The organism is Flavihumibacter sp. UBA7668, from assembly GCF_002483205.1.
Lineage (GTDB): Bacteria > Bacteroidota > Bacteroidia > Chitinophagales > Chitinophagaceae > Flavihumibacter.
Map to the genome: position 1 here is coordinate 346,030 of NZ_DLHM01000002.1, position 90,299 is coordinate 436,328.

The following is a 90,299-nucleotide window of genomic DNA, read 5'->3' on the forward strand; positions in this document are numbered from 1 at the left end:
TGTCATTCCCGATTTTTATGAAATATATAGTGCATTTTTTACTCGTTGTTTTGGTTTTGTCCGGGTGTTCGGATGAGGTGAAGAAAAACACTCTTTTTGATGAATTGCCGGCTGATCAAACTGGTATTGATTTTATCAATGAATTGAAGGAAGATGAGCGCCTTAATATTCTGACTTTTGAATATTTCTATAATGGTGCCGGTGTGGGTGTGGGTGATTTTAACAATGATTCCCTGCCTGATTTATTTTTTGCTTCCAATATGGGAGATTCACGGATTTACCTGAATAAAGGAAATTTTAAGTTCACCGATATAACAGATGCTTCGGGTATTGATACCCGTGGCAAATGGGCCACTGGGGTTTCCATTGTGGATATCAACCAGGATGGAAATGCTGATATCTACCTGAGTTTTGCCGGTCCGCATACTGCAGGTAAAAGGGCGAATGAGTTGTATATCAATAATGGGAATAATCGATTTACTGAACGAGCCCGGGACTACGGATTGGCTGATACCGGTCATACCGTGCAGGCTGTTTTTTTCGATTATGACCGGGATGATGATCTGGATTGTTATCTGTTGACAAATATCACTGATGAAATGGGCCCGAATATTATCCGTCCCAAGCGCATTAATGGAGAAATGGCGAATACAGACCGATTGTACCGGAATAACGGCGATGGAAGTTTTACCAATGTTTCCAGAGAAGCAGGCATACTTAAGGAAGGGTATGGATTAGGTGTTGCCGTGTTGGATATCAATATGGATGGATGGCCGGATATCTTTGTATCCAATGATTATTTATCCAATGATCTCCTATATATCAATAATAAAAACGGAACATTTTCCGATCAGGCTGCTGCTGCGTTTAAGCATACCAGTTATTCAGCCATGGGCAATGATGTGGGAGATATCAATAATGACGGGTTACCGGATCTGGTGGAAGTGGATATGTTGCCACCGGATAATTACCGACAGAAACTGATGCTGGGTGGAACGAATCACGATCGGTATCGGTCTGAACTGCAGGTTGGCTATGATCCGCAATTCATGCGTAATTCCTTGCACCTGCATCAGGGTTTGAATGAACGGAAATTGCCCTATTTTAGCGAGATCGGTCAATATGCGGGAGTTTCTGCAACAGACTGGAGCTGGAGTCCCTTATTGGCTGATTTTGATAATGACGGACGGCGCGATTTATTCATCACCAATGGTTATCCGCGAGATATCACCAATCGGGATTTTATTACCTATCAATCGCAGGGATTATCCCGGGTTGACCCCACCCAACCATTGAATGCCGCACAATTTGCTACCCTTCAGCAACTGGAGGGAGCTTATCTGAATAATTTTATGTTTCGTAATGTTGGGGAGATGCGTTTTGCTGATCAATCAGAAAAATGGGGTTTTTCGCGGGATGCCTATTCTACAGGTGCTGCCTATGCTGATTTTGATAATGATGGCGATCTTGATCTGGTGGTGGTGAATACAGGAAAACCGGCATTTGTTTATCGAAACAAGATTAATGAGCAAACGAAGAATAGTTTTATCCGCCTTCGGTTCAAAGGAAAAGATGGGAACAAAGGTGGGCTGGGGACGAAAATTTGGCTGCATTACAGCGGACAGGTAATCTACCAGGAGCACCAGGTGGTAAGAGGGTATCAGTCGAGTGTGGATGATCGGATTACAATAGGATTGGGATCAGCTGAAAAGATTGATTCTGTTTTGGTGGAATGGCCGGATGGAGTACGCCAACGATTTTTGGCTCCTGTTGTGAATGCGGAATTGGTCCTGGAATATACATCGGAAGAAAGCCTGCCGCAAAAAGAGGTTTTGGCAACTGAGCCGCTTTTCCGTTTGGTGAATACTGCCAGCGGAATACATTTCAAACATAGAGAAACACCCTATACAGATTTTAATATCCAGCCTTTATTGCCGCATAAATTTTCAATGGGCGGACCAGGAATGGCTGTTGCTGATCTAAATGGTGATGGACTGGATGATTTTTTTATTGGCGGTGCCTATAATCAATCTGGTGAATTGTTTATTCAGCAGGCAGGTGGTCAGTTTGTGAAACGGATCCTGGATGCCGGAAAGAAGAACCAGGAAGATATGGGGGCTGTATTTTTTGATGCAGATGGTGATGGTGATCAGGATTTGTATGTGGTGAGCGGAGGCAATGAATTTCAGGAAGGATCGGTTTATTACCGGGACCGGCTTTACCTGAATGATGGTAATGGCGGATTTAAACCGGCGCCTGATGCACTGCCTTCAACAACTGCGAGTGGTTCCGCTGTGGTAGCGGCAGATTATGATAAGGATGGGGATCTGGATTTGTTTGTGGGGGGGCGGATTCGTCCACAACATTATCCGGAATCCGGACAGTCTCAGTTGTTGGAAAATGTAGGAGGGCGATTTATTGATGTGACAGAAAAACGTGCATCCGGACTGGAAGCGGCTGGTATGGTGAATGATGCTGTATGGGCTGATATTAATCAGGATGGCTGGATGGATCTGGTAGTAGTGGGAGAGTGGATGCCTGTTTCGGTTTGGGTAAATAAAGCTGGCCATTTTGAGAATCAGACATCAGCTTTGGGATTGGATAAAACTGTGGGCTGGTGGAATAGTATAAAGACAGGTGACTTCAATAAGGATGGAAAGGTTGATTTTGTATTGGGAAATCATGGGTTGAATAGCAGATATGCCGGTTCGTGGGATACAGAAGGCGCAGCACTTGGCATTTATTGGTATGATTTCGCCAATGTGGGCAATCGGAATGCAATTATTACTTATGCCAATAAAGGTGCAATTTATCCTATTCATCCCAGGGATGATTTAATGATGCAGTTGCCGGGCTTGCGAAAAAAATTCCCGCTTTATTCAGATTATGCAAAAGCGAGAATTACGGATTTATTTTCTGCTGAATTGTTAAACAAGGCGGAATATAGGGAGGTAAAAGAATGGCGATCTACTGTATTGTTGAATCGGGATGATTCCGCCTGGAGCATGGTTCCATTGCCGGTTGAAGCCCAATTGTTTCCGGTTTTCGGAATACTGGTGAAGGATCTTAATAAAGATGGAATGGATGACCTGCTGCTTACCGGAAATGATAATAGTTATGAAGTAATAAATGGATCAATGGATGCCGGATATGGTCTTGTGCTGAAAGGAATAGGGGATGGTGGGTTTAGGCTTCTTCAAGGAACCGGATTTTTTGTTCCCGGTAATGGGAAGTCAATTGGGGAATTGAAAGAGGGACTGGTGTTGGTGGCGGAAAATGATGGAAATATGTTGGTATGGGAGGAGGGAGATAGGAAAGGGGAAAAAGGAGGAATAGGTTATGGGCGGAGGCGGGAGAAGTAGCGAAGTTCGTAGCGTTGTTGGTTTTTTCCTTCGAACTGGGGCTTTTTATTTTTGCGTAATACCAATTGAGTGGAATCGAGCCGAATGATTTCCTGTTCATTGCGGATAGTGGAATTGGGCAGGTCGCGAATGAATAACTGCGCACCTTCAAGCTCATAATAATATACTTTTTCTTCACCCATGCCCTGTCGAAGCATGGTTTTGTCTGGCTGGTAAACATGTACCTCGCGGGGTGTTGGATTGGTATCCATAAAAGTAAAACCGTTATAAAAATCAAATACGGAATCAATTTGCCAGGCTCCAATCAGTTTTGGGGCTTTTTCGTTTTGGCAGGAAATGAAAATGCAGCTTCCGGAAAATAGTGCCATAATACAGAGGCAGCTATTTTTTAATGCAATGTTCAGTTGTTTCATTTGGGGTATAATTCCTATTAAAAATACAAACTGCAAGATAAAAAAAACCGGCCCTTTACTAACTGCTAAAAAGTAAAGGAACCGGTTTGGGATTGCTCAAATAAGCAGATCTGCGCCAGGCGCAATTATTGGAAATCCGGATTCTGGATCAGCACCCCATTGCTGAGGTCGATCTGACGTTGTGGAATCGGGAATTTATAATTTTTCGGACGGGTGAATGTGCGGCCTGGCTTCCACTGGCCACGATCAATTGCATAATGCGCAGGCAGATTAACGATGTTCGCGCGGTCCCAACGCATCAGATCCTGATGACGCTCATTTTCACCAGCCAGTTCCACTCTTCTTTCATGAATCAGTTCTGTCATGGTTGCATTGTTTACATCCGGCAAACCATTCCGGCTGCGAACGGCGTTGATTTCAGCATCTCCATCCTGGCCTGAACGAATTTTCGCTTCTGCAACCAACAGGTAAATATCAGCCGCCCGAAGCAGTACGATATTCATATTATTGTCCAGGCCTCCATCGGGTCTCCAGCTTACATATTTCCGGAAGAAATAACCAGTGTTGGTGAGTCCGGCAGGAACCGGCTGTAAGCCACCGTTTGAAGCACCTGCATCAATCATATCGCCCACTTTTCCCATCGTATAAGTAAGGCGTTCATCACCATCTTCAAATTCGTTGGCCAAATCTTCGATTGGTTCCTGAAAGCCCCAACCACCCCAGGGTCTTGGGCCATAATAGATGGATGCTACGTTTTCTGTCCAGCCTTCTGTACACTGAATAGAGAACAATACTTCCGGATTGTTTTTGGTAGCAGGTGTAAAGTTGTCTGCAAAATTGGGAGCCAGCGCATACGGACCAGTGATTACTTTATTACCAAATTCAATTGCTTTGGGAAAATTCTCTTTGTACATGTAGAATTTGGTCAGGTAACCCCAGGCAGAACCCTTTGTAGAGCGACCGAGATTGGCATTGTCATTGGTAAGGAGCAGCAGGTCAGCAGCAGCCAGAAAATCTGCTTCAATTTGTGCTTCCATCTCTGCCAGACTGGCTTTGGGAACATTGTAATTGTTCTCCCGAACATTTGCTTCAAGAATCAATGGCACTTCACCATATATTTTATAAAACTGCCAGTATATCAATCCGCGCATGAAATGGGCTTCTCCAAGAATCCTATTCTTCAGGGTATTATCCATATTGATACCGGGAACATTAATCAGAATAGCATTAGCCCGGGAAACAACTTCGTACTTACGTGCCCAACTATCGTTCAGTTGAACATTGGAAGGTTCGTAGGTGAATTCTTCAATTGCCTGATCTTCGGGGTGATCACCGGCTCTCCACTGGTCATCGGAACAGATATCCCAGGTTTGTTCGGTATGAGCAAACACATATTCATCACCAATGAAGGAATAAAGTGCATTAGATGCGGCAACGGCATCATCGCCATTGCGCCAGAAATCTGCTGAAGTGGACTGTCCATATGGAGGAGAATCCAGCAGGTCTTTATTGCAACTCACCGTGCCCGCGGCAAGCAGCAGAAATAATCCTTTATATAAAATCGTATGTTTCATATTCTTTCTCTTTAATCAGTTAAAAGGTAACATTTAGGCCAAAAGTCCAGCTGCGAGACTGTGGGTATTGTGCATAATCCACATTGATCTGTCTGTTACCATCGGTGTAACCAAGCTCAGGATCAAGACCGGAATATCCTGTAAAAGTTAATACGTTCTGTCCGGTTATATAAAACCTGGTTTTGCCTATACCCATTTTGTTCGTCAGGCTTTCTGCCAGGGTATAACCAATGCTGATATTTTTCAGTCGAAGGAAATCCCCTTTTTCAATGAACATATCAGAAGTGCGGTAGTTGCGGTTATTCCTGCGTGTTGTCATACGTGGGATGCTGTTGCTGGTACCCGGACCAGTCCAGCGATCTTTCACTTCTTCATACATGTTGAAGGAGTAGGTGGGATCAATACCCTGCATGCGATCGGCATTGAAAATTTTCACACCTGCATTGCCCAGGAAGAATAATCCAAGATCAAAACCTTTGTAATTGAAATCGGCATTGAAACCATATACCACTTTCGGATGTGGACTTCCGAGGTTTACGCGATCCCGATCATCAATAAGACCGTCACCATTTGCATCAACGAAGCGAACATCTCCCGGCTCAATGAGTCCGGATGTACGGCGCGGGTCGTTGGAAATATTCGGGTCTTTATTGATGTCATCGGTCGTCTGGTACAAACCGTCTGTTTTCCAGCCATAGAAAATACCAATTGGTGATCCTTCATAGGTGCGGGAAATTTCTTCGTTCGGACGACCATAGGTACGTGACCCGATAAAGTTTCCATCAAATAATTCAATCACCTTGTTTTTAATAAAGGCTGCATTTGCACCCAGACGGTAAGAGAATTCGCCTACTTTGTTATTATAGGAAAGATCCATTTCAAAACCGGAGTTCTTCAATACACCTACGTTCTGATCCGGAATGCTGAGGGTTCCCACTGTTCCAATGGTTGGAGGAGATAGCAGCATGTCGCGGGTCTTTTTATCGAAGTAATTCAGATTAACTGCAAGGCGGCGATTGAATAATTCGGCACTTAAACCAATATTGGACATTTCTGCTGTTTCCCAGGCTATATTGGGATTGGGCAATCTGGTTTGTGTGTTACCTACAACCGTATTGTTGTTGAAGGAATAGCGACCACCACCACCAATCAGGGCCAGGTATTGCAGTCTGTTTACGTTTTGGTTACCTAATTGTCCCCATCCTGCTGTCAGTTTTAACTCATCAATAAAGGATGATTTGAAGAATTTTTCATTTGAAATTCTCCATCCTGCAGAGAATGCAGGGAAATAACCCCATTTGTTTCCTTCTGCAAATTTGGAGGATCCGTCTGCGCGGAAGGTTGCAGTAAAGAGATAGCGCTGGTCGTAATCGTAGTTGACTCTTCCGAATACAGATTGGAGTGCATCATAGTAGCGATTTCCACCGATACCCTGTAAAGTCTGACCGACATCCAGGAATCGCTGGTTGGGGTCTTCGTTCAGGAAGTCGCGTTTTGCAGCGGAGAATACATCTCCGTCAAAAGTTTGCGCAGTATAACCAGCCACCGCATCCACTTTATGTTTACCACCAAACACATTGCTGTAGGAAAGAAAATATTCACCCAGTAAGGAATAGGATTCGCTGAAGCTGCGATCGAGTGAGTTATTATTTCTTGCACGGGTCTGGTCACTGATAATGATGTTAAAATTGCGACCGGTATAATGATTTCCGTCCACGCCCAGATTTACTTTAAATTTCAATCCTTTGAGGATCTCGTATTCAGCATTGATATTAGCCAGTAAACGGGTATTTACATTATCAGCATCAATGGTATTTGCGGTAAAAAGGGGGTTATTGATATCACCGAATTCATTGGATGCTTTGGAGCTTCCCCAGGATCCGTCATCGTTTTTAACCGGAATAAATGGCATAAAACGGATAGCGCTCCAAATAAGTCCGTCCTGTGCAGATAGGGTATTCAGGCTGTTATCATTAGAGCGGGTAAGCTGAATGCTTTGCCCTATTTTCAGACGTTTTCCGATACGGTGATCAGAATTGAGGCGCATGCTGTATCGTTTGAAGAAAGAATTCGTTATGATACCTTTTTCATCATACATGCCAGCTGACAACATATAAGATGATTTTGAAGATCCGCCACTCAGTGCAACATCAATGTTGTTCACGGTTCCTGTCTTGAATAATTCGTCCTGCCAGTTGGTTCTTTGGGTGGCATTGGACGGATCGTTCCAAACCGGGTTGATGGTGAGGCCGTCGTTGGTAAAACGCTCTCTTTTCAATTCTGCCAGCGTTGGGGCATCCAGCATGTCGAGGGTTTTGATGGCATTGGACATACCAGTATAGGCATTTACGTTAAGGCGCATGGGTTGCTCAAAACTGCCGCGTTTGGTAGTAACAATAACCACGCCATTAGCTGCTCTGGTACCGTAGATGGCTGAAGCAGAGGCGTCTTTCAATATTTCGATGGAAGCAATATCATTCGGATTAACAGAATTAAGATCGCCTGCTGGTATTCCATCAATAACCACCAGTGGATCCGCATTGTTGATGGTGCCGGTACCACGTATGCGAATATTGCCCGCGTTGCCCGGACTACCTCCATTACGTACCACATTTACACCAGCTGCACGTCCCTGTAATGCCTGAGAGGCGCTTGATACCGGGAGGTTCTGGATGGCATCGCCTTTTACCGATGCAACCGCACCTGTAAGATCGCGCCGGGATTGGGTACCATAACCCACCACTACCACTTCATTTAATTTGGTGCTTGAAACGGACAATGCCACATCATAACTGCTGCGGCCATCGATCGCGATTTCTGTACTGGTAAAACCGGTACTGGAAATAACCAGTGTGGCATCGCCAGGCTGAAGGGCGATAGTAAAAATTCCATTGTCGTTGGTGATGGTGCCCCGTGTTGTTCCCTTGATGGTAACGTTTACATTCGGCAGGGGCGAGCCGTTGCTTTGATCCGTTACCTTACCGGTAACAGACGATTGTGCTATTGCCACCTGAACCAGGGCAATACCCACAACGAAAGCAAGAAGACGCTTTAGCAGGAAGTTTAGTTTCATAATTTGAGTTGGTTATACAGTTAAGAAGCAAAGAGAAAAATTGATATATACGGTAATCCGCACAGGGCTCCGTTTCAGGTGTGTATCCATGGCAAACAATTTTCAGTCAGTAATAGAAGTTCTCAGCAGTAGATAGCAGTTCATGCAAAGGAAAATACTATTTCCTCTCCTAAAATTAGAGTATGTATGCTTCATCAGAATGCGATAATGCGACTATTAATCATCAAAATGCGCAATCATCAAGACTGGTTGACAGATGTCAATAGTCTACGCAATTTGATGCAAAAGCTGCGCATATTTAGGCAGGAGTCTGGCCGCTGCACTATAGTTTTGTTAGGGTAGAAAAGGTCATGTTACTTCTGCATTATTTTTTAATTAACTCAATATGATCATAGGTGTTGATTTGGGTGGCACCAATGCCAGGGCTGGCTTAATTCAGCTGGGAGAGGTGGTGCAATCGATCAGTCATAAGCTTACCAATAAACATTCACTGGATGCCACACTGGATCAGTTAATCAATGTAATTGAACCCCTTATCAGTGAGGAAGTCGAAGGGATTGGAATTGGTGTTCCATCTATTGTGGATGTTGATAACGGAATCGTATTTGATGTTGTGAATATACCTTCCTGGAAAAAAGTAGAGCTTAAAAAAATATTGGAAAACCGCTTTGGAAAACCGGTATTTGTAAACAATGATGTCAATTGTTTTGCATTGGGTGAACAACAATTTGGAAGTGCACAGCAGTTCTCCTCCTTTGTTGCTATTTCAGTTGGAACCGGACTTGGTACAGCCATCGTTATAAACCGGGAACTTTACCTGGGTGTGAATTGTGGCGCAGGAGAAATCGGATATTTTCCCTATCTGGATAAAAATCTGGAATACTATTCAAGCAGCAGTTTTTTTGATATTCACTCAACTACAGCCGAAGAAGTATTTCATGCTGCACAGGAAGGGAAGGCCCGGGCATTACAAATCTGGCAGGAATATGGGCATCATTTGGGAAATGTGTTGAAAGTAGTACTCTACGCCTATGCACCGGAAGCAGTACTTTTAGGTGGTTCTATCACCAATGCATACCGGTATTTTGAAGAGTCCATGTTGTTGAGTATGGATGATTTCATGTATCCATCCCTGTTAAAGCAGGTAAAAGTGATTAAGTCTAAAACAGAGAACATAGCTTTGTTGGGTGCGGCAGCCCTGGTTCCCTACAAAGCACTGGTATGATTTTGCAGAGTGTGGAACAAACTTTAATTTGAGCGGCGCAATCGTCCTTCATGAACAAAATCATTTTACTTTTTGATATTTCGGAGAAATACGGGCAAAGCCTTATGATGGGCATTGTACGATATTTTAAAGAGAACAGCAATGCGCTGTTTTGTAATATGCCCATTTATTATCGTGAAACACTGGGTGTTCGGGGTATCCTGAAATTTGCAAAGGAGTGGGGTGCGCAGGGGATTATTGCGCAATTGAACAATACCCGTGATGTGCGAAAAATTGCAGATTCAGGTATCCATCTGATTGTAGAAGATTACCGCGAACGATTTGAAGAATTTCCCAATATTACCGGTGGATATTATGAAGCGGGTCAAATGGGTGCTGAATACTTTGTAAAAAAGGGGTTTAAGAATTTTGCATTTTACGGGTTCAAAAATATAGTCTGGTCAAGAGAGCGCTCTATGGGATATGAAGAATACCTGAATGAGCGTGGTTTTGATGTATATTATTTCAATCAGGATGAAAGTGCACAATCTTCCGATCTCTGGTATTATAAGCCTTCTGATTTAAGTAAATGGTTGCAGGATTTACCCAAACCCATTGCCATCATGGCCTGTGATGACGCACGCGGGCAACATATTACGGAAGCCTGCAAGCATGCGAATATTCGCATACCCGAAGATGTTATAGTGCTGGGAGTGGATAACGATGAACTGACCTGCAATCTTTCCGATCCGCCTTTATCCAGTATAAATCTGGATACGGAAAGGGGCGGTTATGAAGCCGGCCGGCTGATGGATCTTATGATTCAGGGGAAAGTGAAGAAGCCCCGCAATGTAATGGTTATGCCCACGTATATTGTTACGCGTCAGTCAACGGATATTGCAGCTGTGGATGATGCGTATATTGCCAAAGCATTAAAGTACATACATAAGAATCTGGATCATGATATCAATGTAACGGATGTATTGGGGCAGCTCACCATTTCACGCCGGTCGCTGGAGAAAAAATTTCAGGAAGTAACGGGTACCAGCGTGTACAAATACATCAGTAAGATCAGGATGCAGAAATTCTCCGAACGACTGCTGGAAACAGACAAGCGAATTTCAGAAATTGCACATGAAGCCGGACTGAATCTTACCAATAATGTAGCCCGTCAGTTCAAACAGATTCATGGTTGTTCACCCAGTGAATACCGCAAAAAACATTTGCCCAGAAAATAAACAGCATTTATTCGCTTAAGCGGATTTTCTTTATTTTCTGGTTCCCTGCATCTGTTACATAAATGAGTGTTTTCCCATTTTCATCTTTGGTAATTGCAATTCCTTCAGGAAACAGGAATTTGGATTGTTTAGCCGGACCGTTTTCATCACCACTAAGTCGAAGACCGGCAAATACAGAGGCGATTCCTTCTGTATTCAGTTTTACAATCTGGTTGAGTGATTTATAGGTGATATACATGTTCTGGTTTTCATCAAGTACAATAAAAGAAGGCAGGTCAGTAAGGCTGGCTGTTCCTCCGATAATGGAAACAATTCCTGCAGGGGTGATTTTTTTTATCCAACCCGTACCTTTTTCCGTCAGAAATAAATCTCCCTGCTTGTTGATTGTCAATCCACCTGGGAATTTGACCACCGCAAGGGAGCTTACTTCCTTTGTATTTATATTGATTTTACGAATTGCATTATTGTTATAGTCCGCAACGAATAATTCCTGCGTGGCTTCATTGATTGCTATTCCATAAGGACTGTCAAATTGCGCATCAGGACCTGTGCCATTTTTGTTTCCCGGCAGTCCGTTTCCTGCAAGGGTGGATACGATTCCGTTTGCATCTATTTTTCGGATGGCATGATTCTGTTGGTCTGCTACATAAAGATTCTGATTATTGTCCATAACTAATCCGCCCGGTAAATTAAATCTGGCAGCTGCAGCAACACCATCTGTTAATCCCGTAATTCCGGAGCCTGCATAATGGGAGGTAATTCCGTCTTTGGAAATTTTTCTTATTCTGTTTCCATCGCTCACATAGATTGTTCCCTCTTTATTAATAGTGATTCCAATTGGATTGATAAAGGAAGCTTCATTCGCTGATCCATTGGCTGACCCCATTTCACCTGAGCCGGCCAGGTGTTCAACAACCCATGGGGTGAACCGGTAAGCACCCGTTAAACTGGCTGATTGGGAATTGTTTCTGACTTCAATGGTATGCAGGCCAACTTGGATGTTTGCAGGTAAATCGATAACCAGATTTGTATCGTTTCCGGATAGTATTGTTGCGGGAAGTCCGCCTATGAAAACCTGATTCACCGTCGGTATTGGATTAAATCCTTTTCCGGTGATTGTTAAAGGACCAGCATCTCCTTTATCAGGATTGATGGCGGTAATTGATAAGGTTACGGATGGTGTTGGATCAGGATCTTCATTATTGTTTTCATTCGGGGATTTGGAACATCCGGAAGAAAATACCATGCAAAAAAATAACAATAGGCCTGCTAATTGCTTCAAATTCATAAAGGATAAGTCTGATCGGTGAAAGTACATTCAGCTGTTGGTGCAGGATCGACTTAATGATAGTTGGCAAAAGCAGGATAAGTTCTTTAATCGAGCAGAATTTTTCTTCCTTCTTTAGCAGATCGGGTTGCTGCATCGAGAATTTTTACTACCAGCAGATTATTGGATAAAGAGGAGAGATCATTCTTTTCGGTAATTTTTCCGGCAAGATAGGCTTCGAGGTAACTGATAAAATCAGGATGTTCTATGGCAGGTGCAGTGCCGTTGATTGGTTTTGCCTGTTCTTTTTTTTGTATTACGGTTTGTCCGTTTACTGCATGCAGGTATGCGGAGGAACCAAAAATTTCCATGTCTTTGATGGAGTAGGGCCAGTTCCAGGAAGCTTCAATAACACCGGTTGCATCATCGTATTCAAGTAAAATAGTGGCCACATCATCCACTTTTGGATATACAGCTGGTTTGTATTGCTGGATGATTGCCGTAACTGATTTTGGTGCTTTCCCCTTCATCAGCCAGGTCATCAGATTGGCGCCATAACAGCCAAAATCACGGGAGGCTCCACCTCCATTCTTAATAGGATCGGTTAACCAGTCAAGAAATTCTGTACTACAGCCAATTTCTTTGGGGCCCTCATGTCCGGAGTGCACCACCATTTTCCGGATAGTACCCAGCGCGCCTTCATCCACCTGTTTTTTTGCGTAATGGTTACTGTTGTACCAGGTGGTTTCGTAGTTGGTCAGTATGGGGGTGTTAAATTGTTTGGAAAGCGCTTCCATGCGCTGGGCGTCTTTCAGCGTGGTTGCCAGCGGTTTCTCCACCATTACAGGAATGCGCAATGGCAGACAGGTTTCTGCTACCTCTATATGTTCGTTGATGGCATTAAAGGCAAGAACGGCATCCGGTTTACGGGCTTTGATTGCTGCATCCAGACTGGAATAAAAAAGCGAAGCAGGTAATTGATAAGATTTTGAATGCCGGTTGATTAAAGCCTGGTTGCTTTCCACTATGGCGGTGATGATAACTCTTCCCTGTTTGTAAAATTGAAGGATCCCATGCACATGATCATGGGTCATACCAACAACAATAACATTCAGTTTGGATGGTGCGGATCCTGTTTGAGCCTGAATGTCAGATTGAAAGGTAATAAGTCCGAAGAGCACGAGAAGTATATTGCGCATACTGGTCAGCGTTTATGATTAGTTGTATTGATATTCTACCTTGCCCATCAGTTGCTGTTCCTTATTATATACCAGTTCCATTCTTCTTAAGCCATTGGGAAAGTATTGGTAAAACCATTGTTCATAGGCATTGCTGCCTTCCGGAACCAGGGTCATTTTTTTTAGCTGGTCGTTTTCGTTGTACTCAAAAATATAATCGGGCAGGAGGCGCTGGGCTTTTGCGTTGTAGCGAACGATATCCGTGAGGCGGTTTTTTGTATCGTAATAATAATAGTAAATGATGGCTGGTAAATTAGGGCGGATGGATTTTTCTTCCACAAGGTTACCTTTCTCATCAAAACTGAAGCTTACCCGGGTGGTATCGGAATTATTTCTGATCCGGAGCATGGATTGGGGTTGTCCGGATTCGTTGTATTCCCATAGGTGAACCTCAGTTGTGGTTATATTGTCTGACCGGCTGCTTGTTTCGAGCCGGATCAGTTGTCCGTTTGCGTTGTATTCGTAGGCAGATTGATTGGATGCATTCTGGGCGGTATCCCGGGTTTTGATCAGCCATCCCTTTTCGTTGTAATAGGCCTCCAGTTGCGAATCGCCCTGCTGGCTGGTCAGGGTTTTGGTGCGAAGGATGCGTTTGCCTGCATCCACGGTTTGTTCAGCCGTAAATCCGGCTGATTCAGGAGAATTTCCATCATAACTGGTTATGGTAACTTTTTTAATGCCCTGCTGTACGAATAAACTATATTGGCGATTTGTTTGCCGGTTCGCCAGCAGATCATTGTAATAATACTGCGAAAGAGCAAATTGCCCAAAAAAGCAGCTAAACAGGAGAAAGAAGATGTTTTTCATGTAGAGCATGGTTTTAGCTATGCCGATTGCCTGCAATATACAGGTGTGATTAGTTTTCAGTGCTTAATTAATTGTATTTATTTTTATTCAAATTTTAACAAGTGTCACATTACCAGGAAAGAGCGGAAAAAGACTGTCTGAACTGTGGAACTCAGGTTGAGGGTCGATTTTGTCAAAATTGTGGACAGGAGAACATCATCGCAAGGGAATCCTTTTGGAGCCTGGTAACCCATTTTGTGTACGATATCACCCATTTTGACAGTAAGTTCTTCGGTACCATGAAGGTTTTACTGACCAAACCGGGACGATTATCAATTGACTATATTCAGGGTAAAAGGAATAGCCAGCTGCACCCAATTCGGATGTATGTATTCACTTCGGCATTTTTCTTTATTATCTTTTTTTCTCTGTATAAGGCGGATAAAATAGGGAGATCTGAAGATGAGGAACGGAAGGAGAAACTGGAGAACCTTCAGCTGGCCAGGGATGTGGTTAAAGAAAAGCCACTTCTTTCCTCGGATTTACTTGAACGTCAGACAGCCCAAAAAGTACTTTCTGATCTGGAGAAGGAGATTTTGTTGATTGAAAAGGAAATATCAGATGATAAAATAGCGGATTCTATACGGGATCAGGAAAAAATAGATGTTACCGATTCACTCAAAAAAGCAGGCATACCAATTCCCGCAACTGTAAAGATTAACAATCGGGACTCGAGCTTCTGGAAAATGGAAATGGATTCGGATAGTACAAATGATGCCTTTACCTCTTCTAATTATGAGTCGCTGGAGGCCTATAAACGTATGCAGGCTACCCTTCCTAAAGAAAAAAAAGACAGTTGGCTAAAAAAGGTATTTGTAACTAAAATTATTGCAGCTGCTGAAACAGGAAAATTGCAGGGTGAACGAACCTATCTCAAGAATTTCCTCTACAATCTCTTTCATAGCTTCCCTAAAATGCTTTTTGTTTCCCTACCTATGTTTGCCTGGTTTTTAAGCTGGCTGTATAGTCGCAGTAAGAATTTGCGATATTCGGATCATGCCATATTTACCATTCATCTTTACTGTGCCACTTTTATCTTTTTACTGGGAACATTTGCTTTGAGTGCATTACAGGAGAAAACAGGCTGGGGGATTCTTAATTTGGTACAGGTTATAGTTACCGTTGCTATTTATCTCTACATGTACAAAGGGATGCGAAAGTTTTATGGCGACAGTCGGGGGAAAACCATTGTCAAATTTATTCTGTTAAATATGCTTTCCTTCTTTATGATGATGGTTTTATTGGTAATATTTACAGCGATCAGTGCGGCTCAGGCAATAAATTCAGGACATTAATTGACTAGTTATGAAAGAAGCAGCACAGGAAGCATTTGGAGAATTGATTGGGATTATGAATGATTTGCGGGAAAAATGTCCCTGGGATAAAAAACAAACCATTCACAGTCTGCGGCAGCAGTCCATCGAGGAATTGTATGAATTGGCGGATGCTATTTCGGCTGAAGACTGGAAGGGAATCAAAGAGGAACTGGGTGATCTTTTTCTGCACCTCGTGTTCTATGCGAAAATAGGGCAGGAGCAAGGGCAATTCAGTTTGGAAGAAGTGCTGAAAGGCATCAATGAGAAACTAATCCGCCGGCACCCCCATGTGTATGGAGAAGTTCAACTGAATAATGCAGAAGAGGTTAAACGGAACTGGGAACAAATCAAGCTGCAGGAGGGTAAAAAATCGGTATTAAGCGGTGTGCCAAAAGCATTGCCTGCAACAGTGAAGGCTATGCGCCTGCAGGAAAAAGCAAAACAGGTTGGATTTGAATGGGATCATTCAGCCCAGGTTTGGGATAAGGTGCAGGAGGAAATGCAGGAATTGCAGGAGGCCATCGCCACCGGCAATCAGGATCATGTGGAAGAAGAGTTTGGAGATCTGGTATTTTCACTGATCAATTACGCACGGTTTTTGCGGGTAGATGCCGAGCATGCATTGTCGCGTACCAATCAGAAATTTATCAGCCGGTTTACGCAAATGGAAGAGCTGTCCCAACAAAAAGGACTTCAGTTGAAGGATATGAGTCTGGCAGAAATGGATGCTTTATGGAATGAAATAAAAGCGAAAAAAACAAGCAGTTGATTCAATTTGTAATCGGAATATTAAAAAAGAATGCCTATTTCCTGCTGGCGGCTGCCTGGTTATTTACCATTGCCTTCATTATCAATAATTATTTTGTAGGAGCTTCCTCTGCGCCCTATCTGCGGCAGGCAATGGAAGAGCGGATTCAGATGCAGGAAAAACAGGTAGAAGCACTGGCCCAGGATACAGCATTGTTAAAAGTGCTGGCTGAAGGAACCTATGATATCGAGAATCTGCGCAGGCTTAACCGGAATAACCTGGGACTCTTTGTTTACAAGGCGGATGCTTTTAATAATTGGAAACTGCAGTTCTGGAGTTATCAGCAAACAGAACCCACGGATGATATCATATACAGTTCGGAAACGAATCAGCTGGTTCGCCTGCAGAATGGGGAATATGAATATGTGCGGAAACTCATTCCACTGGCAAGGGAGAAATTATTGATGGTGGCCCTGATTGAAGTAAGAAAAGAATACTTTGTTCAGAACAGTAATCTCTCCTCACTTTTCGTTGATTTCCCAGGTGCGGAAACATCTGTATCGATATCGGAACTTGAAACGAATTATCCGGTCAGAAGTGCATCCGGTCATGTTTTGTTTCATCTGCAACCCAGAAAGGTATCGGCAGATTCATCGCCCAATGAATGGGCGATTGTGATGGATATAATCGGCATTATATTATTGTTGATTGCCATTCATAGTGCGGCCAACAGTATTGCAGAAACCTATGGATTTGCAAGGGGATTGATTTTTCTTGCGGGAACGGTAATAGGGTTACGATTATTAACCTATATGTTTGCCGGAACTCTTTCCTGGACGGAGTTTGAGCTCTTTGATCCGGCTATATACAGTTCCAGTTTATTACTGCCTTCATTGGGTGACCTGTTGATCAATTCTTTTTTATTCTGCTGGATATTGCTCTTTATTTATCGCAAAAGCACAGGACTGAATCTGCATGCATTTCAACAGCACTGGCTGAAATGGCCAATGGTTGCGCTGGGTGCATTTTTACTGGTGAGTCTGACTTTTTCATTCGCTGTTATTATCCGCAGTATGATTGCAGATGCGGCCCGGATATCCTTTAATGTGACCAATTTTTTCAGTCTGGATATTTATAGTTTCTGCGGATTTGTGGTATTGGCGACACTGGCATTGAGTTATTTTCTTGCTTCTTCGGTAATTCTAAGGGTATTGGCCCCCTTACTTCGAAAGTCCCCCCTTTATCTTTATGCCTTCCTGGCCGGTTTCGGCTTATTGCTCATTACGTTTATCCAGAGCGGGAATATTGTGGAGCTGAATATTTTTGTACTGCTCTGGTTGCTCGGTTATACCTGGTTGTTACGTCAGCCGCTGTTGATCACCAAAGATGACCGATGGTCGGTTTCCGTTTTGTTATTGTGGATTTTTCTTTATTCCGGTTCTATCTCGATGATCATTATTGCTGAGAACAGCCGGATTGAAATCGAACAGCGACGGCGCACAGCAGAGAAGCTGGCTACGCAGGCGGATCCAAGTTCAGAGCGCTTACTTAGTATTGCGCTGACTTATTTTGATAATGATTTTCTCTATTCCAATTTTAATCGTTTCCGGCTGGCTTCTTCCAATCAATACCTGAAGGACAGTCTGATTAATAAAAATTTCAGTGCTTATCTGAATAAATACGATACCCGGATTTACACCTATGATGCGGAGGAGCGCCCGCTTTATAATGATGCACCGGTATCTTTTGATACCCTCGATATTATTTATCGGATTGAAGGAAAGGCCACGAATGTGTCGGATATGCGCTATTTCGAAAAAGCTTTTGATAAATATGCCTATATCAGCCGGAAAATGGTGACCGACAGTATTGGGGTGGCAATTGGGTATGTATTCATTTTATCGGAACCGAAGAAATATAAGAACGATGCATTGGTGCCTGAACTATTCCGAACCAGAAAGGATTTTCTTCCGGATGAATATTCCCCTATTTATAGTTATGCCATTTATAACAATAAGGAACTGATCGATTATTTCAATAATTATGCGTTTCCGACCCGGTTGGGAGATAAACAGTTGCCACCGAATAATTTTACCTATCGAAGAAATGAAGGTTATGATGAATTATGGTACCGGGATAATAGCAAGGTAGTTATCATAGCGCGATTGAATAATTTATGGCTGGAATCGATAACGCTGGTGGCTTATCTGTTTACTACATTTTTGCTGCTACTGGGATTGTTTCAGTTGATTTCAGTGTTGATCAGATCCAGGTTACGTCTGTCCTATTTGCGTAAGGAAATGCAACTTAACCTGCGCACCCAGGTACATGGAACCATCATTTTTATCAGTTTGTTTTCTTTTCTGGTGATTGGGGCAGCAACAATTTTCTTTTTTATCAATCGGTATAACCGGAATAAACAGGAGCAGTTGAGCCGGGCGATCCAGATCATGACAAATGAGGTGCAGAATAAAATGGACAGCCAGACCTTCTTTGATTATATGTTGCGGTTGTACGACAGTGGTTACAATGAGTACCTTGAAGTGCTGGTAAAAGAGGTGTCGGAAATTCATGGAACAGATATCAATATTTATGATACGCAGGGGGAATTGAGGTTGTCATCCAATCCGTTTATTTATGATAAGGGGATTCTGAGTTCGCGGATGAATCCGGAAGCCTATTACAGAATTCACCGGCAGAAGCTGGTGCAGTTTACTACGGATGAACAAATTGGTGAAATCAGTTACCAGAGTATCTATTCGCCGGTTCGGGATGATGAGGGTAACCCTTATGCTTACCTGAATATGCCCTCTTTTGATTCTCAGGCAGAATTGAAGAAAGAAATCTCCAATTTTTTGGTAACGATTATCAACCTGAATGCTTTTATTTTTCTGATTGCGGGAGTGATTGCACTCTTTATTACAAATCGGATTACCGCGTCCTTCTCTTTGATAAGCGAGAAGATGCGGGCGGTTAATCTGGGGCAGCACAATGATGAAATACACTGGCATCGGGATGATGAAATTGGGGAGCTGGTGAAGGAATACAATAAGATGGTTTTGAAGCTGGAAGAAAGTGCAGCGGCACTGGCCAAGAGTGAGCGCGAGGGTGCCTGGAGAGAGATGGCCAGACAGGTAGCACATGAAATCAAGAATCCGCTGACGCCGATGAAACTGAGTATTCAGTATTTGCAGAAAGCAATCAATGCCAATAACGGGGATGTAAAACAGCTTACCTCCAATGTGGCGAATACGCTGGTGGAGCAGATTGATCACTTATCGAAGATCGCTTCTGAATTTTCCCAGTTTGCCAATATCAGCAACACGCACAATGAATTATTTGATTTGCATGATATCCTGCATTCGCTTTCATCCCTCTATGATTCCAATGATCTGGTGCTGTTTGAATGGGTGCCGGTATCCGGACCGGTTTGGGTATTTGCTGATAAAACGCAGATGAACCGTCTATTTACAAATCTGCTGCAGAATGCGGTGGAGGCAACTGAAAATAAGGAGGAGCGAAGAGTTGAAGTGAAGGAAGAATGGCAGGATGATGCGATCATTATTTGCGTGAGCGATAATGGACAGGGTATTCCGACTGAAACACAGTCTAAAATTTTCACGCCGAATTTTACAACCAAAACCTCCGGCACCGGTTTGGGGCTGGCAATGAGTAAAGGTATTGTGGAACAGGCCAGGGGGCGGATCTGGTTTGAAACCAGTGAGGCCGCCGGAACTAGATTTTATGTTTCCTTTCCTTCAGCCAGTTCTTAAATGCTTCGAGATTAAAACTACTTAAATTATGCTGCGGTGTTAGTCCGCCTTTTTGTGCAGCAAGAACTCCATACCGGATATCCTCAAATCCTTCGGTGCTGTGGGCATCTGGATTGATGGAAAGCAGGCAGCCTTTTTCTATGGCATAGGGAATCCAGCTCCAGTCAATATCGAGCCGGCGCGGATGCGCATTGATTTCGATGGCTACTCCATTTGCTACACAGGCATCGATGATGATTTTATGATCGACAGGGTAACCGGGGCGGCTGAGCAGGAGACGCCCGGTCATGTGACCGAGTATACAGGTTGCAGGATGTTCAATTGCCCTGAGTAATCGCTGCATGGCTTTTTCCTGCGTCATTTTGAGGTTACTATGAACGGATGCGATAAGGAGGTCGAAAGATTGCAGGGTGGCATCATCATAGTCGAGAGAGCCATCGCCGAGGATATCGGATTCGATGCTTTTGAAAATTTGAAAGGGCGCGAGTTTGGCATTGAGTTCATCAATGGCCAGGTGTTGTTCACGCACACGTTCGACCTGCAGGCCGTTTGCATAACCAGCAGATTTACTGTGATCACTCAATACCAGGTATTCATAGCCTTTGGCGATGCAGGCATTGGCCATGGTTTCGATGGATTCCAATCCATCACTCCAATTACTATGTGAGTGAATAATGGCTTTGATGTCTGCAATTGTGATGGTAGTTAAGGGAGCTGGCTGGTTGAGTGTGCGCAGGGCCTCCGGAAATTCTCGCTGATTGGGTGGAAGGTAATGGAATCCTGCTGCTTCAAATAATGCCTTCTCAACTTTACTTATGCTTGAATTGTCTTCCTTAGTGTTTGAGTTTTGCTGGAATGCTTCAAGAAAAATTGCACTGCAGGTGCTGGCGAATAAACGTTGGGTAAATTCTTCCGGCAAACATTGATGGACAACCAGTTTTGCGCCTTCCGGTGCTTGTGCATGAATCTGATTTCCTTCTATAGTTAAAGGAAGGAATTGTAATTTCTCCAGGTAGTTTTGGATATCAGGCAGACTTGCTGTGCTTAGCAGATCAAGTTGAGTGATGATGATGGATTGCCGTTTGATATCACCATACAAACTGGTTTGATAGGTAGGGAATTGTTGCTGAAATAGTTGTTCAAGTTGAAAGGCATAAGCTTCTATATCGGCGTATAAATACTGTCCCTTATGCGCATTATAAAACTGAATGGATTGTTTTACGCTTTCCTGCGTTTTTTCGCCAAAACCTTTGTAAAGAAGTAATCGGTTTTCGTTGCATGCATACAGCAATTCACCCAGTGATTCGATGCCCATTTCTTTCCAGATAGTGGCAATTTTTTTTGGTCCGAGTCCTTTTATCTGCATCATTTCAAGAATGCCTGCTGGAGTAAGTGCGGTTATTTCTTCCAATGCTGTGAGCTTACCTGTATCGAGCAGTTCTCCGATTTTTTTTGCCGTACTATCCCCGATGCCTTTTAGTGAAGCGATTTTTTCACGTGGTGTATCACTTAGTTGAACTGGTAATTTTTCAATGGTGAATGCTGCTGAGCTATAGGATTTTGCTTTGAAGGAATTTTCTCCATGAATATCCATAAGTTTTCCCAACAGGCTGAAGTGATCAGCGATGGTGTAGTTGTCGAGCATGGAGCAAAGATAAGGAAAGGGGGAAAAGGAGAAGGGAGAAGGGAGGAGGGGAGAGGGGAGAGGTGAACACCCGTCGGGTATTCGACGGGTGAAATGGTTTCAATGCTGGTTGTTCAAGTTTGGGTTGATTGCTTGAAGATGTGAATGTTGTATTTAGAATCTTGCTCCTGGAAAATTAGCGCGCGCATTTCCTTTCTGAATTTCCAACACGGTGATTTTTCACCTCTCACGTTTCAACTCTTGTTTCACCTTTAACTTCTCACCTTTCACCAATGAAAAAGCCCCGGAAATCCGGGGCTTGTATTTTTTTGCTATAAGTCGAAACTTATTTCGAAGCTTTAGCAGCTTTCTTAGCGGCTTTTTTAGGAGCAGCTTTTTTCGCAGCTTTTTTAGGAGCAGCTTTCTTAGCTACTTTCTTTGCAGCGGCTTTTTTAGGAGCAGCTTTTTTAGCGGCTTTCTTTGGAGCAGCTTTCTTAGCTACTTTTTTAGCAGCTTTTTTAGGAGCAGCTTTCTTTGCAGCTTTTTTAGGAGCGGCTTTTTTTGCAGCGGCTTTTTTTGGAGCAGCTTTTTTTGCAGTTGCCATTTTTTTAGAATTTAATGATTAGTAAATGGGTTTTACGCAGTAAAAATATAAACTAATCTGAAACTGCAAAATTTTTTTTGTTGTTTAATCAGAAATGATTAAGCACCAACAGCTATTTCTCCAACAGAAACGATGGTTTTATTCGCCTTCGTTTTACGGAATTCAACCACGCCATCTGCAGTTGCAAACAGTGTGAAATCTTTTCCAACACTAACATTTTTTCCAGGATGGTATTGTGTACCACGCTGACGAACGATGATGTTACCGGCAATTGCAGGTTGACCACCATAAATCTTTACACCCAGGCGTTTGCTCTGTGAGTCGCGACCGTTCTTAACACTACCTTCACCTTTTTTGTGTGCCATGACGTATGAATTTTAAATGATAACAGTTGTGCTGTTATCAGATTAAGCGATTTCGTTGATTTTAATTTTGGTATAGTGGGTTCTGTGACCAAGTTTCTTGCGGAAACCTTTCCTTCTTTTCATTTTAAAGGCGATCACTTTATCTCCTTGAAGATGATCAATGATTTCTGCTTTTACAACAGCTTTAACCGCATCACCAACAGTGAGGGTGCCATTGTTATCAAACATCAATACATCTGCAAATTCAACTTTGTCTCCGGCGTTTCCAGATATCTGGGGAACGTACAATGTTTGGTCCTTAGAAACCTTAAATTGCTGACCGGCTATTTTAACAACTGCTAACATAACTTACCAAAATTAGGAGTGCAAAGGTAAGGGGAATTTCCGTACCTCCAAACAGATTTTCTAAAATAATTAGTGCAAATTTAAGGAGTTTACTCGGGTTGAGGGCCTAAATTTGTCGCCATTCATCCATCATAGTGCTATGAAATTCAAGTCTTTTCTTGCTAAACCCTTCGCCTCCTACGTTTATAAGCAGGTAAAAAGGTCGATGCAACAGGCGGTACCCGACCAGGAAGCCATTTTCCGGGAACTGCTGAAAACAGGCTCCGGAACCCAGTTCGGAAAAGATCACCACCTGGGTGAGGTGAAGACGATGGAGGAATTCCGGCAGGCGGTACCCATCCGCGATTATGAGCAGATCAAACCCTGGATCGAACTGGTAAAAGAAGGCAAACACAATATATTATGGAAAGGTAAGCCCATCTATTTTGCTAAAACTTCGGGTACAACAAGTGGCGTGAAATACATCCCCATAACCAAAGATTCCATCCCCAATCATATTAATACGGCCCGAAATGCATTGCTCTGCTATATGGCTGAATCGGGAAATGCAAAGTTTGCGGATGGTAATATGATCTTTTTATCGGGTTCCCCGGAACTGGAACGGATGGCAGGAATTCCAACCGGCCGGTTAAGCGGAATTGTAAATCACCATATTCCCAGTTACCTGCGAAAAAATCAGTTGCCTTCTTACGAAACCAATTGTATGGAGGAGTGGGAGACCAAGCTCGATAAAATTGTGGAGGAAACCATCCGGCAGAATATGACTCTGATCAGTGGAATTCCACCCTGGATGCAGATGTATTTCGACCGGCTCATGGAAAAAAGCGGAAAACGGGTAGGGGAACTGTTTCCGGAATTTTCGGTTCTCGTGCACGGCGGGGTGAATTTCGAACCATATAAAGCGAAACTGCTCGACAGTATTGGCAGATCGGTGGCAGCCATTGAAACCTTTCCTGCTTCGGAAGGATTTTTTGCTTTTCAGGACAGTCAGCATGCAGAGGGACTTTTACTAAATACCAACAGCGGAATCTGGTTTGAATTTGTACCTGTGAATGAAATATTTACGGAGAATCCAACCAGGCTTTCTTTACAGGACGTAAAAATAGGAGAGAACTATGCCCTCGTCATCAACAGCAATGCCGGTTTGTGGAGTTATAATATTGGCGATACCATCAAATTTGTTTCCACTGATCCGTATAGAATAATTGTATCCGGAAGAATCAAGCATTTTATTTCTGCATTTGGAGAACATGTGATTGGAGAAGAAGTGGAATACAGTCTGATGAAAGCAGCAACGGAAACCGGTGTACATATTACGGAGTTTACCGTGGCACCTATGATATCACAGGATAAAGGGAAATCCTTTCATGAATGGTTTATTGAGTTTGATACGGTGCCGGATAATATGGCTGCTTTTGCACAACAGGTAAATGAAAACCTGCGCAAAAAAAATATCTATTACGATGATCTCATTACCGGAAATATTTTACTTCCATTAAAAATTACGCCGGTACGCAAGAATGGATTTATTGATTACATGAAGAGTATTGGCAAACTGGGCGGACAAAATAAAGTGCCGCGATTAAGCAATGATCGCAAACTGGCAGAGGCCTTAGAACCCTGGTTTGAGCGGGAATAAAACTAACAAGCGTTTGATAATATTCAATATTTTGCCTGCCTAACAATATTTTAATGAATAATTTGGGAGAAGTTCATTAAAAACGTATAATTTTGGCTCGCATTTTAAACATAGGCAATTAAACGAATAATGAATAGTTTCCAACCATATAGCGCTCCCTTTCAGCTGGACAGCCAGGTTGATGTACTTTTACATGCCTTTTGTTTTCTTCCCCGACCGCGACGTGGATGCTGATAGGACGAGCCCTTTGCACCGGCCCCTATCAGTGAAAAAAGCCCCAATGATTTAAGTTCTTACACCCAACGTGTACGCAGCCAGTTTACTGATCCTTTAATTTATTGCAAGTGGAAAATTCCGCCATTATCGTGAGGGTAGCCACTCCCGATGATATACATTATTCCGTTACCATTACTGATGAGATGGAATCCTCGGCCAAGGCCAGGGGTACCGGTATCGCCAAACGTTCTCCTGAATACATCGAACAAAAGATGAAAGAAGGAAAATCGGTGATTGCTGTTACAGAAGAAGGGGCATGGGTGGGCTTTTGTTATATCGAAACCTGGAGTCATGGTGAGTATGTTGCCAATTCGGGTCTGATCGTTTCTCCTGAATACAGAAAAAGCGGTGTGGCAAAACGCATCAAGGAAAATATTTTTGCCCTCTCCAGAAAGCTCTATCCAAATGCCAAGATTTTCGGTCTCACAACCGGACTTGCAGTAATGAAAATTAATTCCGATTTAGGATATGAACCGGTAACTTACTCCGAATTAACCCAGGATGAAGCATTCTGGGCGGGTTGTAAGAGTTGTGTGAATTACGATATTCTCATGAGCAAGGAACGCAAAAATTGTTTTTGCACAGCCATGCTCTATGATCCCAAAGACCATTACCAACCGGAAGAAACAGCCGAAGATTTCAAGCAGCATTCCAAAGGCTATGAACGCCTGCTGCGTTTAAAGAAATCACGTTTTCTAAAAGCATTCAGGAAAATAACCGGCTCCGATTCTAAATCCGGTGGCGGTGGCGGACAGGTAAAAAAAAGGTTCTTTTCATTCTTTCATTTCTAAACTTATAAGCGAAGATGACATCGAAAAAAGTTGTACTCGGATTTAGCGGCGGACTGGACACTACCTATTGTGCTAAATATTTGTTTGAAGAGCTGGGATATGAAGTTTATTCCATTATTGTAAATACGGGTGGATTCAGTGAAGAAGAATTGACAAGAATTGAAGCGCATGCCAAAAAACTCGGCGTAAAATCGCATACTACCGTGGATGCCGTGAAGGGATATTATGATCGCATTATACAATACCTGATTTTCGGAAATGTATTGAAGAATAATACGTATCCATTGAGTGTTTCGGCAGAACGCCTGAGCCAGGCCATTCATATTGCAGAACATGCACGTGCCATTGGTGCCGATGCAGTAGCACATGGAAGTACCGGAGCCGGAAATGATCAGGTTCGGTTTGATATGGTATTTCATATCATGATTCCCAATCTGCCGATTCTGACACCCATCCGAGATCTGCAACTGAGTCGCGAAGCCGAGATCGATTACCTCAAAGCGCGCGATGTGGAAATGAATTTTGACAAAGCACAATATTCCATTAATAAAGGGTTGTGGGGAACCAGTGTGGGCGGAAAGGAAACCCTGAACAGTAAAGGCCTGTTGCCGGAAGAAGCCTGGCCTACACAGGTAACTAAAACCACACCGGAAGAACTGGTACTTCATTTTGAAAAAGGACATCTGACCGGAGTTAATGGCCGGAGTTTTGATCATCCGGTTGAAGCTATTCAGGAAGTACAAAAAATAGCCGGACCATTTGGTATTGGCAGGGATATCCATGTGGGTGATACCATTATTGGAATTAAAGGACGTGTGGGATTTGAAGCAGCGGCACCAATGGTGATTTTGAAGAGTCATCATGCACTGGAGAAACATGTATTAACCAAATGGCAGCTGAGCTGGAAAGATCAGTTAGCGCAGTTTTATGGCAACTGGTTGCATGAGGGACAAATTCTGGATCCGGTAATGCGTGATATTGAAGCCTTCCTGACGCATTCGCAGGAAACGGTAACCGGTGATGTGTTTGTACAATTGCACCCCTATCGTTTTCAGATCATTGGGATTGAATCGAAACACGATCTGATGTCGAGCAAGTTTGGAAAATATGGTGAAATGAATAGTGGCTGGACGGGTCAGGATGTGCGTGGGTTCAGTAAGATCTTTGGGAATCAGACGGCGATCTGGAATAGCGTCAATGAGGAAGTGAAAGGTGAAAAGTGAAAAGTGAGAAGGGGTGAAAAGTTAAAAGTGAAAGTATGAGTAAAATAAAAGCGGGCATAATTGGCGGGGCGGGATATACGGGTGGAGAGTTGATTCGTCTGCTCATCAATCATCCGTTTGCTGAACTGGTTTTTGTGCACAGCAAAAGCAGTGCGGGAAAGCCCTTGCATTCTGTACATGCAGATTTACTGGGTGATACGGATTTGTTATTTACGGATTCACTGGATTGGAAAGTGGACTGTTTGTTTCTTTGTACGGGGCATGGGGAGGCAAGGAAATTTCTGGAAGCAAATCCGCCTGCTGCAGGAACAAAAATTATTGATCTGTCGAATGATTTTCGATTGAAACAATCAGCTGCTTTAGGTGAACTGGATTTTGTGTACGGGTTGCCCGAATTAAATCGGGAAGCCATCCGCACTGCTTCGGCCATTGCAAATCCGGGTTGTTTTGCAACAGCTATTCAATTGGGTTTGTTGCCACTGGCAAAAGCCGGCTTGCTGGATGAAATTTACACAACCGGTATTACCGGATCTACCGGTGCCGGACAGGGATTGAGTGCTACTTCGCATTTCAGCTGGAGAGCCAATAATATTCAGGCATATAAAACCCTTACGCATCAGCACCTTGGAGAAATCGGGGAATCACTTTTGCAGTTGCAGCCGGATAGCGATATCGATCTGAGTTTTGTACCCTGGCGGGGTGATTTCGCCCGTGGTATATTTATCAGTTCCACCCTTCATATGGAGTTGCCTTTTGAAGAATTACAGGCCTTGTATGAAGTGTTTTATGCAGATCATCCATTTACTGTGGTGAGCAGGGACGCGATTTTTTTGAAACAGATCGTGAATACCAATAAAGCGGTGGTTCAATTGGAAAAAGTGGGCAGCAAACTGGTGGTGCATAGTGCCATTGATAATTTATTAAAAGGTGCAAGCGGTCAGGCTGTACAGAATATGAACCTCCTGTTTGATCGTGATGAACGAAGTGGCCTGCAATTAAAAGCTGCCGGCTTCTAATTGCAGGACCCCCTTCACATTTATTCACTCTTTCACTTTATTCACTAATTATGAAACTCTTCGACGTATACCCTCTTAACAACATCACCATCACCTCAGCAAAAGGCGCACGGGTATGGGATGATAAGGGACAAATGTATCTGGATATGTACGGCGGTCACGCTGTTATTTCTATTGGTCACACGCATCCGCATTGGGTGGAGCGCATTGAGGAGCAACTGGAAAAAATTGCCTTTTATTCCAATTCGGTGGTGATCCCTCAACAGAAAGAACTGGCCGATTTATTGGGACGTGTTTCCGGAAAAGAAAACTATCAGTTATTCCTTTGTAATTCGGGAGCGGAGGCCAATGAAAATGCGCTGAAGCTGGCTTCTTTTCATACCGGAAGAAGAAAGATTATTGCCTTTAAAAAAGCCTTTCATGGCAGAACATCACTGGCGGTGGCGGCCACTGATAATCCGGCTATTGTTGCACCGGTAAACCAGACCGATGCCGTAATTTTTCTTCCTTTCAATGATGTGGATGCGCTTAGAGCAGTTTTCAATGCACAGGGAAAAGATATCGCGGCTGTAATTGTGGAAGGGATTCAGGGCGTGGGCGGAATCAATGTGGCATCGGATGAATTTTTGCAAACGATCCGCGAGCTCTGTGATGCAAACGGATCTGTTTATATAGCGGATTCTATACAATGCGGATATGGCCGTTCGGGTAAATTTTATTCGCATGATTTTGCGGGAGTAAACGCAGATATCTATTCCATGGCGAAGGGGATGGGAAATGGATTTCCAATTGGAGCCATTTCGATTGCTCCCCATCTTCATCCAAAGCATGGTATGCTCGGTACCACATTTGGAGGTAATCAACTGGCCTGCGTTGCAGCACTTGCTGTATTGGAAGTAATTGAAAAAGAGGGATTGATTGCGAATGCAGAAAAAGTTGGTACGCATCTGATTAATGCGCTGAAGGAGATGCCTGAATTGAAAAATGTACGGGGACGTGGATTGATGATTGGGTTTGATTTACCGGATTCGCATAAAGAGCTCCGTAAGGTATTGCTGAATGATCATTTTATTTTTACCGGCGAGGCTAAACCGAATGTAATCCGTTTACTGCCTTCGCTCGGCTTAACAGAAACGGAAGCTGATGAATTCCTTTCGGCTGTTCGCAAAGAAATTTTAGTACCCGTCGGGTGATCGAAAAAACGAAACGATGAAAAATTTTACTTCTGTTCAGGATGTTGCTGATTTGCAACAGTTGGTGGAATCGGCATTGGCGTATAAGGCGTATCCGTTTAAGGATGAGGCATTGGGGCATCGCAAACGAATCGGGATGTTGTTTCTGAATCCGAGTATGCGGACCCGATTGAGTACCCAGGTAGCGGCACAGCAACTGGGTATGGAGGCTGTGGTGTTTAATGTGGGCAGTGAAGGTTGGGCGCTGGAATTTGAGGAAGAAGCCATCATGAGTGGCAATACCGTAGAGCATGTGAAAGATGCAGCCCCGATAATGGGAAAGTATTTTGATATTTTATGTATCCGGACTTTTCCATCACTGAAGAACAAGGAGGACGATTATTCTGAATTATATATAAGACAGTTTATAAAATATGCGGGGATTCCAATTGTGAGTCTGGAGAGTGCGACCCTGCATCCGCTGCAGAGTCTGACAGATATCATTACGATGCAGGAATATATGCGGCAACCTTCGCAGGTGGCTCGCTTTGCCGGACGCAAACCCAAAGTTGTGCTGACCTGGGCACCACACGTGAAACCCTTACCGCAATGTGTGGCAAATAGTTTTGCGCAATGGGTAAATGCCTGGGGAGAAGCGGATTTTGTGATCACGCATCCCGAAGATTATGAGTTGTCCGAACAGTTCACAAAAGGAGCGCGCATCGAATACAATCAGGATGAAGCCCTGAAGGAGGCCGATTTTGTGTATGTCAAAAACTGGAGTACGTTTCAGGATTATGGAAAGATATATACCAATGATCCCGAATGGATGATGACCAATGAAAAACTGGCACACACCAATAACGCGCGGGTGATGCATTGTTTGCCTGTGCGCAGGAATGTGGAATTGAGCGATGAAATTCTGGATGGTGCAAACAGTCTGGTTACTACGCAGGCCGGTAATCGGGTTTGGGCGGCGCAGGCGGTGTTGTCGGAAATTCTTCGCGGAAAATAAATTCTTCGCGCTAAACAAATACCATGGTTTTTGTAATCAAGATAGGTGGGAATGTATTGGATGATGCGATTGCATTGCAGGATTTTCTGCGTGATTTTGCCTTGATACCCGGACCGAAAATCCTTGTCCATGGTGGCGGGAAAATTGCCACCAGGTTAGGTGATCAGTTGGGGATCCAATCGAATTATGTAGATGGCCGACGTATCACGGATGATGCAACCATTGATCTGGTAACGATGGTGTATGGCGGACTGGTGAATAAACAACTGGTGGCGCAATTACAGTCGATCAATTGTAATGCGATTGGCATTACCGGTGCAGATGGAAATTTATTACCGGCAATAAAACGGCCGGTTAAAACAATCGATTATGGTTGGGTGGGCGATGTGCAGGCAGACAGCTTGCCATTGGATCGCTGGAAAGTTTTGCTAGATAATGGATTTGTTCCGGTACTTGCGCCGTTGACGCATGATGGAGCCGGCCATATGCTCAATACCAATGCGGATACGATGGCGGCAACAATTGCCATCGCACTATCGGCGAGTTATCGGGTTCGGCTGATTTACTGTTTTGAGAAAAAGGGGATATTGGAAAATGTGGAGGATGAGGGATCGGTGATCCGGTTTATCAATCCGGAATTATATGTACAGTTAAAAGCAGAACAAAAATTATTTGCGGGCATTCTTCCGAAACTGGACAATGCTTTTGATGCTATAAACAAAGGGGTGCAGGAAGTGTTGATTGGCCATGCTGCCGACCTGGTGCGCAACACCGGATCCGATACTTCCGGCACCCTGATTTCGGGTTGATCATGTTCACCCGACCGGTGCCACCCGACCGGTGGCACCGGTCGGGTGAAGAGAAATAATGCAAGTGGAACAATTATATGAGGAAGCGCTGGGGCTCTTGAAGGGCCTGATCAGTACGCCGAGCCTGAGCCGGGAGGAGCAGGGCACGGCGGCGCTGATTCGTCGTTTCCTGGGAGAGCGGGGAGTAGAAGTGAACCAGCAGCTCAACAATGTGTGGGCAGTCAATAAATTTTACAGTCCGGGTAAACCAACTGTGGTGCTGAATTCGCACCACGATACGGTGAAGCCCAATCCGCAGTACACGAAGAATCCCTTTGAACCAATAATTGAAGACGGCAAATTATACGGACTCGGGAGCAATGATGCCGGCGGTCCGCTGGTAGCGCTGATTGCCTGCTTCCTGCATTTTTACAAACAGGAAAAGCTGCCCATCAACCTGGTGCTGGCAGCCACGGCCGAAGAAGAAATATCGGGGGTTAACGGAGTGGAGGCTTTGCTGAAGGATCCGGATTTTTTACAAAAAACAGGGCAGCTTGTTTTAACTGACCAAACTATGCCAACGCAAACAACTCACCAGGCTCTTGCATTTGATGGTTGGTCGGCCATTGTTGGAGAACCCACTGAAATGGAACTTGCTGTAGCAGAGAAAGGACTGCTGGTGCTGGACTGCACCGTAACCGGAAAAACCGGCCATGCGGCCCGGCAGGAAGGAATCAATGCCCTGTACAAAGCCATGGACGCAATCAACTGGTTCCGGAACTACCAGTTTCCCAAAATATCACCCACACTTGGTCCTGTGCATATGAATGTGACCGTTATTCAAACGGAAAACAAGGCGCATAATGTAGTGCCGGGAACCTGTCAGTTTACGGTGGATATTCGGGTAACCGATGCCTATACGCATGAAGAAATAGTGGACATCGTAAAGGCAAATGTGGACGCGGAAATTAAACCAAGAAGTTTACGGATGCGGGCCACGGCAATTGGCGATACCCACCCGCTGGTGCAGGCGGGCATAGGACTCGGTAAACAAACCTATGGCTCGCCTACCTGTTCGGATAAAGCCCTATTGCCTTTCCCGGCATTGAAATGCGGTCCGGGTTTCAGTGGAAGAAGTCATTCTGCCGATGAATTTATTTATCTGCATGAAATAAATGAAGGAATCACCACTTATATACAATTGTTGCAGCAAGCTATGGCGCTCTATCAATCAACTAAATCGAATCAGGCATGAAACTCTGGCAAAAAAATATACAATCGCTGAAGGAAGTAGAGCAGTTTACAGTGGGGCGTGATCGCGAGTTTGATCAGCTGATGGCCAAACAGGATGTATTGGGGAATATGGCGCATGCCATCATGCTGGAGGAAATCGGCCTGCTGACCAAAACGGAAAGAGACGATTTGCTAAGAGAGCTAAAATCGATTTATGCCATCGCGGCAAAAGGCGAATTAAAAATTGCAGACGGCGTAGAAGATATTCATTCGCAGGTGGAGTTTTTATTAACGGCTGCCTTGGGTGATACCGGTAAAAAAATCCACAGTGCCCGCAGCCGGAATGATCAGGTACTGGTGGATCTTAAATTATTTCTGCGCGATGAACTGCAGGCACTGGTAGAAGAAATTCAGCCATTTTTCGAATTGCTGCAAACGCAGAGTGAAAAATACAAAGCGCATTTGCTACCCGGGTATACACATTTGCAACTGGCTATGCCTTCTTCTTTCGGATTATGGTTTGGCGCCTATGCAGAAAGTCTGGTGGATGATCTGGTGACTATTCAGTCTGCCTATGAAGTGGTGAATAAAAATCCGTTGGGATCGGCTGCAGGATATGGTTCCTCTTTCCCCATCAAACGCCAGCGCACAACCGAATTGTTAGGATTTGCACAACTGAATCACAATGTGGTATATGCGCAAATGGGAAGAGGTAAGGCAGAACGAATTGTTGCCATGGCCTTGGCCAATCTCGCAGATACGCTTGCCAAATTATCGATGGATGCCTGTTTGTTCCTGAATCAGAATTTCGGGTTTATCAGTTTTCCACCGGAGTTGACCACCGGCAGCAGCATCATGCCGCATAAAAAAAATCCGGATGTGTTTGAACTGATCCGTTCACATGGAAACCGGATCAAGGCATTGCCGAATGAAATTATGCTGATGACCACCAACCTGCCATCGGGCTATCATCGCGATCTGCAATTATTGAAGGAACATTTATTCCCCGCTTTCAGCACGCTGAAAGATTGTTTGAAAATGGCGGGATTAATGTTATCGAATATCGAGATCCAGCCCGATATTCTGAAAGACGAAAAATACCGGTATTTGTTTAGTGTGGAGGAAGTAAACAAGCTGGTATTGGCAGGACTTCCCTTTCGGGATGCCTATAAGCAGGTGGGAATGTCAATTGAGAATGGGGAATACCGGTATTCAACCCAAGTGCAGCATAGCCACGAAGGCAGTATCGGCCAGCTCTGCACTGAACAAATCAGCGGGGCCATGCAGGCAGTATTAAACCGCTTCAATTTTAGCGCTACAAATTCGGCAGTGGAGGAATTATTGCGTTAATTTGCCCTCCATGCAAAAACGTATCGCACTATTCGGATCTACGGGATCTATAGGAACGCAGGCATTGGCTGTAATTGAAGCCAATCCGCAGTTGTTTACAGCGGAGGTACTAACTGCGCAACAGAATGATGAACTGCTGATTCAGCAGGCATTGAAATTTCAGCCCAATATTGTGGTGATTGGAGATGAGAGCAAATACCAGAAAGTGAAACAGGCTTTGTCCTCTACCGATGTAAAGGTATTTGCCGGTGAAAAAGCACTGGAGGAAGTGGCCGCGATGGACTGTTATGACCTCATGCTGGCCGGAATTGTGGGCTTTGCGGGATTAAAACCCACTCTGCAGGCCGTGGAACAGGGCAAACCGGTGGCGCTTGCCAATAAGGAAACCCTGGTAGTGGCGGGGGATATCGTGATGCAGAAAGCGATTGAAAAGCGGGTCCCCATCATACCGGTGGACAGTGAACATTCTGCTATTTTTCAGTGCCTGGTGGGGGAGAACCTGAATCCTATTGACAAGATTATATTAACTGCTTCAGGTGGCCCTTTTCTGGGGAAAAAACCCAATTTTCTGGTGAATGTAAAGCGGGATCATGCGCTGCAGCATCCGAACTGGAGCATGGGGGCCAAGATCACCATTGATTCAGCCACCTTAATGAATAAGGGGCTGGAAATGATTGAGGCGAAATGGTTGTTTAATCTGAAGCCCGATCAGGTGCAGGTATTGGTGCATCCGCAGAGCATTATTCACAGTATGGTGCAGTTTGAGGATGGATCCATCAAGGCACAGATGGGGCTGCCAGATATGAAACTGCCGATTCAATACGCGATGGCTTTTCCGCAACGGATTGTGAACCAGTTTGCCCGCTATGATTTCCGCAAACCGAATACCCTCACCTTTGAGGAACCGGATGTAAAAACCTTCCGGAATCTGGCATTGGCCACGGAAGCTCTGCAAAGAGGGGGAAATCTGCCCTGTATTCTGAATGCCGCCAATGAGATAGCGGTGTATGCATTTTTAAGAAACAGAGTGGGTTTTCTGGATATGACCGATGTGATCGAGCGTACCATGAATAAAATGGACTTCATTGCCCAACCCACTCTGGAACAATATTTTGAAACGGATGCGGCGGCACGTGAATTTGCCGCCACACTCATTCATCTTTAATTTTTAATGATCAGGGTATCTGCCTGAACCAGGGTGGTACCGTTGAAATAGCGAAGGGTATATTTTCCTTGCACCTGCAAACGGAATTTGAAGGTGGTGTCTTTGGAATAAGGGAAAGGTTCACAGGTAACGGCTGGTAAAGCAGGGTTTGGTTTGGATCCAATAGCCTGAATATCAAACTGATTGGTACCGGATTCACGGGTATCGATGCCTTCAAAACGGTAACACTGATCGGGGGCGGTAACACGGATCGTAGCAGTAACCGTATCCGTTGTTTTGGCAGAATCGGGGGTGTTTATATTGGCAAAGGAGATGGTAACCAGTACCCGCTCATCCGGTGGTAAATCTTTGGTTTTCAAACAGGCGGTTAAACTCAGGACCACAGCAGCGGATAAAACTAATTTCTTCATGTATCGATCGTTTATTAAACCTGACAAATTAGTGTTTTAATCCGTTGTACCGCCTAAAAAAATTATAGTTCTGATAGGGTTTTTTCACTGATATTTGTCAACATTCATACATAGTACCTGACTGAATCATATGATATTTTTAGCAATTAATTGGGCGGAAGTAGGAGTAAAAGCCGGGCAGTTTATCCTTTCTTTTTCGATTATCGTTATTCTCCATGAATTAGGCCATTTTTTACCAGCGCGCTGGTTCAAGTGCCGGGTGGAGAAGTTTTACCTGTTTTTCAATCCCTGGTTTTCTTTGTTTAAGAAAAAAATCGGCGAAACCGAATATGGTTTGGGCTGGGTGCCATTTGGTGGATATGTGAAGATCAGTGGTATGGTGGATGAGAGCATGGATAAGGAGCAGCTAAAACTGCCACCGAAGCCTTATGAATTCCGAAGTAAACCGGCCTGGCAGCGTTTAATAATAATGGTAGGCGGGGTAATTGTGAACCTGGTACTCGGGTTCCTGATTTATGCCATGATGTTATGGTACTGGGGTGAGTCCTATGTACCTACCAATAAATTCACCTATGGTATTGCCACCGATTCCATTGCACAAAGCATTGGACTGCGTGATGGCGATAAAATTCTTTCGGTAGACGGAGAATATATTGATCGGTTTAATAAAATTCCCTTGCGGGTTATTCTGAATGGTGCCAAAACATTTGAAGTGGAGCGCGATGGCAAACCGGTAACCATTGACATTCCTGAAAGTTTTGCGGCGGATCTGATCCATTATAAAGCCATCAGTTTTATTGATATGCGGGTTCCGTTTTTGGGATTAAATACCATTGCGGATACCAGTGCGGCGATGAAAGCAGGCTTGCGCAAGGGAGATAAAATTCTGGCGGTGAACAACCAGCCTGTTCCTTATTTTCATACGTTTCAGTTATTAATTCGCAAGAATAAAGAGAAGACGGTTCAGTTGAAGGTAGCACGGGGGGCAGACACCCTTCAGGTTAGTGCAGCGATTCCTAAAACCGGCGTATTGGGCATTACCCCTTTATCATTTGCCGACAAGTTTGAACTAAAAGAAGTTAAATACGGATTTCTTGAAGCGGTTCCTGCCGGATTCAAGAAAAGTATTGAAACACTTACTTCTTATTGGCTGCAATTAAAATTGATTTTCAGCGGCAAGGTAAATACCAATGAATCATTGGGCAGTGTGATCAGTATTGGAAAGATGTTTGCGCCTGTTTGGGACTGGCAGCAGTTCTGGGGACTGACGGCATTTTTCAGTCTGGTGCTGGCGCTGATGAATATATTACCCATACCCGGACTGGATGGCGGTCACGCGTTGTTCACGCTCTATGAAATGATATCGGGCCGCAAGCCGAGCGATAAGTTCATGGAGTATGCACAGATGGTGGGCATGATTTTGCTGCTTGGGTTGATGGCCTATGCGCTGGGACTGGATATCTTCCGGTTGTTTAAATAGCATGCATATTATGATGTGGTATAAAAACAGGATTTCAGTTCCGGTTTTATTGGTCTCATTAAATACGCTGGTAGTTCTGCCAGGCTTTTCTCAGTCGTTTGAAAAGATGGCGCACAGGGGAGGTAGTGCGCTAATGCCGGAGAACACCATTATTGCGATGCAGAACGCGATGGATTTTGGGGTCGGTTTGGAAATGGATCTTTATCTCAGCAAAGACAAAAAAGTGTTTGTTTATCATGATGATAAGATATCTCCCAAATTTGGCAGTAATCCCGATGGTACGCCAGTGACGCAGGAGCAAGCTGCGAAAAAGAAAATCATTGATTTTACTTATGCTGAATTAAAGCCCTACGACCTGGGCATGCGGGCACATCCGGATTTTCCCAGAAGAAAGCGGGTGAAAGCGGGTATACCGCTGCTGACCGAACTGATTGATTCGGTCGAATCTTATGCCCGGCGCGGAGATTTAAAGCTGCCGAATTATTCCATGGAGATAAAGGTGCCGAATGCTAGTCTGGCTCCCCGATATAAAGTTGATTTGGTGGATAGTGTAATCCAAATTATCAGCGCAAAAAGCATTCCTGATCGGGTAATTATTCAATCGTTCGATATTGAGACGCTCGAATATCTACATCAGCAATATCCGGATGTGAAAACTGCCTACCTGGTAGGGCAGGGGCATTACCTCGACAACCTGAAGAAACTCAGCTTTACACCAACAGCTTATAGTCCGCCTTATCAGTTGGTTACGCCTGAACTCATCGCTTACTGCCATACTAAAAACATGCTGGTAGTAACCTGGACGGTGAACAACAAAAAAGACATTGAACGCCTGAAGCAAATGGGCGTAGATGTGGTTATGTCTGATTATCCCGATTATTTTCTTCCGTGAAAATTCACCCGACCGGTGGCACCCGACCGGTGGTTACAAATCGATGCCGATTTTTTTCATGAGGATGCTGGCGTTCATGCTGGTGCAGATGCCGGTTTTCAGTTTGTAATCGAAAAAGAGTTCTTCGTTTTCGACCGATACATCAAAATGATAGTTGGTGATAGCGGCGGGTGCTTCTGTTTGAAGTTCTGTCAGGGCCAGGTCGTGGGTGGCAAGGAGTCCGGTTGCGTTTTGTTTGATGAGCTGGCGGATCAGCGCGCGGGAGCCGGTTTGGCGATCCTGCGAATTGGTGCCGCGCAGGATTTCATCGAGCAGCAGGAAAACGGGTTCTCCGGCATTTACCGCTTCAATAATATTTTTCAGTTTGGTGAGTTCTGCATAAAAAGTGGAGGTGTTTTCTTCCAGGTTATCGGCGATGCGCATACTGCTCATGATGCGCATATTGCTGACGGTTAGTTGTTGCGCCACTACGGGGGCACCGGCCATGGCCAGCACCTGGTTGATGCCGATGCTGCGGAGGAAGGTACTTTTTCCGGCCATATTGGAGCCGGTGATGAGGGCGATAGCGGGCCGGCCGCTGGTATTGAAATCGTTGGTGATGCATTTCTCCACTGGAATCAGTGGGTGCCCGAGACCGATGGCAGAGAAACTACCGGGGTCATTACTCAGTTCCGGAAAGCTGTAGTATGGATGGTTAAAAGAGAAGCGGCCCAGCGAGTTGAGGGCTTCCAGTTCGGCGATGGTGGTGAACCATTGGCGGATAGCGGCCTGGTGACCGGTTTTCCAGTTTTCGAGGCTCCAGACCTGTTGGAGATCCCAGAGCAGGAAGGTATTGAGGGGAATATAGACCAGGGGATTGAGGCGGTAATCAAAGCGGTCGAGAATTTTTCTTAGTTCGCGGATGGCGGCGGAGGCTTTTTGTGAGTTATTGGTAGCGATGGCGGCCTGGTGATTTTTCAGGAGATCGGCATTGAAACTGGCGGATTCAATCCATTCGAGGGAATTGGAGAGGGTAGCGAGGGAGGGGAGGATGGAATCGAGTTGGCGATAAATGGGCTGGATGCCTTTGGAAATATAAAAAGCGGTGGCGAGCAGAATAAGGACCAGCAGGTAAAAGGGGCCGGCTGGCAGGATGTCTATGATATGCAGCAGCAGGGCGCCGAGAGCAAGAATGGGCCAGGCGAAACGCAGCAGGTTCCAAGTTTTTTTAGGAGCGTATTGGGAGTTGGTGGCTGCCCAGTTCAGGATTTGATTGCGTGCATTATTGGTAAGCGGTTGTTGGTGGCCATAGGCTTCGAATTGGAGGCTCCAGGCTGGTTGGGAGGCCAGGTCCCGGGAGGCGGCTTGCCGGGTGAGGATAGCTTCATTGGAAGCGGGGTTCAGCAGCCAGTTGGCGAGGGTTTCGTGGGCTTCTTCGCCGGTGGTACGGTGAAGAAACTGGAAGAGGGAGGCTTTTCCGAATAGGTCGAGGTCGCCGGCGTAGGGGTGTTTGGGAGGGGGCAGCAGATCGCCCCCGGGCCGATGGGTAAACTGGTGTTGGGCGATGGTTTGTTCTTCGTTTATAAGGCGAACGATTTCTTTCAGGAGCAGGAGTCTTTCTGTATACTGGAGACTGAATTTCACCAGGAGCAGGAAAATGGCGAGGGCGATGGCGAAAAGCAGGAAGAGCAGGGAGAAGGATTGGGATCTGTAAAAATAGAGCAGGCCGGCACCGATTAGCAGGGTGCTGACCCGGAGCAGAGAGATGCGGCTTCTTTTTTGCGAAACTGCCTGAATTTCAGTGTTGATTGCTGTGAGGTGATTCGTATAGAACTGTAAAGGATCCTTTTTCATAGGGCGTGAAACTAGGATATTTTCATATCTTTGCAAGTTGGAATTAGGAGGTTGGAAGTTTGAAGTTTAGGTCTGTTGTTAGTTACTTCTAACTTTGTACTTCAAACTTCTAACTTCCGACGGGGGCTGTACTGGTTTCGACAGCGTAGTTCTTTGAGAGTGTAAGCATGCCGTGCGTTGGATAATTAGCACGTAAATCTGAATACCCGAACTTCAAATGGCAATACACAGTATGCCATGGCTGCCTAATCAGTGATTAAGTAGTCATTAGGGCCGCGTTGAGCAGGTTGATCTGTTACCAAGCTCCGCCGCCGACTCAAAACAAAATACAGGTTGCTGTTCAACCAGGCTGTGAGTTGAACTTAAGACTATCCAGCTAAGGAGGGAATTGGTTTGTTGTTTTCCTGTTCTTTCCCGACAAGTAATAATCAACTAAGCATGTAGAAAGCTTTCGGCGGATATGTTTGGACGGGGGTTCGACTCCCCCCAGCTCCACTTTTTAGTATTAAACACGGTTAACTACCGTGTGGAAAGCTCGCAAAACCCAGTATTTGCGGGCTTTTTTCATTTTTAGCTGACCCTAGTTTACCCCGCTTTACCAAAAAGTTCATTGAACGATTCATTGAACTCATACCGGGCCTTACCCGAGTTCAATGAATCTTACACAACTCGCTCTCTATTAACACTTTGTACCGATACATGTAGGTTTTTACTCATGTATCAAATCTAATTTTACAACCTATAAAAGAGGTGTTATGGAAAAGAGTTTTGGATTATTATTTTTTCTTCGAAAATCGAAGTCTACCGCTGATGGAGAGCTGCACGTTTACCTGAAAATAACCGTGGATAGGACCGCGGTAGAAATCAGTACAAAGCGAAAATGCCACACTGATAAGTGGAACAATGCGTCGGGGCGTATGAAGGGTAAAACGGATGCGGTAAGAGAGTTTAATGCCTATCTGGATACGTTAACACAAAAGGTATTTGAAGCGAAGCGGCAGTTGATCGAAAGCGACAAACCCGTAACGGCCCAGAGTATCAAAGACCTGTTATTGGGCACTGAAACGCAGCGACGGAAAATAATGCTTATGGAGATGTTTCAGCAGCATAATGAGAAGATGAAGGCGTTGGTGGGGCATCAGTATGCTCCGATGACCTTAAAGCGATATGAAACTGCGCTGCGACACACCCAGGCATTTATACAATGGAAATTTAACGTTCCGGATATTCCTATCCAAACAATGGACTATGAAATGATTTGTGATTTTGAATTCTGGTTCAAAAGCGTACGCAAGTGTGACCACAATACCACCATGAAATACCTGAGTAACTTCCGTAAGATCGTTAATCATTGCCTTAAAAGCGGTTGGTTACCCAAAGATCCATTTTACGGGTTTAATATGGGAAAGCGGGAAGTTCGGCGGTTTGCTTTAACAGAAAATGAACTGCAGAAAATTGAAACTAAAGAGATAGCAATAGAACGGTTAAGAATTGTAAGAGATATATTTCTGTTCAGTTGTTATACAGGGTTGGCGTATGTCGATGTAAAGCAGTTAAAGCCATCTGAGATCATCGTTGGGATAGATGGCGAAGAATGGATTGTATCGCAACGACAAAAAACAGCAGTTCCTACACGGATACCGTTGCTCCCAAACGCCAGAGCAATAATTGACCGATATCAAAATCATCCTCAATGCAAATTGAATAACACAGTGCTTCCTATACTTACGAATCAAAAGATGAATGCATATTTAAAAGAAATCGCAGACATCTGTGCCATACAAACCAACCTCACTTTTCATATTGCCCGTCATACGTTTGCGACTACAGTTACACTAAATAATGGGGTACCTATAGAAACGGTATCAAAGATGTTAGGGCACCGTGATATTAAGACTACGCAGCAATATGCAAAAATCCTGGATCGAAAGGTGAGTGACGATATGAAATCAGTTCGGAAGAAATATTTACCGACATAGTCATTGTTACCGAAGTAGGGAGCTGTTTATAAATTCCAGTGCTGTTGCTTAACAGAGAAACTCTTAATACCTCTTGACAACTGTCAATCTAGGATCCGGATTAATTGTAAAATGCAATAAGGCAAGCATGTGTTGCTAAAACCGATATTTTTCTACTGTCCACCAAAAATTTAAAAGAATTTTCGCAAGTTAGATTAGGATTTGCCTGGTTTGCAAACATATATTTAGGTTTATTCTACTAAAATCTTTTGTTATGGGAGTGAATGGTATGAGGGGAAATTCATCAATATTTTTTAATTGTGATCCTGATGATTTTCTGGAGGATTTGCGCAAAATATTTCGAGAAGAGATTAGATTAGCGTTAACAGTTTTCCATTCTAATAAAGATAATTCTGTTAGTCCATCGCCAGGAAATGAATTGATTAAAGTTCGGGAATTGTGTCATTTTCTAAAAGTGTCAAAGCCGACCATTTATGATTGGATTAAGTGCGGAAAATTAAGACCTATTAAGATTCACAGTAGAACATATTTTTTAAGGAAGGAGATTGATGAGTTATTGAATTCGTAATTCATTAAACGACATCACATGCTATACAGGCAGGAAAACTAATATTTATAGCTAGTTGCCACGATCAGACGGATTATAGGTGAAGATATACCCAAATGGTCCACGCCAGGACTACCTTAAATATTGGGAATCAATGCTGTTAAAGAAAACCGTAAACCGGTGTTTTTCCTATTCTTACGAATCAAAAGATGATTGCATATTTCAAAGAAATTGCAGACATCTGTGCCATAAAAACCAACCTTACTTTTCATATTGATATCATACGATTGCGACTACAGTTTCACTAAATAATAGGGTGCCTATAGGAACGGTTTCAAAAATGTTGGGACATCGTGACATTAACACGACACGGAAATATATAAAAATCCTGGATAAAAAGGTAAGTGAGGGTATGAAAATGGTAAATAAATATTTGCCGACTCCAGATGAAATTGCTTTTGTTTAGTGGAATTATTCGCTTTTTAAGCAGCCCTTGCTTTACATACCGATTAAGGTCTGTACGATTAATTTTAAAGTAGCTTTCCAGGTCATACCTAGAGTACCAGCTATTTTTTATCACAGACACTGGAAATATTTTTTTGTACAGTGCTTTTTGGCAGGGGATTCATTTGATACCATTCTTAACCATGAGTCTTCTTTTAAGGCAGGCTGGTCACAAATCCCGCAGGTCCCGCTTTCCTATAAATGAAACCCTTTGCGATTGTTTTTAATTTGGCTTAGCAGTCAACTTCAATAGAGTCATTTTTGCCTGTGGCCTTCGCTAGAAGTTAAACGAATTGGTATGCCTGCAGCACCTCTTCATCAGTGATAAGCCTGTTTTGTTCCTTTCCAAGAATGGCCTTTAGTTCTTCAAGATGTTTTTGCTTGGACTTCATAATAGGGGATTGAAAACTTAAAATAGGGCCCAGATCGCCTCCAAAGTGGTGCGTACAAAAATATGTTGTATATTTTTGCTCGACAGACATGCATACAATAAAATGCAATAAAAGTAATTATGGCACGACCAACGTATGAATATGCAGGAGAAAATGGTAGTATTGAGGTTAAAAAAACTCGACATGGTTATAATGTGATATTCACTCCTCCTGAAGAAGCAGTGCCAAGAGGATATGATGATGATAACGAATTTAAACTTCTCATTGCCCAGATGAACCTTGATAAAAATGCTTTTACTTTTTTCCCTTTTAAAGGCAGAGGTTTATATGCCATGCAGCCTAAGTATTTTACGTTGCAAGCAATTACCGTGGAAATCGAAAGTTACAACCCTAATGGGTTCGATGTCGCAGATGCAGAAGAGGTTTTTGCAAGCCTCCCGGTTGTATTTATTGAGAATTATAATTACGGATTAGGCTTTTTAAAGAAATACAGTCAGATAGCTACCTTCATAGAAACACTGGGCGCCAAACAACTTTATATAAGTAAGCATAAGCCAACATATTTTGATAAAGAATCGGAAGTAATGACCACTAACTTCAACGATTTGCGCATGCTTCAAAATGCTATCGATAAAATCGCAGCAAGGGCAAGCAAGATTGCGTTAACCACAAAGCATGACGTAACTGCAGGGATATTGTTGGACTTATTAGGTAAGTCATCAGGCTATTCCGTCAATGTGGAGAAGAGGGATATTAAAGAACGAATTTCAAAGAATGCGTTGTGGCCAATGACGGAGATAAGTCGTCAAAGACAGAACGAGGCAGTAGAAATCGTGACTGCCAATAGTAGGAAGATGTTTCGAGAACAGCCAGGCAAACTTGTGCAACTGCGCAAAGATATTGAGCTGGTCACGCTCGATGAGCTGATAAAGAAATTCGGGGACATGCTTGAGAAGAATTTAGAGGAGTATCATTGGCAACGACTGTTCGAGGAAAACCCTTTTATATTAAACATGGCATTTGGTGTACCGATAATTAAAGTTCGTGGTCACGCATATGTTGGAGGACGGAAAATTGTCGGTGGTGGAGATAAAATCACGGATTTTTTGGTCAAGAACAGCATCAGCAATAATGCAGCCATTGTAGAAATAAAAAAGCCAACTACTAAGCTTTTGGGTGCGGCAACATATCGACATGATGTATATGCTCCATCTTCTGAGCTGTCCGGTGCAAGCAACCAGCTACTTGACCAGATATACAAATTTCAAAAGAATATTGCTTCCTTGAAAGAGGAAAGTGGTATATACGATATCGAAACTTATTCTGTGGTAGGAGTTTTGGTGGTTGGCAGATCGATGAGCACTGCGGGTGAGAGGAAATCTTTTGAGCTATTCAGAGGCAATTCTAAAAATATCATGATACTTACTTTCGATGAGCTCTTGGAGAGGCTTAAACAGTTAAAGACATTCCTTGGAGAGGACGATAGCTATTTTCAAACAGAAGGGGATCTGCCATTTTAATTGTGTATTGACTTCACTGCATTTTCAATCTTCCCTTTGCTTTCCGGATCTCCTTTCCGACAGAAGTGAAGCGCAAAACCGACTTTCACCTGCCTGCCCTGGCTGTTACGAAGATTGTATTCACCAAAATCTGCCTGTGCCTGTGCACCATAGGCACTCTCAGCAACCATAGCATAATCACGCTGCACAACCACCTTTTGCAGATGATATTTTTGACGAACCCAGCAAACAAAATTGAACACCGTTTTGCTGTCAACCGCTGGAAAATCAGGATAATGCTCTTTCAGCCAATCGTGCATTTGAGCAGCAGAAGTCTCCGGGTACTTCGTCAAACGGGCCTTTACAAACCCTTCATAGGGCTCCAGGTCTTTTTTGCGTTCCGACTGGTTCTGCAGGAACTGTTCGTAGTCAGATTCCGTCATCGAAAGGTACTTTTTGACTGTACGCCAATCCAGCACCAGTTCCTTACTGATCCGGGAGATTGATAATCCATCCCGATGCAATTGATGTACCGTATGATAAGTCATGAGTTTTTTCGCATATGCATTCATAAATCCGGAGCTATTTTCCGGCAAATCTCTTTTTTTCTTTCCCCGGCCGCGGCCGGGGAAAGAAAAAGTTCTGCATTCCTTGTTGCCAATTTCTCTGGATTCCCTGTTGCCAAAAGTTCTGCAGGCTTGTTGCCAAAAACTCTGTATTCTTATTTATCGATTACATGGCTCCCAATCTTCCTTCGGATTTTCAGTTGGATCAACACTCTAATTTGACTAGAAGTGTTGGATTAGCTGAAATCATTCTTGTTGAGGATAATGCAAATCCGTTGATGGGTTTTGCTACAATATTTCAAAACAACAATAAACGAATAACCAACCATATAGAAGCTATCATTGAATTCGCACTTGGTCATTCCAATCTTTGCCGAAATAAACCCTTTGAAGCAATTTAGATTTAATCAAACATGTCTGTACAATTATCCATATAAACACAATTCGGCCTAACGAAAAACCAATTGTAAGTTGCCGTGATTAATAGAGTTCTTTTTTAATTTTGATATTAACTTTTTGGGATGTTAGGAGTGTTTATGCTTGACCAAATGGTCAGTCAAGAAACATTGGCTGTTGGTTGACTTGACTTTGAGGGAATTTAGAGTGGCCTTGAACCGTCGATGATCTGCTTATATCCTTTATGAAATATAACTGCATTGAAATCGCTACTTACTACGCCGCATGCAAGGACATCCTTAAGATAAGAGCCATATAGTGCTGTTCGATGACGGCTTCCGTATGCAAAATCAATTGTTGCACTGTCGACTATTGGAGTAGAGAAGTATTGCGAAAAGTGTGTAAGATGAAAATCGGAAGAAATAAGATGGAAGCCGTCATGCCAAATATTGTCAGCCGATGATATTTCAACCAAATATTGAAAAATCAAATCAAAATTTTTTATAGGCATATCTGTAAAGTATTCTCCTTCACGTAAGGGCGATACTGGTAGGTGCTCCAAGTTTTCATAGAGCACTACACCCAACCCACTAAATTTTTTTGGTCTATGTGTCTTGATTTGTAAAAGTAGATGTGCTAATCTGTCAATCATCTTTTAATCTCATTTTTGAAAGCGGCCGAGCAGTTTTTCTTGTTTAAAAACTACATTCAAAGTCCCTGTATTACCGCGCTGATTATAGTAGTCGCCTTCCAAGCGTTTTACATCTGGATAGTAATAGAGTTTTGATGTGCCTTCATGATTATTTAGTTGAATTTGCAAGGTATCCGACTCGTTCGAAAAGATGTAGAATAATTTGTATAGCCCATTTTTTTCTTGAACGATTTCTTCAGAAACACTTACCGATTTGGAAGTTTTATCATTCGAGCCCAAATTACCGAAGTAAGCAAAGATGTGAATGTAGGAAGCTGTTTGTTTGATTTCTAACACGCAATCCTTTTGTTCCGAATTGTAGCTGGAAATTAAAATTCCTTCATACCGGCCATTCAGATTGGGAACATCAACTAGCCACTTAAACATGCCCCACTTCCATCCAATTTTGTTTACGAAGACTAATGTGAGCGAAATTAAACCTAATGTTGACAAAGGATTAATGTAATTATAGATTTGTGCAGCTGCAGGGTAGGGCTGCAAAACATTTTCCAACCATGCAGAAAATTGTCCGAAAGGTATTGAGAGGATAATGACAAATGCAATAAGTGCTCCTATATTGAAATATTTAAAATTCATCGTTTAAACCTTGATTTCATTGTAATAACGCCAGAAACACCTAAACGGTAACGAACCATAGGTAGGCTTGCGTTGAAGAGTTCTGCGATCTGCTCAGCTGTGTAAGAACCATAGATATAATATTTTTTCAGCGCAGGTGTTGGCAACTGTAGACATCCTCCTAACCATTCTGCTTCCATTTCCTGAACAGGATCGAATGTTCTCAGCGGTATTCCAAGCGATGTGTCAATGATTCCCATTTTATGCTTCAAAAGTACATGAGCGCATTCGTGCATGATGTTACTTTCGGTGCGACAAGACGAATGCGAACTATTGTAAATTATCATTTGCGGTTCATCCTTTCCAATAGTAATTGCAGACCAGTGATTGTTACGTTCGCTATATAGCAATTCCTTCAGTGCTTCATTGCTTAAATCGTGAAAATCAGATGGAGTTAATACAGCTAACTTGAGGTATTTAGCTAAGTCAAAAGCAGGCAAAGGCTGATAGTCTTTTAGAGCTAAATTCGAACGACATTGTACAGAAATACGTTCGGCCTCCGTTTTGAAGCCACGCCTGAAACTAATCTTTTCTGTAGCCGTCTCACTTTGCGATTTTAGCATACGCCAAATTAATCATTTCAATCAAAGCCTGAGCTGTCGAAGGTGGTAAAGTTTTGTCAGCTCTTAAATGAGCAATAACTTCTTGTTTTGTGTCGGAAGATTTCTTTTCAAAATTTTTGTTTGTTTTAATGGCAAAGTAGTCTGTTGGCACGTCTAACCACTTGCAGATTCTAAAATAAGTGTCAATGTCAGGGAGGTTTCCGTTTTCAATCCTCGACAACGTCGGGGCGCTAATGCCACCAATTTCTGCCGCTGTCTCGCGAAGCCCACTCTTCCCCCTTTTTGACTTAATCATCTCGGCCAATAAGGCTGAATTAAGTGAGTGCATATGATTTGTTTTTTTTGTTGCAAGCAATCGTTATACAAATAAAGAACAGAATTTTCAAATAATTGTTGCATTAATGAAATTATTTTTTTGCGAATGAAACAAAAACACTAAGTTTGTAAAGTTAAAGTGTTTCATAAATGAAACACTTTGTAAAAAAACTTTACAAGGCCTAAATAGTCAGGGCCAAAGTTGACTGCAATTCTTAAACCGAAAAAATGAGAAACGTGAATCATGTTACCCTCTGCAAAAAGGATGCCTGCATAACTGTGAAAGGCGAGATGGCTAGCTTAGTTGCCGTCGCACTCGTTGTAGCACTTATTGGTTATGGTATTTCGGCTTCGATGAAAGCCTTGAGTTAATCGTTCGAACTCCCGGCCCAGCCGGGAGCTCTATTTTTTCATTTGAACCAAAAAACGTGAGTGAGACAGCTTTCAAAATACTTTCGATAGATGGAGGCGGCATAAAAGGCCTTTATTCTTCCACCATACTTGAACACTTGGAAAAAAGGTTTGGCCCGGTATCGGATTACTTTGATATGATTTGCGGCACGTCCACCGGAGGTCTAATCGCTTTGGCATTAGGATTAAAAATTCCAACGCCAGAAATCAGTAAAATATACATAGATCAGGGGGGGACAATCTTTCCCAGGCGAACTAAAATTGGTGGCATTATCAGGCAAACTTTCTGGCGCGGCAAGTATTCTGATGCGCCGCTCCGAGAAGTGCTGCAAAATGTTTTTAAAGAGGCAAGGGTGAAAGACTTGAAAAACCTGGTTTGCATTCCTTCCTATTCACTGACTGATGCACGCCCGTGGATTTTCAAACGAGATCACGGCGAACTTAACAGAGACAATGAAACCTTGCTGGTAGATGTGGCCTTAGCTACTTCAGCGGCGCCCACCTATTTCCCTCTTTGTGAAATAGAACGTTACGACCAGAAGCAATTTATTGATGGCGGTGTGTGGGCAAACAATCCAACGCTGGTGGGAGTTATTGAAGCACTGACGTATTTTGTCGGTCAGGGCCTTGATTATCAGAATATTGAGGTGTTGTCGGTGAGCAGTTTAAACAACACGGCTGGTAAGCCAGTTGGCTTAGAGCGGCAGCGTTCATTCGTCAATTGGCGAAACGATCTTTTTGAGACTTCTCTGATCGGACAAAGTGCCTTTACGGACTACACAATGAAACGGCTTTCCGAGTTAAATCACATTCATATAAACTACGTTCGCATTCCCTCCGAGCAGATCTCGGCGGAACAGCAACATCTGGTTCAATTGGATTGTGCCCGGCCGAAAGCAGTCAACTTCATCCGGGGCAAAGGCAATGACCGAGGATATTTGGTTGGTAAGGACCCTGAAATCGCACAATTTTTCAAAACACGTAAACAGTTAAAAACACAATAACTATGGCAAACCTTCACACAACTTTTTTAGAGTACAACAGAATCATGCGGTTAAGTGATGACAAACGCAATGAACTAATAATAGCCAGGGACGGATTGCGATACCGCATCGAAGCGAATTTTGATGCCGCAAAATCTGGCATGAATAACGAGCCTGAAAGAAAGTCGTTCATAGATGAACTGCTGGAGTTTCAAAGTCAAGGCTCTTATGTTATGGACACGATCATCAATCCCATCCATGGTGATTATGACCTTGACGACGGCATTTACCTGATAGGAAAACGTCCCCGCGGTCAAAGACCTGAACCGGAAGAGCTTCATCGTTTGGTTATACAGGCTATTGGTGCAGACCCGAAAACGATTGAGAAAGTAATTGACAAAAACACATGTGTTCGTGTAATTTTCAAAGCAGGCTTTCACATTGACCTTCCCATTTACTACGCCGGTGATAAAAAGTGCCCTGATTTGGCTGACAAAAAGCGTGGCTATACGCTTAGCAATCCCGTTGAGTTCATTGCTTGGTTTGAGCAAAAAATAAATTCAGGTTTCCGGACTGAGTTTCTATACGAAACGAAACTCTACCGAAACGAGTACCGACAATGGCTCACCGATATTCGCAAGCAGGACCATCAACTTCGCCGAATTGTACGTTACCTGAAAAGTTGGGGTGACTTGCGCCGTGAAGAAATGCCTTGTGGTTTGGTCATGACAATTTTGGCTGCCAACCATTATGCGCCACGTGACCGCGATGACGTGTCGCTGATGGAAACCTTGGTAAATATCCACGCAGCCCTTTCCAAAAATTTCCGCTGTGATCGTCCAACAACTCCGAAAGGTGAAAACCTTTTGGATGAGTACAAAAACAAAGATGCCTTTATGAAGTACCTGAAATATTTTATGGACAGCGCTAAGGCGGCTCTACAAGAAAACGATGCTAAAAAAGCATGTGGATACTGGCAGGAGCGGTTAGGAAATCGTTTCCCATGTCACCTGGTTCAATCAACTAACACTAACACCAGTGCGAATATTTTATCTGGTCTTGTGTCTGGCGCCTCTTCTAACAGGCCTTGGGGGAAAGCAATGTAATATGAGCAACGAATTTTTTGTTGAACAGTTGGCCGAGGCAGAGGAGTCCTACCCTAAGCTCAAACCGACACTAACAGAAGCAGGGTATGTGTTGGCTGGTGATTTAGATGTGATTGACAAAACAGGAAAACTATGGGAAACCTACCAAATAGAAATTCATTATACTGATGGTTTCCCATATCGGTTTCCTTTGCTATATGAAACAGGTGGAAAAATTCCGAAGATAGCTGACTGGCACGTTTATGAAGATACGCTTACCTGTTGCGTAAAGGTGCTACCAGCGGAGATAATAAGGTGCTTGAACGGAATTACTATTACGGAGTATATTAGAAAAGAAGCATTGCCTTATTTTTTCAACCAGACGCACCGCAGGTTGGAGGGATTTTACGTTAACGGTGAATACAGCCACGGACTGATGGGAATATACCAATTTTATGAGGAAGCATTGAGGACGGGCAAAGACGTAAAGAAATTATTACGTTTGATGCACTTTATTGCGACAAATGAAAGGCCGGGGAGAACATCTATATGTTTTTGTGGCAGCGGTAAAAAATTCCGAAATTGTCATCGGGATACATTTGATGAATTAAGGCAACTAGGAAGTAGCGTTTTACTATCCGACGGTTTAGAAATTGGAAAAGCATTCGGGATTTTTTAAATAGTAATGTATTTAGATGGAAATGGATTATATGAATCTATCAAATATTAATTGCTGTATGTCTTTTTTTATTTTATTGAAACTTACGTCGAGAAAACTTCTTTGAAACATATTGGTAGACATTTTGTCGAGAACGGATTCGGTTGAAATTCGATTGTCAATAAATGAGTTAATCGATTTCAATCTTGAATTTTGATGTGGATCATCAGATAAAACTCCAACAAATTCGCCGGCACTTAAACAAGAAATTTTAGATGGTGGAAGTGCCAATTCCAATTGATGTGAACGACTGATTGAAATATCCTGCCGGTTGACGGAAATGCTATTTCGTTGTTGCATAATTTTACCAAACCTGTCCGATAGTTGCTTTGCTGTATCACCCGTCACCTGACCGGCAATTATATTACCTACAATATTCATGATTACATCTGCCTGGTCTTTACCATAGTCTTTCTTCAATTGACTAAAATCCTGAACACCAATTGTCGTCGCTACTTTGTTGCTTCGTGCTGTGGCCATCAGGTTGTCAATGTTGTTCAGATAAATCGTAGGAAATTCATCGAAGATTAGGCTGGATTTCATCTGCCCTTTTCGATTCACAATTTTAATCATTCTTGAAACATAAAGAGATAGCACAGCACCGTATACCTGAATTTTCTGTGGACTGTTCCCCATACAGACTATTTTAGGTTCATCCGGGTTGTTGATGTCCAACGTAAAATCGTTACCAGAGAGCACATAGTAAAGGGAAGGTGAAACAAGCCGGGCCATGGATATTTTGGCAGAGGCAATCTGCCCCTCTAGTTGCTCCATCACTTCGTTTTTGTAGGCTGAAACAAACGGGTTGATAAGTGCTTCGATTTCCTTTTCAGTGCTCAAGACAGCAAATAGCTTGTCGTATTCTACATTCATGAGTTCGATTACATGCGGTAGGGTACAGAATTCACCATTGTTATATTTCCGGAGGAACCAGATAATAGCCGTCAGGAAGTTGATGGGGGATTCCACAAAAAAATCTCCCTGGCGTTTGATCCACTCCCGGTTGAGTCCCAGAAGAATGGTACGGGCGGCTTCCGCAGCATCAGTAATGTCCAGCATGGCTGCCGGGTCAAGGGGGTTACAACGGTGGGTACGTGAAAGGTCATCAAAGTTAATGACATAAAATTTAGGAGGAACCGGGTATCGGTCTTTGTGTTTCAGGAAGTGATTGTAGGCGATAAGGGTTAGGTCATCAAACTTAAAGTCGTAGACAAACATTGCAAACCCCTTTTCAATATGCTGCCGGATCACATTGTTAATGACAAAATACGATTTACCAGATCCCGGTGTTCCCAACACCAGCAGTCCCCGAAAGGGATTGATGATATTTATCCAGCTTTTTCGCCATTTGCCTTTGTGGTAGTATTTGGCAGGCAGGTTAATGGAGTACTCATTTTCCAGCAAGCGCTCCTCCTGGGGGAAGGTTTCGTTTTCACGATTAAAAATGTCGTCGTTGTTAAGGCGTTGGTGTATGATTCTGGATAGCAGGGTACCGCCTGTTAGGATCAATAGGAAGCCAAAGGATAAACCAACAGCATAAATGACTGCCAACGATGTAACGGGCATTGGTGCCCATAAGACCAAGCTACTTCCTATATAAACTAGAAATCCGGTCAATAAGTAAACGAGGGCAATCTTGTAATTCATTTTCTCGTCTTTTCTGCCGCGGGCACCTAATAGTGAAATTGTCAGAAAAACCAGTGCGATGCCTTTGGATAAGTGAAAATCCCGGAACAGTCCGGTTTTGTAAATATTCTCAAGTAGCCGATCTGAAAAGGGACTGATCAAGCCCCATGCTTGAAAGGCTGCGTATTGGTAATAATAGAGGTGTAAGAACAGCAATACCATACTGATCATTCTGGACATATCCAGGATTTTCCGGAGGGCTTGTTCGTTTTCGCCTGTACTCATACAATTTGATTTAGTGATTATAATTTTCGGGAAACTCGTTTTTTTCGACGTCGGGAGGAATATCTTAGGCTGTTGGGTACGTAATCGTTCGATTGCGCCGGTTGAACAATGATATTTAGCACAGCAGAGAGGCCAGTGTCAAATTTTGTATGATTGTTTTCTGATGGTAGCGTTACCGTCCAATGTTCTGAAGGGTGTCGATTATTTGAAAGTTTGCTGTTTTCGAGGCGTTTGGCTTTTCGAAGGAAGTTGGTGGTGAGCTGGTTGATGAGTCCCCGATACGCATATTTTTTGCCCAAGTCGCTACCATTAAATACGCAACGAGTTCGGTGGTCAACAAAGGTGATTCCATACGTCTGTCGGGCTTTGTTTTGCCGAAGTACTACGTCCACCTGTTTTCGTTCCAATGCTTCGGTCAGACTCGTGAAAGAGTCTATGGATTTGGATAAGGCATCGTCAATAGTGGCTTTGAGACTCGCGGAATGTGATTTTCGAAGGGTTTCATTTTTTTGGAACTGGTTCTCCAGAAAAGAAAGGGTGGGCTTGTTATAAAAAAGGCTGGCTTTAATAGGTACGCCTATGGGTTGCTTTTTCTCATCTAGCACCTGATAGAATAGTCCCTTTGTCTGAAAGGTTCGGGATTTGGGTGTACCCCTGGATGCTGAAACATTGAAGAGGTTCAGGACGGCGTTTAATTCCGGGAGGCTGGTATATCGGTATTGATTTAGAACAGTATCCAGCACAGTTTGAATAGCCGCTTTGGTGGCAGCCTTACCATACGAGACTTTAGTGGCTGGAATCGGGCGAAGTTGGTAAACCGGTTTCTCCTCTGACTGTTTCGCGGAAACCAGCTTGAAGGATTTCTCAATTTCCTGCCGGATTTTTTCTGATTGATTACGGCCGATATTGTTCATGTCTATCCGGCTGCCGTCTGGTCGAACTTTGATACTAACAATATGAATATGTGGATGACCGGCATCCTGGTGCTGGTAAACCAGGTAGGGTTGCTTGCCAAAGCCGATCCCCTCCATATATGTAGTAGCGATTGCTTGAAGTTTTTCAGTGGATAGGTTGGATTCCGAAGGATGAAAGTTCAGTGAAATGTGGACGCTGTTACGGTTAACATTTTTATTAAGTTGGAGTTGATGCAGGAAACGATTTAATTTCTGGTTCAGGGTCAACTGTTCCGGTTCCAGTGGAAAGTTCCGGGCAGCAATGCAGGTGGCTACTTTTTCCTTCACCTTGTTTTCATTGTAGTTTAGGATCCGGTGGATAGAAGATCCGGTTTTAATTACTGCAACCATTGTTTACCCATTTGTTGAACAGAGGAATCAATCATTTGAATTTGTTGGTGAAGGCCAGCAATGACGGGTTCGTTTGCGACCAACCAGGATTTGAATTCCGGGATCTGTTGCAATAGGTGTAGCTTTTTCACTGCCTGATTGAAGTTGTGCCCAATGTTTTTGATTTCTGTACGGAGTTGCATCAGTTCTGCCATCGCGTCATCCATGGACTGGTTTCTGTATTGGGTAATTATTGGTCGATTGAAGAGCCGATCACGGATATATTCGCTCAATTTCCGGCAGGTGGATTGTTGCCATTGTGTCGCAATCCGGTCGTATTCAACATCGGTTAATCGCAACCCCACCAGGCGGGTTCGATTCAATTTGGTCTTTCTACTGCACATATCACTCGCACGTTTCGTTTAATAATTTCTCTAACAATGTTATCGCCCCCGAGTTCCGAGGGAGGGCAAAAGATCGGTTGTTTAACAACCGGACATCTTGCCGATTTCGGTATGCCGGAAATCTCAAGGCCTGGAAGTGTATTGGAAAAGAGAAATGGGGTAGTGGTAGGAGAAGAAAGCTGTTAAACAAACATACAATGGAAAGTATCTTTTTGCATCAACCCCCAATATAATCCTTCCTTAAAATCGCACGAACAGAATTTTGAAATCTAACAAGAGAAGTGTTTTCAAAGGGGTGGACAAGCTGAAAGGAAGGGCTACAAGAGCCCTTCGTCAGCGAAGGAGTAATATCCTTCTGAAGTCAAAATGACATGATCCAGCAGCCGGATATCGAGGAGTACTCCTCCTTGTTTAATTTTTCGAGTCAGCTCCTCATCAGCTTTGCTAGGCAGTAAATTACCGCTGGGATGGTTGTGGCAAAGGATGAGCGCACAGGCATTTGCTTTTAAGGCGGTTACAAAAATTAGTCTAGGATCGGCAACGGTTCCAACGATTCCGCCGATCGATAATTCCATACCAGCAATAACATGGTTGGAACGATTGAGGAAAAGTACTTTGAACCGTTCCTGCAGGTCCAGGGTGTTTTCGTTCCAGCCATTACGCAGCAATTCTGCAGCGGTTCTACTGCTATCAATGCGCGGACGATCTGCTACTTTCACTTTGTTTTTGTAGCACAATTCTACTTCACTCACCTGGTTCCAATTCGGGATTTTAGCTGTTGATTCCATAACCTAACTTTTAAGAATTAAAAAATTAATGATGGAACCCAGCCAATGGATTGTCAACCAAGAAAAGGAAGCAACGGAATAAAAGCGGGGTTTGTGAGTAGGTAAGTGTTTATGCCGGAATTTCCTTTTCGCCCGGCAGACAATCTATTAACTTTGAGACAGGATTAATTGAAAAAATTCATACAAATTTCCACTTGAAGTCTGCATTTTTTATAGATCCATCATTGAAAATTGGCTTACTTATTTTCTTTGATGGATGCTGAATAGTTAACTTTTTTTTGATTTATTGCTTGCATATTTAAATAGTTATATCTATATTTAGTCATAACCTTATTTAGAAATTACCTTATCCTGGGATATGCACACACCTTCATTGCAAAAGGCATTAGTCCTTATTGCTGCCGTTATATCGTTATTTTCCTGTAAGAAAGAATTTAATGCATCAGAACAATTCATCTCAAGTTCAAACGAAGTACTAGGTTCAATCAATAGTACGAGTTCTTCAGGCTCCACAGGCGACTACTGTTGGGAGGATGCTGAAAATGGACTTCAATCAGATAGTGTGTTGAAGCCAACAATTCTTGGTTCAAAATTACTAGGGGCCCCTTATTCCTTGGTTAAAATGAAACAGGCGTACGTTAATTTAACAGGTAGCAGTATCGGCGTAGTAGAAAATCAAAAATATATCCGCTTCAAGCCCACCAATAATAACCAATTGGCTCAGTTAGAGGATATGGATATTGATTTGTTCGACTATCCTCTTGATTATGAATTAATACAAGAAGGTGATTACTATGATGATGGGGTTACCCCAATCGAACAAATACCCTGGCTTTATGCGGTAGTAGACATGAATTTTGTGGCTCCGTCCGGAATAACTACTGAAGTTTTACAAACGTTGCATGTTCCCAATGATTATCGTATCGAAAATGAGGCATTTAGAATTACCGGCAATTATGTTGATACTGCAGGTTGTTCAAGTGGAAGCAGTTCTGCAATAATGGAATCTATGTCTTCTTCTAGCTGTGATTGTAGTTCAAGACCTAGTGCATTGGAATGCGATTGTAGAGTAGTTTGTGGTTTTAGCCCCTGTTTAACTCCTTTGCCACCAGTTCCAGTCATAAGAATTCCAGCGGGAAAAATTACTGTAAATGATGATGTACTTCAAGCTGATGTGGGCATTAAAAAAGTGCGCCTGGTTGCGCGAAGATTTCTCAAAATTGAACGGACCTATACAGATAATATTGGCAACTATTATTTTACTAAGAGCTTTCGTAATAAGTTTACTATGATAATGAAGTTCAAGAATGCAAATGCGAGTGTTTACGGACTCAGGGGGGCACGTTTATGGAGAATGTTGTTTCCGAATAGAATTAATATGGGTAGATTTAGGGGAAAAGTAAATAATGTGACCTACAATATTGCTGATAACAATGACGTAAGATCAAGAGGAGCAATGAATTGGGCATCTGCTACCATCCATAACACAGTTCAGGAATACAATTATACACATGCTACAGCTTTGGGAATTGGGACTGTTCCTGATAAATTAAAAATTTTGACCTTGCCAGGAAGTGGAAACGGTTCAGCACCTATGTTTGAAAAAAGATACATAACAAGTGTTTCTAATTATTTCTTCCGGCAATTTGTTACTCCATCTATTGGAATGGAGTATACCAGTGCTTACTTAGGTGCGATAGCAGGTGCGCTTGCAGGAAGAATAGACCTATTTATTACGTATAGTGCAAGTGAAACTGTCACAAAAACTAATGATAAATTAACTGAACTATGTTATCATGAATTAACACATGCGGCACATTATAAAAAAGCGGGAACTGCCTGGTATAACAATTTTGTGCAAGCTGAAATAAATCAAATTATTGCAAATTTTAATCAGAGTGATGCGCCATATGGGCCGAAGAATACTCCTGATGCTCCGATTATAGCTCTGGGTGAAAGCTGGGCATATCATACTGGTCATTACCTTACAAACCTAAAGTACGGGGCATTGAGTGGTTCATTTTTTGAGCAAGGTGAACCTTATTCAAATGATTCGCCTATTTCTGGATTAAGTAGTAATTTGAATTTGCTGGAAAATTTTAATCCCACAATATTAAGAGATCCATTTAATTGGATCCCACAAGGGTTGTACTATGATTTAATGGATAATAGAAATGATGATCAGGGGGATTATGTTCCATTATTTGATAATGTTGCTGGTTATACCTTTCAACAACTATTCAATTCATTGGACTCCGACGTTAGTAGCATTCAGAACTATAAAATTCGTTTGTTAAATGAGAATGGAAATAATCAGGCTACTGGGGTTAATACAATATTTACATTTTATGGGTACTAAATTCAGAATCTCATATATATTGGTCGTATTATTTGCTGGCTTCATTACCATCAATGCAACTTGTAATAAATCAGGTTTTGATTGTTCAATAGTCACCAATTATTTTGATTTACCGGCTAAAATCTATCCTGATCATGAAATGCTACCAATTTCTGATTCCTTGACCATATTAATTGATGAGTCAATTATATTCAGAGATGTGGTTACCGGACAATCCGTTAAGTTTGATAATGCAGGTAATTTGGGTAGTACTATATCATTTCAACGATATGATTCAACTAATAGCATGTGGGAACAGGCAGCTAATAATTTTCACTTTTCTTTGATCAAAGGGAAGAGTTCCGACCCTATAATTGTAGAATTAAATAGAGATTACTTATTTTATGAGAACAATAAACGTTACCAGTTTCATCTAATTATTAAGCCCCAAAGGACAGGTCTTTATAAATTGATTATGAGTAATTCAATTAATACATTTAGAAAAAGTGATCCTTGTGAAAAGGCAAATTTTAACATATATCTGAAAGAAACAAATCACAATAAACATTTAATTTCATCTACTGGCGAGGATCAACCCGGTGGATATTTCTATTTTGTGGTTAAGTAGTTGATCCAATTTCAGATACTTCGTTAGATTCGGAAGTTATTTTTGACTTTATGATTCCGGTTCACCATAAGCCTTTACTTATCGCATCCCGGTGAGTTATACCAATGATATTGTTTCCGGGTATACTTTTTAGCAACTTTTCAATGAATTGGATTCTGATTTTAGTGGTATGCAAAGTTTCAAACTCCGACTTCTAAAGGAAAATGGTAAAAATCAATCTACCGGTGTGAATACTATCTTTACCTTTTATGGCTACTAATTATCGATTCATTTATTGTACTATCGTAATTTTTATAGGAATTGCAACTATAAATGCTACATGTAATAAATCCGGATTAGATTGTACTCAGGTAAAGTATCGATTTGATTTGCCCGCAAAAGTTACCCCAGATAATGATTATCTTTCAACTGGCGACTCATTAGTGTTAGAGATAAATGAATCTATCAACTTCGTAGATTTAAACACAAGCCAAAACATAAATTTTAATAATGCTGGAAATTTAGGAAGTGCGATAGGTTTTCAGCGGTTTGATTCATTAGCTCAGTTTTGGTTTGATGCTGTTCAATCATTTAATTTTAAATTGATTGAAGGGAAAGCGACATCAAGTGTTAATGAATTGTTGTTTAAAGAATTTCTTTTTCCTGAGAAAAATAGCCGGTATTTGTTTAAGCTTATTCTAATTCCAAAAGAAAAAGGTTTATATAGGTTCGTATTTAGTAATTCTAGTAATACTTATAGAAAAAACGAACCTTGCATAAAAGCAAATTTTAATATCATCCTTAAAGAAACTTCTCACAATCGATACCTTGTTGGGCATGCTGATGAAGATATTCCAGGTGGTGATTTTTATTTCGTTGTAAAATAGGATTGTTTTTTATAGGCAATCCATTTAATCTTTACGAAGGGTATTAGGTGATTTGCAAGACCATAAAACAATTATCCCTTTACAGAGCCAATGCAATGAATATTCACAAAAAAAACAGGAATTGGAATTATATGGTAATTGATTAAGGACTTACGGATGTAAATGATCCTATTTCTGCTTTTTAGCTAGTAGTTTTTTGAATTTAACTAAATCGTCTTCGGTGATTCCATCCAGAAGTTCCCCAAATTCTTTATGTGTCTTACCCAAAGCGGAAATTATTTTGGATATCGTAATGGCTGAGGGATTTGATTTGCCCCAAAAAATATCAATTAAAGTTGCTTTTCTGAGTTCAGCTTCGAGATACAGTTTGTTATAACTGTTTATGACGGATGTACTCTGATCTCCTTCTATCCACTTCTTTCTATGCTCATTCATTAGTTTTCTGAATGCTATAGCATATTTCATTTGGATTTCAAGATCTTCCTTTGATTTTACCATCTCGAAAGGAACACCTTAAAAGAAATTTTATAGGTACGGAGTACCGTACCTATCTGAAAAATTATTATATTTACAAGTGCCTTTTTGTTGAATTAAGGCATTCAACTTAATTTGCGAATCTAGCTCATAAGTGGATTCGCTTGCGAGTCTCTCGTCCGCAGAAACGTAGGAAATTTCAAGGAGCGAGATGATAAGTATGGCGCCCAAACTCTATAGGCAATATAGGGTTGGGCCTACTTATTGTTTTTGCGTCCTTGGCTATCGAAAGATAGTAGGTCTCCTACGACCTCTGCGGGCAAAGCATGGTAGGTTCCAACCCTTTTTGCTTCTTAGGGAATCTCGCATTTCATTAATTCTAATGCGAAATGAGCTACCATACCACTCTCCCGAAGCCCTCGTCTCGGATTTCCGGAACGGAAAGGAGGCGGCATTGGAAGTCGTGTATGAACTTCATTCCCGCGCCATTCTTCTTTTTGCTTTTAAAATAGTACAGGACGAAGCCATCGCCGATGAAATCGTAGCAGAATCTTTTTTGCGTCTATGGAACAAACGCACCCAACTGGAAACCATGCAAGGGTTGATTGGCTACCTGTATACTATAGCTCGTAACCTATGTTTTCAATACCTCAATGAAGAAAAAAAGCGAAAAGAAGTACTTGTTGAATTCGGCTATTTAGAAAATCAGGCAGTGGATCCGATTTGTGAAGAAATGCGTTCGCGGTTACTGCAGGCGATCTATTTGGAAACCCAGCAAATGCCTGAACAAATGAAAAAGGTATTTACGCTGGCGTACCTGGAAGGGATGCTGGCACCCGCCATTGCTCAGGAATTAGCCGTTTCTGTGAATACGGTACAGACCCATAAAAAAGCAGCTTTAAAACGCATGCGAGCAGCACTGGCTAAAAAGGGCTTCACGAAATGGTCGTATCTAATTTGTTTGTTGGTCGGCTGGATAATACCCTACTAAATAGCATGCATGCAGTAAAATTTTTACTCTTCTCCATCATTTTTATTACTCCCTCGTTCCATAGTAGTGCAACCGAATAAACGGATTGCGACGCAAGGATGTTGCCACTAAAATTTATGGCTCGTATCACCTTTGCAGAATTGCTTTTTTTTGTTATATTTCTAAAGATGAATCAACTGAACGTCGAATAAATTTTTTCCTCCCAATTCACCAAGCAGGTACTTAATTCAATTAAAAGAGTATAAAACCGATCCAACTATCGCCCATGACTATGGATGCTACGATATTGCCTTTATTGTATAAATATTACCAACGTGCGGAACTGACGGCGGGTGAACTGGATCGCTTGCAAGCATGGCTAGCCAAATCTCCCGGGAACCAGCAGTTGTTTGATGACTTAAGTAATTCCGCGGCATGGGAAAAAGAAATGGAAAAGTATGCTGATATCAATACAGATCCAGCCCTTTTATTGCTTCGAGAGCGACTGCGAAAGCAGGAGCAACCGGTAGTACGACTGCGTTCCTGGCTACGTGTGGCAGCATTGGTAGGTGGCTTATTGGTGGTACTGAGCGGTTGGTATTGGTGGACCAATCGTACCACGGATGAACCACCACGTATGGCAGAAGCAAATCCAGTACTACCAATCACTCCGGGCCACCCGGACTCCTTGGTAACGGTGGAATCAAGTAATGGGGTACGGGTCGTACTGGTTGCTGGAAGGCAATCTACCCTTACAGAAGAGGGCCAGGTAGTAGCGCGCCAGCAGGCAGATCAGTTGACTTATATAACTACGGCCAAAAGCGAAAGTAATCAGTACAATATCCTGCGCATACCGATTGGAAAACAGTACAAGGTAGTATTGAGTGATGGTAGTCAGGTATGGTTAAATGCGGTATCACAATTGCGTTACCCAGTGTTTTTTTCCGGGGACAAACGCGAAGTGGAATTAAGTGGAGAGGGGTATTTCGAGGTGAAGGCGGATGCACAACATCCGTTTATTGTTCGTACGGAGCGAGGTGCTGTTACCGTAACGGGAACCCGTTTTGTGGTCAGTGCTTATGCTGCTGATCCTGTAATGCTAACTGGTCTGGAGGAAGGCAAGATTATGCTTCAGGCTAAGGAAGAAAATCATGTCATGCAACCTGGTCAGGTGCTTGCGATAGGGGAGAACCAGCGAATTCAGCCCAGTAAGGAAAAGCTGCAACAGGTACTGGCCTGGAAGGAACAAAAGATTTGGTTCCGGGAAGCAAGTTTTGAAACCATCTTTAAAACACTGGTACGCTGGTATGCGATTTCCGTACAATTTGAAGGCAATGTATCGACCCGTTTTACCGGTGTACTGCCTACCAACCTTCCACTCGAAGAGTTATTAAGCATTTTGGAAAAAGGTGGCGGGGTGCATTTTCGGTTGAAGGGAAGGGTGCTAACGATAACAGAATGAAAAACCAACATAGGCTCATCAACATACAGTAATCACTTGTAAAACAAATGTTCTATTCAAGTGTCCGAAATGGCGGACTCTTGAAAAAAGCCGGCTCCTGGTTGCAACAGGATCCGGCTACCGGATTAACATCCACTCACTTTGACGGAAAGCTATTGTTAACCCTTAATCAAATGTATGCAATTAACTGCTATTGGGAAATCTATGTCCGTTGGTAGGCGGACAGCCGAACTGCATCAAACCTTTCTTATGATCAAACTAACCATCCTACTATTGGTGGCAGCTTGTCTGCATGTGTCTGCACATAGCTTCGGACAGACAGTTACCTATTCCAAAAAACAGGCTTCCCTAGAAGAAATCTTTGAAGCCATTCACCAACAAACGGGTCTGTTTTTCTATTACAAAAGCGAGGATATAAAGCAAGCAAAATCGGTAAATCTCGCTGTTCGCCAGCAACCCGTTCGGGAGGTATTAGACTATTGTTTTGCGAACCAACCACTTACCTACTTATTACAAGGTGAAGTGATTTATGTTCGAAAACGAGAAGGGGTGCTTCCTGTTGTCGATACGCTTCCTTCCCTTATTAGGGGGCGCATTGTGGATGCTACCGGTCGTCCAATTGCCGGTGCCACCATTGGTATAAAAGGGGGACCACGCCTGATGGCCAGTAGTACTTCCGGAGAATTTAGTTTAGAAGACATATCCATACCTGTGAGGCTAGAAATTTCCTCTATCGGCTATACTTCAACAGAAGTATTGGTCCGATCCTATGACCCAATAGTTATTACCTTGTCCATTGAACAAAGTGACTTAGATGAATCCATTGTTATTGGATATGGAAAAACTACACGTCGATTTTCCACCGGATCGATCAGTAAGGTGAATGCTCAGGTTATTGAAAAACAACCTGTTTCTAATCCGCTAGCAGCTTTGCAGGGCAGAGCTCCTGGTCTTTTTATTACCCAGCGAAATGGTCTTCCGGGATCCGCGTTTAATATACTCATAAGAGGACGCAATTCTATCCAACAGGGGAATGAACCTTTAGTTGTCATTGATGGCGTTCCCTTTCCTATTAATCAATTGAATCAACGCAATTTTATCAACGCCAACCATCCCTTGAATACCCTTAATCCGTTGGATATTGAAAGCATTGAGATTCTAAAAGATGCAGATGCCACGGCAATTTATGGTTCCCGAGGAGCCAATGGCGTTATTTTAATAACTACCAAAAAGGGGACTTCAGGAACTACACAAGTGGACGTTCAAATAAATACCAATTGGGGACGTGTAACACGGGTACCTACTTTTTTATCAACGCAGCAATACCTTTCTATGCGAAAGGAAGCATTCGCAAATGACAATGTGGTTCCCACGCTGGCTAATGCGCCTGATTTACTGCTTTGGGATTCTACCGCGTATACCGACTGGAGCAAAGTTTTAGTTGGCAATACAGCATCTACCTGGCAAGGCCAGTTGGGGTTGTCAGGTGGCAGTCAATGGACACGATTTTCCTTTAGTACGAATTACTATAAAGAAACGACCGTTTTTCCAACGGAGTTAGGTACTTCCCGCTATTCGGGTCGGTTTCAGGTAGATCATCAAAGTAAAGACAACCGTCTGCATTTTTCACTTACCTCTTCCTACAGTGCGGAGGATAGCCGATTGGTCAACACCGATCTGACGAATTCCTTGAGTTTGCCTCCTAATTTACCTGATTTATTCGATGAGAACGGTAACCTTGTATGGGAAAAAGGGGGCATTGGATTTCCAAATCCGTTCCGTTTTTTAAAGGAGCAGTTCAGGGGACGGATGGATAGATTCACTACCAACAGTGTATTGTCTTATAGAGTATTCAAAGGCTTTGAGTTGAAACTCTCTTCCGGATTTAATACGCTTCAATTATCGGAAAATAGTCGTTATCCGAAAGCAGCGCAGAACCCGCAATTTGCAAACGCCCGCTCTAACTTTGCCAATAACCGAACGCAAACCTGGATTATTGAACCTCAGGCGGAATATCGAACAACTTGGGGTAATCATCGCATTGGAATCCTAGTCGGCGGCAGTTATCAAGACAGTAGAAATCAATTACAGACCATTGATGCTTCTGGTTATCCGAATGATAATGTATTAGAAGGTACTGCCGGAGCCACCAATATTGTAACACAGGTTGGAGGTAGCACTTACCGGTATGGTGGACATTTTGCCCGGATCAATTATGATTATCGGAAGTCTCTTTTATTGACGCTGTCAGGTAGGAGGGATGGTTCATCCCGATTCGGTCCTGCGAATCGAATGGCTAATTTTGGTGCCATAGGAGGGGGCTGGTTGTTTCACCAGCTTAAAGGCATGGAAAAGGTAGTGCCGTTCTTATCCTTCGGAAAGATTCGATCCAGCTGGGGAACTACCGGTAATGACCAAATTGGTAATTACCAATACCTGGACACCTGGGTGCCAACTACCTTTCCTTATGGTGGGGTAGCTGGTTTTCGTCCCACTCGATTGTTTAACCCTGATTATCGGTGGGAGCAGATCCGCAAATTGGATGTTGGGCTTGAACTACGCTTTTGGCAGGATCGGCTGCAGTTTAACACTACTTGGTTTCATAGCAAAAGCAGCAACCAGATCGTCTTTTATAATTTGCCTTCGCAAACTGGATTTACTAATGTGTTGATGAATTTCCCAGGTGTAGTGGTGAATAAGGGATGGGAGTTTGATTTTACGTACAATAATAAATCTACAAATAAGTGGAAATGGACATCCCAGTTCAACCTTACAATCCCTCTAAATGAACTTGTTGAATTTCCCGGATTGGAGACTAGTAGTTATGCACAAACCTATCAGATTGGCCAACCGCTGAATTTATTTTGGGGCTACCCTTTTGAAGGATTGAATCCACAAACCGGCTTGTATTCCTTCACTTCAGCAAGTGGGGCATCCACCAGTTCGCCCAATCGGGTGACAGATTTTCGAGTGCTTGGGACTACTAATCCAACATTATATGGAGGCTGGTCGAATAGTGTAGTCAAAGGTGGCTGGCAATTTGATCTTTTTTTACAGTTTGTTCAACAGCAAGGGCGCGATGTATTTTTTAGTACCGGATCTCCTGCTGGTACACGTTCTAATGTACCAAAAGAAATGTTGAATCGCTGGCAGAAGGCGGGTGATAATGCTTCCTATCAAGGATTCTCGCAACAGTCATTTGGTCCAGCCTACACTGCTGCATTTGCGGCCTCAACCTCGTCAGCAGCCTTTGTAGATGCTTCATTTATTCGATTAAAAAATGTTCAGCTTTCCTATCAATTGCCAAAAGGAATTGTACAGCAGCTTCGAATGAGTATGTTTAAACTATTTATTCAGGCCCAAAACGTACTAACGATAACTTCCTATGCGGGTGGTGATCCAGAAACACAATCCAGGAATACTTTGCCTCCATTACGTGTAATCAGCATAGGTATTCAATCATCGTTTTAAATCCGTAAATCAATGCAAGTTAAAACCTATACAAATAGCTTCTATTGGTCTTTTTTGATCCTAGTAGCATGCAATTTTTGCAGTTGCCGTCGTTTTTTAGAAGTTCCCCCTGCGCCTGAACAACAAACTGCTCAAGGATTGTTTTCCAATAACCAATCTGCGGAAACAGCTGTTGCTGGTATTTACAGTGAAATGGTTACCCGCCCGAATCAATTGACGGCGGGGTATGTTTCCTTGTATGGCGCATTGGCTGCGGACGAGTATTATTATTTCACACCGGGTTTGATGGATGAATTTTCAACCAACGAGCTCTCTGAATTAAATCATGGAAGTTTACAAGTGTTGTTTTGGCAACCAGCGTATCGATTTATTCATGCTGCGAATATGTGCATGGAACAATTGGAAAAGAGTGAACATGTATCCTCGGTAACAAAAAGAAAACTACTTGGGGAAGTGAAAGTGCTCCGAGCATTTCAGTATTATTTACTCAGTAGTTTTTTCGGAGCTATTCCACTTAGCCTTACAAGTTCATATGCTAAAAATGCAACAGAAGGACGCGTCCCGTATGGACTTGTACTGGAACAAATAAAAAAAGATCTAGAAGAAGCAATTGCGTTGTTGGATGGGGTGGAAGTTTCTGGAGGAAAAGGGCGGGTCAATAAAGGTGTCGCTATTGCCTTGTTGGTAAAATTGGCTGCCTTGGAAAAGGATTGGGAAACTGTTCAACGGCTTGTTACTGAATTGGAAGCAAGTGGGGGCTACCAATTGATGCCCAAATTAGATGATGTTTTTCTAAAAAACAGTCCAGAAGCTATCTGGCAATTGTACACCGTTCAGCAACAATTAAACACGTATGAAGGAAATATTATACTTCCACTAAATGAGCAAACAACTCCAACTTATTTACTAACAAACTGGTTGGTGGCAAGTTTCGAAGAAGGAGATTTACGCAAGCAGCACTGGATCAAACAGCGGCAGTTTGCAGGGGCTACCTTGTATTATCCGTATAAATTTAAGGTCAGAGGGGGAACCGGAACCTATCCGGAACTTGAATGCAATACTCCATTACGATATGCTGACATGTTGTTGTTAAGGGCTGAAGCAGCCATTCACCTAGGTGATCTATCCGGTGGCTTAGCAGATTTAAATGCTGTTCGGGTGCGAGCCGGATTAGCAGCTATTGAATCTGGTGAAGCAGAAGAATTATTGGAGGCTGTATTTAATGAACGACGTTGGGAATTGTTTGGTGAGTGGGGCAATCGCTGGTTTGACTTGAAACGGACTGGACGGGTAGATGGTGTTATGTCGAACTTAAAACCTGCTACCTGGCAATCAACTGACCAGCTTTGGCCGATACCCATCGCTGAATTGAAACTTAATCCCAACCTAACTCAAAACGAAGGTTATTAATGATACAGTTAATAAGCAGAAGGGGCATGCTATATATTATAGGAATGCTTCTTATGAGTAATTTGTTTGCACAAACGGATTCCTTACAAATTGGTGATGTGTTACCCAAAATCAAGATTATTGGATTTCGAACAATGGAATCCCACAGTACTACTGAAGTGTTTTCATTTGAAGGGCGACCCACTATTTTGGATTTTTGGAGTGTTTGGTGTGCATCCTGTATTAAAGCGTTACCAGGATTAGACAGCTTGCAACAGGTATTTGGTGACAGCATACAAATTATTTCAGTTACCCGAAATACCAAAGAAGAGGTACAAAAGACCTTACAACGTTTTGGTTTTTGGCCACGACACCTAAGAATAATATATCAGGATTCAACATTCAATCAACTGTTTCCTCATGTTTCAGAACCATTTCATGTATGGCTGGATAAAAATTCTGTAGTGCGTCATATTACAGGTGGGTATAATGCCACTTTTGAGCACATGCTCAGTTTTCTTCGCGGGGAATCACTTCATTTATCCGAAACTCGGAATAATGATACGCTGGGTATTGGCAGTCCAGTTGGCTTTCCCGTTCAAGCCGCCTTGTATCCGTATGTACAATCCTATTCCTTGTTTTTTAAAGGGATGGATGAACAAACAAGTAAAAATGGATTTTTTTTGAAACCACTTTCGGATGATTCCAGTAAGTTACTGCTTCAATTTTTTAACCAACCGCTCTATAAAATTTATGCGATTGCCTACTCAAACGAGTTATTTGGGTTTGATCTTCGGTTCCTACAATTATTACCCATTGCGCAGATACAGCTAACTACCAGAGATAGCAGTCGGTTTTTTTTACCAAAGGATGGAAATTTGAGGGATGCCTGGAAGAAGCGGTTTCTTGTTTCTTACGAAGCTGTCCAAAGAGGATTGAGCACAAAAAAAATACTACAACGATTGCGATCCGATTTGGAACAGGAATTCCCTTACAAAGCAACCATTGAAAAGAGAAAGATGAAGGCATTGGTTCTACGAACAAAGCCCGGTAAGGTAATGGATAATTTTTATGCATGCTTGCCACCGAAAGTAATTGTAACTGATAACTCCTATATAGTTCGGAATACTACCTTACAGGCTTCTTTAGTTCAGGATTTGAGAAGAGGGCAATTATATGGTAAGTATCCTATTGTAGATGAAACAGGCGTTGATGAACGAGTTAGTTTTCAACTTTCATGTACACCTGATGCATCCATAGAAATTTTGCAATATTGTTTGCCTTCTATAGGATTAGAGCTCTCGATTGAAGAACGTTTCGTTAATGTGCTTGTTATTCAGGATTTTTCTCTGTAGTGTTTAGTTTTTAAAAAAGCAGCCGCCTTCAGGCGGCTGCTTTTTTGTATCAGGGTGCTGATTTAAAACGTGATTGCTGAATGGTGGAGAGATCTGGTAAATTGGGTGAACCTGTTTGAGGAACGGCCAAAATTTCACACAGATACGTCTCATCAGTTGGGCATTCCGGAGAATTGTCTCCATCGACTGAATACTGGCTTGCGATGTTTTCCTGTCCAGGGCTGCCGTTAAAATCAAACCAAACAGCCATTAATTCCGGAGTTGCTTTTGGTTCTTCTTTCGCTGTAACAGCCAACGTAACAATTAGTGCAAAGAACAAAGCGGAAAATCCAATTACATACTTTTTCATACGTTTCTTTTTTTATAGTTAAGGTGCTTACTCTTTTAGCAGGTTTTCAGCATTCCCCTGGTATTGCAATACGATCTTTAATTTTTTAACTGTCTCATTTGATAAGGTTATTGTATAAAGTTCAACTGATTGATTGGGATCAGAAAACATCAACGCTTCTTTCTTTTATAGCATTTGTAGAAAAATTTATAGATTTCATAAGCCAAATTGTTGTTGATACTTTTTGGGAGGAAGCCCAAATAATTTGGTGAACAGGGTTGTGAAATGGTATACATTGGCATATCCCACGCGAACTGCAATTTCTTTTATGGAAACTTCTTTCTTAAGCAGTAAGCTAGCGGCTGTTTGCAAACGGTATTGATTGATTAGGTCAATTATAGAACAACCGTAAAGGCCTTTAATGCATTTTCTGAAATAGGGTTTATTGGTAATGCCTGCTTCGGAAAGTAATTCATCGATCAATAAATGTTGGTGGGATATGCTCAGTAAAGCTGCCTTTTGTTGATACACAGTAGCGGCGATGTCCAGGGAAATAAAACGGGCTTGCTCCGCAAACTGATGTAAGGAAGAAAGTATGTCGATTAAAGTCCGAAGTGCAATGGCAGATGGAAGGTGTTGTAAGAAAGGGTGGGGAATCTGTTGAGGAACCTGTACGGCCAGTTGATGCCATTTGGAAGCAGGCCATATTTTGGGCTGTGGTAACAAAAATCGAGGATGTAAAAAATTGCTGACTTGTTGCTGGATCCGGGTGATTTGAATAATTTCTTTGAAGCTGTCCTCTGAAAATCGTAGAATCATCCACCCGTAGGTTTGTCCCTTTCGCAAGCGAATGGTAAAGGACATATACGGACTGTACAACAATTGAAAGCCGGTTTCATGCAGGGTGATTTCTCCATTGCCGGTAATGTGAATATCAGCACTGTTCTGAATCAAAGAAAAACAAAGAAAGGGATAGTCATCTGCCATGATCATGAGTTGATCCGCATTTTCGGTGGTTACCCAACCCCATTCAATGGAACCATCGGTATCTTCTAAAAGTTGCCCCAATAACTTCCAGTCCGGAGTAGTTACCGCAAACAGGCCGGTTCGTTCCATTGCCACTTGGGGTTCAAGGACACAAGGGCCCCATCGGTCAGAGATGTAGGAGCTAGGCACCTGTTAGTTTTTTTGGAAATTAAAGTAGTAGTTGAAAGCATATTGTAAAACTCCAGATTAAAAACTTTGATTCCTGTCAATTTCCTATTCCTGGCTATTTGTATTTCCCTTTATTAAATGGTATCTTACTAGTTAGGTTATCAGAGATTCTGGCAACCGTGCATCAAATAAACCTTTCCATGAGTATAAATCCCTTTATCCATAGACCGGGTGCAAAAGCTATGCATTGGCAGCTGGATCGGTTTCCTGGATTTCAGGTGTACCGATTTATGAACGAACCTGCAACCAGTCCCGGTTGGGCTATCCTTGCCAAGGAGCCACTCCTTTATTGGACGATTTGTTTACAAGGTGCCCTGCGTTTACGAACTTCGACCTCTCACCAATTGCTTCCTGCGCACATGGCGCTCATCAGTTGTTTACGTGAGGGGAAGGAACGTTGGCAGATTGGTAGCCAACAACCGGCCAGTGGCTGGGTATTCCAATTATCACTGCGTGAAATCAAGGACTGGTTGACAAAAAAAGTTGCTAGTAATTGGTGGCCTTATTTTGTTGATCCCTTTTCGGATTCCGTCTTTAAGGAACATTCTTTTCTATTGACTCTTCAACAGGAGCGCTTTTTTCAGCAACTATCCATTCGTGCTGGTCCCCACTTTCTAGTGGAAGATCAACTCGCATTGGAACAACAGGCGTTTCAGTTATTGGAGCAATTGGTATTAACCCAGGCAACTGGATCGGTAACCGACTTAGCGGATGAAGAGGAACGGGTATTGGCTTTGGTGCCCTATATTCTACAGGAACTGGATAAGCCGATCACGTTGTCGATCCTGTTGCATTTCACGGGCATGAATGTGTTACGGTTGCAAACGCTCTGCAAACAATTATATGGCCAGTCCTTACATTCCTTTGTCCAACTGATGCGTATTGAAAAGGCAAAAGAATTGTTGCTTCATAGCAATGAATCCATTCTGGCAGTAGGTATTCAAGTAGGATTTTCCTCACCAAGTTATTTTTCCCGTGTGTTTAAGCAACGGGTAGGTGTGGAGCCGCGTGTCTTTCGGAAAAGGGGAATACGTGCAACTGCTTGACTTGTTTTCGGAATACATGCGGAGTGATTCCGAAATGCGCTTTAAAGGCTGTAATAAAATTTTCATCCGACTGGTACTGCAATTGCTTGGCAATATATTCAATGGTGAATTGGTTTTGATGCAGCAATTGAACAGCATAGGTCATTTTAAGGCGCAACAACCATTGCTGTGGAGTGCAATTAAAAATGGATTTGATGAGGAGGTTGAATTTATAGGATTTGATGTGAAGAGCGGAACACAGTTGCTGAATGGATCGAATGGCAGCACCAAAGGATAAGAGTTGCTGCTCCACCTGAATGATTTTCTGCGTTTCTTGAAAAGGCAGCCGTGTTGTTGCTGGTGGAGCAGAACAAGTGGTTGCAGTTATCAGCGTGCGGATGAAATAGGGTAATCGAGTCGACGCATGTGTAAGATTGGAAGTTTCACTGAGCAATAATAACAAGGGGTAACTGATTGGGGGTGTTATTTCGGAGGCAGTGGCAAGTGGGAAGTTGGGTGTGGGCTGCCATACGTCGAGGGGGATCTGTAAAAGGAGTGCACTTGCTTGAGGAAGAAGGGTTAGGACGGAGCCGGTAGGCTGCGCTCCGGATTCAAAGAGACCATGATTGGCAGCAGGAAGCGGTTGTCCATTCCAGTAAACTGTGGCCTGGAGACAGAAAATCCATTGGAGCGTGTTTGGTAGCAGATCATGGGGGACGACGCGAGACGCTTTTGTTGCTTCATAGAAATGCAACTGACAGGTTGCTGTTCCAAGCATACAGGGTTGAGCATTTCCAGTAGTTGAAACCCGTGATAAAACGGTGCTTTTTTTCAAAGTATAAAAGTTTAGCGTATAGAAAGTACAATTTATAGTTTATGGAATCAAGGATATTCGAATATATAAAGAATGGATTTACCTGGGCGGTAGACGGAATATGATGGGAGAACCGATGATAGCGTCCCTATATCCGTTTGAACAACCCCCAACCTGGTTGGAATGGATAGATGATAATGGATTATCATGGCAATTTCGGGCCTGCTGGATTGTTCGCGACCTGCAGCAGGTATATGCTGTTTTGAATGATCCAACCCATTTGACCAATCAGATTTGGGAGATACAAACGGAACGTTTGATCCATCGTATTCAACGGCGTTTAAAGACGCAAGGTGAACAGTCGGTGGTGGTAGAAAGGCAAGGGAAAGTGCTCAGTTATTGGGAACTGGTACCGGTGAGTAGAACCAATTTATTGATCCATTGCCCGCTATTGGTGGAGGGTTGGGTATTGTATTATTTGGTACCCAGGGAGACTTGCCATACCGATAGTTGGTTAGCTGCTCTTAGAATGGTAATGGAATTTGTTCGGTCCGGTAGTCGTTGTGCGTTGCAGTTATTGGTGGAGTTACCAGGTACCCACGAACGCATGCAGCGATTCATGGAATCCATCGGCTTTGAACTGATTGCTACCTATACCAATCCGCTTGGTTGGGTGGTATTGTATCGTTGGTCGTCCTGATTTTAGTACCTTAAATCTTCCTATGTATGAACGCCAGACAATGGAGAGTTTTGGAGGGAGCACCGGTAGACATTCAGGAACGGTATGCTCAATTACTGCAGGAGCTTGAAACGCTCAGCGTACAGCCGGGTAATAATGCATTAGCGGTTGCGAGTGCTGCCTGGAAAGCAAGTAGAGTGGCATTAAACTGGTTAAAAACCTATTTGGAACAACATCCCATAGTAGCTGTTGAAGCAGAAATTATCTTTTTCAAAAAAATCAAGCCGGTCTTTCAACAGGAGTATTTGTATTGGATGAGTGTATTTGAGGGCTGGCTACATTTTCCAATGGGGACGGAAAAAGCCGTTAAGAAATATGTACAACAACAGTTGGACTCCCTGGCACATTTTCAACAAGTACACACTGCTTTTTTTCAGTACCTGCGCCTGGAACGTACGGATCTTGATCGACAGTATTTTACCCGGCAAAGTAGCGGCGATGAGGAGTTGTTGGACCCCTTGCTACTGGATCGGGATCGAACCTGGTCTACCGGTTATGATGTGTTAGTTGCCAGGTATTGGGCCAATGAAAGGCTGGTAGCTTATTGGCAACAGGTATTGGTAACGTCAACTGAACAACCTGCTCCAACAGGTCCGGAACAAAAATACCTCCCCCTTCGGTGGACAGCATCTAAGGCGGCACTGGTAGAGTTGATTTATGCATTACAAAGTTCGGGTGTATATAATAATGGTCAGGTGGAATTGAAACAACTGGTCAATTTTTTCAGCCATTATTTTCAGGTTGACTTGGGAAATTTCTACCATGTCTTTAATGAAATCCGATTAAGAAAAAAGAATCGGACCCAATTGCTGGATCTACTGAAGCAAAAAGTAGTTGCCAAAATGGATGAGCTAGATTTGAATTAGATGAATTTCGATGAAATTTATTTCTAAAATAAGTATTACTATTTATATTAAAATACAAAGTGTTTTTTTATTCACAGTACTTCTTTTATTATTACTATCTATTATGTTGATTTAAATAGGTGTAACAAGTAGATTACCACTTTGAGGTATTAATTCAAAAAATTTACTTCTTACATTCAATACTAGTCAATTGAAGTAATTAATATTTACTATGTAATTACTCTTTAAAAACTAACCAAAAAATTCTATGAGATTTATTTATTTTACCGTATTAGCCTTTCTTTGTGCAAGTAGTTGCTTTAGCCAAATAACTAAAAACAATTGGTTGATGGGTGGTCAGTTATCATTCGATCATTCAAAGACAAAAACGGATCAAAGTGAGATTAGTTCAACAGTATTTCAAGGTAAGCCAAACGTAGGTTATTTTTTTGTTGATAAGTTAGCAGGTGGTATTGCATTCGATCTAATCCACAGCATTTCTACATTAAGTTCAAAAACACGGGTTACAACTTTTGGGGTTGGACCATTTATCCGTTATTATTTTTTAAATACTGATAATAGAATAAATGTTGTTTCTGATGCTCGTATTGGATTTAATGTGACATCAAATAACCAAAATTCTTTAAAAAACAGATATACTTCTTACAGTTTTTCCGCTGGGCCGTCCGTATTCTTAAATTCCAGTGTGGCAATGGAATTGCTAATAGGATATACAGGATACCAAGCGTCAACCAGTAGCAATAATGGTATACGAGCTTCAATTGGATTTCAAATTCACCTAGAACGGGAATGATAAGTATAAACCTAAACCTTTCAATATGAAAAGATATCTTTTATTGCTTCTTTTAGGAGCCAGTCAACTTATGCATGCCCAAACATTGGAATATTCAAATTTGGGATACTCCTCCAGTATTTGTAATATATTCAATTCTCCTCCTTTAAAAGTAGTTAACGGCTTTAAGCATTACCCAGTATCTGGTGGCGTTACCTATTCTTCTGGATTAATATTAAAAACTAAAGGAGGATCTGATAATTCTAGTACATATGGAACAGCTTTTGCAATTGAATTTGATATAAAACAGAATTACAGATACAAAATTACAGTCACTTGTACCAAGTCCTCAATTGACAATAATTCTACTCCTGACTTAAAGATGCATACTGCTTTAGAATTGCCTGATCCAAGTGAAACATCTCCTGCATCTTGTGGTTCTGTTCCAGGTCCAAAATGGAATTTCCCTTCCGAGATAGGTAGTGCTGTAATCAATTCTACAGCTTCTAAATCTTATTTAGTAGTTAATAATTTTATCTCATCTTTAAATGACAACTATTTTATTGTTACAGCATCTGCTGGATCTACCTCTGAAGTTTCAGAAGTAAAGATTACCAAAATCGTTATTGAGGAGTTTCCTCCTGTATCTTTTACAATACCTGCAACCATTATGGTTGGATGTGGACAATCGGCCATACAAAACATAAGTATCTCGAATGTGTACGGGACTTCAGGTGTTACAAATTATACGTGGAAACTAGGTCCGAATAATGGTTGGCTGTATGGCGGTGTTGACGCTCCTCAAATAATTTCAACAGGCACTTCACCCAATATTGAACTTACTCAAAAGTGTGGCGCAAAATTAAATCCAATAATTGTTGATGTGACTGTTGGTTCAACAGTTTATTCTACTAATCAGTTAGTAACTACTGTCAGCCTTCCATCAATGAGTATATCAGATCCTGGGTCATTTTGTTCTGGATCTAAACAAGTACAAGTAGTTGGATTGCCTTGCAACACAACAGTTGAGTGGTCATCCCAGCCTACAGGAGTTGTACAGATCTCATCTTCTAATAATATTGCTACCCTTACTAAAGTAGGGAGTGGTACAGTAACAATATCTGCATCCTTCACAGCTTGTGGTACATCTGTTACGAAATATAGAACAATTACGGTTGGTGTTCCAAATGTACCAGAATTTATCAATGTGTATGGTAATGGAGCAGATGATCCTATGTGTTTAAATCCTGGTGGGTACCGTGCTGAAGCGGTAATGACTGGAGGAACAAGCGATCAATATGAATGGTTTCTTTGGAGTGGTATTACCTCAAGTGCAAGTGGAGGAAATAATCCGTTTATTTTAGGGGCTACTGGATTTGATATTCCGATTACTATTTCATCCAGTTTTAGCTCTGGTTATATTCGTGTAAGAACAATAAATGCTTGCGGTTATAGTTCAGCTGTTTTTTTAGAGGTTAGCACTCTTTGTGGGCAATTAAAATCAAATTTTGCAATCTATCCAAACCCTTCCTTTAGTGATTTTAAAATTGAAAGAAAAAATCAGGATGAATTTATCCAACAAGTTGAATTGGTTGATCAAAGTGGAAATATTATAAAAAAGTATTCAGTTCCTGAAAAATCACAAACATTCACAATCTCATTAAGAGACTTCAGACCAGGTTCATATTATGTACGAATTTTTAATGGTGTAAGTTGGGAGGTCAAGCCTATCTCATTAAGATAATATATATACTATAAAAGTCACCTTAATGGTGACTTTTATAGTATAGTATGACATTCAAAATTGTGAAGTTTATTTAGCAATAAATGAAATATATCAAAATGGTGAATTATTATTATAAAAACTAAGGTTTTAGAATAAAGATGAATTACTAAGTGACAAACGGTTGTTCATATTTACAAAATTTGGAAGAGGGAAAAATTACCCCCGCTGAAGGTTCGAAAAGAAACGTATTTTATAAATCACTATCTAATACGATTATGATCTAAAGGGTTAGTAAAATAGCTCATTTCGATTTCATGATTGATCTGGTGATTTCTACCATGTCTTTAATAGAATCCGATTAAGAAAGAAAAATAGGACCCAATTGTTGGATCTCCTAAAGGAAAAAGTAGTCGCCAAAATGGATGAGCTGGATTTTTGGTAAATAAAAATAGCTTATAATTATGTTATCGACATATATAGAAAACATATCGAAAAAAAGTATAAATATGTACACGATAGCTACGTGATCGGCAAAAATGTCTAATACATGTAAACATTATTTAAAAATATGTACATATGTAATAAACCTGTCGATGATATAAACATGAACTGGAATCATCCAAACCTTTCATATAATACGTGGCCGGATTTGCAAACAAAAATAAGTTAAAATACACCGCCATATTTAGTCTGCAAAATGGATGAACTGGATATTCGGTGGACAGGCCTCGCTGCTAATTTTTATGCGCCTGTAAGGCATAATAGGTAAGCCTGAGTTTATTGGCATTGGGCTTTAGTTGTTGAAGTACGTGTATGTGCTCAGGATTTACAAGCAACCAATTGACGAGTTGTTCTAATTCATATTTTGATATGGCATTTAGTTCTCGTTTTACCAACCAGCCACTTACAACCCATAATTCCATTAATTCATCGTATTTATCTAAATAGGACTCAGGCGTAAAATCAATATTGCGCTCATATTCTGTGAGTACTTCAAAAAGTTCCATATTCTCATCCTTTTCTAAAATCCAATTATCTAATTCATCGGCTTCGATTTCAGTTAGAGCATTATTGAGATAGCCAATAATTAAGCCTGCGATGCGAACTGGCATTTGGAGTGGTGTATTGTCCATAAGAGAAGGTTTTCATTAAGTTACTATTTTATTTTATTTCTCCCAAGTTGGGAGGAACTATTGAAAAATCGCTTTTCATCCTCCCCATATTTGTGTGGTAAAGCGATGGTCATGTTAGGTGCTATTTCCTGGGGACAATTTCTATATTTTTTACTCGGCTGTTTGGCTGGTTATTATGCAGTCCTCTGCTGGAAATATTACCGGACCTCATTACTGAATTGGTGGAAAGCCAAACGGGCTCGTTCCACTCCAGAACAAGATTCCACGCGTATTGAACTGGAGGATCAGTTTGCGGCTGCCAATCAATGTGCCAATCGGATCCGCGGATTATTAGATGGGCCTGAAACAAATCAAACAGAAGCTGAAATACTTGTATCCATACAACAACTATTACGGGATTATGGCTGGTTAAAAGGCACGCCATTTCAGGTAGCCATTAACAACCTGCTTATGTATGGATTCGAGCAACGATTCGACCGGCCATTGGAAGAGAATGAACTGGAGTTGTGTTGGATAGGGTGAGGGGTAGAAAGTCCTGGGGCCCTTGGCTCCGTAGGTTGAGGGTTCCCAGGCATTTTTAATGGTGAAATTCATGATGTATGCAACAAAGAAATAAAAAGCGGCGATTCGCTGTACGACTGAGTAGTTGGTTGTTAGGGTGTATGGTTAGTGTTGCCGGGCAGGCACAGGATGGTATTGCTGGTATCGAGGAGGCTAATACGAAAGTACGGGGCTACTTCGATGCCGGCACCAACCTGATGTACGCGGTCGGTGCTATCCTGGGATTGATTGGTGCCGTTAAAGTGTACCAGAAATGGAATGCCGGAGATCCCGACACCGGAAAAGTGGCAGCCGCCTGGTTTGGGTCCTGTGTTTTTTTGGTAGTCGTTGCTACGGTGATTAAATCCTTCTTTGGCATTTAAGAAGTACCACATGGCAAGCAGTGTCTATACCATCAACAAGGGCATCAACAAGCCGATTGAATTTAAGGGATTCAAGGCCCAATACATTTGGTACCTGGGTGGTGGATTGCTGCTATTATTAATTCTCTTTGCGATTTTATACATCACCGGACTCTCGCCCTTTCTATGTATTGGTATTGTCGGTGCACTGGGAGTAGTGCTTGTTAATAAGATTCGTAGGTGGAGTAACGATTATGGGGAGCATGGGTTGATGAAAAAACTGGCCAGTAAAAAGGTGCCTGCTGTTGTTCGTGTTCGCACGCGACTATTGTTTATTAGTCCTGAAAACTACCTTCCATGGAAGCAACATTAGCCACCTATTTTCCCATTTTGGGAGTGGAAAAGGATTGCATCTTATCCCGACAAGGGGCCGTGAGTGTAGTCTATGAAACAACCCTGCCGGAGGTTTTCACACTTTCCAATGAGGAGTATGAATCATTTCATCAAACCTGGATCAAGGCCATCAAGCTGCTTCCGAAGCAAACGGTGTTTCACAAACAGGATTGGTTTGTAGCAGCTCGTTTTCAACCCGCTTTTGGAAAAGAGGACCGCAGTTTTTTTGGACAGAGCAGTGATCGATTCTTTTATGAACGACCTTATTTGGATCATCGTTGTTATATCATATTGACCCGGCGGTTGAATGAACGACGATCGTCTACTTCCTTGTTCTCGTTGTTGTGCCGACCGCACCTGGTTCCACCGGAATTGCTGCATCCTACCAAACTACAAGATTTTCTAGATGGTTGTGGTCAATTTCAACGGGTAATGGAAGACAGTGGGTATGTGCGTCTGCGTCGGGTGTTGGAAAAAGAATTGATCAGTACCCACCAACGTGCTGGTTTGTTGGAGCAGTACTGTTTTTTGCAAGAGGAGGCTGCTTCGCATCCCATCATGGCCGATATCCAATTCCCGGAACAACTGCAAATCGGATCCAAGTATTGCCAGCTCTATACCTTGGGAGATGTGGTGGATCTGCCGGGGGTATGTGGTAGTCGCATCAATTACGATCGGTATTCCACGGACCGGACCAAGTTCAGTGTGGGTTTTGCTTCTGTATTGGGCCAACTCTTGCCCTGCAATCATATCTACAACCAGTTTTTGTTTTTGGAGGATCCGCAGAAAATGATGCAGCAGTTGGAAAGTAAGCGGTTGCGCTTGCAATCGCTGGCAGCTTATTCTAGAGAGAATGCACTAGCCCGGGAAGCCACTAATGAATTTTTAAATGAAGCCATTAGTCAGCAACGACAACCTGTGAAAGCACATTTCAATTTGCTGGTTTGGACAGAGGAGAAAGAGGAGTTGAAGCAATTGAAAAACCTGGTATCAAGTGCCCTTGCCCAGATGGATGCGACACCGAAGCAAGAGCTGGACGGAGCGCCGCAAATCCACTGGGCGGGCCTACCGGGGAATGCCGCTGATTTTCCCATGAATGAGACCTTTGATACGTTCGTGGAACAGGCTACTTGTTTTTTAAACCTGGAAACTGCTTATCAAAGCTCGCTTAGCTCCATAGGCATTAGGTTGGGCGATCGCTTAACTGGAAGACCCATACAAGTGGATATTTCAGATGAGCCGATGAAGCGGGGATTAATTACCAATCGAAACAAATTCATTCTGGGGCCTAGCGGAAGTGGTAAATCCTTTTTCACCAATCACATGGTGCGCTCCTATTATGAACAGGGTACACATGTCGTGCTGGTAGATGTGGGTCATAGCTATAAGGGTTTGTGCGATCTGGTGAAAGGGTATTATTTCACATACTCGGAAAAAGCACCCATCCGGTTTAATCCGTTTTACATTGGGCAGGGAGATGAACTGGACACCGAGAAAAAGGAAAGTATCAAAACCCTGCTACTGGCACTATGGAAAAAAGACAACGAGACCTTTGGCAGAAGTGAGTACGTGGCCTTGTCGAATGCCTTGCAACTGTACTTTGAGTATGTGGGTAACAACAAGGAAGTATTTCCCTGCTTCAATAGTTTCTATGAGTTCCTGCAGGCACAGTTTGTTCCCTTGTTAAAAGAGCAGGCTGTGAAGGAAAAGGATTTTGATGTTTCTAATTTTTTGTATGTATTGCGGCCCTATTACAAGGGGGGAGAATTTGATTATTTGTTGAATGCCACCGAGCAACTGGATTTATTGCAGCAACCCTTTATTGTATTTGAACTGGATAATATCAAAGACCATCCGATTTTGTTTCCGGTCGTTACGTTGATCATTATGGAGGTGTTCATTGCAAAAATGCGCAAACTTAAAGGTATTCGGAAGATGATTTTAATTGAAGAAGCCTGGAAAGCGATCGCAAAGGAAGGGATGGCCGAATACATCAAGTACCTGTTTAAAACGGTGCGCAAGTTTTTTGGTGAAGCGATTGTGGTTACTCAGGAAGTAGAGGATATTATTTCTTCTCCAGTGGTGAAGCAAGCCATCATCAACAACAGTGATTGCAAGATCTTGCTGGACCAGAGTAAGTACCAAAACAAATTTGATCAAATCCAGGAACTATTAGGACTAACCGAAAAAGAAAAGGCGCAGGTGCTAAGTGTAAACAAAGCCAATGATCCGAGTAAAAAGTACAAAGAAGTATTCATCAGTTTGGGAGGCGTTTTATCCAAAGTGTATCGAACGGAAGTTTCATTGGAGGAATACCTGGTGTATACGACGGAAGAAACAGAAAAAATGCAGGTGCAGGCCTATGCGGCAAAATACGGTGGCATACAAGAGGGGATCAAGATCCTGGCGAGTGAGTGGCGGGAAAAAATAAAGTAAACACTAAAACGGGTGTGTATGAAAAAGAAGGGTAGGCTGTTGGTGGTTGTTCTCTTAACCAGTTTAAGTACGATCGTACCCAGCCAATCTGCCCAGGCTGCTTGGTGGGAAGTAGTCCGGCAGGTGGTGATTAAGGTCATACTGGCGATTGATGCCCAAGTACAGCGCCTTCAAAATAAAACGATTGGTTTGCAGAATGCACAGAAAGCACTCGAGAATACATTGTCCAAATTAAAGCTGGAAGAAATTGGTGATTGGGGCGAGAAGCAACGGAAGTTGTATGCCTCGTATTACGAAGAGCTCTGGAAGGTAAAAAATGCACTAGCGACTTACAAAAAGGTAAAGGAATTAATCGAAACCCAACGGGCCTTAGTGAAAAGTTACCAGCGAGCGTATCAATTGTTCCGGCAGGATGAGCATTTTACACCCCAGGAAATCGAATACATGGGATTGGTGTATAGTGGTATGCTTGCCAAAAGTTTGGAAACTGTCGATCAGCTTTTGCAAGTGGTACAATCCTTTACAGTTCAAATGAGTGACGGAGAGCGTTGGAAGATTATTGATCAAGCGGCTGCAGATATGACAGTATTACTAAGTGACCTGCGTCGTTTCAATCAGGAAAATGTGCTCTTATCGGTGCAACGTTCCAAAGACAAGGTTACCCTGCAACGCGTACGAATGTTATACGGTATTTCAAGTAATTAAATCGGACTACTATGGTACGAGTATGGATTCTCCTGCTAAGCTTCTGCTTACTGGGTCAGGTGGTGCATGCCCAAGCAAAACTGCAACCGTTGATCAAACGGATTGCGCTGCTACAGGTTTACCTGAGCTACGTGAAAAAAGGATACCGGGTGGTGCAGGGGGGACTTCGGTTCATTGGCGATGTGAAAAACGGAGAGTTTTCGTTGCACACGGATTATCTGGGTTCCTGGGGAGCGGTTAATCCGGCTATTCGAAAGGGGCAACTAACTCTGGCTTGTATTCAACTGCAGCAACAGTTGATTCGACGCTGCTTTGCACTCAGTCGCCAGGCCCAAGCTTCGACCATGTTGGCGGATCGGGAAGCGGTCCAGCAAACGATCGGTGTGGTACTGCAAGAAGTAGAGTTGGGTGTACGTGCGTTAGGGCACTGGATTGAAGCGGCGCAATTGAAAGCAACCGATGAAGACCGTCTCACTGCCATTCACTTGTTGTACCAGCAACTGATGGAACTAAGTCAGTTTCTGGACACCTATCAAACCGATTGGCAACTGCTGCAAATGCAGCGTCAACGAGCACAGCAATCCATTCAATCCACCAGGGCAATCCATTCAATCCAGTAATATGAAGCGACTACTTTTTTTCTTCTTCAGTGCAAGTATGTGGCTGATGCCACTGCCTACTCAGGCACAAGTGCAAGAAGCTATGCAACTAGCCTTGAACATTCAGAAGCTCAATCAGCTCCGAAAAATCCTACAGAACATGTACGATGGGTATCAGATTCTGATGAAGGGCTACAACCGGGTCAAGGGGATAGCAGAGGGGAATTTTCAATTGCATGATTTGTTCCTGGATGGATTGCTACAGGTGAGTCCGACCGTTCGAAACTACCACAAAATAGGAGCTATCATTGCTAGTCAGAAACGGCTACTCCAATCAGCCAAGCAGTTAGTGGATGAGGCCCGTGGCAGTGATCGATTCAGTCTGGAAGAATTGGACTATTTCAGTAAGGTGATGGAGCGTCTGGGGAAATCAAGTTGGGATAATTTGGATGCGTTACTAATGGTGGTAACAGCTCGGCAGCTGCGCATGACGGATGCGGAACGATTGGAAGCCATTGATCGGATTTATGTTACCGTACAGGATCAATTGCAGTTTCTACAAGCCTTTACCAAAGAAGCACAAGTAGTGGCAAAACAACGGGAAAGGTTGCAGGAGTCGAACCGGCGGGTTCAACAGTGGCATGGTATACGACCGGAATAAAAATTGAAGCTATGAAAGCAGCGCATGTAATCAGCTTGGTTGGGATGTTCCTGGGTGTGGGTGTACAATTTACCAGTCAGGCGCAGGGGGTGGCAGGAGAAATTCGGGGCTTACACGGCGTGCTGGATCAACTCTACCGTGAGATGTTGCCACTCTGTAGTCAGTTAATAGGAGTGGGGCAGGGGATTGCAGGGTTTGCGGCCTTGTATTACATCGCAGCACGGGTTTGGCGGCATTTGGCAAATGCAGAGCCGATTGATTTTTATCCCTTGTTTCGGCCTTTTGTGTTGGGCATGGCGATTTTGTTGTTTCCACATGTGGTGGGGCTGATCAACGGGGTACTGCAGCCCACCGTGAGTGGTACCAGCGCTTTGGTAGATAACAGTAATCAGGCAATTGAAGTATTGTTGGCCAAAAAAGAAGCTGCCATTCGCAATTCCGATGTCTGGCAAATGTATGTGGGTGCTAGTGGTGCGGGTGATCGGGACCGGTGGTACCGCTATACCCATCCGGAAGATCCAACGGGAACAGGAGAGGGTATGTTTGAATCGGTCGGCAATGACATCAAATTTGCCATGGCAAAAGCATCCTATAATTTTCGGAACTCCATCAAGGAATGGATGAGTGAGGTGCTGGCATTGATCTATGAAGCAGCAGCACTCTGCATCAATACCCTACGGACGTTTTTTCTTATTGTTCTGGCGATTCTGGGTCCGTTGGTATTTGGGCTGGCGGTTTTTGATGGGTTGCAACATACGCTTACGGTTTGGATTGCCCGGTACATCAATATATTTCTGTGGTTACCGGTTGCCAATATTTTTGGCGGGATCCTGGGTAAGATTCAGGAGCAAATGATTGCGCTGGATATTGAGCAAATCGGAGCGGCGGGAGATACGTTTTTCAGTGCCACCGATAGTGCCTATTTGATTTTTTTGGTAATTGGCATCGTTGGCTATTTTTCGGTACCGAGTGTAGCCAACTACATTGTGCATGCAGGTGGAGGCAATGCCATTTTGTACAAAGTTTCCAGTTTGTTTAGTGCCTCTAGTCGGGGAATGGTACAATCCACGCTTGGTACAGGTACTTCGATGGTGCGGGATGTCTATGGCGAGGTAAAAAATGCCACATCTGGAAGTATGGCTGGTGCAGGTCAATCTGGTGGCTATTTTGCAGACAAGGTGGCAGGCAAGTAACAAGCAAGTTTGAGTTAAATCGTGTGAAAGAGGAGGAGGGTAAAATGTTTAAGCAATTGCAACAATTGGATACGGCATTTCGGTATGTACGTGGTTTTACATTGCTGATTATAGCATCCTGTATGGGATTGTCTGCCTGGGTGGTCTGGTCGGCTCAACAAACCAGTCGTCAATTACAGGATAAGATTTATATCCTCAGCAATGAAAAAGCATTGGAGGCTGTGGCAGAGACAAGACAATCCAATCTGCCGGTAGAAGCGCGGGATCATGTACGTAGTTTTCATGAAGCTTTTTTTCGCTTGGATCCGGATGAAAAGGTGATCCAACAAACGATTGCCAAAGCCTTGTACCTGGCCGATGAATCAGCCAAACAACAATACGATAACTTAAAAGAACAGGGTTTTTATCGGCAACTGATAGCAGGCAATATCAGTCAGCACATTGCTATTGATAGTGTCTTGGTTCAAACCGAGATCCCCCCTTATTATTTCCGGTGTTATGCTTCGCAACAAATCATCCGAACCAGCAGTGTCCTCTACCGAAAATTGATAACGGACGGTTACTTACGATTGGTTCGAAGATCGGATCACAATCCACATGGTTTTTTAATTGAACGCTGGCGAATTCTGGAGAATCCGGATATCCGTCGCAGCGCTCGTTAAACTTTTTTGTATGAAAAAAAACTGGTTAAAACATGTAGGAAACACTAAACAGCCTTGGTGGGAAGAGCAGCTAGAACGTTGGGTTTTTCAGTTCCTTCAATGGCAATGGTGGGTTTCCTATAAACTCCAACAACGGATGCATCGATTATCCCTGGCCGACCAGCGAAGGGTATGGCTCTTCTACGTGGTAGGGTTTAGTTGTTGTATAAGCGTTGTATTGGTCAAACCTTTTCTAAAGGAGGAGGCATCTCATGGGTTAGCGCACTGGATACCCATGATCACTCGTACAGGAAGTGTGCCCATAGCAATTAAGCAACATCAATGGATCTTGTTTCCGCCTCTCTATTCCCGTTTTTCAGCTGCATTTGACGGTGTTGTCATATCACCATCCTCCTTTCCCGTCCATTCATTGAATAGAACGAAATCCTATTATCAATCAGTAAAGCAAGATAGTATATGCAAACCATGACCATACGTGCCAGGCGCACACAAAAAGCATTGTTTTTTTTGCCGTTAATAATCACTCCCTTTTTATGTCTCGCCTTTTGGGCGGCAGGTGGAGGACAAGGAACTGTAACCAATTCCGGCCCTACTGTCAAAGGCCTCAATTTTCAACTGCCGGATCCTTTCTTTACAGAGAATAAAGAGTTGGATAAGTGGGCATATTACGCACAGGAGGATGCGTTGGATAAGAAGGAAGCCGCAGCCAAGCGGAAAGAGCGGTATTGGGATCGTGAATCGGCTGCTGATCAAGAAACCCTTGAAGCGGACCCTTCAGCTAAAAATGAGCAAGCATTTTCCAACAGCAAACGAAGTGCTGCTCGTCAGCTTTCGAAAAAAGCGTCAACGGATCAACAATCAGAAAGACTATTAAAAAAAATAGCAGAGCTGGAACAAAGTTTGGCAGCTCCAACCGAAAACTTCGAATCCAAGGAGGTACTTACTCCTACTGTGCTGCCCCATTCGCAAGAAATGACGGAGTTGAATGGGATGATGCAAGCTATTCAAGAAGCAGGCGCTTCACCGGATACTGAGATGGACCGGTTGGATAGTATGCTGGATAAGATTTTGAGAATTCAGCAAGGGAATTGGGACGAGGATGAGAGCCGTCCAATGGCAAAGGAAACTAGTGAACGAACTGAAAAACCGCTCGGTGTAACTGAGGTGCTCCCTGCTAACGCTGCTCAAGTGGAGGAACAAGCGAGTCCGTCATCCTATTTCTTTTCAGCTACTGAAATCCTGATATCCTCCAACAACCAAAGTCCTCAAGCGATGGTATACGGAGAGCAGGTATTGGTGCCTGGGGCAGCTGTTCATTTGTTGTTATTGGATACTATTCGGCAAGGTACTACGCATATACCAGCTTTTACCAGTTTCTATGGTACAACCAGTTTACAGGGAGATCGCTTGCAAATTGTTGGTAAAACGATGCTTGGTTCCGGGCATTGGCAATCTATCTCCTGGCAGGTGGTGGATATGGATGGATTAGCCGGGATTGCAGTTCCTGCTTCGCTTACAAGGGAATCGTTACGGCAAAGTGCGGGACAGGCCGTGCAAGGAATTGATTTGCTAGGAGGTATTAATCCTTCCCTATCCATGCAGGCGGCAACGGCAGGTATCCAGGCTGCAAAAACCATGTTGGCAAAGCGTACCCGGCAAGTGAAGGTAAACCTGCCATCCGGCTATCGGGTTTGGCTTCAAATTAAATAATCCTTTCAATATATAACCATGATTCGAATAAGTGTATTGCTGATTGTTAGTTTTCTCATTGGGTATTGTGTGTCAGCACAGGAAACTACAACTCCCCTGCTTCAGATTAGCCATAGGGCAACGACTACGGTGGTATTTCCGGCAGCTATTAAAGAACTGGATATCGGCAGTCGTGAGGTGGTATGCAAACGGGTAGCCGATAAGCCCAACTGTATTTGGATCAAGGCAGTTTCGGAACATCTGCAGCCAACCAACATTACCATTTTCACTAGTAAGGATCGATTGTATGTGTTGAAGGTTGCCTATAGTGAAGCACCTGCGACCTGGGTATTGAAGGTAGATACTTCTCATGCGATGTTAATAGAAGGGATGTCAGTAAAGGGAAAGCAGCCCGAACAGGTTGAGGAGGTTTCCCAGAAAGATGAACGCCCCAAACAACGACAACGAGCAGTCCTAAAAAAAGCAAAACAAGGACTTCGCGCGACACTTAGGGATTGGGCGTACCAGGAGGGGAGCTATGCAATGGATTGGGAGCTTAGCAATCGGGCGGCTGTACCTTTTGAATTGGGACGGGTTCAATACTGGATAGTAACCGACAATAAATCCAAAAGAAGTGCCACCCAATCGGTAGCTGTTCCTGTACATGCCGTTCATCCAGAAACTACTGCTATTCAACAGGAGGGAAAACAACATGTCCTGGTAACAGTGCCCACCTTCTGGCTTACCAAAAACCAATACGCGAAAATAGTATGGATGGATAAGAAAGGAGAGCGGTACTTACAGGTGAGCATCAAACCCCGTCACCAACGGAAAATTAGCAAGTAGAAGAAAAATCAATTTGATCATTCAAAAAAATCTGTGTCATGAACGAGAAAAATTTAGAGTATCTCGCCAATCAGTTAAAGTATACCGGTTTTGGTGAATCGTTGCAAGAAAAGCTGAAAGAAAATATCAGTAAACAAGTTCCGGAATTTGTGTTGTATCACCAGGCGGAGTTCGGAAAGGACAGTGTAGCGGCAACCTTGCATTTTCGAAAATCCCCGGAAACCGATATGTACTTTTTCAATCGGTACAATGTGCTTTTAAAGTCCGAACAACATCCCGATCCCATTAAGCAGACATTTTATATGGCGAACAAAGAAGACAATATCACCTTCAAGGAGGGATACAATTTGCTTAGTGGTCGTGCCGTCCAGAAAACGCTTACGAATAAAGCAGGCGAAAAAGCGGAAGGCTGGGTACAACTGGATTTTAAGGAATTGGACAAACAAGGCAATTACAAACTGCGCTCCTTTTATCCTTCCTATGGGTACGATTTAGGGAACGTCCTATCGCAAGTACAACTTAAAGAATTGGAACGGCCGGAATCCAAAGAGGCGCTAATGGAAAGTTTGCAGCGAGGAAATCGGCAGGCGGTAACAATGGAAGTAGATGGATCGTTCAAGCGTTTCTTTATTGAGGCGGCACCGCAATACAAACAACTCAATTGGTATGATGAGCGACAAACAAGAATAAAAACACCAAGTTTTAATCAATCGTCTTCCCAGGAAATAACTACAAGGAATGAAATTAAAAAAAAGGAGGAAAGTAATCAAAAACAGTCATCTAAAGAAGAAGTCAAACCTAAATCAACTAGGAAGGGAAAGGGATTAGGGGTATAAATTGGCTAATTTTCTTGAATCCTCCATACATGCAGCAATTACGTATGGATATTAAATATCTGCACAACCTTGGAGCCAGTAAAATGCATTGTTGCTAAGGGTATCGGGTGTCTACAATCGCGCAATTGTAGGGCACCTGCGCTTGTGGCAGATGCGCAAACAAAAGGTAAAGTGGCTGTTGGGTGCATGGTGAAGCCATTACGGCGCTGGTATTCAGCTAAATAATTGTAAAACTGCGTACGTCCATAAGGGTTAGGATCGTTCTGTCTGTACCACTGCCACTGCAATTCCAGTGTCATCCCCTTGCGGCGGAGCGATTTGCTAATAGCGGGCAAAAGAGCCTGAAGACGAGTTAGCCGGTCTTCATCCGGAACAGTAGCTTCTTTAGGAGGGAAAAACAGCTGCTGAAGGGCAAGGTCATCATAGCCTTCAATTTCTTCCAACGTAAGACGCAACGTCTGGAACTTACGAACGTACAGCTTGATTACATTCCGGGATACTCCGGTAATCTGATGGGTCTTTTTACTTCCAATGCCCTGACAATAACATCGGATAATTTGCTTGATTTTACTCATACTGATTGGTTTATTAGCCATTCATTTTTCGGTTAGTAATCACCGAAAACTAGGCTAATCATAACCAACCTTAAGCCATCAATATCAGGGGGGCAGTTTGCACTGAAAACAGGGGGTCAGTTTGCACTGAACAAAAGGGGTCAGATTCCAGCGAAAACCGGGGGTCAGTTTGACCGGATTTTACACATCAGTGCACGTATTCGTTTCTCTCTATGTTTATCCTGTTTAATAATGTAGTTAACACTTGCGTTGGTGTCAAATTACACCCACAAGAATTTCAATAACTAAATTCTTGTGGGTGTAATTTGCTTTTTTCATAAATATTGGTTATACAGTTTTATATTATATTACAAGGATCTAATCTCTTCGGTGAGAAGATTACGCATCAGACCAGTAAATATCGTCGTTATGTTTATCCATCTTAATAGGTCAATGATAATCCGACACCCCATCCCATATCACTATCGTAGTGAGTGCGGATGCCGATGTTTTTGTTGATGATGTAACTAAGTTCCCCCATGTATTCAAAGTCCGTATTCACCATAAAGCCACCCCGTAATCTTTTGGATATAGGAATATCCTCTCTCATCATTTGCAACCGGACGATTCCATCGTGATATACCTCTGCCTGGAAGTTAACCAGCATCGGCAGCGTATAGATAAATCCTAAGCTAAACTGTCTGCGGGTGTCTTTCTCATTTCTTTGCCCAAACAAATTCTTTTCGTGCTCATCAATACCGAGTCTGCGGTAACGCCAGTCAAAACCTATGAATGGCATAAACCATTGCATTCTGCCCAAATACCTGCCTAAATGTGTTTCTACCTCGTAGCCGTGCATATCATTGTAACCTAAACGCCATTCCGAACTCAGGTTCCACCTCGTGTTTTGCAGCATTGCCGTTCCGTCATTTCCATTGGTGGCAAAGTCATTTTGCGCCATGAAATGTGGCATGTTGCTTTCCCGCTGTAAGGTTCTATAGGCTTTAGCCTTATCGGGTAAGTTGGGATTTTGGTAATCGCCTACAGCAAACACCCTGTTCATGCCCGACATCATGTGATACAAAATATGACAGTGAAAAAACCAGTCGCCCTCCGTATTTGCTGCGAACTCAAGGGTGTCTGTTTCCATCGGCATAATATCAATGATATTTTTAAGCGGTGAATGCTCTCCTTTACCGTTTAGCACCCTGAAATCAAATCCGTGCAGGTGCATGGGATGGCGCATCATGGAGTTGTTGTAAATCGTAATGCGCAGTATTTCACCTTTCTTGACAGGAATTTTATCCGTTTCAGAAAGTACCCTGTTGTCCATGCTCCAAACATAGCGGTTCATATTCCCGGTAAGGGTGAATTTTATGTTTTTTACAGGTGCATCTTTAGGTAGTGATGTGTTGTAGGGAGATTTGAGCATGGAATAATTTAAAGTAACAATATCTCCCAAAGCATTCGCATTATAACGGTTGGGGTCATTATCCATATTCATTCCGCCATGCTTACTATGGTCAGCCTTTTTTCCTGCTTCTCCTGTAATTTCGGGGTACATGACCACATTCATATCCATTTGGTTCAGGCTCATCTTCATACCCATATCGTCCAGGTCGCCGTTCATCTTCATCATATCGTTCATCATCTTCATCCCTTCAAAGTATTTCAGTCTCGGCAGCGGTGAAATAAGCTGCTTTACCCCATTACCGATAAAATAGCTTGCCGATTGTGTCCTGTCTTCGGTTGTCGCTAAAAATTCGTACGCCAAACCATCATCAGGAATAGTGACCACTATATCGTATGTTTCGGATACGGCAATAATTAACCTGTCCACCTCAACTGGCTCCACGTCGTTACCATCGTTTGCCACTACGGTAATTTTACCACCGGCGTAACGCAGCCAGAAATAAGAAGATGCACCGCCATTGGAGATACGAAGACGGACTTTATCCCCAGCCTTCAATGTTTTTCCATCCACCGACTTTAACTCCGGCGAATTGTTGCCATTCATAAGGATCTTATCATAATACACATCACTTACGTCCATTGCCAGCATCCGTTTCCACTCATTCTTTACTTTCACGCCTAATTTTCCTTCTCTGATAGCTTCAACGTATGACTGCGTTGCATTCTTTTTAATGGCAGCCCAATCATTGGCGTTGTGCAACATCCGGTTAATGTTGTTAGGGTTATAATTTGTCCATTCGCTCAGGACAATGGGTAAGGTGGGCAAATCGTCGATTCCTTTTCTAAAGGTCTTATCGTCTGCACGCTTGTTCATTATAAAACTGCCGTACATTCC

Annotated in this window: 79 protein-coding genes, 1 other RNA gene and 1 pseudogene; 53 read left to right on the forward strand and 28 right to left on the reverse strand. The window is 42.8% G+C overall.

Annotated elements, in window-relative coordinates; all coding sequences use genetic code 11:
- Positions 1 to 17 precede the first annotated feature (17 nt).
- Entirely contained in the window at positions 18 to 3,362 is a 3,345-nt protein-coding gene (locus B2746_RS05160; protein WP_290791667.1) for a VCBS repeat-containing protein, read from the forward strand.
- On the opposite strand, the gene B2746_RS05165 is transcribed toward B2746_RS05160, so the two are convergent.
- The 3 genes from B2746_RS05165 to B2746_RS05175 form a co-directional block, all read right to left on the reverse strand.
- A complete protein-coding gene (locus B2746_RS05165) occupies positions 3,338 to 3,775 on the reverse strand; it encodes a hypothetical protein (RefSeq protein WP_290791668.1) in 438 nt (145 codons plus the stop codon). The genes B2746_RS05160 and B2746_RS05165 overlap by 25 nt on opposite strands.
- A 125-nt stretch (positions 3,776 to 3,900) precedes the next feature.
- Entirely contained in the window at positions 3,901 to 5,349 is a 1,449-nt protein-coding gene (locus tag B2746_RS05170) for a RagB/SusD family nutrient uptake outer membrane protein (RefSeq protein ID WP_290791670.1), read from the reverse strand.
- 19 nt (positions 5,350 to 5,368) lie between these two features.
- A complete protein-coding gene (locus B2746_RS05175) occupies positions 5,369 to 8,422 on the reverse strand; it encodes a SusC/RagA family TonB-linked outer membrane protein (RefSeq protein ID WP_290791672.1) in 3,054 nt (1,017 codons plus the stop codon).
- A 385-nt stretch (positions 8,423 to 8,807) separates the two neighbouring features.
- Between B2746_RS05175 and B2746_RS05180 the strand changes: the two genes are divergently transcribed.
- Positions 8,808 to 9,647 carry an ROK family protein gene (locus tag B2746_RS05180; RefSeq protein ID WP_290791674.1) on the forward strand — a complete coding sequence of 280 codons (840 nt, stop codon included), beginning with the start codon at positions 8,808 to 8,810 and terminating at the stop codon, positions 9,645 to 9,647.
- A 50-nt stretch (positions 9,648 to 9,697) separates the two neighbouring features.
- The gene (locus tag B2746_RS05185; protein ID WP_290791676.1) at positions 9,698 to 10,864 is read left to right on the forward strand and encodes a DNA-binding transcriptional regulator; all 1,167 of its coding nucleotides are present in this window, start codon (positions 9,698 to 9,700) and stop codon (positions 10,862 to 10,864) included.
- A 7-nt stretch (positions 10,865 to 10,871) separates the two neighbouring features.
- On the opposite strand, the gene B2746_RS05190 is transcribed toward B2746_RS05185, so the two are convergent.
- The 3 genes from B2746_RS05190 to B2746_RS05200 all read right to left on the reverse strand — a co-directional run bounded on the left by B2746_RS05190 (position 10,872) and on the right by B2746_RS05200 (position 14,176).
- Positions 10,872 to 12,110, reverse strand: a complete 1,239-nt coding sequence (locus B2746_RS05190; RefSeq protein WP_290791678.1) for an IPT/TIG domain-containing protein — start codon at positions 12,108 to 12,110, stop codon at positions 10,872 to 10,874.
- Between the two features lie 128 nt (positions 12,111 to 12,238).
- Positions 12,239 to 13,330 carry a Gfo/Idh/MocA family protein gene (locus B2746_RS05195; protein ID WP_290791680.1) on the reverse strand — a complete coding sequence of 364 codons (1,092 nt, stop codon included), beginning with the start codon at positions 13,328 to 13,330 and terminating at the stop codon, positions 12,239 to 12,241.
- An 18-nt stretch (positions 13,331 to 13,348) separates the two neighbouring features.
- Positions 13,349 to 14,176, reverse strand: a complete 828-nt coding sequence (locus tag B2746_RS05200; protein ID WP_290791682.1) for a hypothetical protein — start codon at positions 14,174 to 14,176, stop codon at positions 13,349 to 13,351.
- 101 nt (positions 14,177 to 14,277) lie between these two features.
- Here B2746_RS05200 and B2746_RS05205 point away from each other — a divergent pair, with 101 nt between their 5' ends.
- Genes B2746_RS05205 through B2746_RS05215 form a run of 3 tightly spaced genes read left to right on the forward strand, consistent with a single transcriptional unit; the run spans position 14,278 to position 20,052 of the window.
- Positions 14,278 to 15,510, forward strand: coding sequence for a DUF3667 domain-containing protein (locus B2746_RS05205; RefSeq protein WP_290791684.1), 1,233 nt, complete (start codon positions 14,278 to 14,280; stop codon positions 15,508 to 15,510).
- 10 nt (positions 15,511 to 15,520) lie between these two features.
- Entirely contained in the window at positions 15,521 to 16,300 is a 780-nt protein-coding gene (gene mazG / locus B2746_RS05210; protein ID WP_290791686.1) for a nucleoside triphosphate pyrophosphohydrolase, read from the forward strand.
- Entirely contained in the window at positions 16,297 to 20,052 is a 3,756-nt protein-coding gene (locus B2746_RS05215; protein ID WP_290791688.1) for a sensor histidine kinase, read from the forward strand. The genes mazG and B2746_RS05215 overlap by 4 nt, the downstream gene beginning before the upstream one ends.
- Here B2746_RS05215 and B2746_RS05220 read toward each other — a convergent pair.
- From B2746_RS05220 to rplU, 4 genes are all read right to left on the reverse strand, one after another.
- Positions 20,015 to 21,697: a DNA polymerase/3'-5' exonuclease PolX gene (locus B2746_RS05220; RefSeq protein WP_290791690.1), complete on the reverse strand. Its 1,683-nt coding sequence runs from the start codon at positions 21,695 to 21,697 to the stop codon at positions 20,015 to 20,017. The two genes, B2746_RS05215 and B2746_RS05220, sit on opposite strands and share 38 nt — an antisense overlap.
- A gap of 325 nt (positions 21,698 to 22,022) precedes the next feature.
- Positions 22,023 to 22,280 (reverse strand): hypothetical protein, encoded by a 258-nt coding sequence (locus B2746_RS05225; protein WP_290791692.1) that lies wholly within the window; start codon positions 22,278 to 22,280, stop codon positions 22,023 to 22,025.
- A gap of 98 nt (positions 22,281 to 22,378) precedes the next feature.
- Positions 22,379 to 22,645 carry a 50S ribosomal protein L27 gene (gene rpmA, locus B2746_RS05230; RefSeq protein ID WP_290791694.1) on the reverse strand — a complete coding sequence of 89 codons (267 nt, stop codon included), beginning with the start codon at positions 22,643 to 22,645 and terminating at the stop codon, positions 22,379 to 22,381.
- Positions 22,646 to 22,687: 42 nt separating this feature from the next.
- Positions 22,688 to 22,990 (reverse strand): 50S ribosomal protein L21, encoded by a 303-nt coding sequence (rplU, locus tag B2746_RS05235; protein WP_290791696.1) that lies wholly within the window; start codon positions 22,988 to 22,990, stop codon positions 22,688 to 22,690.
- Between the two features lie 139 nt (positions 22,991 to 23,129).
- Here rplU and B2746_RS05240 point away from each other — a divergent pair, with 139 nt between their 5' ends.
- The 10 genes from B2746_RS05240 to B2746_RS05285 all read left to right on the forward strand — a co-directional run bounded on the left by B2746_RS05240 (position 23,130) and on the right by B2746_RS05285 (position 34,658).
- Positions 23,130 to 24,629 (forward strand): GH3 auxin-responsive promoter family protein, encoded by a 1,500-nt coding sequence (locus B2746_RS05240; RefSeq protein ID WP_290791698.1) that lies wholly within the window; start codon positions 23,130 to 23,132, stop codon positions 24,627 to 24,629.
- 344 nt (positions 24,630 to 24,973) lie between these two features.
- Positions 24,974 to 25,696, forward strand: coding sequence for a GNAT family N-acetyltransferase (locus B2746_RS05245; RefSeq protein WP_290791700.1), 723 nt, complete (start codon positions 24,974 to 24,976; stop codon positions 25,694 to 25,696).
- A 14-nt stretch (positions 25,697 to 25,710) separates the two neighbouring features.
- Positions 25,711 to 26,919: an argininosuccinate synthase gene (locus tag B2746_RS05250; protein ID WP_290791702.1), complete on the forward strand. Its 1,209-nt coding sequence runs from the start codon at positions 25,711 to 25,713 to the stop codon at positions 26,917 to 26,919.
- A 35-nt stretch (positions 26,920 to 26,954) separates the two neighbouring features.
- On the forward strand, positions 26,955 to 27,935 hold the full coding sequence (argC, locus tag B2746_RS05255; protein ID WP_290791705.1) for an N-acetyl-gamma-glutamyl-phosphate reductase: 981 nt from the start codon (positions 26,955 to 26,957) through the stop codon (positions 27,933 to 27,935).
- A gap of 50 nt (positions 27,936 to 27,985) precedes the next feature.
- Complete coding sequence (locus B2746_RS05260) at positions 27,986 to 29,128, forward strand: aspartate aminotransferase family protein (RefSeq protein WP_290791707.1); 1,143 nt, start codon at positions 27,986 to 27,988, stop codon at positions 29,126 to 29,128.
- A 16-nt stretch (positions 29,129 to 29,144) separates the two neighbouring features.
- Positions 29,145 to 30,122, forward strand: coding sequence for an acetylornithine carbamoyltransferase (locus B2746_RS05265; RefSeq protein WP_290791709.1), 978 nt, complete (start codon positions 29,145 to 29,147; stop codon positions 30,120 to 30,122).
- Positions 30,123 to 30,145: 23 nt separating this feature from the next.
- On the forward strand, positions 30,146 to 30,931 hold the full coding sequence (gene argB / locus B2746_RS05270) for an acetylglutamate kinase (protein ID WP_290791711.1): 786 nt from the start codon (positions 30,146 to 30,148) through the stop codon (positions 30,929 to 30,931).
- A 58-nt stretch (positions 30,932 to 30,989) separates the two neighbouring features.
- On the forward strand, positions 30,990 to 32,165 hold the full coding sequence (locus tag B2746_RS05275) for a M20 family metallo-hydrolase (RefSeq protein WP_290791713.1): 1,176 nt from the start codon (positions 30,990 to 30,992) through the stop codon (positions 32,163 to 32,165).
- The gene (argH, locus tag B2746_RS05280; protein ID WP_290791715.1) at positions 32,162 to 33,493 is read left to right on the forward strand and encodes an argininosuccinate lyase; all 1,332 of its coding nucleotides are present in this window, start codon (positions 32,162 to 32,164) and stop codon (positions 33,491 to 33,493) included. The genes B2746_RS05275 and argH overlap by 4 nt, the downstream gene beginning before the upstream one ends.
- 10 nt (positions 33,494 to 33,503) lie before the next feature.
- The gene (locus B2746_RS05285; RefSeq protein ID WP_290791717.1) at positions 33,504 to 34,658 is read left to right on the forward strand and encodes a 1-deoxy-D-xylulose-5-phosphate reductoisomerase; all 1,155 of its coding nucleotides are present in this window, start codon (positions 33,504 to 33,506) and stop codon (positions 34,656 to 34,658) included.
- Here B2746_RS05285 and B2746_RS05290 read toward each other — a convergent pair.
- Positions 34,655 to 35,068, reverse strand: a complete 414-nt coding sequence (locus B2746_RS05290) for a hypothetical protein (protein ID WP_290791719.1) — start codon at positions 35,066 to 35,068, stop codon at positions 34,655 to 34,657. The genes B2746_RS05285 and B2746_RS05290 overlap by 4 nt on opposite strands.
- A gap of 130 nt (positions 35,069 to 35,198) precedes the next feature.
- Between B2746_RS05290 and rseP the strand changes: the two genes are divergently transcribed.
- On the forward strand, positions 35,199 to 36,548 hold the full coding sequence (rseP, locus tag B2746_RS05295) for an RIP metalloprotease RseP (RefSeq protein ID WP_290791721.1): 1,350 nt from the start codon (positions 35,199 to 35,201) through the stop codon (positions 36,546 to 36,548).
- Positions 36,549 to 36,558: 10 nt separating this feature from the next.
- Complete coding sequence (locus B2746_RS05300) at positions 36,559 to 37,440, forward strand: glycerophosphodiester phosphodiesterase family protein (protein ID WP_290791723.1); 882 nt, start codon at positions 36,559 to 36,561, stop codon at positions 37,438 to 37,440.
- Positions 37,441 to 37,473: 33 nt separating this feature from the next.
- Here B2746_RS05300 and B2746_RS05305 read toward each other — a convergent pair whose 3' ends face one another.
- Entirely contained in the window at positions 37,474 to 39,273 is a 1,800-nt protein-coding gene (locus B2746_RS05305) for a MutS-related protein (RefSeq protein WP_290791725.1), read from the reverse strand.
- Between the two features lie 122 nt (positions 39,274 to 39,395).
- On the opposite strand from B2746_RS05305, the gene ssrA reads away from it, so the two are divergent.
- From ssrA to B2746_RS05320, 4 genes are all read left to right on the forward strand, one after another.
- Positions 39,396 to 39,771: a transfer-messenger RNA gene (gene ssrA, locus B2746_RS05310) on the forward strand.
- A 257-nt stretch (positions 39,772 to 40,028) separates the two neighbouring features.
- Complete coding sequence (locus B2746_RS05315) at positions 40,029 to 41,252, forward strand: site-specific integrase (RefSeq protein ID WP_290791727.1); 1,224 nt, start codon at positions 40,029 to 40,031, stop codon at positions 41,250 to 41,252.
- A gap of 268 nt (positions 41,253 to 41,520) precedes the next feature.
- A complete protein-coding gene (locus B2746_RS22815) occupies positions 41,521 to 41,820 on the forward strand; it encodes a helix-turn-helix transcriptional regulator (RefSeq protein ID WP_414655281.1) in 300 nt (99 codons plus the stop codon).
- 994 nt (positions 41,821 to 42,814) lie between these two features.
- Complete coding sequence (locus B2746_RS05320) at positions 42,815 to 44,215, forward strand: Shedu immune nuclease family protein (protein WP_290791729.1); 1,401 nt, start codon at positions 42,815 to 42,817, stop codon at positions 44,213 to 44,215.
- Here the strand turns inward: B2746_RS05320 and B2746_RS05325 are convergent.
- A complete protein-coding gene (locus B2746_RS05325) occupies positions 44,212 to 44,790 on the reverse strand; it encodes a hypothetical protein (RefSeq protein WP_290791731.1) in 579 nt (192 codons plus the stop codon). The two genes, B2746_RS05320 and B2746_RS05325, sit on opposite strands and share 4 nt — an antisense overlap.
- Positions 44,791 to 44,930: 140 nt before the next feature.
- Here B2746_RS05325 and B2746_RS05330 point away from each other — a divergent pair, with 140 nt between their 5' ends.
- Positions 44,931 to 45,161 (forward strand): hypothetical protein, encoded by a 231-nt coding sequence (locus tag B2746_RS05330; RefSeq protein ID WP_290791733.1) that lies wholly within the window; start codon positions 44,931 to 44,933, stop codon positions 45,159 to 45,161.
- 197 nt (positions 45,162 to 45,358) lie between these two features.
- On the opposite strand, the gene B2746_RS05335 is transcribed toward B2746_RS05330, so the two are convergent.
- Genes B2746_RS05335 through B2746_RS05350 form a run of 4 tightly spaced genes read right to left on the reverse strand, consistent with a single transcriptional unit; the run spans position 45,359 to position 47,374 of the window.
- Complete coding sequence (locus B2746_RS05335; RefSeq protein WP_290791735.1) at positions 45,359 to 45,808, reverse strand: hypothetical protein; 450 nt, start codon at positions 45,806 to 45,808, stop codon at positions 45,359 to 45,361.
- A gap of 9 nt (positions 45,809 to 45,817) precedes the next feature.
- Positions 45,818 to 46,444: a hypothetical protein gene (locus tag B2746_RS05340; RefSeq protein ID WP_290791737.1), complete on the reverse strand. Its 627-nt coding sequence runs from the start codon at positions 46,442 to 46,444 to the stop codon at positions 45,818 to 45,820.
- On the reverse strand, positions 46,441 to 47,046 hold the full coding sequence (locus B2746_RS05345; protein WP_290791739.1) for an ImmA/IrrE family metallo-endopeptidase: 606 nt from the start codon (positions 47,044 to 47,046) through the stop codon (positions 46,441 to 46,443). Before B2746_RS05345 ends, B2746_RS05340 begins: the two co-directional genes overlap by 4 nt.
- Positions 47,027 to 47,374 carry a helix-turn-helix domain-containing protein gene (locus tag B2746_RS05350; protein WP_290791741.1) on the reverse strand — a complete coding sequence of 116 codons (348 nt, stop codon included), beginning with the start codon at positions 47,372 to 47,374 and terminating at the stop codon, positions 47,027 to 47,029. Before B2746_RS05350 ends, B2746_RS05345 begins: the two co-directional genes overlap by 20 nt.
- Positions 47,375 to 47,789: 415 nt before the next feature.
- On the opposite strand from B2746_RS05350, the gene B2746_RS05355 reads away from it, so the two are divergent.
- Genes B2746_RS05355 through B2746_RS05365 form a run of 3 tightly spaced genes read left to right on the forward strand, consistent with a single transcriptional unit; the run spans position 47,790 to position 50,519 of the window.
- On the forward strand, positions 47,790 to 48,776 hold the full coding sequence (locus tag B2746_RS05355) for a CBASS cGAMP-activated phospholipase (protein ID WP_290791744.1): 987 nt from the start codon (positions 47,790 to 47,792) through the stop codon (positions 48,774 to 48,776).
- Between the two features lie 2 nt (positions 48,777 to 48,778).
- Positions 48,779 to 49,861, forward strand: a complete 1,083-nt coding sequence (locus tag B2746_RS05360) for a CBASS cGAMP synthase (RefSeq protein ID WP_290791746.1) — start codon at positions 48,779 to 48,781, stop codon at positions 49,859 to 49,861.
- A 1-nt stretch (position 49,862) separates the two neighbouring features.
- A complete protein-coding gene (locus tag B2746_RS05365) occupies positions 49,863 to 50,519 on the forward strand; it encodes an SEC-C metal-binding domain-containing protein (RefSeq protein ID WP_290791747.1) in 657 nt (218 codons plus the stop codon).
- A 27-nt stretch (positions 50,520 to 50,546) separates the two neighbouring features.
- Here the strand turns inward: B2746_RS05365 and mobC are convergent, their stop codons facing one another.
- The 4 genes from mobC to B2746_RS05385 all read right to left on the reverse strand — a co-directional run bounded on the left by mobC (position 50,547) and on the right by B2746_RS05385 (position 54,944).
- Positions 50,547 to 52,469, reverse strand: a complete 1,923-nt coding sequence (gene mobC / locus B2746_RS05370; RefSeq protein WP_290791749.1) for a conjugal transfer protein MobC — start codon at positions 52,467 to 52,469, stop codon at positions 50,547 to 50,549.
- A gap of 17 nt (positions 52,470 to 52,486) precedes the next feature.
- Entirely contained in the window at positions 52,487 to 53,773 is a 1,287-nt protein-coding gene (locus tag B2746_RS05375) for a relaxase/mobilization nuclease domain-containing protein (protein ID WP_290791751.1), read from the reverse strand.
- Entirely contained in the window at positions 53,761 to 54,156 is a 396-nt protein-coding gene (locus B2746_RS05380; RefSeq protein WP_290791753.1) for a plasmid mobilization protein, read from the reverse strand. Before B2746_RS05380 ends, B2746_RS05375 begins: the two co-directional genes overlap by 13 nt.
- A gap of 317 nt (positions 54,157 to 54,473) precedes the next feature.
- Positions 54,474 to 54,944 carry a JAB domain-containing protein gene (locus B2746_RS05385; protein WP_290791755.1) on the reverse strand — a complete coding sequence of 157 codons (471 nt, stop codon included), beginning with the start codon at positions 54,942 to 54,944 and terminating at the stop codon, positions 54,474 to 54,476.
- A 358-nt stretch (positions 54,945 to 55,302) separates the two neighbouring features.
- Between B2746_RS05385 and B2746_RS05390 the strand changes: the two genes are divergently transcribed.
- The 3 genes from B2746_RS05390 (at position 55,303) to B2746_RS05400 (ending at position 58,776) form a co-directional block, all read left to right on the forward strand.
- The gene (locus B2746_RS05390; protein ID WP_239597377.1) at positions 55,303 to 57,303 is read left to right on the forward strand and encodes a hypothetical protein; all 2,001 of its coding nucleotides are present in this window, start codon (positions 55,303 to 55,305) and stop codon (positions 57,301 to 57,303) included.
- Positions 57,293 to 57,910: a hypothetical protein gene (locus B2746_RS05395; protein ID WP_239597375.1), complete on the forward strand. Its 618-nt coding sequence runs from the start codon at positions 57,293 to 57,295 to the stop codon at positions 57,908 to 57,910. Before B2746_RS05390 ends, B2746_RS05395 begins: the two co-directional genes overlap by 11 nt.
- Before the next feature lie 248 nt (positions 57,911 to 58,158).
- Entirely contained in the window at positions 58,159 to 58,776 is a 618-nt protein-coding gene (locus B2746_RS05400) for a hypothetical protein (protein WP_239597373.1), read from the forward strand.
- Positions 58,777 to 58,944: 168 nt separating this feature from the next.
- Here the strand turns inward: B2746_RS05400 and B2746_RS05405 are convergent, their stop codons facing one another.
- On the reverse strand, positions 58,945 to 59,274 hold the full coding sequence (locus tag B2746_RS05405) for a hypothetical protein (protein WP_239597371.1): 330 nt from the start codon (positions 59,272 to 59,274) through the stop codon (positions 58,945 to 58,947).
- A gap of 358 nt (positions 59,275 to 59,632) precedes the next feature.
- Between B2746_RS05405 and B2746_RS05410 the strand changes: the two genes are divergently transcribed.
- The 6 genes from B2746_RS05410 (at position 59,633) to B2746_RS05435 (ending at position 67,897) form a co-directional block, all read left to right on the forward strand.
- Positions 59,633 to 60,241, forward strand: coding sequence for an RNA polymerase sigma factor (locus B2746_RS05410; RefSeq protein ID WP_239597369.1), 609 nt, complete (start codon positions 59,633 to 59,635; stop codon positions 60,239 to 60,241).
- Between the two features lie 265 nt (positions 60,242 to 60,506).
- Complete coding sequence (locus tag B2746_RS05415) at positions 60,507 to 61,682, forward strand: FecR family protein (protein ID WP_239597367.1); 1,176 nt, start codon at positions 60,507 to 60,509, stop codon at positions 61,680 to 61,682.
- A gap of 47 nt (positions 61,683 to 61,729) precedes the next feature.
- Positions 61,730 to 61,900 (forward strand): hypothetical protein, encoded by a 171-nt coding sequence (locus tag B2746_RS05420; protein ID WP_290791761.1) that lies wholly within the window; start codon positions 61,730 to 61,732, stop codon positions 61,898 to 61,900.
- 31 nt (positions 61,901 to 61,931) lie between these two features.
- Positions 61,932 to 65,153, forward strand: coding sequence for a SusC/RagA family TonB-linked outer membrane protein (locus tag B2746_RS05425; protein WP_290791763.1), 3,222 nt, complete (start codon positions 61,932 to 61,934; stop codon positions 65,151 to 65,153).
- A gap of 12 nt (positions 65,154 to 65,165) precedes the next feature.
- Complete coding sequence (locus B2746_RS05430) at positions 65,166 to 66,563, forward strand: RagB/SusD family nutrient uptake outer membrane protein (RefSeq protein WP_262915911.1); 1,398 nt, start codon at positions 65,166 to 65,168, stop codon at positions 66,561 to 66,563.
- Between the two features lie 53 nt (positions 66,564 to 66,616).
- Positions 66,617 to 67,897, forward strand: a complete 1,281-nt coding sequence (locus tag B2746_RS05435) for a TlpA family protein disulfide reductase (RefSeq protein ID WP_239597360.1) — start codon at positions 66,617 to 66,619, stop codon at positions 67,895 to 67,897.
- A 49-nt stretch (positions 67,898 to 67,946) separates the two neighbouring features.
- On the opposite strand, the gene B2746_RS05440 is transcribed toward B2746_RS05435, so the two are convergent.
- Together B2746_RS05440 and B2746_RS05445 are read right to left on the reverse strand one after the other, a co-directional pair.
- Positions 67,947 to 68,246, reverse strand: coding sequence for a hypothetical protein (locus B2746_RS05440; protein WP_239597355.1), 300 nt, complete (start codon positions 68,244 to 68,246; stop codon positions 67,947 to 67,949).
- Positions 68,247 to 68,441: 195 nt separating this feature from the next.
- The gene (locus B2746_RS05445) at positions 68,442 to 69,341 is read right to left on the reverse strand and encodes a helix-turn-helix domain-containing protein (RefSeq protein ID WP_239597352.1); all 900 of its coding nucleotides are present in this window, start codon (positions 69,339 to 69,341) and stop codon (positions 68,442 to 68,444) included.
- Between the two features lie 239 nt (positions 69,342 to 69,580).
- On the opposite strand from B2746_RS05445, the gene B2746_RS05450 reads away from it, so the two are divergent.
- Positions 69,581 to 70,486 carry a helix-turn-helix transcriptional regulator gene (locus tag B2746_RS05450; RefSeq protein ID WP_239597349.1) on the forward strand — a complete coding sequence of 302 codons (906 nt, stop codon included), beginning with the start codon at positions 69,581 to 69,583 and terminating at the stop codon, positions 70,484 to 70,486.
- Here B2746_RS05450 and B2746_RS05455 read toward each other — a convergent pair.
- On the reverse strand, positions 70,422 to 71,300 hold the full coding sequence (locus tag B2746_RS05455; protein WP_239597346.1) for a helix-turn-helix domain-containing protein: 879 nt from the start codon (positions 71,298 to 71,300) through the stop codon (positions 70,422 to 70,424). The two genes, B2746_RS05450 and B2746_RS05455, sit on opposite strands and share 65 nt — an antisense overlap.
- 115 nt (positions 71,301 to 71,415) lie before the next feature.
- On the opposite strand from B2746_RS05455, the gene B2746_RS05460 reads away from it, so the two are divergent.
- The 5 genes and pseudogenes from B2746_RS05460 to B2746_RS22820 form a co-directional block, all read left to right on the forward strand.
- Entirely contained in the window at positions 71,416 to 71,979 is a 564-nt protein-coding gene (locus B2746_RS05460; protein ID WP_239597343.1) for a hypothetical protein, read from the forward strand.
- Between the two features lie 26 nt (positions 71,980 to 72,005).
- Positions 72,006 to 72,884 carry an RteC domain-containing protein gene (locus B2746_RS05465; RefSeq protein WP_239597340.1) on the forward strand — a complete coding sequence of 293 codons (879 nt, stop codon included), beginning with the start codon at positions 72,006 to 72,008 and terminating at the stop codon, positions 72,882 to 72,884.
- A 247-nt stretch (positions 72,885 to 73,131) separates the two neighbouring features.
- Entirely contained in the window at positions 73,132 to 73,677 is a 546-nt protein-coding gene (locus tag B2746_RS05470) for an outer membrane beta-barrel protein (RefSeq protein ID WP_239597338.1), read from the forward strand.
- 25 nt (positions 73,678 to 73,702) lie between these two features.
- Positions 73,703 to 75,400: a T9SS type A sorting domain-containing protein gene (locus tag B2746_RS05475; protein ID WP_239597336.1), complete on the forward strand. Its 1,698-nt coding sequence runs from the start codon at positions 73,703 to 73,705 to the stop codon at positions 75,398 to 75,400.
- Positions 75,401 to 75,719: 319 nt separating this feature from the next.
- Positions 75,720 to 75,824 (forward strand): annotated as a pseudogene (locus B2746_RS22820) (hypothetical protein); the annotation flags it as partial.
- A gap of 292 nt (positions 75,825 to 76,116) precedes the next feature.
- Here the strand turns inward: B2746_RS22820 and B2746_RS05480 are convergent.
- Positions 76,117 to 76,515, reverse strand: coding sequence for a hypothetical protein (locus tag B2746_RS05480; RefSeq protein WP_239597334.1), 399 nt, complete (start codon positions 76,513 to 76,515; stop codon positions 76,117 to 76,119).
- 111 nt (positions 76,516 to 76,626) lie between these two features.
- Between B2746_RS05480 and B2746_RS05485 the strand changes: the two genes are divergently transcribed.
- The 12 genes from B2746_RS05485 to B2746_RS05540 all read left to right on the forward strand — a co-directional run bounded on the left by B2746_RS05485 (position 76,627) and on the right by B2746_RS05540 (position 87,437).
- The gene (locus B2746_RS05485; protein ID WP_239597331.1) at positions 76,627 to 77,037 is read left to right on the forward strand and encodes a hypothetical protein; all 411 of its coding nucleotides are present in this window, start codon (positions 76,627 to 76,629) and stop codon (positions 77,035 to 77,037) included.
- 140 nt (positions 77,038 to 77,177) lie between these two features.
- Positions 77,178 to 77,438, forward strand: coding sequence for a DUF4134 domain-containing protein (locus B2746_RS05490; protein ID WP_239598179.1), 261 nt, complete (start codon positions 77,178 to 77,180; stop codon positions 77,436 to 77,438).
- A gap of 10 nt (positions 77,439 to 77,448) precedes the next feature.
- Positions 77,449 to 77,790 (forward strand): DUF4133 domain-containing protein, encoded by a 342-nt coding sequence (locus tag B2746_RS05495; RefSeq protein ID WP_239597328.1) that lies wholly within the window; start codon positions 77,449 to 77,451, stop codon positions 77,788 to 77,790.
- On the forward strand, positions 77,775 to 80,246 hold the full coding sequence (locus B2746_RS05500) for a TraG family conjugative transposon ATPase (protein ID WP_290791774.1): 2,472 nt from the start codon (positions 77,775 to 77,777) through the stop codon (positions 80,244 to 80,246). The genes B2746_RS05495 and B2746_RS05500 overlap by 16 nt, the downstream gene beginning before the upstream one ends.
- A gap of 18 nt (positions 80,247 to 80,264) precedes the next feature.
- Positions 80,265 to 80,951 carry a conjugal transfer protein TraI gene (locus tag B2746_RS05505; RefSeq protein ID WP_239597322.1) on the forward strand — a complete coding sequence of 229 codons (687 nt, stop codon included), beginning with the start codon at positions 80,265 to 80,267 and terminating at the stop codon, positions 80,949 to 80,951.
- A gap of 11 nt (positions 80,952 to 80,962) precedes the next feature.
- The gene (locus B2746_RS05510) at positions 80,963 to 81,571 is read left to right on the forward strand and encodes a hypothetical protein (RefSeq protein ID WP_239597320.1); all 609 of its coding nucleotides are present in this window, start codon (positions 80,963 to 80,965) and stop codon (positions 81,569 to 81,571) included.
- A 1-nt stretch (position 81,572) separates the two neighbouring features.
- Positions 81,573 to 82,211 carry a TerB family tellurite resistance protein gene (locus B2746_RS05515; RefSeq protein ID WP_239597318.1) on the forward strand — a complete coding sequence of 213 codons (639 nt, stop codon included), beginning with the start codon at positions 81,573 to 81,575 and terminating at the stop codon, positions 82,209 to 82,211.
- A gap of 11 nt (positions 82,212 to 82,222) precedes the next feature.
- Entirely contained in the window at positions 82,223 to 83,404 is a 1,182-nt protein-coding gene (gene traJ, locus B2746_RS05520) for a conjugative transposon protein TraJ (RefSeq protein WP_239597315.1), read from the forward strand.
- Positions 83,405 to 83,427: 23 nt separating this feature from the next.
- Positions 83,428 to 84,066 carry a conjugative transposon protein TraK gene (traK, locus tag B2746_RS05525; RefSeq protein ID WP_239597313.1) on the forward strand — a complete coding sequence of 213 codons (639 nt, stop codon included), beginning with the start codon at positions 83,428 to 83,430 and terminating at the stop codon, positions 84,064 to 84,066.
- A gap of 456 nt (positions 84,067 to 84,522) precedes the next feature.
- Positions 84,523 to 85,776 (forward strand): conjugative transposon protein TraM, encoded by a 1,254-nt coding sequence (traM, locus tag B2746_RS05530; protein WP_239597311.1) that lies wholly within the window; start codon positions 84,523 to 84,525, stop codon positions 85,774 to 85,776.
- Between the two features lie 18 nt (positions 85,777 to 85,794).
- Complete coding sequence (locus B2746_RS05535) at positions 85,795 to 86,601, forward strand: DUF4138 domain-containing protein (protein ID WP_239597309.1); 807 nt, start codon at positions 85,795 to 85,797, stop codon at positions 86,599 to 86,601.
- Positions 86,602 to 86,639: 38 nt separating this feature from the next.
- Positions 86,640 to 87,437: a hypothetical protein gene (locus B2746_RS05540; protein ID WP_239597306.1), complete on the forward strand. Its 798-nt coding sequence runs from the start codon at positions 86,640 to 86,642 to the stop codon at positions 87,435 to 87,437.
- 38 nt (positions 87,438 to 87,475) lie between these two features.
- Here B2746_RS05540 and B2746_RS05545 read toward each other — a convergent pair whose 3' ends face one another.
- Together B2746_RS05545 and B2746_RS05550 are read right to left on the reverse strand one after the other, a co-directional pair.
- Positions 87,476 to 88,012, reverse strand: coding sequence for a hypothetical protein (locus tag B2746_RS05545; protein WP_239597303.1), 537 nt, complete (start codon positions 88,010 to 88,012; stop codon positions 87,476 to 87,478).
- A gap of 421 nt (positions 88,013 to 88,433) precedes the next feature.
- On the reverse strand, positions 88,434 to 90,299 hold a 1,866-nt coding region (locus tag B2746_RS05550), incomplete at its 5' end, for a multicopper oxidase family protein (protein ID WP_290791794.1).

Bases quoted from the DNA above. Each gene is read 5' to 3' on its own strand.
- B2746_RS05160 (WP_290791667.1), top strand. From the start codon at position 18: ATGAAATATATAGTGCATTTTTTACTCGTTGTTTTGGTTTTGTCCGGG.
- B2746_RS05165 (WP_290791668.1), bottom strand. From the start codon at position 3,775: ATGAAACAACTGAACATTGCATTAAAAAATAGCTGCCTCTGTATTATG.
- B2746_RS05170 (WP_290791670.1), bottom strand. From the start codon at position 5,349: ATGAAACATACGATTTTATATAAAGGATTATTTCTGCTGCTTGCCGCG.
- B2746_RS05175 (WP_290791672.1), bottom strand. From the start codon at position 8,422: ATGAAACTAAACTTCCTGCTAAAGCGTCTTCTTGCTTTCGTTGTGGGT.
- B2746_RS05180 (WP_290791674.1), top strand. From the start codon at position 8,808: ATGATCATAGGTGTTGATTTGGGTGGCACCAATGCCAGGGCTGGCTTA.
- B2746_RS05185 (WP_290791676.1), top strand. From the start codon at position 9,698: ATGAACAAAATCATTTTACTTTTTGATATTTCGGAGAAATACGGGCAA.
- B2746_RS05190 (WP_290791678.1), bottom strand. From the start codon at position 12,110: ATGGTATTTTCTTCCGGATGTTCCAAATCCCCGAATGAAAACAATAAT.
- B2746_RS05195 (WP_290791680.1), bottom strand. From the start codon at position 13,330: ATGCGCAATATACTTCTCGTGCTCTTCGGACTTATTACCTTTCAATCT.
- B2746_RS05200 (WP_290791682.1), bottom strand. From the start codon at position 14,176: ATGAAAAACATCTTCTTTCTCCTGTTTAGCTGCTTTTTTGGGCAATTT.
- mazG (WP_290791686.1), top strand. From the start codon at position 15,521: ATGAAAGAAGCAGCACAGGAAGCATTTGGAGAATTGATTGGGATTATG.
- B2746_RS05220 (WP_290791690.1), bottom strand. From the start codon at position 21,697: ATGCTCGACAACTACACCATCGCTGATCACTTCAGCCTGTTGGGAAAA.
- B2746_RS05225 (WP_290791692.1), bottom strand. From the start codon at position 22,280: ATGGCAACTGCAAAAAAAGCTGCTCCAAAAAAAGCCGCTGCAAAAAAA.
- rpmA (WP_290791694.1), bottom strand. From the start codon at position 22,645: ATGGCACACAAAAAAGGTGAAGGTAGTGTTAAGAACGGTCGCGACTCA.
- rplU (WP_290791696.1), bottom strand. From the start codon at position 22,990: ATGTTAGCAGTTGTTAAAATAGCCGGTCAGCAATTTAAGGTTTCTAAG.
- B2746_RS05240 (WP_290791698.1), top strand. From the start codon at position 23,130: ATGAAATTCAAGTCTTTTCTTGCTAAACCCTTCGCCTCCTACGTTTAT.
- B2746_RS05250 (WP_290791702.1), top strand. From the start codon at position 25,711: ATGACATCGAAAAAAGTTGTACTCGGATTTAGCGGCGGACTGGACACT.
- argC (WP_290791705.1), top strand. From the start codon at position 26,955: ATGAGTAAAATAAAAGCGGGCATAATTGGCGGGGCGGGATATACGGGT.
- B2746_RS05260 (WP_290791707.1), top strand. From the start codon at position 27,986: ATGAAACTCTTCGACGTATACCCTCTTAACAACATCACCATCACCTCA.
- B2746_RS05265 (WP_290791709.1), top strand. From the start codon at position 29,145: ATGAAAAATTTTACTTCTGTTCAGGATGTTGCTGATTTGCAACAGTTG.
- argB (WP_290791711.1), top strand. From the start codon at position 30,146: ATGGTTTTTGTAATCAAGATAGGTGGGAATGTATTGGATGATGCGATT.
- B2746_RS05275 (WP_290791713.1), top strand. From the start codon at position 30,990: ATGCAAGTGGAACAATTATATGAGGAAGCGCTGGGGCTCTTGAAGGGC.
- argH (WP_290791715.1), top strand. From the start codon at position 32,162: ATGAAACTCTGGCAAAAAAATATACAATCGCTGAAGGAAGTAGAGCAG.
- B2746_RS05285 (WP_290791717.1), top strand. From the start codon at position 33,504: ATGCAAAAACGTATCGCACTATTCGGATCTACGGGATCTATAGGAACG.
- B2746_RS05290 (WP_290791719.1), bottom strand. From the start codon at position 35,068: ATGAAGAAATTAGTTTTATCCGCTGCTGTGGTCCTGAGTTTAACCGCC.
- rseP (WP_290791721.1), top strand. From the start codon at position 35,199: ATGATATTTTTAGCAATTAATTGGGCGGAAGTAGGAGTAAAAGCCGGG.
- B2746_RS05300 (WP_290791723.1), top strand. From the start codon at position 36,559: ATGATGTGGTATAAAAACAGGATTTCAGTTCCGGTTTTATTGGTCTCA.
- B2746_RS05305 (WP_290791725.1), bottom strand. From the start codon at position 39,273: ATGAAAAAGGATCCTTTACAGTTCTATACGAATCACCTCACAGCAATC.
- B2746_RS05315 (WP_290791727.1), top strand. From the start codon at position 40,029: ATGGAAAAGAGTTTTGGATTATTATTTTTTCTTCGAAAATCGAAGTCT.
- B2746_RS22815 (WP_414655281.1), top strand. From the start codon at position 41,521: ATGAGGGGAAATTCATCAATATTTTTTAATTGTGATCCTGATGATTTT.
- B2746_RS05320 (WP_290791729.1), top strand. From the start codon at position 42,815: ATGGCACGACCAACGTATGAATATGCAGGAGAAAATGGTAGTATTGAG.
- B2746_RS05330 (WP_290791733.1), top strand. From the start codon at position 44,931: ATGGCTCCCAATCTTCCTTCGGATTTTCAGTTGGATCAACACTCTAAT.
- B2746_RS05335 (WP_290791735.1), bottom strand. From the start codon at position 45,808: ATGATTGACAGATTAGCACATCTACTTTTACAAATCAAGACACATAGA.
- B2746_RS05340 (WP_290791737.1), bottom strand. From the start codon at position 46,444: ATGAATTTTAAATATTTCAATATAGGAGCACTTATTGCATTTGTCATT.
- B2746_RS05345 (WP_290791739.1), bottom strand. From the start codon at position 47,046: ATGCTAAAATCGCAAAGTGAGACGGCTACAGAAAAGATTAGTTTCAGG.
- B2746_RS05350 (WP_290791741.1), bottom strand. From the start codon at position 47,374: ATGCACTCACTTAATTCAGCCTTATTGGCCGAGATGATTAAGTCAAAA.
- B2746_RS05360 (WP_290791746.1), top strand. From the start codon at position 48,779: ATGGCAAACCTTCACACAACTTTTTTAGAGTACAACAGAATCATGCGG.
- B2746_RS05365 (WP_290791747.1), top strand. From the start codon at position 49,863: ATGAGCAACGAATTTTTTGTTGAACAGTTGGCCGAGGCAGAGGAGTCC.
- mobC (WP_290791749.1), bottom strand. From the start codon at position 52,469: ATGAGTACAGGCGAAAACGAACAAGCCCTCCGGAAAATCCTGGATATG.
- B2746_RS05375 (WP_290791751.1), bottom strand. From the start codon at position 53,773: ATGGTTGCAGTAATTAAAACCGGATCTTCTATCCACCGGATCCTAAAC.
- B2746_RS05380 (WP_290791753.1), bottom strand. From the start codon at position 54,156: ATGTGCAGTAGAAAGACCAAATTGAATCGAACCCGCCTGGTGGGGTTG.
- B2746_RS05385 (WP_290791755.1), bottom strand. From the start codon at position 54,944: ATGGAATCAACAGCTAAAATCCCGAATTGGAACCAGGTGAGTGAAGTA.
- B2746_RS05390 (WP_239597377.1), top strand. From the start codon at position 55,303: ATGCACACACCTTCATTGCAAAAGGCATTAGTCCTTATTGCTGCCGTT.
- B2746_RS05395 (WP_239597375.1), top strand. From the start codon at position 57,293: ATGGGTACTAAATTCAGAATCTCATATATATTGGTCGTATTATTTGCT.
- B2746_RS05400 (WP_239597373.1), top strand. From the start codon at position 58,159: ATGGCTACTAATTATCGATTCATTTATTGTACTATCGTAATTTTTATA.
- B2746_RS05405 (WP_239597371.1), bottom strand. From the start codon at position 59,274: ATGGTAAAATCAAAGGAAGATCTTGAAATCCAAATGAAATATGCTATA.
- B2746_RS05410 (WP_239597369.1), top strand. From the start codon at position 59,633: ATGCGAAATGAGCTACCATACCACTCTCCCGAAGCCCTCGTCTCGGAT.
- B2746_RS05415 (WP_239597367.1), top strand. From the start codon at position 60,507: ATGACTATGGATGCTACGATATTGCCTTTATTGTATAAATATTACCAA.
- B2746_RS05420 (WP_290791761.1), top strand. From the start codon at position 61,730: ATGTTCTATTCAAGTGTCCGAAATGGCGGACTCTTGAAAAAAGCCGGC.
- B2746_RS05425 (WP_290791763.1), top strand. From the start codon at position 61,932: ATGATCAAACTAACCATCCTACTATTGGTGGCAGCTTGTCTGCATGTG.
- B2746_RS05430 (WP_262915911.1), top strand. From the start codon at position 65,166: ATGCAAGTTAAAACCTATACAAATAGCTTCTATTGGTCTTTTTTGATC.
- B2746_RS05435 (WP_239597360.1), top strand. From the start codon at position 66,617: ATGAGTAATTTGTTTGCACAAACGGATTCCTTACAAATTGGTGATGTG.
- B2746_RS05440 (WP_239597355.1), bottom strand. From the start codon at position 68,246: ATGAAAAAGTATGTAATTGGATTTTCCGCTTTGTTCTTTGCACTAATT.
- B2746_RS05445 (WP_239597352.1), bottom strand. From the start codon at position 69,341: ATGGAACGAACCGGCCTGTTTGCGGTAACTACTCCGGACTGGAAGTTA.
- B2746_RS05450 (WP_239597349.1), top strand. From the start codon at position 69,581: ATGAGTATAAATCCCTTTATCCATAGACCGGGTGCAAAAGCTATGCAT.
- B2746_RS05460 (WP_239597343.1), top strand. From the start codon at position 71,416: ATGATAGCGTCCCTATATCCGTTTGAACAACCCCCAACCTGGTTGGAA.
- B2746_RS05465 (WP_239597340.1), top strand. From the start codon at position 72,006: ATGAACGCCAGACAATGGAGAGTTTTGGAGGGAGCACCGGTAGACATT.
- B2746_RS05470 (WP_239597338.1), top strand. From the start codon at position 73,132: ATGAGATTTATTTATTTTACCGTATTAGCCTTTCTTTGTGCAAGTAGT.
- B2746_RS05475 (WP_239597336.1), top strand. From the start codon at position 73,703: ATGAAAAGATATCTTTTATTGCTTCTTTTAGGAGCCAGTCAACTTATG.
- B2746_RS05480 (WP_239597334.1), bottom strand. From the start codon at position 76,515: ATGGACAATACACCACTCCAAATGCCAGTTCGCATCGCAGGCTTAATT.
- B2746_RS05485 (WP_239597331.1), top strand. From the start codon at position 76,627: ATGTTAGGTGCTATTTCCTGGGGACAATTTCTATATTTTTTACTCGGC.
- B2746_RS05490 (WP_239598179.1), top strand. From the start codon at position 77,178: ATGGTTAGTGTTGCCGGGCAGGCACAGGATGGTATTGCTGGTATCGAG.
- B2746_RS05495 (WP_239597328.1), top strand. From the start codon at position 77,449: ATGGCAAGCAGTGTCTATACCATCAACAAGGGCATCAACAAGCCGATT.
- B2746_RS05500 (WP_290791774.1), top strand. From the start codon at position 77,775: ATGGAAGCAACATTAGCCACCTATTTTCCCATTTTGGGAGTGGAAAAG.
- B2746_RS05505 (WP_239597322.1), top strand. From the start codon at position 80,265: ATGAAAAAGAAGGGTAGGCTGTTGGTGGTTGTTCTCTTAACCAGTTTA.
- B2746_RS05510 (WP_239597320.1), top strand. From the start codon at position 80,963: ATGGTACGAGTATGGATTCTCCTGCTAAGCTTCTGCTTACTGGGTCAG.
- B2746_RS05515 (WP_239597318.1), top strand. From the start codon at position 81,573: ATGAAGCGACTACTTTTTTTCTTCTTCAGTGCAAGTATGTGGCTGATG.
- traJ (WP_239597315.1), top strand. From the start codon at position 82,223: ATGAAAGCAGCGCATGTAATCAGCTTGGTTGGGATGTTCCTGGGTGTG.
- traM (WP_239597311.1), top strand. From the start codon at position 84,523: ATGCAAACCATGACCATACGTGCCAGGCGCACACAAAAAGCATTGTTT.
- B2746_RS05535 (WP_239597309.1), top strand. From the start codon at position 85,795: ATGATTCGAATAAGTGTATTGCTGATTGTTAGTTTTCTCATTGGGTAT.
- B2746_RS05540 (WP_239597306.1), top strand. From the start codon at position 86,640: ATGAACGAGAAAAATTTAGAGTATCTCGCCAATCAGTTAAAGTATACC.
- B2746_RS05545 (WP_239597303.1), bottom strand. From the start codon at position 88,012: ATGAGTAAAATCAAGCAAATTATCCGATGTTATTGTCAGGGCATTGGA.